General features: G+C 69.5%; 106 protein-coding genes and 2 pseudogenes (2 of these 108 only partly in view). 60 read left to right on the top strand and 48 right to left on the bottom strand.

All coding sequences use genetic code 11. The features are described 5' to 3' along the window. Positions 1-167, top strand: partial view of a hypothetical protein gene (locus ACFYY8_RS18720; protein ID WP_390042343.1) — the 3' end only. It extends 358 nt beyond the left edge of the window; 167 of the gene's 525 nt are visible here — the last part of the coding sequence; the start codon falls outside the window, past its left edge; it ends in the stop codon at positions 165-167. A gap of 40 nt (positions 168-207) precedes the next feature. Here ACFYY8_RS18720 and ACFYY8_RS18715 read toward each other — a convergent pair whose 3' ends face one another. Beyond that, positions 208-1,263 carry a cation diffusion facilitator family transporter gene (locus ACFYY8_RS18715; RefSeq protein WP_390042341.1) on the bottom strand — a complete coding sequence of 352 codons (1,056 nt, stop codon included), beginning with the start codon at positions 1,261-1,263 and terminating at the stop codon, positions 208-210. A 71-nt stretch (positions 1,264-1,334) separates the two neighbouring features. Between ACFYY8_RS18715 and ACFYY8_RS18710 the strand changes: the two genes are divergently transcribed. The 6 genes from ACFYY8_RS18710 (at position 1,335) to ACFYY8_RS18685 (ending at position 4,787) form a co-directional block, all read left to right on the top strand. Next, the gene (locus ACFYY8_RS18710) at positions 1,335-1,691 is read left to right on the top strand and encodes an ArsR/SmtB family transcription factor (RefSeq protein WP_390042338.1); all 357 of its coding nucleotides are present in this window, start codon (positions 1,335-1,337) and stop codon (positions 1,689-1,691) included. 59 nt (positions 1,692-1,750) lie between these two features. After that, a complete protein-coding gene (locus ACFYY8_RS18705) occupies positions 1,751-2,203 on the top strand; it encodes a MarR family winged helix-turn-helix transcriptional regulator (RefSeq protein WP_390042336.1) in 453 nt (150 codons plus the stop codon). 185 nt (positions 2,204-2,388) lie between these two features. Beyond that, the gene (locus tag ACFYY8_RS18700; protein WP_390042334.1) at positions 2,389-2,742 is read left to right on the top strand and encodes a DoxX family protein; all 354 of its coding nucleotides are present in this window, start codon (positions 2,389-2,391) and stop codon (positions 2,740-2,742) included. 259 nt (positions 2,743-3,001) lie between these two features. Continuing rightward, on the top strand, positions 3,002-3,409 hold the full coding sequence (locus ACFYY8_RS18695) for a hypothetical protein (protein ID WP_390042332.1): 408 nt from the start codon (positions 3,002-3,004) through the stop codon (positions 3,407-3,409). A 9-nt stretch (positions 3,410-3,418) separates the two neighbouring features. After that, positions 3,419-3,637: a helix-turn-helix transcriptional regulator gene (locus tag ACFYY8_RS18690; protein WP_390042330.1), complete on the top strand. Its 219-nt coding sequence runs from the start codon at positions 3,419-3,421 to the stop codon at positions 3,635-3,637. 250 nt (positions 3,638-3,887) lie between these two features. Beyond that, entirely contained in the window at positions 3,888-4,787 is a 900-nt protein-coding gene (locus tag ACFYY8_RS18685) for an aminoglycoside phosphotransferase family protein (protein ID WP_390042328.1), read from the top strand. Positions 4,788-5,204: 417 nt separating this feature from the next. Here the strand turns inward: ACFYY8_RS18685 and ACFYY8_RS18680 are convergent, their stop codons facing one another. The 3 genes from ACFYY8_RS18680 to ACFYY8_RS18670 all read right to left on the bottom strand — a co-directional run bounded on the left by ACFYY8_RS18680 (position 5,205) and on the right by ACFYY8_RS18670 (position 7,146). Then, positions 5,205-5,801, bottom strand: coding sequence for a hypothetical protein (locus ACFYY8_RS18680; RefSeq protein ID WP_390042326.1), 597 nt, complete (start codon positions 5,799-5,801; stop codon positions 5,205-5,207). 354 nt (positions 5,802-6,155) lie between these two features. Further along, positions 6,156-6,863, bottom strand: a complete 708-nt coding sequence (locus ACFYY8_RS18675) for a hypothetical protein (protein ID WP_390042324.1) — start codon at positions 6,861-6,863, stop codon at positions 6,156-6,158. Beyond that, complete coding sequence (locus ACFYY8_RS18670; protein WP_390042322.1) at positions 6,847-7,146, bottom strand: Gfo/Idh/MocA family oxidoreductase; 300 nt, start codon at positions 7,144-7,146, stop codon at positions 6,847-6,849. Before ACFYY8_RS18670 ends, ACFYY8_RS18675 begins: the two co-directional genes overlap by 17 nt. A 299-nt stretch (positions 7,147-7,445) precedes the next feature. Here ACFYY8_RS18670 and ACFYY8_RS18665 point away from each other — a divergent pair, with 299 nt between their 5' ends. From ACFYY8_RS18665 to ACFYY8_RS18635, 7 genes are all read left to right on the top strand, one after another. Further along, complete coding sequence (locus ACFYY8_RS18665) at positions 7,446-7,937, top strand: MarR family winged helix-turn-helix transcriptional regulator (protein ID WP_390042319.1); 492 nt, start codon at positions 7,446-7,448, stop codon at positions 7,935-7,937. 785 nt (positions 7,938-8,722) lie between these two features. Continuing rightward, the gene (locus tag ACFYY8_RS18660) at positions 8,723-9,076 is read left to right on the top strand and encodes a DoxX family protein (RefSeq protein ID WP_390042316.1); all 354 of its coding nucleotides are present in this window, start codon (positions 8,723-8,725) and stop codon (positions 9,074-9,076) included. A gap of 56 nt (positions 9,077-9,132) precedes the next feature. Beyond that, on the top strand, positions 9,133-9,783 hold the full coding sequence (locus ACFYY8_RS18655) for an LUD domain-containing protein (RefSeq protein WP_390042314.1): 651 nt from the start codon (positions 9,133-9,135) through the stop codon (positions 9,781-9,783). Between the two features lie 127 nt (positions 9,784-9,910). Then, positions 9,911-11,377 carry an MDR family MFS transporter gene (locus ACFYY8_RS18650; RefSeq protein WP_390042312.1) on the top strand — a complete coding sequence of 489 codons (1,467 nt, stop codon included), beginning with the start codon at positions 9,911-9,913 and terminating at the stop codon, positions 11,375-11,377. Between the two features lie 574 nt (positions 11,378-11,951). Further along, positions 11,952-12,176: a hypothetical protein gene (locus tag ACFYY8_RS18645; protein ID WP_390042310.1), complete on the top strand. Its 225-nt coding sequence runs from the start codon at positions 11,952-11,954 to the stop codon at positions 12,174-12,176. Positions 12,177-12,415: 239 nt separating this feature from the next. After that, positions 12,416-14,221 (top strand): cellulose binding domain-containing protein, encoded by a 1,806-nt coding sequence (locus ACFYY8_RS18640; protein WP_390042308.1) that lies wholly within the window; start codon positions 12,416-12,418, stop codon positions 14,219-14,221. A gap of 366 nt (positions 14,222-14,587) precedes the next feature. Then, on the top strand, positions 14,588-14,887 hold the full coding sequence (locus ACFYY8_RS18635) for a hypothetical protein (RefSeq protein WP_390042306.1): 300 nt from the start codon (positions 14,588-14,590) through the stop codon (positions 14,885-14,887). Between the two features lie 115 nt (positions 14,888-15,002). Here ACFYY8_RS18635 and ACFYY8_RS18630 read toward each other — a convergent pair whose 3' ends face one another. From ACFYY8_RS18630 to ACFYY8_RS18615, 4 genes are all read right to left on the bottom strand, one after another. Next, complete coding sequence (locus ACFYY8_RS18630) at positions 15,003-15,260, bottom strand: hypothetical protein (RefSeq protein WP_390042304.1); 258 nt, start codon at positions 15,258-15,260, stop codon at positions 15,003-15,005. Between the two features lie 263 nt (positions 15,261-15,523). After that, positions 15,524-15,700 carry a carbohydrate-binding protein gene (locus tag ACFYY8_RS18625; RefSeq protein WP_390042301.1) on the bottom strand — a complete coding sequence of 59 codons (177 nt, stop codon included), beginning with the start codon at positions 15,698-15,700 and terminating at the stop codon, positions 15,524-15,526. 549 nt (positions 15,701-16,249) lie between these two features. Continuing rightward, positions 16,250-16,525, bottom strand: coding sequence for a hypothetical protein (locus ACFYY8_RS18620; RefSeq protein WP_390042299.1), 276 nt, complete (start codon positions 16,523-16,525; stop codon positions 16,250-16,252). Between the two features lie 38 nt (positions 16,526-16,563). Continuing rightward, the gene (locus ACFYY8_RS18615) at positions 16,564-17,241 is read right to left on the bottom strand and encodes a hypothetical protein (RefSeq protein ID WP_390042297.1); all 678 of its coding nucleotides are present in this window, start codon (positions 17,239-17,241) and stop codon (positions 16,564-16,566) included. A 521-nt stretch (positions 17,242-17,762) separates the two neighbouring features. Between ACFYY8_RS18615 and ACFYY8_RS18610 the strand changes: the two genes are divergently transcribed. Beyond that, positions 17,763-18,101 (top strand): hypothetical protein, encoded by a 339-nt coding sequence (locus ACFYY8_RS18610; RefSeq protein WP_390042295.1) that lies wholly within the window; start codon positions 17,763-17,765, stop codon positions 18,099-18,101. 160 nt (positions 18,102-18,261) lie between these two features. Here ACFYY8_RS18610 and ACFYY8_RS18605 read toward each other — a convergent pair whose 3' ends face one another. Then, positions 18,262-21,441, bottom strand: a complete 3,180-nt coding sequence (locus ACFYY8_RS18605; RefSeq protein WP_390042293.1) for a S8 family serine peptidase — start codon at positions 21,439-21,441, stop codon at positions 18,262-18,264. A gap of 349 nt (positions 21,442-21,790) precedes the next feature. On the opposite strand from ACFYY8_RS18605, the gene ACFYY8_RS18600 reads away from it, so the two are divergent. Further along, positions 21,791-22,219 carry a hypothetical protein gene (locus ACFYY8_RS18600; RefSeq protein WP_390042291.1) on the top strand — a complete coding sequence of 143 codons (429 nt, stop codon included), beginning with the start codon at positions 21,791-21,793 and terminating at the stop codon, positions 22,217-22,219. Here ACFYY8_RS18600 and ACFYY8_RS18595 read toward each other — a convergent pair whose 3' ends face one another. From ACFYY8_RS18595 to ACFYY8_RS18585, 3 genes are all read right to left on the bottom strand, one after another. Then, a complete protein-coding gene (locus tag ACFYY8_RS18595) occupies positions 22,220-22,570 on the bottom strand; it encodes a hypothetical protein (RefSeq protein WP_390042289.1) in 351 nt (116 codons plus the stop codon). It lies immediately after the preceding gene. Then, complete coding sequence (locus tag ACFYY8_RS18590) at positions 22,545-22,724, bottom strand: hypothetical protein (RefSeq protein ID WP_390042287.1); 180 nt, start codon at positions 22,722-22,724, stop codon at positions 22,545-22,547. The genes ACFYY8_RS18595 and ACFYY8_RS18590 overlap by 26 nt, the downstream gene beginning before the upstream one ends. A gap of 228 nt (positions 22,725-22,952) precedes the next feature. Next, positions 22,953-23,363 (bottom strand): hypothetical protein, encoded by a 411-nt coding sequence (locus ACFYY8_RS18585; RefSeq protein WP_390042285.1) that lies wholly within the window; start codon positions 23,361-23,363, stop codon positions 22,953-22,955. A 573-nt stretch (positions 23,364-23,936) separates the two neighbouring features. On the opposite strand from ACFYY8_RS18585, the gene ACFYY8_RS18580 reads away from it, so the two are divergent. Continuing rightward, positions 23,937-24,275 carry a hypothetical protein gene (locus ACFYY8_RS18580; protein WP_390042283.1) on the top strand — a complete coding sequence of 113 codons (339 nt, stop codon included), beginning with the start codon at positions 23,937-23,939 and terminating at the stop codon, positions 24,273-24,275. A gap of 12 nt (positions 24,276-24,287) precedes the next feature. On the opposite strand, the pseudogene ACFYY8_RS18575 reads toward ACFYY8_RS18580, so the two are convergent. Continuing rightward, positions 24,288-24,569, bottom strand: a pseudogene (locus ACFYY8_RS18575) (DUF6245 family protein); the annotation flags it as partial. A 119-nt stretch (positions 24,570-24,688) separates the two neighbouring features. Here ACFYY8_RS18575 and ACFYY8_RS18570 point away from each other — a divergent pair. Next, the gene (locus tag ACFYY8_RS18570) at positions 24,689-24,928 is read left to right on the top strand and encodes a hypothetical protein (RefSeq protein WP_390042281.1); all 240 of its coding nucleotides are present in this window, start codon (positions 24,689-24,691) and stop codon (positions 24,926-24,928) included. 148 nt (positions 24,929-25,076) lie between these two features. Here the strand turns inward: ACFYY8_RS18570 and ACFYY8_RS18565 are convergent, their stop codons facing one another. Beyond that, positions 25,077-26,996, bottom strand: a complete 1,920-nt coding sequence (locus tag ACFYY8_RS18565; protein ID WP_390042279.1) for an amino acid transporter — start codon at positions 26,994-26,996, stop codon at positions 25,077-25,079. A 428-nt stretch (positions 26,997-27,424) separates the two neighbouring features. Continuing rightward, positions 27,425-27,910, bottom strand: a complete 486-nt coding sequence (locus ACFYY8_RS18560) for a GbsR/MarR family transcriptional regulator (protein WP_390042277.1) — start codon at positions 27,908-27,910, stop codon at positions 27,425-27,427. A 132-nt stretch (positions 27,911-28,042) separates the two neighbouring features. Here ACFYY8_RS18560 and ACFYY8_RS18555 point away from each other — a divergent pair, with 132 nt between their 5' ends. The 5 genes and pseudogenes from ACFYY8_RS18555 to ACFYY8_RS18535 all read left to right on the top strand — a co-directional run bounded on the left by ACFYY8_RS18555 (position 28,043) and on the right by ACFYY8_RS18535 (position 33,908). Further along, a complete protein-coding gene (locus ACFYY8_RS18555) occupies positions 28,043-29,302 on the top strand; it encodes a glycosyltransferase (protein WP_390042275.1) in 1,260 nt (419 codons plus the stop codon). Between the two features lie 318 nt (positions 29,303-29,620). Continuing rightward, entirely contained in the window at positions 29,621-30,250 is a 630-nt protein-coding gene (locus ACFYY8_RS18550) for a hypothetical protein (RefSeq protein ID WP_390042273.1), read from the top strand. Between the two features lie 39 nt (positions 30,251-30,289). Continuing rightward, positions 30,290-31,059: pseudogene (locus tag ACFYY8_RS18545) on the top strand (transposase family protein). A 201-nt stretch (positions 31,060-31,260) separates the two neighbouring features. Further along, complete coding sequence (locus ACFYY8_RS18540; protein WP_390042271.1) at positions 31,261-32,373, top strand: FAD-dependent monooxygenase; 1,113 nt, start codon at positions 31,261-31,263, stop codon at positions 32,371-32,373. Further along, the gene (locus ACFYY8_RS18535; RefSeq protein ID WP_390042269.1) at positions 32,373-33,908 is read left to right on the top strand and encodes a hypothetical protein; all 1,536 of its coding nucleotides are present in this window, start codon (positions 32,373-32,375) and stop codon (positions 33,906-33,908) included. The genes ACFYY8_RS18540 and ACFYY8_RS18535 overlap by 1 nt, the downstream gene beginning before the upstream one ends. Before the next feature lie 417 nt (positions 33,909-34,325). Here ACFYY8_RS18535 and ACFYY8_RS18530 read toward each other — a convergent pair whose 3' ends face one another. The 3 genes from ACFYY8_RS18530 to ACFYY8_RS18520 all read right to left on the bottom strand — a co-directional run bounded on the left by ACFYY8_RS18530 (position 34,326) and on the right by ACFYY8_RS18520 (position 39,500). Beyond that, positions 34,326-37,010 (bottom strand): PQQ-binding-like beta-propeller repeat protein, encoded by a 2,685-nt coding sequence (locus ACFYY8_RS18530; RefSeq protein WP_390042267.1) that lies wholly within the window; start codon positions 37,008-37,010, stop codon positions 34,326-34,328. Further along, positions 37,004-37,717, bottom strand: a complete 714-nt coding sequence (locus tag ACFYY8_RS18525; RefSeq protein ID WP_390042264.1) for a hypothetical protein — start codon at positions 37,715-37,717, stop codon at positions 37,004-37,006. Before ACFYY8_RS18525 ends, ACFYY8_RS18530 begins: the two co-directional genes overlap by 7 nt. Before the next feature lie 655 nt (positions 37,718-38,372). Beyond that, entirely contained in the window at positions 38,373-39,500 is a 1,128-nt protein-coding gene (locus ACFYY8_RS18520; RefSeq protein WP_390042261.1) for a helix-turn-helix domain-containing protein, read from the bottom strand. A gap of 261 nt (positions 39,501-39,761) precedes the next feature. Here ACFYY8_RS18520 and ACFYY8_RS18515 point away from each other — a divergent pair, with 261 nt between their 5' ends. Continuing rightward, positions 39,762-43,436 (top strand): hypothetical protein, encoded by a 3,675-nt coding sequence (locus tag ACFYY8_RS18515; RefSeq protein WP_390042259.1) that lies wholly within the window; start codon positions 39,762-39,764, stop codon positions 43,434-43,436. 19 nt (positions 43,437-43,455) lie between these two features. On the opposite strand, the gene ACFYY8_RS18510 is transcribed toward ACFYY8_RS18515, so the two are convergent. The 3 genes from ACFYY8_RS18510 to ACFYY8_RS18500 all read right to left on the bottom strand — a co-directional run bounded on the left by ACFYY8_RS18510 (position 43,456) and on the right by ACFYY8_RS18500 (position 46,291). After that, on the bottom strand, positions 43,456-44,193 hold the full coding sequence (locus ACFYY8_RS18510; RefSeq protein WP_390042257.1) for a VOC family protein: 738 nt from the start codon (positions 44,191-44,193) through the stop codon (positions 43,456-43,458). A gap of 26 nt (positions 44,194-44,219) precedes the next feature. Continuing rightward, positions 44,220-45,332, bottom strand: coding sequence for an ABC transporter substrate-binding protein (locus ACFYY8_RS18505; protein WP_390042255.1), 1,113 nt, complete (start codon positions 45,330-45,332; stop codon positions 44,220-44,222). A 107-nt stretch (positions 45,333-45,439) separates the two neighbouring features. Then, positions 45,440-46,291, bottom strand: coding sequence for an NAD(P)H-binding protein (locus ACFYY8_RS18500; RefSeq protein WP_390042253.1), 852 nt, complete (start codon positions 46,289-46,291; stop codon positions 45,440-45,442). 125 nt (positions 46,292-46,416) lie between these two features. Here ACFYY8_RS18500 and ACFYY8_RS18495 point away from each other — a divergent pair, with 125 nt between their 5' ends. Continuing rightward, positions 46,417-46,872: a MarR family winged helix-turn-helix transcriptional regulator gene (locus ACFYY8_RS18495; protein WP_390042251.1), complete on the top strand. Its 456-nt coding sequence runs from the start codon at positions 46,417-46,419 to the stop codon at positions 46,870-46,872. A 161-nt stretch (positions 46,873-47,033) separates the two neighbouring features. Further along, a complete protein-coding gene (locus ACFYY8_RS18490) occupies positions 47,034-47,708 on the top strand; it encodes a GAP family protein (RefSeq protein ID WP_390042249.1) in 675 nt (224 codons plus the stop codon). A gap of 13 nt (positions 47,709-47,721) precedes the next feature. Here the strand turns inward: ACFYY8_RS18490 and ACFYY8_RS18485 are convergent, their stop codons facing one another. From ACFYY8_RS18485 to ACFYY8_RS18445, 9 genes are all read right to left on the bottom strand, one after another. After that, on the bottom strand, positions 47,722-48,396 hold the full coding sequence (locus ACFYY8_RS18485) for a class I SAM-dependent methyltransferase (protein ID WP_390042247.1): 675 nt from the start codon (positions 48,394-48,396) through the stop codon (positions 47,722-47,724). 28 nt (positions 48,397-48,424) lie between these two features. Next, positions 48,425-49,720 (bottom strand): MFS transporter, encoded by a 1,296-nt coding sequence (locus tag ACFYY8_RS18480; protein WP_390042245.1) that lies wholly within the window; start codon positions 49,718-49,720, stop codon positions 48,425-48,427. Between the two features lie 55 nt (positions 49,721-49,775). Continuing rightward, the gene (locus tag ACFYY8_RS18475) at positions 49,776-51,077 is read right to left on the bottom strand and encodes an aspartate aminotransferase family protein (protein WP_390042243.1); all 1,302 of its coding nucleotides are present in this window, start codon (positions 51,075-51,077) and stop codon (positions 49,776-49,778) included. After that, positions 51,074-52,150 (bottom strand): methyltransferase, encoded by a 1,077-nt coding sequence (locus ACFYY8_RS18470; protein ID WP_390042432.1) that lies wholly within the window; start codon positions 52,148-52,150, stop codon positions 51,074-51,076. The genes ACFYY8_RS18475 and ACFYY8_RS18470 overlap by 4 nt, the downstream gene beginning before the upstream one ends. A gap of 10 nt (positions 52,151-52,160) precedes the next feature. Then, complete coding sequence (locus ACFYY8_RS18465) at positions 52,161-53,408, bottom strand: cytochrome P450 (protein ID WP_390042241.1); 1,248 nt, start codon at positions 53,406-53,408, stop codon at positions 52,161-52,163. A 249-nt stretch (positions 53,409-53,657) separates the two neighbouring features. Beyond that, positions 53,658-54,629: an amidohydrolase family protein gene (locus ACFYY8_RS18460; RefSeq protein WP_390042239.1), complete on the bottom strand. Its 972-nt coding sequence runs from the start codon at positions 54,627-54,629 to the stop codon at positions 53,658-53,660. Beyond that, positions 54,626-55,597, bottom strand: coding sequence for an amidohydrolase family protein (locus ACFYY8_RS18455; protein ID WP_390042237.1), 972 nt, complete (start codon positions 55,595-55,597; stop codon positions 54,626-54,628). Before ACFYY8_RS18455 ends, ACFYY8_RS18460 begins: the two co-directional genes overlap by 4 nt. A 358-nt stretch (positions 55,598-55,955) precedes the next feature. Then, a complete protein-coding gene (locus ACFYY8_RS18450; protein ID WP_390042235.1) occupies positions 55,956-59,972 on the bottom strand; it encodes an amino acid adenylation domain-containing protein in 4,017 nt (1,338 codons plus the stop codon). Between the two features lie 58 nt (positions 59,973-60,030). After that, entirely contained in the window at positions 60,031-60,219 is a 189-nt protein-coding gene (locus ACFYY8_RS18445) for a hypothetical protein (protein ID WP_390042233.1), read from the bottom strand. 307 nt (positions 60,220-60,526) lie between these two features. Here ACFYY8_RS18445 and ACFYY8_RS18440 point away from each other — a divergent pair, with 307 nt between their 5' ends. Further along, positions 60,527-61,402 carry a phenylalanine 4-monooxygenase gene (locus tag ACFYY8_RS18440; RefSeq protein ID WP_390042231.1) on the top strand — a complete coding sequence of 292 codons (876 nt, stop codon included), beginning with the start codon at positions 60,527-60,529 and terminating at the stop codon, positions 61,400-61,402. 140 nt (positions 61,403-61,542) lie between these two features. Here ACFYY8_RS18440 and ACFYY8_RS18435 read toward each other — a convergent pair whose 3' ends face one another. Genes ACFYY8_RS18435 through ACFYY8_RS18410 form a run of 6 tightly spaced genes read right to left on the bottom strand, consistent with a single transcriptional unit; the run spans position 61,543 to position 69,830 of the window. Beyond that, positions 61,543-61,788, bottom strand: coding sequence for a phosphopantetheine-binding protein (locus ACFYY8_RS18435; protein WP_390042229.1), 246 nt, complete (start codon positions 61,786-61,788; stop codon positions 61,543-61,545). Positions 61,789-61,842: 54 nt separating this feature from the next. Continuing rightward, positions 61,843-63,354, bottom strand: a complete 1,512-nt coding sequence (locus ACFYY8_RS18430; RefSeq protein WP_390042227.1) for an AMP-binding protein — start codon at positions 63,352-63,354, stop codon at positions 61,843-61,845. Then, entirely contained in the window at positions 63,320-65,056 is a 1,737-nt protein-coding gene (locus ACFYY8_RS18425; RefSeq protein ID WP_390042225.1) for an aspartate aminotransferase family protein, read from the bottom strand. Before ACFYY8_RS18425 ends, ACFYY8_RS18430 begins: the two co-directional genes overlap by 35 nt. Next, positions 65,028-65,684 (bottom strand): GNAT family N-acyltransferase, encoded by a 657-nt coding sequence (locus ACFYY8_RS18420; RefSeq protein ID WP_390042223.1) that lies wholly within the window; start codon positions 65,682-65,684, stop codon positions 65,028-65,030. Before ACFYY8_RS18420 ends, ACFYY8_RS18425 begins: the two co-directional genes overlap by 29 nt. A 28-nt stretch (positions 65,685-65,712) precedes the next feature. After that, the gene (locus tag ACFYY8_RS18415; protein WP_390042221.1) at positions 65,713-66,663 is read right to left on the bottom strand and encodes a fatty acid desaturase family protein; all 951 of its coding nucleotides are present in this window, start codon (positions 66,661-66,663) and stop codon (positions 65,713-65,715) included. 23 nt (positions 66,664-66,686) lie between these two features. Then, on the bottom strand, positions 66,687-69,830 hold the full coding sequence (locus ACFYY8_RS18410; RefSeq protein ID WP_390042219.1) for an amino acid adenylation domain-containing protein: 3,144 nt from the start codon (positions 69,828-69,830) through the stop codon (positions 66,687-66,689). Positions 69,831-70,566: 736 nt separating this feature from the next. Here ACFYY8_RS18410 and ACFYY8_RS18405 point away from each other — a divergent pair. Both ACFYY8_RS18405 and ACFYY8_RS18400 read left to right on the top strand, forming a co-directional pair. Further along, positions 70,567-70,800: a hypothetical protein gene (locus tag ACFYY8_RS18405; protein WP_390042217.1), complete on the top strand. Its 234-nt coding sequence runs from the start codon at positions 70,567-70,569 to the stop codon at positions 70,798-70,800. Between the two features lie 9 nt (positions 70,801-70,809). Continuing rightward, positions 70,810-71,859, top strand: a complete 1,050-nt coding sequence (locus tag ACFYY8_RS18400) for an AI-2E family transporter (RefSeq protein ID WP_390042215.1) — start codon at positions 70,810-70,812, stop codon at positions 71,857-71,859. Between the two features lie 23 nt (positions 71,860-71,882). Here the strand turns inward: ACFYY8_RS18400 and ACFYY8_RS18395 are convergent, their stop codons facing one another. Continuing rightward, entirely contained in the window at positions 71,883-72,845 is a 963-nt protein-coding gene (locus tag ACFYY8_RS18395; RefSeq protein ID WP_390042213.1) for a VOC family protein, read from the bottom strand. A 95-nt stretch (positions 72,846-72,940) separates the two neighbouring features. Here ACFYY8_RS18395 and ACFYY8_RS18390 point away from each other — a divergent pair, with 95 nt between their 5' ends. The 4 genes from ACFYY8_RS18390 (at position 72,941) to ACFYY8_RS18375 (ending at position 76,337) form a co-directional block, all read left to right on the top strand. Further along, complete coding sequence (locus tag ACFYY8_RS18390) at positions 72,941-73,519, top strand: TetR family transcriptional regulator (protein WP_390042211.1); 579 nt, start codon at positions 72,941-72,943, stop codon at positions 73,517-73,519. A 177-nt stretch (positions 73,520-73,696) separates the two neighbouring features. Beyond that, on the top strand, positions 73,697-73,876 hold the full coding sequence (locus tag ACFYY8_RS18385) for a hypothetical protein (RefSeq protein ID WP_390042209.1): 180 nt from the start codon (positions 73,697-73,699) through the stop codon (positions 73,874-73,876). Continuing rightward, positions 73,877-74,509, top strand: coding sequence for a LysE family translocator (locus ACFYY8_RS18380; RefSeq protein WP_390042207.1), 633 nt, complete (start codon positions 73,877-73,879; stop codon positions 74,507-74,509). A gap of 409 nt (positions 74,510-74,918) precedes the next feature. After that, complete coding sequence (locus tag ACFYY8_RS18375; protein ID WP_390042205.1) at positions 74,919-76,337, top strand: amidase; 1,419 nt, start codon at positions 74,919-74,921, stop codon at positions 76,335-76,337. Positions 76,338-76,431: 94 nt separating this feature from the next. On the opposite strand, the gene ACFYY8_RS18370 is transcribed toward ACFYY8_RS18375, so the two are convergent. Further along, positions 76,432-77,784: a serine hydrolase domain-containing protein gene (locus tag ACFYY8_RS18370; protein ID WP_390042203.1), complete on the bottom strand. Its 1,353-nt coding sequence runs from the start codon at positions 77,782-77,784 to the stop codon at positions 76,432-76,434. Between the two features lie 392 nt (positions 77,785-78,176). Between ACFYY8_RS18370 and ACFYY8_RS18365 the strand changes: the two genes are divergently transcribed. The 7 genes from ACFYY8_RS18365 to ACFYY8_RS18335 all read left to right on the top strand — a co-directional run bounded on the left by ACFYY8_RS18365 (position 78,177) and on the right by ACFYY8_RS18335 (position 84,616). After that, positions 78,177-79,037: a hypothetical protein gene (locus ACFYY8_RS18365; RefSeq protein WP_390042201.1), complete on the top strand. Its 861-nt coding sequence runs from the start codon at positions 78,177-78,179 to the stop codon at positions 79,035-79,037. A gap of 58 nt (positions 79,038-79,095) precedes the next feature. Beyond that, positions 79,096-79,596 carry a hypothetical protein gene (locus tag ACFYY8_RS18360; RefSeq protein ID WP_390042199.1) on the top strand — a complete coding sequence of 167 codons (501 nt, stop codon included), beginning with the start codon at positions 79,096-79,098 and terminating at the stop codon, positions 79,594-79,596. A 519-nt stretch (positions 79,597-80,115) separates the two neighbouring features. Next, entirely contained in the window at positions 80,116-80,934 is an 819-nt protein-coding gene (locus tag ACFYY8_RS18355) for a DUF4158 domain-containing protein (protein WP_390042196.1), read from the top strand. Continuing rightward, a complete protein-coding gene (locus tag ACFYY8_RS18350; protein ID WP_390042193.1) occupies positions 80,904-81,872 on the top strand; it encodes a hypothetical protein in 969 nt (322 codons plus the stop codon). The genes ACFYY8_RS18355 and ACFYY8_RS18350 overlap by 31 nt, the downstream gene beginning before the upstream one ends. Beyond that, the gene (locus tag ACFYY8_RS18345) at positions 81,839-83,140 is read left to right on the top strand and encodes a transposase (RefSeq protein WP_390042430.1); all 1,302 of its coding nucleotides are present in this window, start codon (positions 81,839-81,841) and stop codon (positions 83,138-83,140) included. The genes ACFYY8_RS18350 and ACFYY8_RS18345 overlap by 34 nt, the downstream gene beginning before the upstream one ends. A 197-nt stretch (positions 83,141-83,337) precedes the next feature. Then, positions 83,338-83,691 carry a hypothetical protein gene (locus tag ACFYY8_RS18340; RefSeq protein WP_390042191.1) on the top strand — a complete coding sequence of 118 codons (354 nt, stop codon included), beginning with the start codon at positions 83,338-83,340 and terminating at the stop codon, positions 83,689-83,691. Next, positions 83,684-84,616 (top strand): recombinase family protein, encoded by a 933-nt coding sequence (locus ACFYY8_RS18335; RefSeq protein WP_390042189.1) that lies wholly within the window; start codon positions 83,684-83,686, stop codon positions 84,614-84,616. Before ACFYY8_RS18340 ends, ACFYY8_RS18335 begins: the two co-directional genes overlap by 8 nt. A 138-nt stretch (positions 84,617-84,754) precedes the next feature. Here the strand turns inward: ACFYY8_RS18335 and ACFYY8_RS18330 are convergent, their stop codons facing one another. Beyond that, a complete protein-coding gene (locus ACFYY8_RS18330) occupies positions 84,755-85,321 on the bottom strand; it encodes an ArsR/SmtB family transcription factor (RefSeq protein ID WP_390042187.1) in 567 nt (188 codons plus the stop codon). Positions 85,322-85,652: 331 nt separating this feature from the next. Here ACFYY8_RS18330 and ACFYY8_RS18325 point away from each other — a divergent pair, with 331 nt between their 5' ends. The 3 genes from ACFYY8_RS18325 to ACFYY8_RS18315 all read left to right on the top strand — a co-directional run bounded on the left by ACFYY8_RS18325 (position 85,653) and on the right by ACFYY8_RS18315 (position 88,374). Further along, complete coding sequence (locus ACFYY8_RS18325) at positions 85,653-86,282, top strand: hypothetical protein (protein WP_390042185.1); 630 nt, start codon at positions 85,653-85,655, stop codon at positions 86,280-86,282. Positions 86,283-86,760: 478 nt separating this feature from the next. Beyond that, positions 86,761-87,612 (top strand): phosphotransferase, encoded by an 852-nt coding sequence (locus ACFYY8_RS18320; RefSeq protein WP_390042183.1) that lies wholly within the window; start codon positions 86,761-86,763, stop codon positions 87,610-87,612. A 336-nt stretch (positions 87,613-87,948) separates the two neighbouring features. After that, positions 87,949-88,374, top strand: a complete 426-nt coding sequence (locus ACFYY8_RS18315) for a nuclear transport factor 2 family protein (protein ID WP_390042181.1) — start codon at positions 87,949-87,951, stop codon at positions 88,372-88,374. A gap of 357 nt (positions 88,375-88,731) precedes the next feature. Here ACFYY8_RS18315 and ACFYY8_RS18310 read toward each other — a convergent pair whose 3' ends face one another. Further along, positions 88,732-89,292, bottom strand: coding sequence for a GtrA family protein (locus ACFYY8_RS18310; RefSeq protein WP_390042179.1), 561 nt, complete (start codon positions 89,290-89,292; stop codon positions 88,732-88,734). A 226-nt stretch (positions 89,293-89,518) separates the two neighbouring features. On the opposite strand from ACFYY8_RS18310, the gene ACFYY8_RS18305 reads away from it, so the two are divergent. Both ACFYY8_RS18305 and ACFYY8_RS18300 read left to right on the top strand, forming a co-directional pair. After that, positions 89,519-90,667 (top strand): sensor histidine kinase, encoded by a 1,149-nt coding sequence (locus ACFYY8_RS18305; RefSeq protein ID WP_390042177.1) that lies wholly within the window; start codon positions 89,519-89,521, stop codon positions 90,665-90,667. Next, positions 90,664-91,380, top strand: coding sequence for a response regulator (locus tag ACFYY8_RS18300; protein WP_390042175.1), 717 nt, complete (start codon positions 90,664-90,666; stop codon positions 91,378-91,380). Before ACFYY8_RS18305 ends, ACFYY8_RS18300 begins: the two co-directional genes overlap by 4 nt. Here the strand turns inward: ACFYY8_RS18300 and ACFYY8_RS18295 are convergent. Continuing rightward, positions 91,345-92,472 (bottom strand): alpha/beta hydrolase family protein, encoded by a 1,128-nt coding sequence (locus ACFYY8_RS18295; RefSeq protein ID WP_390042173.1) that lies wholly within the window; start codon positions 92,470-92,472, stop codon positions 91,345-91,347. The two genes, ACFYY8_RS18300 and ACFYY8_RS18295, sit on opposite strands and share 36 nt — an antisense overlap. A 303-nt stretch (positions 92,473-92,775) precedes the next feature. Here ACFYY8_RS18295 and ACFYY8_RS18290 point away from each other — a divergent pair, with 303 nt between their 5' ends. From ACFYY8_RS18290 to ACFYY8_RS18280, 3 genes are all read left to right on the top strand, one after another. Next, positions 92,776-93,198: a hypothetical protein gene (locus ACFYY8_RS18290; protein ID WP_390042171.1), complete on the top strand. Its 423-nt coding sequence runs from the start codon at positions 92,776-92,778 to the stop codon at positions 93,196-93,198. 147 nt (positions 93,199-93,345) lie between these two features. Next, positions 93,346-94,494: a sensor histidine kinase gene (locus tag ACFYY8_RS18285; protein WP_390042169.1), complete on the top strand. Its 1,149-nt coding sequence runs from the start codon at positions 93,346-93,348 to the stop codon at positions 94,492-94,494. Further along, positions 94,491-95,156: a response regulator gene (locus ACFYY8_RS18280; RefSeq protein WP_390042167.1), complete on the top strand. Its 666-nt coding sequence runs from the start codon at positions 94,491-94,493 to the stop codon at positions 95,154-95,156. The genes ACFYY8_RS18285 and ACFYY8_RS18280 overlap by 4 nt, the downstream gene beginning before the upstream one ends. A gap of 51 nt (positions 95,157-95,207) precedes the next feature. On the opposite strand, the gene ACFYY8_RS18275 is transcribed toward ACFYY8_RS18280, so the two are convergent. Further along, the gene (locus tag ACFYY8_RS18275; RefSeq protein ID WP_390042165.1) at positions 95,208-95,747 is read right to left on the bottom strand and encodes a DUF1062 domain-containing protein; all 540 of its coding nucleotides are present in this window, start codon (positions 95,745-95,747) and stop codon (positions 95,208-95,210) included. A 309-nt stretch (positions 95,748-96,056) separates the two neighbouring features. Here ACFYY8_RS18275 and ACFYY8_RS18270 point away from each other — a divergent pair, with 309 nt between their 5' ends. From ACFYY8_RS18270 to ACFYY8_RS18255, 4 genes are all read left to right on the top strand, one after another. Further along, entirely contained in the window at positions 96,057-96,914 is an 858-nt protein-coding gene (locus ACFYY8_RS18270; RefSeq protein ID WP_390042163.1) for an HAD family hydrolase, read from the top strand. An 88-nt stretch (positions 96,915-97,002) separates the two neighbouring features. Beyond that, a complete protein-coding gene (locus ACFYY8_RS18265) occupies positions 97,003-97,500 on the top strand; it encodes a pyridoxamine 5'-phosphate oxidase family protein (RefSeq protein WP_390042161.1) in 498 nt (165 codons plus the stop codon). A 30-nt stretch (positions 97,501-97,530) separates the two neighbouring features. After that, positions 97,531-97,938, top strand: coding sequence for a YciI family protein (locus ACFYY8_RS18260; protein ID WP_390042159.1), 408 nt, complete (start codon positions 97,531-97,533; stop codon positions 97,936-97,938). Between the two features lie 5 nt (positions 97,939-97,943). Next, positions 97,944-99,089 carry an RNA polymerase sigma factor gene (locus ACFYY8_RS18255; protein WP_390042157.1) on the top strand — a complete coding sequence of 382 codons (1,146 nt, stop codon included), beginning with the start codon at positions 97,944-97,946 and terminating at the stop codon, positions 99,087-99,089. Between the two features lie 70 nt (positions 99,090-99,159). Here the strand turns inward: ACFYY8_RS18255 and ACFYY8_RS18250 are convergent, their stop codons facing one another. The 3 genes from ACFYY8_RS18250 to ACFYY8_RS18240 are packed head-to-tail and all read right to left on the bottom strand — an operon-like array spanning position 99,160 to position 102,531. After that, on the bottom strand, positions 99,160-100,005 hold the full coding sequence (locus tag ACFYY8_RS18250) for an alpha/beta fold hydrolase (protein WP_390042155.1): 846 nt from the start codon (positions 100,003-100,005) through the stop codon (positions 99,160-99,162). Then, positions 100,005-100,937, bottom strand: a complete 933-nt coding sequence (locus tag ACFYY8_RS18245) for a VOC family protein (RefSeq protein WP_390042153.1) — start codon at positions 100,935-100,937, stop codon at positions 100,005-100,007. Before ACFYY8_RS18245 ends, ACFYY8_RS18250 begins: the two co-directional genes overlap by 1 nt. A gap of 34 nt (positions 100,938-100,971) precedes the next feature. Continuing rightward, the gene (locus tag ACFYY8_RS18240) at positions 100,972-102,531 is read right to left on the bottom strand and encodes a bifunctional 3-(3-hydroxy-phenyl)propionate/3-hydroxycinnamic acid hydroxylase (protein WP_390042151.1); all 1,560 of its coding nucleotides are present in this window, start codon (positions 102,529-102,531) and stop codon (positions 100,972-100,974) included. A 138-nt stretch (positions 102,532-102,669) separates the two neighbouring features. On the opposite strand from ACFYY8_RS18240, the gene ACFYY8_RS18235 reads away from it, so the two are divergent. Then, positions 102,670-103,320: a TetR/AcrR family transcriptional regulator gene (locus tag ACFYY8_RS18235; protein ID WP_390042149.1), complete on the top strand. Its 651-nt coding sequence runs from the start codon at positions 102,670-102,672 to the stop codon at positions 103,318-103,320. A 3-nt stretch (positions 103,321-103,323) separates the two neighbouring features. Here ACFYY8_RS18235 and ACFYY8_RS18230 read toward each other — a convergent pair whose 3' ends face one another. After that, positions 103,324-104,076 carry an IclR family transcriptional regulator gene (locus tag ACFYY8_RS18230; protein WP_386196880.1) on the bottom strand — a complete coding sequence of 251 codons (753 nt, stop codon included), beginning with the start codon at positions 104,074-104,076 and terminating at the stop codon, positions 103,324-103,326. A gap of 91 nt (positions 104,077-104,167) precedes the next feature. On the opposite strand from ACFYY8_RS18230, the gene ACFYY8_RS18225 reads away from it, so the two are divergent. From ACFYY8_RS18225 to ACFYY8_RS18210, 4 genes are read left to right on the top strand one after another with little or no spacing between them, the layout of a single operon-like run. Next, positions 104,168-105,322 (top strand): cupin domain-containing protein, encoded by a 1,155-nt coding sequence (locus ACFYY8_RS18225; RefSeq protein ID WP_390042146.1) that lies wholly within the window; start codon positions 104,168-104,170, stop codon positions 105,320-105,322. Further along, a complete protein-coding gene (locus tag ACFYY8_RS18220) occupies positions 105,319-106,152 on the top strand; it encodes a fumarylacetoacetate hydrolase family protein (protein WP_390042144.1) in 834 nt (277 codons plus the stop codon). The genes ACFYY8_RS18225 and ACFYY8_RS18220 overlap by 4 nt, the downstream gene beginning before the upstream one ends. Then, positions 106,152-106,799 (top strand): maleylpyruvate isomerase N-terminal domain-containing protein, encoded by a 648-nt coding sequence (locus ACFYY8_RS18215; protein WP_390042141.1) that lies wholly within the window; start codon positions 106,152-106,154, stop codon positions 106,797-106,799. Before ACFYY8_RS18220 ends, ACFYY8_RS18215 begins: the two co-directional genes overlap by 1 nt. Further along, positions 106,790-108,082 (top strand): FAD-dependent monooxygenase, encoded by a 1,293-nt coding sequence (locus ACFYY8_RS18210; protein ID WP_390042138.1) that lies wholly within the window; start codon positions 106,790-106,792, stop codon positions 108,080-108,082. The genes ACFYY8_RS18215 and ACFYY8_RS18210 overlap by 10 nt, the downstream gene beginning before the upstream one ends. Before the next feature lie 129 nt (positions 108,083-108,211). Here the strand turns inward: ACFYY8_RS18210 and ACFYY8_RS18205 are convergent, their stop codons facing one another. Continuing rightward, positions 108,212-109,096, bottom strand: a complete 885-nt coding sequence (locus ACFYY8_RS18205) for an esterase-like activity of phytase family protein (protein ID WP_390042136.1) — start codon at positions 109,094-109,096, stop codon at positions 108,212-108,214. Between ACFYY8_RS18205 and ACFYY8_RS18200 the strand changes: the two genes are divergently transcribed. Further along, positions 109,089-109,382, top strand: coding sequence for a hypothetical protein (locus ACFYY8_RS18200; RefSeq protein WP_390042134.1), 294 nt, complete (start codon positions 109,089-109,091; stop codon positions 109,380-109,382). The two genes, ACFYY8_RS18205 and ACFYY8_RS18200, sit on opposite strands and share 8 nt — an antisense overlap. Before the next feature lie 216 nt (positions 109,383-109,598). Here the strand turns inward: ACFYY8_RS18200 and ACFYY8_RS18195 are convergent, their stop codons facing one another. Next, a complete protein-coding gene (locus tag ACFYY8_RS18195; protein ID WP_390042132.1) occupies positions 109,599-110,264 on the bottom strand; it encodes an RICIN domain-containing protein in 666 nt (221 codons plus the stop codon). Positions 110,265-110,608: 344 nt separating this feature from the next. Between ACFYY8_RS18195 and ACFYY8_RS18190 the strand changes: the two genes are divergently transcribed. Both ACFYY8_RS18190 and ACFYY8_RS18185 read left to right on the top strand, forming a co-directional pair. Continuing rightward, a complete protein-coding gene (locus tag ACFYY8_RS18190) occupies positions 110,609-112,672 on the top strand; it encodes an ATP-binding protein (protein WP_390042130.1) in 2,064 nt (687 codons plus the stop codon). Between the two features lie 364 nt (positions 112,673-113,036). Beyond that, positions 113,037-113,499, top strand: the 5' end (the start) of a protein-coding gene (locus tag ACFYY8_RS18185) for an alanine racemase (RefSeq protein WP_390042128.1). It continues 686 nt past the right edge of the window; only the first 463 of its 1,149 coding nucleotides appear in the window; its start codon is at positions 113,037-113,039; its stop codon lies beyond the right edge, outside the window.

The raw sequence follows: 113,499 nt of genomic DNA, 5'->3' as shown, positions 1-113,499 counted from the left end.
GGTTCGACACCCCCGGCGGCGATGAGGAGGCGCACGCCCTTGAGCGCTTCTCCCCCTCGCTGGGCCCCGGGGCCTACACCGTCCGGGTGCAGGCCCTGCGCATCACCGGCATCACCCAGTTCACCCTGGACGACTACGCGTTCGTGGTCGGCCTCGTCGAGCCCTGAGGTGTGAGGGAACGGCACCGATCACCGGTGGTCCCCGCGGTCAGGTGTGCGCCGCCAGGACCGCGTGGTGATCGGTGCCCTCCGGCCCGTCGGGATCGGTGTGCACGGTGGCCGCCCGCAACCGGGGCAGTTCGTGGATGAGGTGATGTTCGGCCTCGACCGCCACCGCGTGCGCCCGCACCAGCGACAGTTCGTGGCCGACCACGATGTCGACCTCCGCGTGCAACGCGTGCCCGATCCAGCGCAGCCGTATCGAGCCGACACGCTTCACCCCCGCGACCCGGGCGACGATCTGCTCGGCCTGTTCGACGAGGGAGGGATCGACCGCGTCCATCAGCCGGTGGTAGACCTCCCGGGCCGCGTCCCTCAGCACGAAGCAGATCCCCACCGTGATCAACAGGCCGACGGCCGGGTCGGCGAGCGGCCAGCCGAGCGCGGCGCCGCCCGCGCCGAGGAGGACGGCCAGGGAGGTGAAGCCGTCGGTACGGGCGTGCAGGCCGTCGGCCACCAGGGCGGCCGAGCCGATCTCGCGGCCGACCTTGATCCGATAGCGGGCCACCCACTCGTTGCCGAGGAAACCGACCACGCCCGCGACGGCCACCCAGCCGAGCGCCTGGACGTTCTCGGGGACGATAAGGCGCCTGATCGCCTCATAGGCGGCCATGCCCGCCGAGGCGGCGATCAGGATCACGATGACGATCCCGGCCAGATCCTCCGCCCGGCCGTACCCGTAGGTGAACCGGCGCGTGGCCGCCCGCCGTCCCAGGGAGAAGGCGATCGCCAGCGGGACGGCGGTCAGCGCGTCGGCGACGTTGTGCAGGGTGTCGCCCAGCAGCGCCACCGACCCCGAGGTCGCCACGATCACCGCCTGGGCCAGCGCGGTCACCATGAGCACGGCGAAGGAGATCGCCAGCACACGCATGCCACGGGCGCTGGACTCCAGCGCCACGTCGGTTTTGTCGGCGCTGTCGTGGCTGTGCGGGATGAAGGCGTGCCTGACGCGGGCCAGCGGTCCACGACTCCCGCCGTGCCCGTGCCCATCGCCGTGAGGGTGGGGGTGGTGGTGCGGCTCGTGGGGGGCGTTGTGATCGCTCACGACAGCTCCAGTCTGTGTGAATCGGGGTGAGCCGGTTGGACGGCGGACCGCCCATCCCTCATTATGTGCAAATGAGCGCACGCATGCACCTATCAGGTGCGCATGACTCGCAAGAGCGTGACCAGGGCGAACGCCTGACTGTCGCCGCCGACATCCTGTCCCTGCTGGCCGACCGCACCCGTCTGGCCCTGCTGCGGCGGCTGTCCGAAGGCGAGGCGGACGTGACGACGCTCACCGCCGCCTGCGACCTCGCCCGCCCGGCGGTCAGCCAGCACCTGGCCCGCCTGCGCCTGGCCGACCTGGTCACCGCCCGCAAGGAAGGCCGCCGCGTGATCTACGCCCTGCGCCACGGACACCTGCGGCGTCTGGTGGACGAGGCGCTCAACGCCGCCGACCACCAGCTCGGGCACCTTCCCCCACACGACTGAGCGCGCCCCGAACCACCTCGCCGCCCGGGAACCACGCCGGGCGTGAAATAGTTCAGGGCGTGGCGGATATCCGAATCGAGTGGCCGGACCCAGAGGGCCAGGAGATCGTGGAGCGTCTGTTCGCCGTGGCGGCGGCCCTGCGCGTGAACTTCGAGGAGACCGCCGCCCATGTCGGGCTCACCGTCCCGCAGGCTCAAACACTGATCCACCTCCAGGAGCCCCAGCGCATGGGAGGGGTGGCCGCGCATCTGCGCTGCGAACCGTCCCACGTGACCGCGATCGCCGACTCCCTCGAACGAAGCGGTTTCCTGCGCCGGGAACCGGATCCCGAGGACCGCAGGGCCAAGCGGCTTCTCCTCACAAGCCGTGGACAACAGCTCAGGGACCGCCTCCTGGCCCGCCTGTTCGAAAACGCGCCGATCATCTCGGTGCTCGACGCCGGCCAGCGGACCGAGCTGCTCTCGCTGCTGCGCACGGCCCAGTCGGCGGCCGGGTCCGGCATCCGGCGCTGAGTCCCGGAGGGGCCCGCTTCCACGGTTCGCCCGACGCCGCCGGGCGGTGTCACCGCTGCCTGCCATCCGTTCGCCCTTGACGCGGCGAGACCCTTTGCCCTGGTAGGCCCCCGCTGTCGCGCGAGAAATAACTTCTGATAGAAAACAGTTCAATTATTGAAGTAATCCTCGAGGAGATCGCGGCCATGTTCATCGCCACCGCCGTCCTGTCCGTCCTGCTGGCCCTCGCCTTCGCCGGAGCCGGCTTCCCGAAGGCCTCCGGCAAGGAGGACATGGCGGCGCAGCTCGGCAGACTCGGCGTGTCCGCCGGGTTCATGCGCGTCATCGGCGCACTGGAGATCATCGGGGCTGTCGGCCTGATCGCCGGGCTGTGGGTCGGGGTCCTCGGTGTCGCGGCGGCGATCGGCCTGGCACTCCTCATGGCCGGCGCCGTCGCCACTCACGTCAAGGCTCATGACGCCGCCAAGGGCACCCTGCCCTCCCTGGTCCTGCTGGTGCTCAGCGTGGTCACGGCCGCCCTTGGCCTGGCCGCCCTCTGAGCCCCTCCGCGCGGGGCGTCCACCCCGCCAGGTGTCCGTCTTCGCCCTCCTCGGGAGTGCCTCGGCGGCTCAGGGTGAGGGGCGCCGGATTCGGCACGGGGCCGGGCGAGCGCGGCGGTGGCCGTCGGAGCGGATGGCCAAGGCCGTCTCTCGGCGGGTCAGGGGTCGCCACTCGTTGGGCATCGCCGAAATGTAAAGCACACCTTCCATAAAGTCATGTCTACTTTACTTCGTGGAAGGTGTGCTTTACATTCGTTCCATGGAAAACCAGATGCAGCAGGACCAGCTGACGCGTGCGGCCCGGCGCGCCGTGCTCATCGACGGCATACCCGTGTCCGCTTTAGGGGTGATCGCCCTGGCCCTCGGCAGCGACCCCGACCAGAGCACCGCCCAGAAGGCCTGGTGGATCGCGACCACCATCGTGTTCACCCTCGCGATCGCCTGGGTGCTGCTGCGCGCGTTCCGGCGCGCGGACGAATACCTGCGCAGGATCCAGCTGGAGAGCATGGCCATCGCGTTCGCCGCGGTCCTCGTGGCGCTGCAGGTGGCCACCCTGCTCGACGCCGCGGGTGTCGTCCGGCTCCAGCAGCTCGCGCAGGTGATCCTTCTCGGCGGTGTGGCGACATGGTTGCTGATCGCGGACCTGCGTACCCGCCTGAACCGGTGAGGGCGCACCATGAAGAACCGAATGCGTGAACTGCGGGCGGCCCGCCGATGGAGCCAGGCCGACCTGGCCGACCGGTGCCAGGTCTCCCGGCAGGCCATCAACGCCATCGAGACCGAGCGGTACGACCCCAGCCTGCCCCTGGCCTTCACCATCGCCGACGTCTTCGGCCTGACCATCGAGGAGATCTTCCAGCCCGGCCGACCGGAAACGACGGACAACCCGGCCTGACGCCGAGTCCTTTCAAAAGCCTGCTCATGCCGTACGGCATCCGCCGATGCCTGTTGATCGGTTCGGGCGTCGCCAGGTCAGTTGCGGCGGCGGAAAGCGGGCTCGGGGGCATTGAGCCGGAGGGCGCCACCCTTTGAGCCGGTGCGTGCCCGGGACCACCGGGCACCGCGAGAACTTGGGAGATCGAACCGGGAGCTGGATCTTCCCAAGGCAGGGCTGGCTCCGCCTGCCTCAAGTACTGTGACTTCGCATGATCGAATCCGAGATTGAGATCAGCGAAGATCTGGTCCGTGACCTGCTGCGGGAACAGCATCCGGATCTGGCCGAGCTGCCTATCCGCGAGGTGGCGGGCGGCTGGGGCAACCAGATGTGGCGCCTCGGGGACGAGTTGGCCGTCCGGATGCAGCGGATGGACAACGGCCCCGATCTGCAGCTCAAGGAGCGGCGCTGGCTGCCGGTGCTGGCCCCGCGGCTGCCGCTTCCGATCCCGACCCCGGTGCGGAGCGGTGCACCGTCCGAGCGCTTCCCCAAGATCTGGACCGTCATGACATGGGTTGAAGGCACACCGCTGGACCACGGTTCAATCACCCGCGGAGACCACGCGGCCGACATGCTGGCGGCCTTCCTCAAGGCGCTGCATGTGGAGGCGCCCGCCGACGCGCCGGACGCCTCGGACCGTGGCGGCCATCCCAAGGAGTGCACGGACGGCTTCGAGTACTTCCTGCGGACCGTGGACCTCGGGCGCTTTGCCGAGGACGACCTCCGGGCCGTGTGGGACGACGCGGTCGCGGCTCCCGAGTGGGAGAGCCCGAGGGTGTGGGTGCACGGTGACCTGCATCCCGCGAACGTCGTCGTGGCGGACGGCACGCTGGCGGGCGTCGTCGACTTTGGCGACGTCTTCGCCGGCGACCCGGCGTGGGACCTCGCGGCCGCCTGGGTGCTGCTCCCCGCAAGGGGCGCCTCACGGTTCTTCAACGGCTACGCACAGGCGGATGAGGCGACGATCCGACGGGCGCGCGGGCTGGCCGCGATGAAGAGCCTGTTTTTGATGCTGATGGGCCAGAACGGGGACCGTGGCCTGCCCGGCGGCAAGCCGAACTGGGGGCCCGCAGGCCGGTCGGCACTTGAGCGTGTCTTGAAGGGCCTTTGATCGGGGCATTTGGATCAATCGGGTGGCCGTTAGCGGTAAGCCGGTGCGGGACGTTGTCGATCACGGCATCGCCGGGTGAGCCGAAGCCCGCCCGACGGTCTCCACGGCCAGTGTCGGGCCTTCTTACGGTGGTTTCGGATGCTGGCCGGAATGCCGAGGCAGTTGCGGCCCGCCCTGGGGCACACCTCCCAGTAGCCGCTCCCGAACGTGTCCTCAGCCGCCATCTGGGCCGGTGGCTGGACAGAACTCAGGTTCTGCCCGGTCCTTGGACACGAAGCCCCCGTCGGCTGCTTGCCGAGTGGCCTGGAGCTCGGCCAGTTCGGCGAGCGCGATGACGAACGATCGGCGGGCAGCGCGTCCAGCTCCTGCTGCAAGCGCTCGTAGGCGGCTGGGGACACGTCCGGTAGCGCAGGGCCCTCACCCAGTTCGGGTCACGGTTCCGTCGAGGGTGCGGACGAAGAGCGAGCCGGTGGCTGGGCTGGACTGGTAGTGGTAGGTGGCGGTGGTGACCTTGGTGCTGCCGGCGGCGCACTGGGGGTTGAGCAGGCTGGCGGTGCCTCCCGGGCGGCGGGGGTAGTTGCTGCGGGGCGTGATCGTCCAGGTGTAGCCGCGCCCGGCGACGGCGGCGGTGCCGTTGAAGGCGTCCGGCTGCCCGGCGAAAGTGTCCTCGATGCTGCCGCTGATGACCGCCAGGCCGCCGTTGGGCAGGCTCGGGATCACGCCGCCAAGCACCAGGGCGATCCGGCGCTGGCCGTAGGGGCCGCTGCGGCCGTTCCAGAAGGTGGCCTGCACCGAGCCGGAGAAGCCCGCGGCAAGGGTGGCCGAGCGCCAGTCGGCCTGGTGACCGCCGCAACCCGGGCCCTCGCCGGCCGCCCGGGCTGCGGAGTCGACAGCGGGTGCCGCCTTGACGAAGGAGGAAGCGGCCTGGGCGGGTGTCGGAAAGCCGGGCACGCCGGTCAGAGTGGCCAAGGCGGTGGCCAGGGCCAGGGCGGGCAGGGGCCGCAAGCGGCGCATGGGGGCTCCTTTTCTGGGCGAAGGACGTTTCCGCAGCTGATGAGCGGGCGCTCCGCCCGGGGGTGTCGTGGGGATCGACGGCAACCCGTCGATACAGATCGTAGTTAATTGACTACTGTATGGAAATACTTGAGGCCGGACACACCACCCAGGAGCCACTCCCCCGCAGCGTTTCACCCGGACACCTCCAACCAACCGGCCGCCGGGGAGGATCGGTACGGATTTTGGCGGCAGGGCTGAGGGTGGAGACGTTTCTCCAGCTCACGGCCATCAGTTCCGAGCCGGCCGTGCCGGACAGAATGGTCGTTCCGTCCGGCCATGCTCACGCGTTTCCGCAGGTGGCAGCCTCTGCCGCTAATTTCTGTACTCAGATTCCCCGAAGGCCGACCGGCGGGTCCCCGTTTCCGCGGAGAGTCTGATGGCGTCAAGGAGGCGGTGCAACCGCAGACCGGCGTCGAAGCCGGGGACGCCGCGTGAGCCGGTGCGCAGGTCGAGGGCCAGCCGGGCATACGTCTGGGCCACGTTGAAGGACTCCTCGGCCGGATCGATCCCGGAGATCCAGCGGTATCGGCTGGGGATCGGCAGTTCCCGCCACGTGGCGTCCGAGGCGTCCGTCCCGAGCAGGCGCAGTTCACCGATCTGGATGCCCGCCGGGCCACCCGCCGCGGTGGAGACGATGGCGAGGTCCGCCGTGGTACCGGAGATCTCCAGGCGGGTCCGGGCGTCGGTCCTCTTGGCGTCGTGGATGTGAGCGGACACGACAGCACCGTTGACGAGGGTCGCGTTGAGGAGGAGGTGGTCCGGGCTCGTCGCCTCGACCATCTCGCCGGTTTCGGCGACGGTGGAGACGGGGTGTTGCAGGGACAAGGTGGCCGACAGGTCGCTGATGCCGCCCAGCAGGTGCTGCAGCACGTCCAGCGTGTGCCCGCGCCCGTGTCGCGGTCGAGGGTGTAGGCGGCCCAGGCGGGGATTCGGCTCCCGGCCCCCTTGCCCCGGGCGGCGTACACGGTGGCCGAGGTCAAACGTCCCAGGTGGCCGTCCGAGATCAGATCGCGGGGGCACAGCGCGCCTGCAGTCCGACCGCGTGGTGGACGCCCGTACTGTGGGCCGACTTCGTGAGGGTGTCGGCCTCGTCGGTGGTCCTGGCCAGCGGCCACTCGCAGTACACGTGCTTGCCGGCCGCCAGCGCGGCCTCAACGAGTTCGGCGTGTGCGGGAACCCTGACGGTGATGACGACCAGGTCCACCTCGGGGTGCTCGGCGAGGTGCCGAGTACCTGAACGGCGCCGATCGGTGCGCCCGCGTCCCCGCCTCGGGGCTTGGGTGCTGGTGAACTCGGTCGTCAATCCTCGTTGGCGGAGGCTTCGACGGAGTCGGCGAGGGCGACCGGGAGCAGCGTCAGTTGGGTCATGGTGTAGATCTCCGTCTTCAGGGCGGGTGGATTGAGAGGCGGTCGCGAGGTGTGAATCCGGCGACCTCGTTCTCGATCCGCTCAGACGGGGCCTCGGTACGCCTTCGTGATCTCGACCCGTGACAATCGCGACCGGTCCTGCTTCCGGGTGACCATCAGCCGGGCCCGACGTGCGTCGCTGTAGAATAGTTCACTCACCGAAGTAATGCCGGGGGTGTGGAGATCATGGCGGAGATGCGGATCGAATGGCCGGACCCGGAGGGCCAGGAGATCGTGGAGCGTCTGTTCGCCGCGAATGCGGCTTTGCGGGCGCACTTTGAGCAGGTAACCGCTGCCATCGGGCTCACCGTGCCGCAGGCCCACACGGTGATTCAACTGCAGGAGCCGCAGCGCATGGGGACGATGGCCGGTCACCTGCACTGCGAGCCGTCACACGTCACCGCGATTGCCGACTCCCTCGAAGATGGAGGCTTCCTGTTCAGAGAGCCGGATCCGGGCGACCGCAGGGCCAAGCGGCTTGTCCTCACGAAGGCCGGGCAGGAGCTCAGGGGGCGTCTTCTGAAGCGTCTGTTCGAGGGGGCGCCGGTCATCTCAGCGCTTGACGCTGAGCAGCGGGCCGGTCTGCTCGCGATGCTCCGTATGGCCCAATCGAGCGGTGGGCACCAAACCTTGCGCCGGTTCCCTGCTGCGGCGGGCGACGGCTCCTGCTCTCCGCTTCCGTCATAGACCCGGGCCGTCCGTGTGCCAGATATGGCCGTGTCACCGCCGATCGGCGATCATGACCAAGCGAGGGTGGCTCAAGTGGTGATGGCCTTCCCCTTCCCGGGTTGCCGCCCGGGGTGGCGGCATGGCCTGCTCCACGCTGATCGCCATCACGGAACTCACGCCTTGAACCGCATGCCGATCACCGACGACCTCGCCATGAGCCTCGGTCGGTCGCGGTGCGGGGGCCGGTCTCGGCGGCCGAAGGTTGGCGCTTAGCAGCGTTTCGCCAGGTCAGCGGCTATCGAGTACAGCCGTTTCCGGCTGAGCTTCCACATTCCGTTACCGTCCTGCCGTACGAGCGGCTGGCTCCGCGCCCTGGAGACCACCCGGGCTTGCCGACCCTGGTCAGCCGAATAGGCCGCCAGCCGGGCGACTCCCTGTCGACGCTTCTCCGGTGCCCCCACGTCCCAGGCTGGACCGAGGGAAGCGCTCCGGCAGGAGGTGTGATCACCACGATCTCGTCGGCACTCACCCTGAGCAGGTGTTGTTTCCTCGCGCACCGGATCATGCGAGCGCGGCGGCCGAGCGCCGACCTCCCGGGTGGCCTCCCTTGTCGGCGCCTTTCACGCACACGATGTCATCGCCGCCGACGCAGACAACCCCTGCGTGGAAGGGGTTCACGCTGCCGGTTCCTGCGACCGTTCTCGCGCCGTGGAGGTCACCTGGGCGGACCCGTTTTGCGTCCAGAAATAATTTCAGCTACAACATAGTTCAGTCGCTGAAGTAAATCGGGAAAGGTCCCGCCCATGTTCGTCGCCACCGCGGTCTTGTCCGTGTTACTGGCACTGGCCTTCGCCGGAGCGTCCGTTCCGAAGCTCTCCGGTAAGGACGCCATGGCCGCCCAGCTCCACAACCTCGGGGTATCGGCCGGGTTCATGCGCGTCATCGGCGCGCTCGAGGCGCTCGGCGCCGCCGGACTGATCGTCGGGCTGTGGATCGGAGCCCTCGGGGTCGCCGCGGCGACCTGCCTGGCGCTGCTGATGGCAGGCGCCGTCGCCACCCACATCAAGGCCCGCGACACCGCCAAGAACACCGCTGGTTCGCTGGTTCTGCTGGTGCTCAGCGCGGTCACGGCCGCGCTGGCACTGGCGGCTCTCTGAGAGAAGCCGACGACCGAGCCCCACCACCTGCCCACAACACCGATCAAGGACTTGTCATGACCTCAACCACCAAGACCGAAACCGGCCTCGACATCGACACCCGCTTCGAACAGCCCGCCACCGAGACGCAGCTCCAGCGGACCGCGGCGGCCCTGCGGGACAAGGGCCACACCGTCGAAGTCGTCGACACCGCGGCCGAGGCCCGCGCCCTCGTCAACCAGCTGCTGCCCACCGGCAAGAGCATCCTCACCGCCGCCAGCGAGACGCTGCGCCTGTCAGGACTGGACGACGACATCAACGCATCCGGCAGGTTCGACACGATACGTCCCGAGCTCATGCGCCTGCGCGAGGAAGGGCGATTCGACGAGATGCGCGCCCTCGGCGCCGCCCCCGACGTCGTTGTCGGCAGCGTGCACGCGGTGACCGAGGACGGGCGGTTGCTGACCGCCTCGGGCAGCGGAAGCCAACTGGGCCCCTACGGCTTCGGCGCGGGCCAGGCCATCTGGGTCGTCGGCGCCCAGAAGATCGTGCCCGACCTCGACACGGCGCTGCGCCGTATCGAGACCTACGCCTACCCGCGCGAGGACGCCCGCGCCCGAGTGGCTTACGGCGCCCCCGCCCTGCTCTCCAAGATCCTCATTCTCGGCAAGGAGATGTTCCCCGGCCGCGGCACCGTGGTCCTCATCCGCGAGCCCATCGGGTTCTGACCACCCCGCATTTGGGTGAGGACCACATGACCGGCTTCGCCTCAAACGACGTGCTCACCATTGACGTCTACCCGGCTCAGCAGGCTGACGGCAGACCCCCGGCCGGTGGGCGGACAGGAGCGACACCATGCTGAAACGGGTGCCCTACAAGTGGCTGGTCGCCACCGCGTTCGTGTTCGGCCTGTTCATGGAGATCCTCGACATGACGGTGCTGAACACCGCGCTACCCGCGCTCGGCCGCCATTTCGACGCCGGGACCGAGACACTGCAGTGGCTGGTCACCGGCTACCTGGTCAGCATGGCGGTGTTCATCCCCGCCTCGGGATGGGTCGCCGACCGGTTCGGCACCAAGCGAACGTTCCTGTTCGCGCTCGCGGTCTTCACCGCCGCCTCGGTCTGGGGCGGCCTCGCCGGCTCCCTCGGGGAGCTGATCGTGGCCAGGGTCGTCCAAGGCGTCGGCGGCGGCCTGCTCACCCCGGTTGGCACCGCGATGCTGTTTCGGGCCTTCCCGCCGTCCGAGCGGGCCAAGGCCTCAGCGGTGCTGTCCATACCGACCACCCTCGCCCCGGCCCTCGGCCCGGTACTCGGCGGGTGGATGGTCGACAACATCAGCTGGCGGTGGATCTTCTTCATCAAGGTCCCGATCGGCGTACTCGGTCTCCTGTTCGCGATGGCGGCCCTTCGCGAGGAACGCGCCGACCACCCTGGCCGCTTCGACGTCGCCGGGTTCCTGTCCGGCGGCACCGCGCTCGCGCTGCTGCTGCTCGGGCTCGACGGCGGCGCCCGCGAGGGATGGACCGGCGCCGCCGTACTGGTGCCGCTGGGAACAGGCCTCGCACTGGCGGCCGCGTTCACCGCGATCGAACTGACCCGCGCCGAGCCGATGATCGATCTGCGCCTGCTGAAGGACCGTCTGTTCCGGGCCGGCAACCTGCTGATGCTGCCGGCGTCGGGGGCGCTGATGGGCGCGTTGTTCATCGTGCCGTTGCTTCTGCAGTACCAGATGGGCGTTGACGCGACCGGCTCCGGCCTGGTCACGATGTTCCAGGCGCTGGGCATGATGGCGGCCCTCCCGCTGGCGGGACGGCTCTACCCACGGCTCGGCCCCCGCCGCCTGCTCGCGACCGGATTCGCCGTCATCGCCATCGCCCTGGCATCACTGGTGATGGTCGGCCCCGGCACGAGTCTGTGGGCGGTGCGGTTGCCGCTGCTGGCCATGGGGGCGGGTATGGCGCTCACCATCATCTCGCTGCAAGCCGCCACCTTCGCCACGATCACCCCAGAGGCGACCGCGCGAGCGTCATCGGTGTTCTCCACCACGCGTCAGGTCGCCAGCGCCGCGGGTGTCGCCGTGGTCGCCACATTGCTCACCACGCGAACCGAGTCCAGGCTGGGCGACCTCGGCTCCCGCGCCGCCGATCTCGCGGGCAGGCAGGAAGCGCTCTTCGCCGCCTACCATGACATCTTCCTCATCACCGCCGCCCTCGCACTGCTCGGATTCCTCATCTCCCTGCGCGTGCGAGACAGCGACGCCATCGCCAGCATGCGGCCGACGCACGCAGCAAAGGCCGCCCCCCGTGAGCGGTCCACGTAGTACTCCAGAAGAACCGACCCGCGCCAGTCCGTCGGCGATGGTGGCAGCGACCAGGGCTCGTCCCGAGGCCGCGTCGAAGAACACCTCAACGCGCACCTGATCGCCACCTGGGATCCCTTCGTGCCCGACCCGACCACCGGCCGCACTGCTTGCCTGACCGACCTGGCCCGCCACTGGACCGGCCGGTGGCCATCACCGGTCCGCTGGTCCGGCACGTGCTCACCGACGTTCAATGGGCCGGCATCGTCGGTGCCGCCGGGATCGCACTCTACGGAGACGACGAAGCCTGCCGATGGATCGCCATCCGCCACACTGCCGACCACGTTCACATCGTCGCGACCCTCACCCGCCAGGACGGCGGGAAACCCAACCTGCGCGGCAACTGGTTGGCGATGCGCGCCACGTGCTGCCGAGCCGAAGCCAGATACGGGCTACGCCGTACGGCTTCACCGAACACGGGGGCGGCTGACCTCACTGACATCAAGTCCGCGCGCAACAATCCGGTCGCAGGTCTCTCGCATCCGGTACCGGTTGCGGGGACTCGTCCGCCCTGCCGCACGAGGGTGGCCACCAGGTGCATGTGGTCGCGGGCGCGTCGGAGTGCGATCCGTCGGCAGGCTTCGACGTCGCCGAGCGGGGGCAAGCCGTACTGCACCAGCACGTCGATCAGTGCCTGCACGGGCATGTCGGCCTGGTGCGGGTGGCGCATCGGTCGGCCGACGTTGAGCACGTAGTGGGTGCGCCGCCCGGCCGGGACCCGCCGCAGGAACTGTCAATCCGCGAACGCCGCCGTGTATGAAGTACCGCCTGCCCTGCGCTAACGAAGGTGTCGCAAGGCCGGGGTTCCGGCTTCCACCGCCTGACGTGCGGTCTCCGGCTGACGCGACCCGTTTCCGCCGTATTCCGGTGGCGCCCCAAGGCGAGCGTGACTCGGCGGACACGCGGGCGACGCCGGACGTTCAACAATTGCCTTGCTCGCCGGGTTTCAAGATCAGTTAGTGTCCACGGAGGCAAGATCCCTCCGGAAGGAAAAACCCTTTGCCTCTCGCATGGAAGCGCAGACTGACCCTGGCCTGCGCCGCACTCACCCTGCCCCTGACGGCGATTCCCGCCCAGGCGGAGACAGCGGGTCTGGCACCACTCCTCGAAGCCGGCCCGACGGCCGTCGGAGGAGACCACTACATCGTGGTCGTCAAGAAGTCGGCAGCCCTGTCCGGGGAGTTACGCGCGTCGCTGGAGCGTGACGCGGTCGTCGAAGGCGGTCAGATCACCCACCGCTACTCCAAGGCCATCGCCGGTTTCGCCGCCGTCCTGCCCGACGACGCCCTCGACGCGGTCCGCGCCAACCCGGCCGTGGCCTACGTCGAGGCCGACTCGGCGATCAGCGGCCAGACGGTCCAGCCCAACCCGCCGAGCTGGAGCATCGACCGCGTCGACCAGCACAACCTGCCGCTGGACAACAGCTTCACCTACACCACGACCGGTGCGGGCAGCACGGCGTTCATCGTGGACAGCGGCATCCGCACCACGCACACCGAGTTCGGCGGGCGGGCGTCCTTCGGCGCCAACTTCGTCGAAGACGGCAGGACCGACGACTGCCACGGCCACGGCACGCACGTGGCGGGCACGGTCGGCGGCGCCACCTACGGCATGGCCAAGGCGGTCAACCTGGTGGCCGTGCGCGTGCTCAACTGCGCCAACAGCGGCCTGACCAGCGACCTGGTGGCGGCCATGGACTGGGTCGCACTCAACCACCCGGCGCGCTCGGTGGCCAACTTCAGCCTCCAGGGCTACGGCACGGCCGCCAACGACGCCGCCGAGGGTCTGATCGACTCTGGCGTCCAGACCGTGTTCATCGCCAACAACTACAACACTGACGCCTGCACCAACGCGCCGCGCTCGCCGCGCGGAATCGTGGTCGGGGCGACGGACATCACCGACCAGAAGGCGACGTTCTCCTCCTACGGCACCTGCGTGGACGTGTTCGCGCCCGGTGTCTCCATCACCTCCTCGATCAACACCGACGACAACGCCTCAGGCTCCTGGTCCGGCACGTCCATGGCCGCCCCGCACGTGACCGGCTGGGTCGCCCGCTACCTCCAGGACAACCCGACGGCGACGATGGCCGACACCAAGGCCGCACTCATCAGCAGTTCCACCAAGAACGTGCTGACCAACATCGGCGACGGCTCGCCCAACCGGCTGCTGTACGCCGAGCCCGGTACCACCCCGGTGGAGGAGGTCCCGCCGAGCACGCCGGGGACCCCAGTGGCGAGCAACCTGACCTCCCGCGCGGTCACGCTCACCTGGACCGCCTCCACCGACAACGTCGGTGTCATCGGCTACGACCTGTTTACCGGCTCGGGCCAGCCCGTCGGCACCTACCCTGGCGCCAGCGCGGCGCTCACCGGGCTCAGCCCGAACACCACCTACACCTACTACGTACGGGCCCGTGACGACGCGGGCAACGTCTCGAACCCGTCCGGAACGGTCAGCCTGACCACCCCGGCCGATCCGGGCGTCGGCGCCTGCAAGGTGACCTACAACCTGGCCTCGGAGTGGTCCAACGGCTTCAACGCCGACATCACCTACACCAACACCAGCCTGAACACGGTCACCGGCTGGACCATCGCCTGGTCCTTCTCGGCCGGCCAGCACGTGAACAGCGGCTGGAACGCCGTCTGGAGCCAGAACGGCGCCAACGTGGCGGCCGACAACCTGAACTGGAACAAGACCGTGGCTCCCGGCGAGTCCGTCTCGGTTGGGATCAGCGGCAGTCACACCGGCACCAACCCGGCGCCGACCGCCTTCACCGTGAACGGCTCGGCCTGCACGGTGGGCTGACGGCACGGCAGTGGATGAGGGAGGCGGCGGGCCATGGTGCGCGCCGCCTCCTACCGTGTGCGGGGCCAGGGCGATGCCCTGCCGGGCCGTGGTATGCGGGGTCAGGGCAGCGGCCCGCCCAGCCTCAGCCGATCGCCGCGCCGCAGGCTCTCGCGGATCGTCCAGATGCGCTCGTCCACGACCGTGTCAGCGGTGGTCATGCACCTGCCAGCGCGCAGGACGGTCGAGCGCCCTTCGGGGACTCGTCGGCGCCGGTTCGAATCGGGCCGGGAGCCGTGAGGTTTTGGGCGTGCGGCCTTTCGGCCAGGACCCCACGACGCGGCGCCCCGTTGTCTCCTGCGTGGAGGACGGCGGGGTGTTTTCGTCATGTCTGGGCCGGTGCGTAGGATCGCCTCGCACCAGCACCACCCCGGGAGATCCGCCGCGTCCGACTACGACTTCCCTGACGACCTCATCGCCGCGCAGCGCGCCTTCTGGGAGGCAGACGCCCAGGTGAAAGAAGTCACGGACCGGCTGCCGTCCTCCATCGCGATCGCGGCGGGGGAAGCGGAGATCTCGTCCGAGCAGCACGAAGAGCTGGACCGGGTGCGGGCGGCCCGGCTGGAGGCCCTGGACGCGCTCAACAACCACCCATGGTGGGGCGGCCCGACCGAGAGAAGGCGTTGAAGAAGGCCGCCGGGGAGAAGAGCTGATCGGCTTACAGCGGTCGGCCTGTGGGCCTGAAAGGAGCCTCACCGCAGGGTGAGGGCTCTCCAGTGAGTGGCTCCTCGCGCGCGGTGGCTCAGACGTAGTAGAAGCCCTTGAAGTACCAGCCATTGCTGCGGAGCTCGCACTGGCCGACCCAGGCGTACTCCTCCAGGCGCTTAGCGGTGAGATCCCGATCCACTTGGCACTGCTCCAAGGTGGCGAAGGGGCCGTGCGCGAACCCGGGGGGAGGCTCGCCTGGAGGGGTGGCGAGGGCGGGGGCCGCGCCGACCAGGGCGGCGGTACCCAGTGTCGCCGCGAGCAGGGCTGCGGCTGATAATCGGCGGATCTTCACGGTGACTCTCCTCGATGGGGTGGGGGAACACCTTCAGATGAGCACCGATCGGCCAGGGCGGGGAGCTCTCGGTTTCCCATATTTCGGCTGCATGGCGTGCCGTCTGCGGGCGGTTTCGCCGGGCCTGAACAGGAGACCGACATACGGCGTGGACGGCGATACAGAAGGCTGCTCGGGAGTAACCGGCCGGCCGCTGCCAGACGCTCGATCTCGGGCCTGAACAGAAGAAGGCCCGCCCCTTCCGGAGCGGGCCTTCGGCGACGCTACTCCACGAGCGCCCACAAGGGGGGAACGTTGGGGGGCTCCCACCCGGTGCGGGAGGTGTGGGCCTGACGGCACTGGTAGAGGTGGCCGCCGTACATGACGAGGTCTCCTACTTTGTAGGCGACGCCTGGCTCCCAAGCGGTGACATCACGGACGGAGCTAAGCGGCGCGTTCACTGCGCCAATGGATACGGCGGCGGTCGCGGGCGCGGCACCGGACAAAGCACTGACGCCGAAGGCGAGCGTGAGTACTGCTGCGGCGTGCAGTGTGCGGATCTTCACCAAGGGGCTCCTCGACGAGGCGGGGTGATCGCCTCAAGATGACCATGAAATGCCGGAGTCGAGGAGCTAACGCTTTCTCATATTTCGGTCGCATGGTTCCGCTCCGCGACCTACCGGGCCGGGCCTGAATCAGCTGCCACCTGGTCGGCTGTCACGCCGCCCTCATGTCCGGCCACCGCGGCTTTCAGCACCGCCTGGTGCACCTGCTCAACGGTGCGGTCTTTGAGAGGGACGGGTGAGCCGGTCAGAACGTCGTGTCGACTGAACTAAATCATGAATTTCCGCAGGTCAGTGGCCATATGGGCGGGTTCGCTGCTACTTTCCCCGCATGGTCGATCGGGAGAGCAACCGCCGGGACCTATCGACATTGATCATGCCGCAGCGAGACCGACCTCGTCGGTCATCACTCCGCCGGGCCCCGCCACGAGCCGGCCCTCGTACCATTCAATCGCCTCCCCATCCCGCTCCTGCTTCCTGGCCGGCCTGTCGGATGGGGTGGACCTCCTGGTTCAGGCGGGCAGTTCCCAGCGTGGCCTTGTCGTAGGCATCGGCCGGTGACAGCGCCTGCGGCCCTTCGCCGGCCGCGTCGGACCGGCGCCGCTGGGCCAGATACTCCAGGACCGGGGCGCCGGTCAGCACGGTCTGCGGGATGCCGTTGGCGTCCGGCACGGAGGCCACCTGCAGCAGGGGCCGGGCCAGTCCTTCGTGCGGTGCCCGCACCGCATCGGCGGCCGCAGGCGACCGGGGCCGTCGTGGGCTCAAGCCCGGTCAGGGCTGAGCGTGAGGGCCTGGTCGAGAGCGCGGGTGTGCTCGGGTCCGGCCAGGATGGCCATGGCAGCCTGCTGACGCCGGTGCAGGGCCTTTGCCTGAGCGCGCAGGGCGCGCAACCGGGCACGCATGCGCAGCCGGCTCCGCCATGGGTGCCAGAGCGCCTGCAGGAGCAGCTGGGTGGTCGCCTCCAGGTAGTCATCGCCGGCGGTGACAAGCGCGTCAAGGCCCGCCTCATCCAGGGCGCCGCCGAGGCGAGAGTCGATGAGGCGTAAGACCTCGCCCTGGAACGCCTGTTCCTCACCGCCGCCCGCGAAATCCAGAACTCTGCGGGGCACACCTGCCGACAGCGCGCTCACGACGAGGCCATCGAGTGCTTCGCGCAGCGCGCGTTCGGCGTCCATGCCGTCCTCAAGGAGCACCGACAGCCTGAAGTGGTCTGAGACGAGCAGGCGTTTGCCCGCCACGTACCGACCCCCTCGCCCGTTCCCGGCCCCCCTCGGTGCGATGTCGCGGACGCCGGCCCGTACCGCGGCGACGCGCTGCAGCCGCTGCTGCACTTCGGCGCGCAGATGGCGCCGCTCATGGTTACGCGACAGATACGTGGTCACCGCGGCGCCCACGATGCCGCCGGCAGTGGTGTACACCAGATCGATCAACTCAGCCATCGCCACCACCTTCCGGCGCGCCGGACACGCGGCTTTGCGCGAGTGGTTGTTCCCTGCCGTGCGCGCGGAGATCGGGCGCAAGATCCATTCCCGCATTCTCACTGAAACGCCTCAAGGAACGCCAATCCGCGGGGGTCTGCGCTCCGCCTCGCCTTCGGCGAGGGTCTGCTCACCCTGCAGACGCCGGTCGGCCGGTAGGGCCTCGCGCGCCCGCGCGTAAAGCGCTGCGAAAACTCAGGAAACCCCTCTGCGCGGCCGGCAGCGGGCGTGTCGTAGGCGCATCTCGACACCGAGAAGGCCGCTTTGCGCCACCTGTTTGTCCGCCGGCCGAAGGGAAGGGCACGTGAGCGAACACGGCATCGCCTACGTTCAGGGACTCCAGCTCGCCGATCCGACCGTCGAACGCGTGTTGCTGCTGCCGGCCGAACGCACGGACACCTGGGACGAGGAGCAGCCGCCGGTGATGGGGCTTCAGTTGCGCGACGCCGACATCCCGCGGCCCGCCGCCGAGGCGAAGATGGGTGCGTGCACTGAAGAGCACGGTCCGGACGGACGTGCTCGAACACGGCGACGGCGTGTGGGAGACCGTCTACGGCTCCTCCTACACCGGCCGCACCCGCGCCGCCCCGGCGCGGCCTGCCGATGCGTCGATCGGCGCCATCCAGGCGTTCACCATGCCGGGCTGGGAGTGGGGCTACGACGTCGGCCTGGGACACCTGTACGCCCAGCTGTATCGCAACGACGATGACCGCGACGCCGCACCGCGTATCCGGATCACCCCGCCCGGCCATGTCGCCACGACGGTCGACGAAGGTGAGTCCGCGCCGGGGGAATCGACGAGGTACGGCCCGTCTCGGTGACCGCCCTGGGCGCCGGGGCCGAGTACGCGACCTGGCCTGGAGGAGTGTCGCCCGGCACCCTGTGGCCGTCCGCGGAGGGGAAGAACGGCTTGCCCGGGGCTTCGTACATCCGAGTCCCGGGCACGCCGTTCTCAGTCCCGGGCACGCCGTTCTCAGGGGCTCAGCCGACGGCGTAGGCGCGGGTGATCGTCTGCGTGACGCCGTCGCCGGCGGAGTCTGTCACCGTGGCGCGCAGTGAGACGAATCCCGGCGTGCCGGGGTTCGTCAGAAGGGCCGTCCACCCCGCCCGGGAGGGGATCGCGGGGACCGGACGCCAGGTCGCGCCGTCGTCGAAGGACGCCTCCAGCTTGATCGACCTCGCCTCGGCACCGGGCGCTCCGGGGTTCCTCTCGACCCAGACGGGCAATCTGGTCAGCGACCGCGGCCTGGCCCGGTTGAGGTCGTCGAGGCCGGCCAGCGCGTAGCGTACGGCCATCAGGGGCAGCGGTCGCGGCGTGGCCGTACCGGCCGAGTGGAAGGTCCAGACCGCGTCCACCGCGGTGGACAGCGTCGCGTTCGGCACCTGCCTGCGTGCCGCGGCGGTGAGGGTGTAGGCGGCGGCGTCCGGGGGGAGCTTCGCCGTCAGGCAGTTCCTCACCTGAACCGCGCAGTCCGCCAGGTCGGCCCTGGCGACCACCTTGGTGTCCCGGGTCAGGGTGACGTCGCCGGTGACGGAGGCGTCGGTGCCGGTCCGCCCGGCCACGCCGTCGGTGAACAGACCGCCGGAGGAGAAGGTCAGCTCATCGCCCGTCCGGGCGCCGCCGGAGGTCGCGAACGCGGGACCGGTCACCGCGGGATTCCACAGCTCGCGGTGAGGTCCGCCCGCCGGGTACCGGTCGGTGCCCGTCGTCGAGAGGGTGCCGGACCGCAACTGAGAGTCCCAGACGAACCCGGGGGTGCGGTAGTGGGTCATGGTGCCGGGCAGGTTGACGTCACGCGTCGGATACACGTTCGATGAGCCGGACTCGGGGAAGAGGGGGCCCAGGGCGACCTCTCCCTTGGCGGCCACACCGGACGCACGGTAGGTCGCGGTCACCTTGACGAGGTCACTCGTGCGCGCGGTGTAGGAGGGATCGTCCGGGATGCCGCCGGTGCGATGGTCGACGAGGTCGTAGCGGTACGGACTGGGAACGGTGTCCTTCTTGTGCCATACGGTCCTGGTCATGTAGCTCAGTCCGGCCTGGCGGCTCGGAAGCACGAAGAAGGACCGGTTGGGGTCGGCCCAGGCGATCCACGCGAAGTTCCAGGACCCGTTGGCCAGGGCGAACTCCAGGACCTGGTCGGGTACGGCGGTCGGCTCGTCCAGCGAGAACCGGACCTGCCTGCCCTGGCGCGCGTCCAGTGTGATCCGCCGGTCGCCGTCGACCTTCACCGGCATGTGCGCGGTCGTGATCGCGATCGTGGACTCGGTCACCACCTCCGCGTAGAGATTCCACTCCCCTTCGGGTAGCCGGACCTTGGCCGCCCCGTCCCTGAAGGGCAGATACTCCTGAGCGCCGGTCTTGAGGTTGTACATGTGCCCCTGGACGACGGCGGAGCCGCCGTCGAGACCGGTCGCGGTGATGGTCACGTCGTGGGACTTCGGCTCCACGTACGCGCCCGCCAGGGTGCGCAGGACGGTGCCGCCCGATGTGACCGTGATGATTCCGGGGTAGTCTCCCGGCGCCTTCCCCTCGGCGTCGATTGTGAGGGTGAGCGAGGACTCTCCTCCGGCGGGCACCTCAAGCCGCTGGACCGGCAGCTTCAGTATGTCGACGTCGGTGGTGAGGTCCAGGGTGACCGGGACGTCGCCGGAGTTGGCGTAGGTGAGGGTCCTGGTCGTCTTCCGGCTGCCGGACTCCTGCCAGGGGAAGACCGCCCAGAGATCGGCCGATGGCGAAACGACCGGCTGCGCCAGCGCGCGGACCAGGTCCACCCGCCCGGTGCCCTGCTCATACGGCGTGGCGCCCGCGGTGGGCGCGGCGGTGCCGGTCAGCGCCGCCTTGAGCCGTTCGCCGTTCCAGTCAGGGTGGCGCTGGGCGAGGATCGCGGCGGCCCCCGCCACGTGCGGGGCGGCCATTGAGGTGCCGCTGTGCGCGGCGTAGGGGCCCTCGGCGGTGCCCTCGGCCGCCGCGGCCACGATGTCGACGCCGGGGGCGGTGAGGTCCGGCTTGATCGCGTGGTCGCCCACCCGGGGCCCGCGGCTGGAGAACTCGGCGATCTGGTCCTCCCGATCGACGGCCCCGACGGTCAAGGCCGCCTCAGCGCTGCCCGGGCTGCTCACCTTGCCGCGCCTGCCTTCGTTCCCCGCGGACACGACGAACAGCGCGCCGGTCCGGGCCGACAGCGTGTTCACCGCCTGCTCCAGGACGTCGATGTCCGGTGTGTCCTGCCCGCCGATGCTCACGTTGATGATCTTGGCCTTGACCTCGGAGGCGGCCCATTCCATGCCCGCCAGCAGGGCGGAGTCGGTCACCCCGTTCTCGTCCCCCACCTTTCCGAGGGCGATCTTGACATCCGGCGCCACACCCCGGTACTTCTCCCCGGCCCCCGCGATGATCGAGGCGACGTGCGTGCCGTGGCCCTCGCCGTCTCGCATGTCGGGGGCGTCGCTGAAGTTCCGCGCTTGGGTGACCACGCCCTTCAGATCCGGATGGTCGGTGTCGTAGCCGCTGTCGAGCACGGCCACCGTGACGCCCTTGCCGGTCAGGCCCTGCTTCCACGCCTCCGGGGCGCCGATCTGCTTGACGCTCCGGTCGAGGCTGAACGGGCGACGGCCGTCGAGCCAGAGTTTGGTCCTGCCCGCGGCCAGGGCCCGGGGGCCGTCGATCAGGTCCTTCCAGGTCTCGCCGGCGTGTGACTTGGGGAGGCGCAGGGCCGTCATGCCGAGATCGGCCAGCTGCCTGGTCTGCCGCGCGGCTCGCGGGGCGGGCGCGAGTCCCTGGGCCGACTGCGCGATCACCGGGATGTCGGCCCTGTCCGCGTCGCCGTACCGCCATTCAAGAAGCTGGGTGACGTCGAACAGCCGTTCGTCCAGCACCCCCTCGGCCACCAGCGGCATCGCGTCGGAGGGGAGGACGAGGAGATGGCCGCCGCGTCGCTGTACGGCGTAGCGCACCTTCCTGCCGGGCCCCGGCTCCACCCGGTGACTCCTGCCGGTCACGACGACGCGGTCGCCGGTCACCAGGGTCACGCTGCTGGTCTGCTGTGTCGTCCGCCCTTCTCCTACGACGTTCTCCCCTTGGGGAACGGGATCCTGGACAACCGTGACGCCGACCGCCACGGTCAGAATCGCGGCCATCAAGCCACTGCCCAAGCTCATGCGCACCTCTCGATTCAAAGGAAAAGGATCTATCCGTTCCCCTTGGGCAGTTGGCCGCATTTGGTTACAGGCCGCCCCGGCCGCCGCCGAGCACGTCCGCACCCGGCGCGCCCGCGGCGCCGGATCCCGTGGTGGGACAGGGAGTCACGCGAGGTGCCGTTCCGCCGCTCCCGCGTAGGAGCTGAGCGGCCGGATCAGGGAGTCGGCTGCCAGCCGCTCGTCGATGTGGGCCATCACGAAGATCGGGGTGAACGTCGGGATATCGAAGTCCGGCCACCGCGACCAGTCCGGCTCACCTCGGGTGCCGAACTCGTCGCCGGTAGGTATCGGTTCACCCGGGACGGCTGAGGTGGCAGGCCGCGGCCCGGCGCCGAAGGACAACGCCGTCCGGCGCAACACGGTTGACCTCTCCCACCTGGAGGGCGACGAGGACGTCCCTGACAAGCTGAAGAAGCTGTTCAAGAGGGACGCCTACTCGGTGGCCACCTGCCGCTGGTGGGACACCTGGGTCGAGTCCGACCAGGCCGAGAGCTGCAAGACCACCGACTGGATGCGGCTCCAGATGCTGGCCCCCCTCGTCGAGGCGTACTTCCGCCGGCCTGGGCACAACGCCCTGGCCGAGATCCGGCAGAACGAGTCGCTTCTGGGCGCGACCATCACCGACCGCAAGCGGCTCAGGATGGGCGAGAAGCCAGAGCCCGGCGACGGCAAGGACGGCTCCGAGCTGCCCGAGGGCGTCGCCGACTTCGAGCTGTACAAGTCGCCTGGGGGCGCGTAGTCACGGCGCGTGATACAGCCTGTTGCCTTCGACGAGACCCGCGATGAATGAAAATCCTAACAGGGCCCAGCACCATAGCGGTGCAGATGCTGTTGCGAATACATGAAATAACGCCGCACTGTTAAAAATACCGCCGGCTAGAGCAATAAAAAACCACAATCTGACCGATGCTAGCCTTTGATCCACGTACGCATGGCAAGCTTCTTCCAAATATTGCCCCGCCGCAAATAGTATAATCGATGCGACCAGCAGAACCGCCATACCTGGAGTCAGTGGCCATTTGTTGAATGGGGCTCGCCCTGGAGTGAAAAGAGAAAAGAACTCATCAAACCAGCCGGTTAATATCGCCACCCATTCCATCCCTCGTCGGCCTAAACCATTGCGACGAGACGTCATCTGAAACGACGAATTGAAACAGGGCGATAAGCCCGCCCAGCACTCCGAGAATGTCAATAATCAGCCGGAAAAGAGTGCTCTTCTTGGCCCCGCCACCGTCGGCCATCACGCACCTCCGTCCTTGCCCATGCCGTTCCAGTGCACATCCGCTCTAGGCGGCTGGCAAGCTCCATGTCACGGCGGCAGTAGTCGCTCTGCCTTCAGGCGGAGCATGGCTCCTGGTGGCGAGCTTCGCAGAGCCCCCTTGCAGGCTGCTTGATTGGGGGTTCCAGCTCCCGCATCCACGTCCGAGAACGTCGGCGACTTCGAGCTACACAAGGCTCTGGGAGGTGCGTGATCAGGGCTCCAGCTCGCGCACCTTTGTGCGAGCCTTGCGCAGCTTCTCGTACGCCTTCCTGGCTTTCTCGGCTTCGGCCTGACCGTTGTACCAAGAAGTCCGCAACTTCGGAAACCAAGCGCCGATTTTTTCTGGGTTCTTGAATAGATAAACTACAGCTGAAGAAATCCCTACCCCGCTTGCTCCGGTCACAAACAATTCCAACAGGAGCGGTGAATTCATGGAGACGCGCGCTAGCCGTACACGTCTGGGATTTATATCAGAAAGCAGCTCCTCCAAGCGTGCCTCCACCCATCCCCGACGTAGGTGATCTTCCACTACGTCATTACCCACCCAAGGTTCATCCAGTCCTGACCGTTTGATACGCAAGGCGATATCCACCGCATCGACAAACGCACTCAATGTCGCCATGAGGTCTAGGGCCTCCGAAAATGGCGGCGCGGCGGAGTATGTTGGAGGTGCTTCACCGTCATATGGATGGTTGATTACTACTTCAAGTCTGCGTTGCGTCTGAGTGCGCTCGCCTGCGATTGATCCCGCCATAAATTCTGGATCATAGACCGCCGGGCGGCGTGCTTGATCTGCTATGACCAACTTCGTCCTGGCCGAGGAAGATGTGCAGTTGGCAAGCTTGGGAGCACCTTCGGCACGAACCGTACAAACCGGCCAGGGTGTACGAAAACACTTGTCGAGCTGCCCGAGTGCTCGGCCGACTTCGAGCCGTACAAGGCTCTGGGAGGCGCATGATCAGCTCTCCAGCTCGCGCACCTTTGTGCGAGCCGCATACAGCTTCTCGTATGACTTCCTAGCCTTCTCGGCTTCGGCGCGGCCGTTGTACCAGGCGGTCTGGAGCTTCGGGAACCACTCGCCGACCTTGTCTGGATTCTTAAACAGATACACAACCGCAGAGACGAGACCTGCACCACCTACTGCTTGTGTGGCAAGGCCGTCCCGCGCGCGTCCGACCTACGACCTGGACCGGGAGTGGCAACGCCGCTTTCCGAACATGACCGGGACGCTCGCCTGCCCCTGCGCGCTGACAACTCCTGGCAATGCCAGGACGGCCGTGACCGCTACGTGGAGGGGCATATCCCCGCCCTCGACTCCGACGGCATGCTCAAGCCCCCAAGTCGGGACTTCGACTCCTGGTGTCACGTCGGACCGCCCGGAACGCATGTCGCCAGAGTGCTCATCAACCCGTGGTCCGGGCTGCTGCAGGGGGCCGAGGAGTACCTGCGCCACACCGTGGGGCGCTCAGGCCTCGCGCCCGAGGTGGTGTGCCGCCTCCAGAGAGTCCTCGACGTCTGGGACGCCCACCACTGATCTGGAGGGCGGTCAGCCGTCGCCGAGGACGTCCTGCAGCCCGTCGAGCATGCCGAGCAGGATGTCGACGCTGGCGGCCGCGTCCAGCAGCGCCTGACGGGCCGCCTTCATCTCCGCGATCCCGGCCGTGACGCCTTCCACGGAGGGGGCCTGGCCGTTCGCGATGACGGAGAGCAGGCGCTGCAGTCCGTCGGCGGCGTGCGCGGCGGCCACCGGGATCGGCCCGGTCGAGGGGTCCTGGGCGATCTGCCGCAACGGGCCGGCCACCCGTACCGTCTGCCAGCGCAGGAACTCAGTGAGCTTGCCCGCCTATTCGTCGACGCCTGCGGCTATCAGCTGCTGGCGGTGCGCGGCGAACAACTCGTCGACGTCGCCGGCGAGGGACTCGAATCGTCAGTGAAGGGATGCTCCGGATGCTGCGGACACGGCGCTGGTGGATCAAGGGAGCCCGCGCCACGGCGCTGCAGGGCTACCTGCTCGGCCACACTCACGGCCTGCTGGACCGGCTGCTGGACGCAGCCGTCGACGCCGAAGCCAGCAGCACCCCGGCCGCCTCAGAGGGCGAGGGCTGGGTGATGGTACGCCTGGGCGGGCTGTTCCGGCTCGCCGCCGACGAAGGCCTGCTCCCCGTTCGGCAACCGGCCCGTCAGTAGCCGTGCCTGCCTGGGCCGGCGACCGCAGGAACCTGTGGGCAAGCGACGGCTACCCTCCAGCTCGCAGAGGTGTGCGGGATTCTTCGCGCACATGTGCAGGGTGTCGCGAAAGACGTGAAGGCCCGCCCGCCGGGCGCTGGAGCGAAAGTCAGCCGACGTGGACGAGGGGGCGCCGGGCGGTGTCGGGTTCGGCCTGGCGCAGCACCTCACGGGTCAGCGGCGGGACGTCGCCACCGCCGAAGACCAGATAACGCAGCAGGGCGCCGATCGGGTTGCCCTCGGCGGCCCAGTGGAAGTACACGTGCGGCATCTTGCCGGTCTGGTCGCGCAGGTGCAGCAGCAGGGCCGCGATCGCGTTGGCGACGGTGGGGCTTTGCATGCGCAGGATGCGGAAACCGTGGCGTTCCTCGCCGACGACGCGCAGTTCGGAGGCGAATTCGGAGGCGTCGGGGACGGTGACCTCCAAAAACAGCAGGCCTTCGCTGCTGCGCAGACGGTGCAGTTCCCAGGCCTCGCGTGCTTTGTCGACGTACTCCTTGCCGTCACGCGCGTTCGGCTCGTTGGCGATCAGGTGGATCTCGCCGGTCTCGTTGAGGTACCGGCGGGCCAGGTCGTCCAGGGTGATGTGGGTGACCCGCAGCTCGGTGGATCGGGTGGCGCGGGAGATCAGTGAGGTGATGACGATGGCCAGGACGAACAGCAGGGCGATGACCAGGCCGTCGGGACGTTCGATGATGTTGGCCACGGTGGCGTAGGCGAGGATCAGCGTGACGATGCCGAAGGCGATCGCGGCCCGGGTACGGCCGCCGGTCCACGCCGACAGGGTGACGGCGATGGCGGCCGACAGGATCAGGGCGAGCACGCCGGTGGCGTAGGCCCCGCCCTGGGATTCGACGTCGGCGCCGAAGACCAGCGTGATGAGAAAGGAGATGGCGGTGAAGATCAGCACCATCGGCCGGGCCGCGCGCGACCAGTCCGGGGCCATGCCGTAGCGCGGCAGGTAGCGCGGCACGATGTTGAGCAGCCCGGCCAGCGCCGAGGCGCCGGCGAACCACAGGATCGCGATCGTGGACAGGTCGTAGGCGGTGCCGAACCAGTCGCCCAGGAATTCGTGGGCCAGGTAGGCCAGGGCGCGGCCGTTGGCCTTGCCGCCTTCGGCGAACTCCTCGGCCGGGATCAGTACGGTGGTGGCGAAGCTGGAGGAGATCAGGAACACGCTCATGATGAGCGCCGCGGTGGTCAGCAGCTTCTTCGCCCCCTTGATCCGCTGGACCAGGCCGCCTTTGACCAGGGGCATCACGGCCACGCCGGTCTCGAACCCGGACAGGCCCAGGGCGAGTTTGGGCATGACGTACGCCGAGACGGCGATCATCGCGATCGGGCTGGAGTATTCGGTCGTCACCGCGGTGCCCCAGTCAGTGACCAGGCCGGGCCTGGTGAGCGCATGCTGCAGGGCGACGCCCACCACGACCACGTTCAGCAGGAGGTAGACGGCCACCAGGACGACGGCGATGGAGATGGCCTCGCTGAACCCGGCCAGGAACACCCCGCCCAGGGCGGCGATCAGCACCAGCGTGACCGGAACCTGCCAGTCGGCGAAGAAGGCCGGCACGAACGGGTTGTGCAGGATGTGCGCCGTGGCGTCGGCGGCCGACAGGGTGATCGTCACGATGAAGGCGGTGGCCACGAATCCGAGCAGGAACAGCACCAGAAGTTTGCCGCGCCAGCCGGGCAGCAGGCGTTCCAGCATCGACAACGACCCGAGCCCATGAGGGCTTTCCCTGGCCACCGCCCGGTAGGTCGGCAGCGCGCCGAACAGGGTCAGCGCCACCAGCAGCAGGGTGGCCACCGGGCTGAGCGTTCCGGCGGCCAGCGCGGCGATGCCGGGCTGATATCCCAGGGTGGAGAAGTAGTCCACGCCGGTCAGGCACATCACCTGCCACCAGGCGTGCTGGTGGTCGGGCGGCTCTTCGTGGTGCGGACCGCTGGTTCTGGGATCGGAGCGCTGCAGGCCATGCAGCAACCACCCGCGCAGCCCTGTGTTCGCCGACGTTGACGTGCTGGCCATGATTGTCTCCTTGTGCGTACCCAGTGCCGCCTTGTTCCCAATGGGTGCTCATGGTGCACCAAGGCTTCACCACACACTCAACGGGACCCCCGTTGGCATGCCCTGCGGTCAACGCATCAGGCCTCTCCGCTCGGGCCCTGCCGCCAGCGCAGACGAGCGTGCGGCTTTCTGCACGCGCCACCACCGCTGGCCATCCCCTTCCGCCCCAAGGCCAGGAACGGCGTGGCCTTCACACACGTGTAAGAGGCTCCCGAAATCCCTGCGCCTGCCTTCCCCGGCCGCCTCTGCCCGAGGCTTCGGAAGCCGTCAACACCACCCGCCTGCAAGCCCCACGGAAACCCGCGCTGAGATGGATCAGCCCGTCTACTTTGCGGCTGGGCGCAGCTTCGGGAGTCCTGAGCCCAGAGCCGGTACGGCGGGTGGTCTGTTCAGCGCGATGTCTGCTGCTCCTGCCAGCGGCGCAGCAGACCAGGTAGTTCACCCAGCAGGAATGTGTAGAAGTCGCGCATCCGGCTCAACCGCTCGTGGGCCGGGTCGTCGGGGGCGGTGGTGGCGATGGCGGTCTCGGCGGCCTGCAGCATGACGTGCACGACGGTGTTCTGGGTGGAGAACAGGGTGGGCCAGGCGTCCTCGCGCAGCCGGTAGTGCTCGCGGCGGCTGCCGGGCGCGGGCAGGCGTTCGATCAGACTGACCGACAACAGGGCCTTGATCGCACCGGACACTGAACCCGCGCTGACGCCGAGCCGGTCGGCGATGTCGCCCATGGTGACGGTGGCGGCGTCGGTGAACAGGAACACCGCCAGCGTGCGCGCCGACATGCGTTGCAGGCCGCCCTCGGTCAGCGCCAGAGCCAGCCGTTCGGCGGTCTGCCATCGTTCCTGCTCGCCCATCCGGTCACCTCCGGGCAGCAGCATATCTGAATTTCTGGGCCTTCAGAAATTTCCGAACTTCGGCTATGTTTCTGGTATTCGGCCTGTCACAGGGCCGACGGTGTGCCGGGAAGCCTGGTCGGCGAGCGCAGCAGTCCCTCCAACGAAGGAACGCCGATGAAGGTCCTCATCCTCACCCACGGCACACGCGGAGACGTCCAGCCCTACGCGGCACTCGCCCTGGCGCTGCGCTGGGAGGGGCACGAGGTGCTCCTGGCCGCACCCGCCGCCTCCGCCGCCCTGGCCGAGCCGTACGGTCTGGACTTCGCTCCCCTCCATGACGGGCCCAACACGTTGATCGACGACCCGGAGGTGCGTGAGGCCATCGAGACGAACTACCGCGGTATCCGGGGCAAAAGGGTCGCGCTGCGCGTCATGCGGCGCAGCAAGCCCCTCCTCGCCAGAGCGCTGGAGGACGCGGCCCGGGTCGCCGAGAGCGGCGCGGACGTGGTCGTGCACGCCCCGAGCATCCCCGGCCAGCACATCGCCGAGAAACTCGGTGTTCCCGCGGTTCCCGCCCTCCTGCAACCGGTCTGGGTGCCGACCGGAGCCTTCCGCAACCCGATGCTTCCCATCTCGCTGCCGCGAGCGCTGAACCGGGCCTCGTACCTGCCGTTCCGGCTGATGCTGCGCTTCATGGGTGGAAAACAGCTGCGCGAGGACATCCTCCACCTGCCCCGCAGGCGAGGCGCGTACGACTTCCTGCGCCGCCCCGGCGGTGAACCCGCCACCGTGCTCCAGGGGTTCAGCCCCCACCTGCTGCCCGACGACGTGGACTATCCGACGTGGGTGCACACCACGGGCTTCTGGTTCCTGCCCACCCCGCCGGACTGGGAGCCCTCAGCCGAACTCGCCGCGTTCCTGGACGAGGGAGAACCGCCCGTCTACATCGGGTTCGGCAGCATGGCCGGCACCGACCCGCACCGTCTCGGCCGAATCGTGACACAGGCGGTGAAGCTCGCCCGGGTACGAGCGGTGGTGGCCGCCGGGTGGGGCGGCATCCGGATCGAGAACCCGCCCCGGGAGATGTTCCTGCTCGACCAGGCCCCCCATGACTGGTTGTTCCCCCGTATGGCGGCCGTCGTCCATCACGGCGGCAGCGGCACTACCGGCGCCGCGCTGGCCTCTGGACGTCCCCAGGTGGTGTGCCCCTTCGTCGCCGACCAGCCGTTCTGGGCGGACCGTGCGCACACCGCCGGAGTGGCCCCACCTCCGCGGCCACAGCGCCGCCTGACCGCGGAAGACCTGGCCGAAGCCATCCGCCGAACCGTCACCGACCGTGCCATCGCCGAACGGGCCGAGCAGCTCGGGCGGACGATCCTTACCGAGAACGGCGCGGCCAAGGCCGTCGACGTCCTGAAGAGAGTGCTGGCATAAGCCCACTCCTGCATCTGCCGAGGCCTTCGGGAAGCCGTCGACGCCGCCCGCAAGCCCCGAGGAGCCGACGTCCGGCCCGTACGGCGGAGCAGGTGGGGGTTGCGGGCGGGCAAGCGACGGCTATCCTCCAGGCCGGGCAGGGGCAGGCCACCATCGAGGAGGTGGCGCTGGATCGCCTCCCGCGCGCGCCCGCGCGAGAGGCTCGCGAAACTCGCAGAACTTCCCGTACTGACGACGCCGGACGGCTGGAATGGCGAGCATGCCGTTACTTCCGCTGCTTCCGCGCCGTCGTCTCCGCCCTTCCGTCACCGAGCCGTCATGGTCACGCCCCCGCCGCTGCGCACGCCCCGGTCTGTTCTCTGGTGGATCGTCTGCGTGACCGTGCTGGTCGGTGTCGCGGTCGCCGCCACGTTGTGGTGGCTCCTGGCCGACCCGGCCGCCGCGATTCCCGCCCCGAACCCCGGCGCCGGTGGGGCGGGGAGTGCGCGGGGAGAGACGCTGCGCACCGCGCTGGCCACCGGAGCCGCAATCGGAGCGGCGGTCACGCTGATGCTGGCCTTCCGCCGCCAGCACCACCAGGAGGTCACCGCCGCGCACACCACCCACGACGCGACCGAACGCCGGGTGACCGACCTGTACACCAAGGCCGCCGAGCAACTCGGCCATGAGGCGGCCGCCGTACGACTGGCCGGCCTGTACGCGCTGGAGCGCCTGGCGCAGGACAACCCCGGCCACCGGCAGACCATCGTCAACGTCATCTGCGCCTATCTGAGGATGCCGTGGATGTCGCCCTCCAACAGCACCCGGCAGGACCAAGCGTCTGCTGTTCCGCGCGCCGCCATCGCCGGAGCTCCCACCCCCGCCACCGGACGCGACCCACACGAAGAACTCCAGGTCCGTCTCACCGCCCAGCGCATTCTGGAAGAACACCTTCGCAACGGCTGCTAAATCTTGTTGCAGAAGCGTGTGGTTGGGCATCTTCCTTGTATGGGCGGGGTGTTGCGCGCTGATCCTTTATGGGTGGAGACCTTCACCGGACTGCGAATGAGCCGCTTTGATCGGCTGCTGCGGATGGTGCGGGAGCGGGGCGGAAACGGTCCCGGCGGCGGGCGCCCTGACGTCTGCCCCTGGCCGAGCGCGTGCTCCTGGTAGCCGTCTACTACCGCACCAACCTCACCATGCGCCGGCTCGCACCGCTGTTCGGGATCTCCGCGGCGACCGTCTGCCGCGTCATCGGCCGGCTGGGTCCCCTGCTCGCCCTCGAACCCGCCTCCAGGCCGGCCGACGCGGTGGAACGGCTGTGGATCGTCGACGGCACCCTCATCCCGGTACGGGACCGCACCGTCGGCGCCTCCAGCCGTAACCACCGGTTCTCAGCGAATGTGCAGGTCGTCATCGACGCCGATACCCGCCTGGTCGTGGCGACCGCCCGACCGGCCCCGGGTAACAAGGCCGACGCCCATGTCCGGCGGGCCTCGGACCTACCGGCCCGGTGCCAGGGCATGAACGTCCTGGCCGACGGCGCCTACCCGAACACCGGCCTGATCGTCCCCCACCGCAAACGGGCGGGCAGACCCTTGCTCCGGGCCCAGGAAGAAGACAACGCCGAGCATCGGCGTATCCGCGCCCGCGTCGAGCATGTCTTCGGCCGCATGAAGAACTACAAGATCCTGCGCGACTGCCGACAAAGAGGAACCGGTCTCCACCACGCCGTCCAAGCCGTCGCCCACATGCACAACCTCGCCCTCACACCATGACCACGACAGTCACCACCCCGGCCCCGACCTGCCTAAACACCACCTTCTGCAACAAGCTTTAGGGCGTGGCAGATGCGTGTGAGCGTGCTGAAGCGGATGGCCTAAACGCGATCATTCCCGGCGGATGCCCGATGCGCCACGGAGGGTGAGTCATATGGTGGCTGAGACGGGGGGAGTGCGGTGTCAATGGGCCGGAGCGCCGTGATCGTTGGTGGGGGGATCGGTGGACTGGCGGCCGCCGTCGCATTGGGGCGGCGGGGGTGGGAGGTTGAGGTCTGGGAGCGGGCTTCGGAGTTCGCCGAGATCGGGGCGGGGATCTCGCTGTGGCCCAATGCGCTGCGGGCTCTCGGTGAGCTGGACCTGGGAGAGACCGTGCAGGGGCTGGGGGCCGTCGAGGCGGCCGGAGGCGTGCGGGACCGGGCGGGCCGATGGCTGTCTCGGACCGACGGGGCCGAGATCGAGCGCCGGTTCGGGCTGCCCATGGTCATCCTGCACCGGGCCGAACTGGTGCGGGTGCTGGTCGAATCACTGCCCGCTGAGGTGCTCCGGGGCTCGACCGAGGTGACGGGCGTCCGGGACGACGGTGACGGCGTCGTGGTCTCGCACCAGGGCGGGACTCGGCGGGTCGACCTGGTGGTGGGGGCCGACGGGTTGCACAGCACCGTGCGGCGGCACGGGTGGCCCGCGGCCGCAGGACCCCGGTACGCCGGGTACACCGCCTGGCGCATGGTCAGCGGGCCGCTGCCACGAGGTCTGGGCGAAGGGGCCGCCTTCTGGGGGCGCGGTGAGAGGTTCGGGTTCACCTCGATGCCGGGCGGGCGTGCCTACTGCTTCGCCACCGCGACCGTGCCCGCCGGCGAGGCCGCCGCTGGCGGAGAACACGCCGAGCTCACGCGGCGCTTCGGAGGCTGGGCCGATCCCATTCCGGCGCTACTGGCCGCTGTCCCCGCATCCGACGTCCTCCGTCATGACGTCTACGACCTGCCTCCGCTGGCCTCCTTTATGAGCGGACGGGTGGCGCTGCTCGGCGACGCCGCACATGCGATGACCCCCAACCTCGGCCAGGGAGCCTGCCAGGCACTCGAGGACGCAGTCGTCTTGGCGGCCTGCCTTGACGAGCCCGGCGGCCTCGACCGCTACGACGAACTGCGTCGGGCCCGCACCCAGATGGTCGCGCGGCGCTCCGCCCGCCTCGGCGCCATCGGCCAGCTGGCCTGGCCGCCGGCCGCCCTCGCCCGCGACCTGGCCGCCCGGCTCACTCCCAGCGCCGCGACCTTGCGGTCGATGACACCGATTCTGGACTGGCGGCCCTGATGCCCGACTGGACCTACCACCCGCTGCGCGGCATCACGGCCGCCGTCCTGGGCGTCCGCCGGTCGCGGCGCGTCGCCCTGCACGCCCTGGCCACCCTGGTCTCCCTTCCCAGCGGCCGCCGGGTCGTCTCCCTGGCGTTCGGCCACCGCCCCGCCCCGCCCGACCTGGCCGGAACGGTCGCCGGCGTCCCGGTGGCCTCCCGCCTGGGCGCGATCGTGCCGCCGGCCGTGGCCCGCGACGCGATCCGCGCCCTCCCCACCCAGGGCGCCGGCTTCATCGTGATCGCCCCGGTCACTCCCGCCGACGTCCCTCAGGTCCTCGAGGCGACCGCGGGCCGCCGGCGTCCCGTCTTCATTCGGTCCACCGACCCCGAGACCGCCGCGGCACTCGCCCCGCACATCGACGGCGTCCTCCTCGAGAACGCGCGGCTGGTTTCGGTGAGCGCTCCGGGGACCGCCGAAGCAGTGGCTCTGCTGCAGGACGGCGGCACCGTACTGGCAACTCCGACAGTCCTGGTAACGGAAGGGCCCGGGTGGTTCCAAAGGGTGACGGAGGCAGCGACACCAACGCATCCGGCGACGGGGTTGCGGGCGGTGGGGTGGGATCCCCGGCGGTGGCCCGCCTGGTGGTGGGGGTTCTGCGTCGGAGCCGGGATGATCGGCGGGGGGCTCGGTGCGGCGCTGATCACCCTCGGTCCCGTGCTGCTCTGGTACGACCGTGACTTCCTCGGCACCGATCTGAACGGGCTGCACCACATCAACCACCACCTGGTGCATTTCCTGCAGCACGACCGGATCACCATGGCCGCCACCATGGTCGCGATCGGGGTGCTCTACGTGGGCCTGGCCGTCGGCGGGATCCGGCGCGGCTGGCCCTGGGCCCGAAACGCCTACCTGGTGTCCGGCTACATCGGGTTCCCCACCCTCTTCTATTTCCTGGGCTTCGGTTTCCTGGAGCCCCTGCACACCGCGGTCGCCGTCGTCCTGTTCCCGATGTTCGTGCTCGCGACCCGCCGCAGCCCCGACCGGCCGCGATGGACGCTCCAGCCGGACGGCCCGGAGCCCGAGCGGCTCCGGGCGCACCTCGGCCAGCTACTGATGATCATTACGGGCGTCGGGCTGTTCATTGGTGGCGCGGTCGTCTCTGTCGTCGGCCTTACGCACGTGTTCGTCCCCAGCGACCTGGTCTTCCTGCAGACCACGTCCGAAGATCTGCAGGCGGCCAACGTGCATCTGGTGCCGTTCATCGCCCATGACCGGGCCGGTTTCGGCGGAGCCTTGACGGCCGCGGCGGCGGCGATCACCGGCCTGAGCGCCTGGGGCTGGCGCCGCGGCGAGGCCTGGATCTGGTGGACCCTGGCCCTCGCCGCCCTGATCGGCTTCCTCCCCCCGATCGTCATCCACGCCCACGCCGGCTACACCGACTTCTGGCACTTGGCCCCCGTCTACTTCGGCTCCCTGCTGACCATCCTCGCCCTCGCGCTGGCCCGCCCTTACCTCTGCAACAAGATGGCTTCAACCGACCGCTCCTCATGAATATCTGCGATTGGGGGTCCATCTGGGCCCACCCTGATCTGGTTACGGGATAACCTTCGTTATCAGGAGTCAGAACCTTGGGCGACCATGGTTGGCACACCCCGGCGCTGATCACTCCAAGCTGACGCATGGGTTCCGCAGAGGCAACAGCGAGACGTTGCGCGATGGGCGTACAGGCCGTAGCCCGTGTTCAGCGTCCGTCGGTGACCGTGATCGCAAAGTAGGCCCGGCGCTCGGGTTCGTGGCACCAGACGCAAAGTAGCCGTGAGAAACCGGGAGCCCCTGGACGGGTTGACATAGAACCGTTAGCGAGCAACGCGACCTGCGGAAACGTGCTCGCTACCGTTATCGGGAAAGCAAGCGCCGGACTCATGCCCGGACACCCGGACTGAAACCCGGAGGTAGCCGCCACAGCCGTCACCTGCTATGGCCTGCGGCAACGCCCTCCTTTGCCCCTGGTGACGCCAACCCGAGCTCTGGGCCGTCAAGCTCGGCTGGGTTCGGCCCGGGAGTTCCGTCCGTGGCGCGCAGCGCGTACAGATTGCCGTTCGAGCTGCCGACGTAGACGAGGTCGTCGGCCACAACCGGCAGGGTCTGGAACCTGCCACCGGTCTGGAAGCGCCAGCGGGGCGCGCCGGTGGCCGCGTCCAGCGCGTGCAGCGTGCCGCCCTCGTCTTGGGCGAAGACGGTGTCCTCGTGGACCGACACCCTGGCGGTGAGCGGCCTGCTCCACCGTTCTTCCCCGGAGGCGGGGTCGAGCGCGTGCAGGTCCTGGCCGCCGACGTAGACCGTCCCTCGTGACTCAACCACGTTCCAGAAGCCGCTGTCGCCCGCGGTGGTGAGCCGCCAGCGCTCCTGGCCGGAGGTGGTGTCCAACGCGTATGTGCGTCCGGCGAGGTCGCCGAGGTACACGGTGTCGCCGATCACGATGGGGTCGTACCGGACGATGTCGCCGAAGCGGGCGCGCCACCGCGGCTTCCCGGTGGCGGGGTCGAGCGCGATCATCTTCGTGCCGGTGACCGCGAAGACGGCCTCTCCGGTCGCGGTGAGGTAACCGGCGGGGGTGACGTTGGCGGCGCCCAGACGGGAGCGCCAGCGAAGGGCGCCCGTCTTGGCGTCAAGGGCGGACAGCAGGCCTTGCTTGCCGCCCACGTGACCTTTCTGGCTGATCACGTAGACGGTGCCGGCGGCCACGGCCACGTTGCCCAGGGCGCCGGGGACGCGGAAGCGCCACCGCTGCCTGCCGGTGGCGGCGTCCAGCGCGATGACGTGGGTGAAGCCGACACCCGAGTACACGCCGTCGGCCTTGATGACGATGTCTCTGGCGTCGAAGCGGCGGTTCCACCGCATCCGGCCGGTGGCGGCGTCGAGGGCCGCCACCCCGTCGCTCCTGGCGCCGTAGAGCACGCCGCCCACCAGCATGGGCACGGCGGGCCAGGAGGACTTCCACCGCGCCCGGCCGGTGACGGCGTCCAGGGCGTACAGCCCGTCGTCGGCGCCGGCGTACACCACACCGCCGTGCACCACTGGGTCGGCGCGGACTCCCGCGTCGGCGAGGCGGGTCCAGCCGCCTGTCCGCGCAGGAGGACGGACGTGCTCCCCCGGCCGGTAGCGGGCCATCAGATTGTCGCGCACCCGGACCGCGGCCAGGCGCTGGAGCAGCCGGGACGGCGACGTCAGATGGACGATGACCGGCCCCACGTTGACGAGCGTCGCGCCGAACGTCCCGCCGGGGCCGTGGGCGGTGTAGGAGAAGACGCCCTCGCCCTCGGTCGTTGGGTCGTAGTCGAAGCTCTCGTGCCTTTTGATCTGCTCGGCCGCGGCGGCGAACAGGGCGCCTGCGTCCGGGGACACCCAGCTCACGGAGAGCGAGACGACGCCGCGGTCGTCGTCGGGCGACACCCAGTCGCAGGTCACGGGCTTGGGCGGGGTCAGGGGGCCCAGCGACTTGCGTCCGGGCAGAGGGCGGGCGCCGGGGGCGAGGTCGTGGGGGCCGAGCAGGGAGCACGCGTCCGGCCAGTCGCCCGGCGCGACGCCGCCGAGCGCGACGGGCCCGGCGGGCCGTCCGTAGACCGGGCGGAACGCGGTGAGCCGGCTGCCGCTCTGGACGAAGGCCAGCCCCGAGGCCGCCCCCACGAAATCGAAGACGTGGGGAAGCGGCCGGTCCAGGGGGAACGCACCCAGGCGGGCGGTGTCCCCGTCGCGCGAGATGAGGAAGCCGGGCAGCGGCCACGCGGCGTTCCAGTCGAACCCGGGGCGGTCCGGGGCGTCGGGATGGTGGCCGACCTCCAGCGGCGGGCTCCAGCCGTCGTCGTCGGCGGGCAGGTGAGAGACGGGCAGCGGCGTGCCGTCCTCGGCGAAGGGGAATCGCTCGTCGTACGCCTTCACGATGACGTAGCCGTCCGGCGCCCGCTCGTACCCGAGCCGCGCGCCGTCGTCCGCGGCGGGGGTCCGGGTGGTGATGGAACGCGTCCAGTTCTTCCGCAGCGTGCGCGGGTCGTAGGAGGCGAGTTGGACGCGGCCGTGCTCGCAGCGGGTCAGGAGCATCACGGACCGGGATGTGCCAGAGGTCACCATGTCGCAGCCCGGCATGTCGTCGGCGCGCGCCTGGACTCCCCCGGTCCGCGCGTCGAGCGAGAGCAGCCCGCCTCCCCACCGGTAGACGACGACGGCGCGCCCGGCCGCCTGGACCTTCCGGTAGCCGCTCTCCGACGCAGGAGCCTCGTACTGCCACAAGGGCCTGCCGGAGGCGAGGTCATAGGCGTGCAGAACCCAGTGCCAGGCGGTCGCCTGATTGTCCAGTCCGGTGACGAAGAGGATCCCGTTCGCGGCCGAGACGCCGTCCGGGGAGGCGACGGCGGTGGGGAGGGTGCGCCGGACCGCGCCGGTGCCGGCGTCGCGCACGACCACCGCCCCCTCCTTCGTCACCGTCAGCAGGTTCTCACCGGTCAGGAAGGAGAGCGAGGCCTTCTCCCCGACGGGGACCGACCAGGCTTCCCGCCAGCCGACGAGTTCCGGCGCGGGCCGCCCGTCGTCGGCGACCGCGAGCGCGGCGGTCACCGCCAGCGCCGCCAGGGTCCTGAGCGCGCGGGTGGTCAGCACGGCCGGGGTCTCCCGCAGGAGACCGGCTGCCAGCCGCCCTGCGGCGCCTGCCGGTAGTAGGACCGGTAGCGGGCGGCCTCGCCGGTCAGCCGGAACGCCCCCCCGTCCGGCCCTTTGACCACGAGCTGTTCCGTACGGCCGTCCGCGAGCGCCGTGACCAGGAGGTCGAACTCGTAGTACGCCTTCTTGCCGGTGAAGCTCAGACTGAGCGTGACCGGCTCGTCCCGTTTCAGATCGATCTGCTTCTTCCGGAAGTATGAAACGTCCCCGTCTGCCGTGAACCGGGGAACGGGACGGTCGAGGTTGGCGGCCATCCCGACGGTGCCCGCTTCGCCGCCGGCGGTGATGGCGATCAGGCGGGCGCCCTCCGAAACCGGCATGCGGGCGAGGACCCTCGGTTCGATGTCCACGATGCGCAGGCTGCTGCGGTTGCCGGTCAACACGACGGTGACGTCCATGCTGCCGATCAGGGCCATCCGATGGCGTGCCAGCACCGCTTCACGCCGTTCGTCCGCGTGGGCGGCCAGCAGGACCGCCCGGTCCTCGGGATCGGTCACCGGTTCGCGCAGGACGGTGTCGCGCTCGGAGTAGTCGACGGCCACGTAGCCGACGGTGATCGCTGCGGCGCCGCGTACCCGCTCGACCGTGTCGGAGCCGTGCGCGTTGTACCACTCGGTGAACACGACGCCGAATGCGGCCAGAATCACGGCGCTGACGATTCCCGTCAGCCACGTGATCAGCCCTTTCGACCGGCCGGGCTCGGACGCCTCGGCTTCCTCCTGCTGCCGGGCCTCGACGTCGCGACTGACGGACGTGTTCTTTTTCCGGCGCGCTCTGCCCATTGGGACGCGTTCCTCCATGACCGATAGTCAAGATCAGCGTAGGCACAAGCTTGAGCGCGACGGAGCGCTTTCCGGATATTCACCACCGTTGGCGAGCGTGTCCAATGTGTACCGCAGAGGAATAAAGGACGCCGACCGACGAGGAATGGGACGAGTTTCTCGGCCGTTGCGGGAGGGCCTACGGAACCGGGTGCCAGCACGAACGCGCATGCGTTCGCTGCCCGCTCCCACGAGTCGACCCAGACGAGCGGCCACGGCTGGAGGGGATCCGCGACGACCTCATCGCCCGCACAGCCGCCGGCTGGACGCCCTGACATGCTCTTGGACCTGGCCAGCGGGAACAATTGACCCGCCGATTCCAGGGAGGAGCGGGCGGCGGGCAGACCGGCCTGCCGGTCCTCGTCGGCCCAGGACTCCCGAAACGGGGGGCCGGCCTCGGCTTGTGAGACCGCCGCGAGCGTCATACGAGCGCCCTCGCGGAGACCCGGCCGATCGCACGCGGCCATCACGTCGGTCCATGTCAGGTAACGCGGGTTCCCGGTTTCGTAGTCGCCGGGACATCGATGCCGGGTCGGCCTCCCCACGGCTTGAGCATGCCGCATGACGACCGAGAGGGCGTTTCCGGTTCCTGCTGTCCGATGAGGTGGATGCGGTGACGGTAATCGATCGGGGAGATTTCGTAGGCGGCGCGAAAAAGACGACTGAAGTGCGCGCTGTTGGCGAATCCCCAGCGGGCGGCGATGGCGTGGACGGGCCGGAGCCGCAGAGCGGGGTCGGCCAGATCGTGGCGGCAGCGTTCCAGGCGGCATGAGCGGATCCAGGCGGCCACGCTCAACCCCTGATCCTGAAAAAGCCGGTGCAGGTAGCGAACGGAGATCTGGTGCGCTGCGGCGATGCCCGTGGGGCACAGCTCCGGGTCACTCAGATACCGCTGGATGAATGCGTGGATGCGTGCCCGCAACATCTGACGGGGCGACTCGGTCTGCGGGGAGGAGCCTGCTTCGAGAACGTGAGCGCAGGTCGCGGCGACCAGGTCCAGGGTGATCATGGACAGCCGGGTGGCGTCGGCCGCGCTGCAGCCGGAGGTGTGCCGGGCCAGCTCGATGATGTGCCTGCGCAGCAGGGCGCCGACTCCGGCCGAGCAGGGCAGGCTTCGACCGGCGAGCCGTACCAGAGAGTCGGCGGGCAAGGGCATCAACGCCTTGGGGATGTACAGGATCACACTTTCGGCACCACCGGTCGCGTCGGCCAGCAGGTGGATGTGGAAGGGCCGGGTCGTGTCGTAGAACAGCAGGTCCCCCGGTCCCGCGATCACCTGCCGGCTCCCCAGATCCAGCCGCTTGGCGCCGCGCAGGGGCAGCGAGAGGCAGTACGTCCCGGGGGCGGAGCGGCGGATCAGCGTGTCGGCGAGCCAGATCTGCGACGGCGGGAACGAAAGCCACGACAGGTGCAACGCCCCGAGACCGATCCGGCGCACGACGGCGTGGGACGCCTCTTCGCGGTCGCCGCGGACGACCGTGGGAGGCCGTCCGCCGACCGTTTCCCGGCGCCGGATGAAACGGTCGGTGGATGGTTCGTGGTCACGGAAAACGGGCTCGGCGTTCACCGTGGAAGTCGTCAGTCGCCCGCTGTATTCGTCGAGGCGCAAGAAAGCCTCCAGCTCGTTCTTTGGAAGACACGTCTTTTCCTTTCTCGACCATAGGTAGCCGCCGGAGAGGTTGTTGCGCAGGTCAGGCACCGGTACGCAACAAAAAGAATCCGATCGGCGCGGGCCGCAACCATCTGACGGGCACATCCGAAACCGCGCAGCCGATCCGGGGAGGACGCGCCCCGGTTGCCGCTATTTCTCGGCCTGAGTTAATTTGACGGCTCGGTCGACCTCTCGGCGCCAAGGCGGAGGGAGTACTGGATGGGCCGGAGTGAGACTCCCCTGGATCCCACCGCGGGGGTGGTCCAACGTTTCGCCTATGAGCTCCGTAAACTGCGGCAGGAGGCGGGCGGTCCCACCTACCGGGAAATGGCCGACCGGGCGGGATATTCGGTCAGTGTGCTGTCGCGCGCGGCGGCCGGGCGGCGGCTGGCGTCCTGGCCGGTGGTGGAGGCCTACGTACGCGCCTGTGGCGGAGACGTGGCCGACTGGCGGACGCGCTGGCGGCGGGCGGCCGACGAGCACGCCTCCCCCACCGCCGGTGAGGAGGAGGGGGCCGCGCCGTACCAGGGGCTGACGCACTACGACGTCGGCGACCGTGACCGCTTCTTCGGCAGGCAACGGTTGCTGGACCAGGTGACAGGAATGCTGGAGCGGCGGCGCCTGGCCGCGGTGTTCGGCCCGTCGGGCAGCGGCAAGTCCTCGCTGCTGCGCGCCGGCCTGATCCCCGCCGCCCGGTACGGTGCCCTGGGCGAACCGGTGCCGACCGTCGTGACGCTCACTCCCGGTGCCCACCCGATGCGTGAGCACGCCGGCAGCTTCACCGCCTTCACCGGGGGTGAACTGGTGGTGGTCGACCAGTTCGAGGAACTGTTCACCCTGTGTCCGGACGCGGCCGAGCGGGCCGCGTTCGTCGACCTGCTGCTGGCGACGGCCGGACCGGGCGGTGGGCGGGTGGTCCTCGCGGTGCGGGCCGACTTCTTCGGCCGTTGCGCCGAGCATTCCGCTCTCACCGAGGCCCTGCAGGGCTCGACGGTGCTGGTCGGGCCGATGAACCGACAGGAGCTGCGGGAGGCGATCGTCAAACCGGCCGCCGCCGCCGGGCTGATCGTGGAACGCGCACTGACCGACCGGATCATCGAGGACGTGGCGGGAGAGGCCGGTGGGCTGCCGCTGATGTCGCACGCGCTGCTGGAGACCTGGCGACGCCGCCGTGGCACCCTGCTGACCCTGGAAGGCTACGAACGGGCCGGTGGGGTGCACGGGGCGATCGCCGCCACCGCCGAGCAGGTTTACACGCACCTGTCCCCCGAGCAGGCCGACCAGGCCAAGCGGGTGCTGCTGCGGCTGGTCAGCCCGGGTGAGCAGGCGGCCGACACCCGCTGCCCGGTCTCCTACGAGGACTTCGACCATGTCGCGCACCCCGAAGGGGTGCTGGAACGGCTCGCCCGAGTCCGGCTGGTGACGCTGCACGACGACCACGTCGAACTGGCCCACGAGGCGCTGATCACCTCCTGGCCGCGACTGCGCGCATGGATCGATCAGGAACGTGAGCTGCTGCGCCTGCGGCGGCGCCTGGGTGAGGCCGCCGCCCTCTGGAACGAGCACGGCCGGGACGCCGGCGTCCTGTACCGGGGAGCGCGCCTGACCGCCGCCGAACCGTTGCTGAGCCACCCCGACGACCTCACCGTCGCCGAACAGGCTTTCCTGCGCGCCTCCGTGCGGGCGGCGGAGCTGGCCGACCGCGCCACCGTCCGGCGCGGGCGGCTGGCGCGGCTGGCGGTGGCCGCGCTGGCCGTTCTGGCCGTCCTGGCCTCGGGTGCCGCCGTGTCCGCGGTCGCCGCGGCCCGCCAGGTCGACGCCCGTGGACGGGAGATCCTGGCCCAGCTCGTCGCCAAAAGGAGTGACGAACTGGCCGCGACGGATCCGGCCCTGTCAGGGCTGCTGGCCGCCGCCTCCTGGCGTTTCGCTTCCACCGCCGAGGCCCGCTACGACATGCTGACCATGCTGACCGGTTCCCTGGACGGAGTTCTGAAAAACCCCACCGGCGCCGTCACCGCCGTGGTCTTCAGCCCCGACGGCCGCCTGCTGGCCACCGCCGGTACCGACGGGAGTGTCCAGCTGTGGCAGTTCGCCTCCCATCAGCTCGTCTCCACCTTGTTCGTCGGTCCCGCCCGCTACGGCGCTGTCCTCACGATGGCCTTCAGCCCGGACGGCCGCCTGCTGGCCACCGCGGGCGTCGGGGAAGACGTGCGGCTGTGGGATGTCGCCGCCCATCGCCTGGTCGGGACCCTGCCCACCGGTCACACCACCGTCGTCACCACCATGCAGTTCAGTCCGGACGGTGCCAGGCTGAACACCGCCGACGACGAGGGGGGCGTCCAGGTGTGGGACGTCGTCGCTCGCCGCCCGGTCGCCACCTTGCCCATCGCCTCCGCTCGCGGCGCTGTCATGGTGGCTTTCGGCTCCGACGGCACCACCGTTTCCGCCAGCTACCTTGACGGGGAACGCGTACAACGCTGGGATCTGGCCACTCACCGCATGAAGGGCCCGATGTTCGACGGCGACGTCGGCATGTCCCCTCGGGTGAGGTTCAGCGCCGACGGCGCCGTCGCCGCCACCTTCGGGATGGCGAGTCCGAGTGTGCGGCTGTGGGACGCCGCCACCGGCAGCCCGGTCGGCCATCCCCTGCCGACGGGCTACACCGGCGACCTGGCACTCAGCTCGGACGGCGCCATGCTGGCCGTCGTCGACGAAGGAGGCAGACGCATCCGGCTGTGGGACGCCCGTACCCAGAGACCCGTCGGCGTTCCGTTGAGCGGTCACACCGGCCCGATCGCGAACATCGCGTTCAGTCCGAGCGGTGGAATCCTGGCCAGCGCCAGTGACGACGGCACCATCCGGTTGTGGAACACCGCGACATTCCACGAGATCAGTGGCCTTCCCGCCGGCCACACCCTCGATGTCACCGCCGTGGCCTTCAGCCCGGACAGCCGTCTGCTGGTCAGCGGTGGAACCGACAAAACCTTCCGTCTGTGGGACGTCACGACGCGCCGCCTGAGCGGCTCCCCCGTGACCGGCTCCGCCAGCGGTATCGCCACCCTGGCGTTCAGCCCCGACGGCCGTCTGCTGGCCACCTCCGGCAGCGACGCGAACGTTCACCTCTGGGACGCCGTCACCCGCCAACCGGTCGGTGCTCTCGCCCTTGGGAACTCCGAAAGCGTGGTGAACTCGGTCGCCTTCAGTCCTGACGGTCGTCTGCTGGCGGCGGGGAACTGGCGCGGCGTCATCCGGCTGTGGGACGTGGCCTCCCATCTCCCGGTAGGCGCTCCCCTCGTGAGGGGCAGCAGACCGGTGAACTCGGTCGCCTTCAGTCCTGACGGTCGTCTGCTGGCGGCGGGGAACTGGCGCGGCGTCATCCAGTTGTGGGACGTGGCCACCCATCTCCCGGTAGGTGCTCCTCTGGAGGGGCACAACGGTCCGGTGAACTCGGTCGCCTTCAGTCCCGACGGCCGTCTACTGGCCACGGGCGGGCAGGACAGGACCATCCGGCTGTGGGACATGGCCACCCGCCTCCCGGTAGGTGCTCCTCTGGAGGGGCACAACGGTCCGGTGAACTCGGTCGCCTTCAGTCCCGACGGCCGTCTACTGGCCACCGGTGGGGAGGACAGGACCATCCGGCTGTGGGACATGGCCACCCGCCGGCCGATCGGCACCCCCCTGTCCGGTCACAGTCGTGCCGTCCGCACGGTCGCCTTCAGCCCCGACGGCCGCCTGCTGGCCACCGGTGGGGAGGACAGGACCATCCGGCTGTGGAAGACGGAGTTGCCCCCGGATCCGCCCGCTGCGGTCTGCGCCGCCGTGGGGCGCTCCCTCACCCGGCAGGAATGGCAGCAATACGTTCCCGGAGAGTCCTACCAGCAGATCTGTCCTTGACGCTCCGCGAACCAAGGCCTCAGCGCGGGGTGAGGACGCAGAACTCGTTGCCCTCCGGGTCGGCGAGAACCGCCCAGGGAACGTCGCCCTGGCCGAGGTCGACGTCGACCGCGCCGAGAGTTCGCACCCTGGCCACCTCCGCCGCATGGTCGTCACCGGGGTACGGCCGGAGATCGAGATGGACGCGGTTCTTCACGGTCTTCACATCGGGCGTGCGGACGAACTCAAGGTACGGCCCGACACCCCTGGCCGAACGCAGCGTCGCATGGTCGTCGGTGACCTCGTGCAGGGTCCAGTCCATCGCCCCGTCCCAGAACCGGGCCATGGCCCGCGGATCCACGCAGTCGACCACCACCGCGGCGATCGGCCCGGTGTCCCGATAGATCGGCCGGGGCTCCAGCACGCAGAACTCGTTGCCCTCCGGATCGGCGAGAACCGTCCAGGGAACGTCGCCCTGGCCCACGTCGGCGGGCGTCGCGCCAAGGGCCCGCAGGCGCGCGACCAGGTCCGCCCGGTGGGCGGCGGAGGTGGTCGCGAGATCGACGTGCAGGCGGTTCTTCACCGTCTTGGGCTCCGGTACGGCGAGCACGTCGATGTACAGCATGGCGGGGTCGGGATAGGCGAAGCCCACGGGTTCGACGTTGGTCACGCCGGGTCCCTCGCTGGAGAGGCCCCAGCCGAGGACCTCGGCCCAGAATCCGCCGACCACGGAGTCGTTCCGGGCGTTCATCGCAATCTGTACAAGCCTCATCGCCATGCCACCGATCCTACGGAGGAGCCCGCTCAGCCCGAGTGCAGGACCCGGAAGCGGCCGGGTTCCGCCGGATCCCGGTCGACGATCTGGACCGGTGCCCAGACCCACTGCCGGACGCTGATGCCCGGCGTGCGGGAGAACCGGATCCACCCACGGGTGCCCTCGACCGCGACGTGCGGCCAGGCTTCGGCGACGCGTGCCCGGTCCGTGCCGTGGGACCGCAGCGCGTCGGCGAGGACGGCGATCGTGTCGTAGCCCTCGAAGGCCACGAAGGATGGCGTTTCGGCCAGCCGTTCGCGAAGGGCCGTCTCGACTCGCGCGCCGAGCGGGCTGAGGAATTCGGGCAGGTAGCGCAGGAAGGGGACCGCGGCGCCGTCGTCGCCCAGCAGCGTCGCCCATTCGGTGGACTCCGGTTGCCCGGCCGGAGCGCCGATCATGATTCCGCCGAGGCGCGGGTCGCGGCGGACGGACTTGACGATCGACGCCGCCGGCTCCGGGTGACCGACCAGAAGGAGAAGGGCTGTCACGCGGTCGCGGACGAGCTCGTCGCACACGGCCGCGGGGGTGAGCGCGAGCACGTCGAGTTCGATGACGGTGCCGCCACGGGGGGCGAGGTGGTCCCGCAGGACGCGGGTACCGGACGCCCAGTAGACACTCGGCTGGACCGCCACGGCGATCCGGCTGTGGCCCGCGCGGAGAAGGAAGTCCGCGTAGATCCGCCAGCCGTGGGACTGCGCGGGGGCCAGGCGCGCGACCCACTCCGTCGGCCGCTCGGTGAGCTCGTCCAGAACCGCCGACGAGCAGAGGAACGGCAGGCCGAGGGCGTCGGCCCTGGCTGCGGCGGTTCTGGCGACGACGCTGTGATACTCCCCCACCAGGGCGGTCACCCCCAGATCGGCCAGTTCGTCCACGGCCGCCGCGGCCTTCTGCGGATCGGCCGCGGTGTCCCGGACCACCAGCTCAAGTGGCCTTCCGGCGATGCCTCCGGCGTCGTTGACCTCGTGAACGGCCAGCTCAAGTCCGGCGAGCAGATGCCGGCCCGCCTCGACCCAGCCAGGCCGGGTCAGCGGGGCAAGAGCGCCGATCCGGATGGATGACTCGTCGGCCCGTTCCGCCCCAGATGACGACGATGACGTGTTCATGTGCTGGCGTCTCCTGTGCAGTGAGTCGTTGCGGTTTGTCTGGATCACGGAGTGGCAAGGCCTGATCGTACGCGGTGAGGCGCGCCCGGGTGATCAGACCACCACCGTCAGGGCCGGAACGCGTCGGCGTTGCGCGCGCACCAGTGCGCGAACGTCCGCGGTCCGCGTCCGAGCAGTCGTTCCACGGTGTCGGTGCGGAATCCGACGGTGTCGGCCCGCATGAGGGCGAACCCCTCGATGATGGCGGCGGCGAGCGCCTCGGGTGCCCCGTCGGGGAAGCGGGAGTGGACGGCCTCAGCCGGTGTGGCCGCCTCGCGGACCTCGATGTGGCGGCCGGTCGCCGAGGCGATGATCTGGACCTGCTCGGTGACGGTGAGGGCCTCGTCGCCGGTGAGGACGTGGTCCGTGCCCTGGTGGCCGTCCTCGGTGAGGACGAGGGCGGCGACGGCGGCGATGTCGGCGGGGTCGATCGGCGCGTAGCGGCCCGGGCCGACCGGGTCGAGGACGTATCCCTTCTCGCGAATGGCGGACGCCCACTCCAGGGCGTTGGTCATGAAGCCGCCGGGTCGCAGGATCGTGGCGGGTATGCCGCAGGCGCGGACGATCTCTTCGCGCTCGTGGTGCCAGCGGCCCATCGCGGGCATGGGGTCGCCCAGGACGTTGGCGGAGGACAGGTGCACGATGTGGCTCACCTCGGCGGCCTTGGCTGCGGCGACGGCGTTGGCGGTGTGACCGGTGCCGACGCCCGGCGTGAGCAGGAACAGCCTGTCGACGCCCGCGAAGGCCGGTTCCAACGTGGCCGGTTCTTCGAGGTCGCCCACGACGCGTTCGGCGCGCGCGGGGAGTGCGGCGGCGCGGGCGAGGTCCCGCACGAGGACGCGGACCTCGGCGCCCTTCTCGTCGAGCTCACGGACGAGCTCACGGCCGACATTTCCCGTGGCGCCGGTGACCAGTATCATCGGTTCTCCAAAACATGTTAGCCGTCTATCGATTTCCGCGAGAACGTTAGCCGGTAACTGATTAGCCGTCAATCGACTTGCGGGGCTGCCCGGTCAGCCGACGCTTCACATCACCGGAGGCCGCGATGCCCGAGTTCCTGGACCTGCACAGCAGGACGTCGAAGGCGCTCCGGGCCCTGGCCGAAGGAGCCATGCGGCGCCACGGGTTGCACCTCGGGCAGGACCTTCTCCTGGCGGTGCTGTGGAGACAGGACGGCCGCACGCCCGGCGAGGTGGCCGCCATGCTGAACGTCACGACGCCCACCGTCGTCAAGATGGCCACCCGGATGACCGCCGCCGGGCTGGTCACCCGGCGCCGCGACGACCGGGACAACCGCCTCGTCCGGCTCTGGCTCACGGACGCGGGCCGCGCCCTGCGGGAGCCGATCGAGGCGGAACGGCGGTCCCTGGAGGAAAAGGTCACGGCGGACCTCACCGAGACCGAACGCGAGCACCTCATGGACACTCTGGCGAAGATCCACAAGTCGGCGATCGACCTACTGGGCGACCCGGCCGACCACACCGGGCCGATCACCACCTGATCCTTCCGGATCTCCGGCCGGCCACGCCGAGGCGAGGGGCAAGTCCACGAGAACGCCAAGCATCATCCCAGGTCAAAGAGGGTAAGCCAATCGCAGCCCGGGGGGCCGGGCCGTACGCCGCTCCAATGAGACCGCGGCCACCGCCTACCGGGAGGGCGACCATGGGTGAGGCGTTCGCCGACATGCTGCCCTACACGCTGGGCCTGATCGTCTCGCCGTTCCCGGTCGTGGCCGTCATCGCGTTGCTGATCAGCTCCGACGGGCGGGCCAAGGCCCTGCTGTTCGAGGTCACCTGGCTGATCATGAGCTGGGTCGTGCTGCTGGCCCTCATCGCGCTGCTCGGCGCCACCGGCGCCATCGGCCACGAGACGCCCGCCTGGGCCGGTTGGATCAGCCTGGGCATCGGCGTTCTCCTGCTCCTGACGGCCCTCTTCGGTGCCCGCAGGGCCGTACGCCGCAAGGAGGGCAGGGATCCGAAGGTGCCCGGCTGGATCGCCGCGATGGACACCATGACCAAACCCCGGATCGCCGGTGTGGCGGCCGTGCTCATCGTGGCCAACCCGGTCAACCTCGCCTCCCTGGCCGGGGGCGCCATCGCCGCGGGCCGGATGCCGCTGCCCGTGGGGAGGCAGCTGGTCCTCGCGGCCGCGTTCGTCGTCATCGGCAGCCTCGGAGTGCTCACCCCCTACGTCACCGCGCTCAGCGAGGGCGGCCCGCAGCGGCTGCGGCGGATGCGCGGCTGGCTGATCCGGCACAACGGCGCCCTGTCCCTGCTGCTGATCCTGGTGTTCGGCGTGCTGTTCCTCGACAAGGGCCTGCGCGGCCTGCTGGCCTGACGCGTACCGCGGATCAGCTGGTCCGTGGAGTCGCGGTGAACCAGGTGCGGTCGTCGGTGAGCCACCGGCCCAGGGTCAGGTCCGCCTCGGCCAGGTCCCCGGCGAGTTCGGCTCCGTCGACGGGGTGGCGGCTGAAGGCGTGGGTCCAGGTTCGTTCGCCGACGTGGTAGTCGATGACGACGTCGACGCACGGCCCGTCCCGGTGGACCTCTCTGACCACTCGCCGGATGCCGTCGTGTTCGTGCGCGGTCGGCTGGGCCGTGTCGAACCAGTCCGGGGCGGTCCGCTGGAAGACGGCCGTGCCGTTCGGGGCGAGATGTTCACGGCAGGTCCGCAGGAAGGCGCGGCGTTGCGCCGGGTCCGTGTTGATCATGGTGCTGGCGAGCAGGACGGCGTCGAAGACACGCCCCAGGCGCACCGTCTCGATCCGGTCCCGTACGGCGGGCAGCTCCCCCAGGCGTTCCAGCATCGCCGGGGACTCGTCGACCCCCAGGACCGGGTGGCCGAGATCGGCCAGGGGCCGCAGGATCCGGCCGGTCCCGCAGCCGAGCTCCAGGATCGACGCCCCGGCGGGCAGAGCCGCGTGCACGATCTCCGCCTCCCCCATCGGCGGCAGGAGGTCGTAGAACTCAACGGCACAGCCGTCCGGGGTGATCTCCCCCGGGCCGGACCCGTGGTAGGGGCTCAAGGTCGTTCCCTTCTCGTCACGCCGCCCGTCACTCGGTGCGGGCGGCCTGCGGTGAGGCGGTCGGATCCTCGTCGGAGAGTTCCCGGACGGAGCGCATGTGACGCACCGGCGAGAACCACAGGATCACAGTGGGCACGAACAGTCCGACACCGGCGACGAGCACCGTCTCCCGGAGGCCGATCCGGCCGCCCAGCGCCCCGCCCGCCAGCGAGCCGAGCGCCAGCGCGCCCCAGGAGATCATGCGCACGGTCGCGACGACCCGTCCGAGCAGGTGGTCGGGGGTGACGGCCTGCCGCAGACTGATGATCGTGACGTTGTAGATCGGGACCGCGAACAGTACGACGAAGTTCGCCGCCGCCGCGGTGATCAGCCCGATGCCGCCCCCGTGAACGGTCGCGAGGCCGAGCACCCCCACCCCGGGCAGCGCGGTGGACACCAGCAACGACCGCCCCGTGCCGAGGAAGCGCGTGACGGGTCCCAGGCAGAACGCGCCGCACAGCGCCCCCACACTCCCCACCGAGATGATCAGGCTGACCCCACCGGGACCGGTGCCGACGTCACGGATGAGGAACAGGAAGAACACGGCCGTCAGGGCGTCGAAGAAGAAGTTCCCCACGGCGCCGGCGATCATCGCCCAGCGCAGCACCGGATGACGCAGCACCATGTCCAGGCCCTCGCGCAGCGAGGCCCGTATCGAGAGCGCCGTCCCGGACGGGGGCGGCGCCGGGCGTTCGTCCCTCTTCACGCCCAGCAGCGAAAGCGCGGACACGAGATAGCTGATCGCGTCGATGGCGACGACGACCGGCGGCCTCAGCACGCCGATCAGCAGGCCCGCGAGCCCGGGGCCCGCCACCTGGGCCAGCGATTCGGAGATCTGCAGCCTGCCGTTCGCCTCGACGAGGTGCCCGCGCCCCACGAGGCCGGGCAGGAAGGCCTGGTAGGACACGTCGAAGACGACCGTCATCATGCCGATGACGAACGCCACCACGAACAGTTGCCCGATCGACAGGATGCCGAGGCCGTACGAGACGGGGATCGAGCCCAGCAGCAGGGCCCTGACCGCGTCGGAGCCTATCAACAGCGGCCTGCGTCTCCCCCGGTCGACGAGCACGCCGATGAGCGGTGCGAACAGCAGGTACGGCAGGCGTTCGAGGAAGCCGAGGACACCGGCCTGCATCGGGGTCGCGTTCAGGATGACGACCGCGGTCAGCGGCAGCGCGACGAGGGTTATCTGCGTGCCGACCAGTGACAGTGACTGGCTCGACCACAGCAGCGCGAACGACCGGTTACGAACCACCGAGTCCGGTTTGAGACCGAGTTTCATCGTGCCGCTCCCCCATCCACTCGCTGCCCGCCTTCTCGCACATCCCGGCACCGGATCACGGGCCGAGTTCCTCCAGCGCCTCGTCGAGCGCCGTCACGATCTGGGTCACGTCGTCCGCTGAGATCACCAGCGGGGGAATGATCATGATAGCCGGGCTTATCGCGAGTGCGGAGACGAGAACCCCCCGATCCTCCATCGCCAGCCGCAGATGGCTTGAGGCCGCCTCGTGAGCGGGCTCACCGTCCGGCCCGCGCATCTCGACGGCGTACATCAGGCCGGTACCCCGGACAGCGCTCACATGCGGATGCCTTTCGGCCACCGCGGTGAGACCGGCGTACAGCTCCGCGCCCCGGTGCTTCACGTTCTCCAGTACGCCGTCGCCGGTCAGCGCGTCCACCACGGCGATGGAGGCGGCCAGCCCGAGGGGGTGACCGTCGTTCGTCGAGCCGATGAGGAACTTCTGGTCGTAGTCGAGACCGAGAATCCGTTCGTAGACCGCGTCCGACAGGACCACGGCCGACAGGGGCGCGTATCCGGCGCTCAGGCCCTTGCCGAGGGTGAGCATGTCCGGCTGGACACCGACCTGTCCGGTGCGGGTGAACTCGCCCGTGCGGCCCATCCCGGTCGTCACCTCGTCGACGATCAGGTAGATCCCGTGGTCCCGGCAGAAGGCCGCGAGCGTGTGCAGGTACTCGTCGGTGAGCACGTGACCGCCCTCACCCACCACCGGTTCCACGACGACCGCCGCCACGCGTTCCGGACCGTAGGAGGTGATGAGCCGTTCGAGGTCTCCGGCCTCACCGGGCCGCCCCGCGGTGAACGGGCCGGGGGCGTGTTCGACGTCGGGCAGCAGGGGGCCGGACTGTTCGTGCACGTACGGCATGCCGGTGAGCGCGCCTCCGGCGGCCCCGAGGCCGTGGTAGCCGCTCCACAGGCCGAACACCGCCCTGCGGGCGGGCGCGCCGTCGGCGCGGTGCAGGAAACGGGCCAGCAGCACCGCCGTCTCGACCGCCTGCGCGCCGTTGCTGCAGTATCGGATCTTGTTCATCGTGGGGGGAAGGTGCGGCACGAGGGCGTTGGCCGCCTCGACGGAGATCGCGCTGGGCCGTCCGTAGCCGATCAGGTTGGCGTAGGGAAGGGTGTCGATCTGCTTCTTGACGGCCTCGCCGACGGCCTGGTGGCCGTATCCCAGCGTGACGTTCCACAGCCCGGAGCGGGCGTCGAGGAACCAGCGTCCGCCCCGGTCGCGTACCCGCACCCCCCGCCCCTCGACCAGCATGCTTTCCGGCCTGAGCGTCCGAAGGTAGGCGCCCATCGTGGGGCTGTTCCACAGCGGGTAGTCGGCAGGATCGATCAAGGCTTCACCTCTCCGATGTCCGATTCGGCCGGGGCCGTACCTCTGACGGCCTCGATCACGCTCATTCCCGGCGGACCGGTGACGACCTTCTCGAACCGCCATCCGCCGTGTTCCAGCAGCCGCCGATACTCCGTCAGCGTGCGTTCCCTGGCCCCCTCGTACAGGACCATCATGGCGACGTCGCTCCAGCTCTGCTGGGAGGCGGGGACACCGTGTTCGGGAAGCAGGTCCTCGAACAGCAGGAGGCGGGCCCCCCTCGGCGCCCCGCTCGCGACGGCGCGGAGGATCCGGACCGCCGCGGCGTCGTCCCAGTCGTGCAGCACCCGGGCGAGCAGATACAGATCACCCGGCGGAGGCGGGACGAACAGATCGCCGGGATGGAGCGAGCATCGGCCGGACACCCCCTGGCTCTCCAGGTACGGCCCGGCCAGCGCCAGGACCTGTGGCTGGTCGACGAGGACCGCCGTCGCCCCGGGCGCCTCCTGGAGCGCCCCGGCGGTCAGGACGCCGACGCCGCCCGCGACGTCGACGATCACCCCGTTCTCCGGCCAGTCGAGCAGCGGCAGGCACGGCAGCGACAGCAACCGCGCCTGCTCCACCATCGCCCTGCCGAAGGTCGTCTGCTCCTGCGGCCGTGGGGCGAGGTACTCCCAGAAGCCCGTGCCGAGGACTCCGGGCGCCGCCGCGTGGCCCGTGGTGAGAGTCTCGGTCAGCGCGTGCGCGACGTCGGAGATCCCCAGTGTCGCGAACGTCGCCTGCAACGACATCGGGTGCGAGGCGCACAGCAGCCGTCCGCGTCCGGTGAGCGACACCTCATCCGGCACCGGGTCGAACGTGACGATCCCGTGGCCGGACAGCAGGCGCAGCACACGGCGCAGCGCGTCCTCGTCGGCACCGGCCTCGGCCGCCAGCCACGCGACCGGGCGGGTGCCGTCGGCGAGCAGATCGGGGATCCGGAGCCTGCTGATCGCGCACACGCAGTGCCACGCGACGCCGCTCTGGTAAATGTCGAAGAGCGCGCGGATGTCGGCGATCGGCTCGGCCGCCGTCTCCGCCGAAGGGGCGCCGTTCATCTGTCGCACGCTAGATCTCCTCGCCGTGCAGCTCCGGGACCATGGTGACCTCCAGCCGTTCCAGACCGTTGAGGAAGTTCGACCGCTGGCGCACGGCCTCTCCCGCGGGCTCGACGGCGGCGACGCGCCGCAGCAGGACGCGCAGCAGGCAGCGCAGTTCGATCCGCGCCAGCGCGGCGCCGACACAGTAGTGCGGCCCGCCGCCGAAGCTCATGTGCGGGTTGGGCCTGCGGTCGATCAGGAACCGCCCGGCGTCGGGGAACACCTCCTCGTCACGGTTGCACGAGGGGAACCAGACCACGACGCGGTCGCCCTCGCGGATACGGGCGGCTCCCAGCGTCGCGTCGGTCATCGCGGTGCGCATCGCGTGCATGGCCGGGGAGGTCCACCGGAGGATCTCCTCGACCGCGCTGTCGATCAGGCCGGGGTCCTCCTTCAGCCGCCGCCATACGCCGGGATGCTCGATGAACGCCAGGAGCGCGCCCGACATCGCGTGGGGGGTCGTTTCGAGGCCGCCGTTCATCAGGCCGTCGCAGTTGAGGATGACCTCCTCGTCGGACAGGGGGCGTCCGTTCACGGTCGCCTGGGCCAGCGAGGTCACCATGTCGTCGCCCGGGGTGTTCCTGCCCTCTTCGAGCCGATCGGCGAAGTAGGCGAAGACACCGGCGTGCGCCGCCGTCCGCGCCGAGGCCGCGGCGGGGCCGGGGTCGGTGTCGTCGAAGGCGACGGCGATGAAACGGGCGAGTTCGTCACGGTCGTCCGGTGGGACGCCCATCATCTCGAACAGGAGCCACGTCGGGATCGCGACGGCGAGGTCGCGGACGGCGTCGAACGCCTCGCCGCGTTCGAGGAGCGTCCGCACGAGATCGTCGATCATCCGTTCGAGCCCCGGCTGCAGTGCCGCGACCGCGCGGCCGTTGAACCACGAGGAGTGGGCGGCGCGGAGAGCCCGGTGCTCCGCGCCGTCGGACACCACGAGCATCCGGCCGGACGCGGCCTTCACCGCCGCCTCGTTCCCGCCGAGCCGCATGCCGAGCGCGGAGCCGAACCTGTCCGGGTGTTTGACCACCTGGCCGCCGAGCCGGTGCGTGGTGACCGACCAGAAGCCCCCCGCGCGTTCGGACTCGCACCAGGCGATCGGATGGGTGCGGCGGGCCTCGCGCCACACGTCGAGGTGCCGGTCGCCGACGTAGAAAAGCGGGTCCGCGATGTCGAGTCCCGCTCCCCCCGCCGTCCATGTGGGACTACGTCGGCTCATTGCCCGCGCTCTCCCCGTCCGGGCTTCGCCCGGTGCCCGTCGACCGGTCCGCCGGCCAGGCCAACGCCCACAATACGAGAGAATAAGCCCATAATCTACTCCGAATTCCTCTTTGGCCACCATTCTTGCGACACCGAAAATGCCGGAATCCGAAACGCCGGGCGACCCCGCCAAATGCCCGATGGCGCACCGCCCCCGGCACGGAAAGGCGATCCGTCGAAAGCCGGAACTCGGACTCCGTTTTTTATTTCAGGACATGTCATTGGGCCTGCTCCGAGGAGGAAGGACGCGCAGGAGATTGCGGTTGAGGATGAGCGCGTGCTCCCTGCTGGGCAGTCCGGCGAGGACCCGGGGCCCCCGGACGACCTCCTCGACCAGGCGTCCGAGCCCGCCGGAGACACGGTTGAGCGGCCAGTCGGTGCCGAAGATGATCTTGTGGTTGAGGCCGAGGCGGAACAGGTGACGCAGGTGGGCGGGCCAGCCGCCGGGTATCGCCGCACCCGCGAAACCCCCGATGTCGAGATAGACGTTCCTCCGGAAGGCCGCGAGATACGCCGCGACGTCCACATGCGTGACGCCGCCGTGCCCGAGGACGAAGTTCACCCGGGGGAAGTCCCGTACCGCCTGGTCCACCCGCAGCGGATGCGCCGACGTGAAGTCGAGACTCCCCGCGGTCGGGCCCGTGTGCACGAAGACCGGGAGCGACCGCGCCGCGCACACCTCGTAGTAGGGGTACAGCCCGGGGTCCGAGGGCGAGTAGCCGCACGGCGGATAGAGCTTGAGCCCGTCGAACCCGTACGTGTCGACCAGCCTCTCGAAGAGCTCCACCCCCTCGGGGCCCCGGCGCGGGTCCGCCCCGATGTACACCCAGAAACGGTCCGGGTGGCGGAGCCGGATCTCGTGGTGACGCCGCGCCATCTCCTCGATCGTGAGCGGCGAGGCCATCCTGAAGGTGAAGTCCGGCACGAGGAGCACGGCGCGGTCCACCCCGGAGTCGTCCATCTCCCGCACCAGCTGGTCCGCGTGATGGTCCTGGTGCTGGGCGATGTAGGCGTCGACGAGGCGGCCCCGCCGTGGGGCGACGCCCTCGGCCTCCAGACGGCGGTGCACGTTCGCCACGACGTCCTCGATGAACCTCATCGGGATGAAGTCGGTCGACGCCACATGACAGTGACCGTCGTAGACCGGCACGGGCGGCGCTCCGCCCGCCCCGGCGTTCACGCGGACCTCTCCGCGGCGGCCACCCCGCCGTCGTCGCCCACCAGCCGCCGGATGGTGCCGGCCATGATGAGCCTGCGATGCGACTGCCTGACTCCGGAGAAGACGGTCGTCCCCTCCCTGAACTCCCTGGTCAGCGAGTCGAGGGACACGCTCATCCGGAAGGAGGGCCAGCACGTCCCGAACAGGATCTTGTGGTTGACGCCCAGGTGGAAGAGCCGGTTGAGGTGCGCCTGCCAGCCGTCGGAGCTGAGGACGCCGGGGAACTGGCTGATGTCCAGGAAGACGTTCGGCCGGTGCAGGCACAGGTACGTCGACTCCTCGACGTGTGTGACGCCGCCGTGCCCGAGGATGAAGTTCACCCCGGGAAAGTCTCGCGCCGCCTCGTCGATCATCAGTGGCTGTCCGTGGACGAAGTCCAGCGGGCCCCAGCCGGGACCCGTGTGGCTGAGCACGGGGACGCCCCGGTGCGCGCACACCTCGTAGTACGGGTACAGCCGGCGGTCACTCGGGGAGTAACCGGCGGGGGGATAGAGCTTCAGCCCGGCGAAACCGTACTCGTCGAGGCACCGTTCGAAGAGCGCGATCCCGTCGGGGCCCGACCGCGGATCGACCCCCCAGAACACCCTGAACCGGCCTGGATGGCGCTGCGACACCTTGTGGTGCAGTTCGGCGAGCTCCGGAGGTGACAGGATCCCGTCCGCGACGTGGGAGAAGTCGGGGGCGACGAGGAACGCCTGGTCGACGCCCGCGGCGTCCATCTCCGCGACGAGCCGATCCCCGTCGTGATCCTGGTACAGGGCGAGCAGCCGGTCGGTGATGCGTCCCAGCTTGACCGGCTGCCCGTAGGAGACCAGCCGGTGATGGACGTTGGCCGCCTGCTCCTCAAGGAACCGGCGCGGAACCGCCAGGTCCGTGGCGAGGTTGACGTGCGCGTCGACGACGGGCCCGTCCGTAGGCTGTCCCGTCATGTGGTCTGCGCCCCAGCCGGGCGGTCCGTCGGTTCCTCGAACCTCATACTCATCTCCTCCGGCGTTCCCGCAAAGAGTCGGTGACGCCATGAGCCGGGATGGCGGGTTTCGGGACTTGTGCGAACCGTATTCCGTTTCGCGCGGAGAGTGAGGTGAATGCCCCACGACCACATCCGGACAATTTCAAATCAATGAAATTGATAGTTCGCGTCCGCAATATTTGCGATTAATCCGCATTTGACATTACAAGGTGGTCAGACTCGAAGTCAACGCTGTTATCACTTCTGTTTTCGCGTATCCGGCTGAACAGGTGATACGGCGGTGAACCGCGCCGGAGGAGAGCGCGGCGACCGGCCCGTCACGAAGCCGCCAGGCCGACGTCGCGGATCCTGGCCCCCAGGATCGGCCCCGTGACACGCGTCGCGTCGGCCTTCAGCACGTCCATATGCCCGGCCTCGATCCGGTGCGTCTCGACCGGCCCCTTGAGCGTCTCCCGCCACTCCTCGGAGGCCAGGCCGTCGTGACCCGGCTCCGGCGAGGCGTCGAAGAACAGGACGGGGCCGTGGAAGCTCCGCGACCGGTGTTCGGCCATGGCCCGGACGTTCTCCTCGGTGATCGAGACGAGGTCATCGATCACCTTCTCCTCCAGGGTCCCCAGGGAGCTTCCCGACTCCCGCAGCACCGTGGCGAGCTCCGCCGCCGGTGGACGGCAGGGCCCGCTCCAGCCCGGTGCGGTGATCCCGCCGAAGGCGAGGTGCAGCACGTCCGCCACGCCGTCCCGCACGACGCCGTCTCCCGCACCGCCGGGGAAGGAGTCGAAGAGCACGAGCAGGGCCACCTCCTCGCCCCGGCCTTCGAGCTCCACGGCGATCTGCTGCCCGACCACGCCGCCGAACGACCAGCCGACGATGACGCGGGGCCCGGCCGGGTGGATCTCCCGAATCTGCCGCAGCAACGCCTCCGCCAGGTCCGTGACGGACAGCGCCGAACGTCCGCCGAGAAGACGGGGGTCCTGCAGGGCGTAGACCGGATGGTCCGGCGGCAGATGGCTGATCAGCGCCGAGTAACACCAGCCCAGGCCGTTGATCGCGGGAACCAGGAAGATCGGCGTGCGCTCTCCCCGGGGACGGTAGGCCAGTACGGCGCCGAGGTCGTCGGGCGGGCCACCCCGGGTGAGGTGCCGTTCCAGGAGCGCGACGGTCGGATGGTCGAAGATCGCACGCACCCCGAGCTCGACCCCCAGCACCTCCCCGATCCGGCTCACCAGGCGGACGGCCAGCATGGAGTGGCCTCCCAGCTCGAAGAACCCGTCGTCCGCCCCGACCGCGGGCAGCCCCAGGACCTCCGCGAAGACGCCGCTCAGGATCTCCTCCCGGGCGGTGCGCGGGCGGGACGGGTCGAGGTCTCCGGCGGGACCGGGCGCGGGCAGCGCCGTACGGTCTATCTTGCCGTTCGTGGTCAGCGGCAGGGCGTCGAGCACCACCAGCGCCGACGGCACCATGTACTCCGGCAACCGTCCGGCCAGCCGGGCCCGCGCCTCGGCGGGGTCCAGGCCGTTCCCGTCCACGGGGACGACGTAACCGACCAGCCTCCGTTCGTCCTCCGCCCGCTCTCCCGCGCGGGCCAGCACGACGGCCTGGTCGATCCGGGGGTCGTCCGTCAGCGCGGCCTCGATCTCCCCCAGTTCGATACGGAAACCACGGACCTTCACCTGGTGGTCGGTCCGCCCGAGGAACTCCAGCTGCCCGTCGGGCGCCCACCGGGCCAGGTCTCCCGTACGGTACATCCGGGTGCCCGCCGGTCCGAAGGGATCGGCGACGAACCGCTCGGCCGTCAGGCCGGGACGGTTCAGATAGCCCCGGGCGACTCCGGCCCCGGCGATGTACAGCTCACCGGGGGTTCCGGCGGGGACGGGCCGCAGGCGCGCGTCCAGCACGTAGATCTGGGTGTTGGCCATCGGCCGCCCGATCGGCGGGTCACCGGGACGCCCGTCCGGGCCCGCGTCGATCGCCGCGAAGGCCGAATAGACGGTCGTCTCCGTGGGGCCGTAGGCGTTGACCACACGTGCCCCGCACGCGGCCAGCTTCCGCGGCAACCGGTCTCCGCCGATCACGATGAGCAGGTCCCGGAGCGCTTCGGGGTCCGCCGTACGCACCATCTCCCACAGCCCGGGCGTGCCCGACGCGAGACTGATCGAGTGGCGGCGGATCAGCGCGCCCACCTGGTGAGGATCGCGTACGGCCCCCTCCGGGGCGATCACCACCGTCGCCCCGCTGAGCAGCGGGGGGTACAGCTCCTGCCCGGCGACGTCAAAGGCGAGGTTGGTGGTCGCGAGCACCGTGTCCCCGGCCCCGAGGGGAAACCTCTCCCGCAGGTCGGAGAGGTAGTTCAGCAGTCCTCCCCTGGTGGCGGCGACGCCCTTGGGCCGCCCCGTGGACCCGGAGGTGTAGACGAGGTAGGCAACGGTGTCGGGGGTCACCGGTGCCGCCAGGTCGGAACGGGTGAGGTTCTCCGCGGAGTGCCCGGCCATGCCGGCCACGGTGGCGTGGTCGTCGAGAACGACGCGCAGGACGGCTCCGGTCCCCTCCTGCGCGGTGTGGGTGTCGGTGAGGAGTATGAGCGGACGGGTCTCGCCCAGCATGAAGGCCACCCGGTCCGCCGGGGTGCCGGGGGCGATCGGCAGATAGGCGGCGCCGGTCTTGAGCACCGCGAGGAGTGCCACCGGCGTCCACTCGGAACGGACCAGCGCCAGCGCCACGTAGCGCTCGGGGCCCGCGCCCCGTTCCATCAGGTACCGGGCCAGCCTGTTCGCCCGTTCGTTGAGCTCGGCGTAGCTCGTCGCGGCTCCTTCGCAGATGACCGCGGTGCGGCCGGGCGAGCGTTCCACCTGCCGTTCGATCAGCTCGACGACGTCGGCTCGGGGCAGCGGTCTGGCCGTGTCGTTCCACTCCCTGAGCAACCTGTGCCGCTCCGGCGGAGTGAGCAGCTCGATCTGGTCGATCGGCTGCCCGGGATCCGCCGCGACCGACTCCAGCAGGCGGGACAGCCGAGCCGACAGGGCGAGCGCGGTCGCGCGGTCGAACAGGTCCGCGCTGTACTCCAGCGTCCCGGTGAGTCCCAGCGGGGAGCCGTCCGCACTGTGCCGTTCACCCACATAGAGGGTCAGGTCGAACTTCGCCGTACCGCTCTCGGTCGGATGGGGAACGCTCTGGAGCCCCTCCAGGTGGAGGTCCGGCGCCTCACCCACGGCGGGCGAGAGGAACACCTGGAACAGCGGGTGCCGGGACAGCGACCGGGCCGGCTGCAGATGCTCGACCAGTTGCTCGAAGGGGAGGTCCCGGTGCTCGTACGCCGCCAGGTCGGCGTCGCGCACCCGCCGCAGGAGCTCGTCGAAGGTCGGCCGCCCCGAGGTGTCGGTGCGCAGCACGAGGGTGTTCACGAAGAATCCGACCAGGTCCTCCAGGGCCTCCGCGTCTCGGCCCGCCGTCGCCACGCCGACGGGGATGTCCGTTCCACCGCCCGAACGGGTCAGCAGTACGGCCAGCGCCGCCTGTAACACCATGAACACGGTCGCCCGATGGCGGTGCGCCAGCTCCAGCAGGTCCATGTGCGTCCAGGCGTCCGTACGGAACGGGACCTCGCCGCCCCGATAGGTCGCCTTGGCCGGACGAGGGCGGTCGGCCGGGAGCGACAGCTCCTCCGGCAGCCCCGCCAGCGCGTTACGCCAGAAGGCCAGCCTGGCGGAGATCCGGCTCTCCGGATCCCGCGGGTCCCCCAGCCTTTCCCGCTGCCACAGCGCGTAGTCGGCGTACTGGACCGGCAGCGGCTCCCACCCTGGTTCCCGCCCCGAGCGCCGGGCGGCGTAGGCCAGCGACAGGTCCGCGCTGAGCGGTGCCAGCGACCAGCCGTCACCCGCGATGTGATGGACCACCATCACCAGGATCTGTTCCGCGGGACCGGTGCGAATCACCTTCAATCGCACGGGCGGCTCGGCCGAGATGTCGAAGCGGTGGCCGAGGACTTCGGCGACCGCGGCGTCGATCTCGCCCGCCCCGCACTCGGTGAACTCCACTCTCACCCGTGCCCGATCCGCCGGGACGATCCGCTGGACGGGTTCGCCGTCCTGCTCGGCGAAGTGGGTGCGCAGGGATTCGTGCCGGGCCACCAGGTCGCGCACCGCCGCAAGGAACGCCTCGCGGTCCAGCTCGCCTCGCAGCCGCACGACCAGAGGCAGGTTGTAGGTGGCGCTCGGCCCGTCCATCCGGTGCAGGAACCACAGACGGCGCTGGGAGTAGGAGAGCGGCAGGGCCGCCGGACGAGGGTGCACGGCCGCGGGCTCCTCCACTCCGGGCCTCCCCTGCCTGGTTTCCGTCATGTCCGCCCCCTGTCAATCGGTCGAATCGCGAAATTCCGGCGAATTGCCATTTCGGCCGTCAATGCGCGGCGCCGGAGACGTCGATGTCCGGATCCGGCTCGATGTCGTATTCCGCGGGGCCGCCCCGGCAATTCTCAATGAAATGGCGCACGGGCCGGGTGATTCTGTCGGCGATATTCCGGGTTCCGGTCCTGATTCGCTTGTACGGGCTGCGAAGGAGCGAGGGACGGTCGTCGCCGAACGACATGGGGTCACGAGCGGATGGCGAAACATCCGCAGGTGGTGGCGGTGTTCGCCCGGTGACCGCCGGTGGGGGAACCCCGCCGTTCTCTTTTCACGCTCCACATTTCCATCCAGAAGAAAGGCAATGATTGATTCCGCGTCCGGGTATGTGTTCCCGGGCGCGGGGATCGCGATTTTTTTGCGGGCCGGTCTTCCATTTCGGGATCGAGTTGTTATTATTTCTGCATATGCCCACCGGAAATCGCGATAATTCCACGAGAGTGACCCGAACGCCGTAGCGGAAATTCGAACACCGATGAGAGGAACCTCCGATGTCCAAGGAAGCGACCCTCTACTCTCCCGTCATCAAGGATGAGCGGGGAATTGTCTCCGTAGTGTTCGCCAAGGACCACCCTGGATATGACGACCCGGAGTACCAGAGGCACCGGGCGGGGATCGCCGAGGCCGCTCTGCGGTACGTTCCCGGGCAGCCCGTGCCGGACGTCGTCTACACCGAGGAGGAACACGCGACCTGGCGCCTGGTGAACGCCGAACTCGCCGAGAAGCACCAGCGGCACGCCTGCCGGGAGTTCCTCGCGGGCAAGGAGCGCCTGGCGCTCCCGGACGACCGGTTGCCGCAGCTCGGCGAGGCCTCCGCCGCGATCAACGAGGCGACCGGATTCCGCTTCAGCCCGGCTGCCGGCCTGGTGGAGGTCCGTGACTTCTACGGTTCGCTGGCCGACCGCCGCTTCCAGGCGACCCAGTACATCCGGCACTTCTCCATGCCGCGTTTCTCCCCGGAACCCGACATGATCCACGAGGTGGTCGGCCACGGCAGCCATCTGTCGGCCCAACGGCTGGCCGACCTCTATGAGCTGTTCGGGAAGGCGGTTCGCCGGCTGCGTTCCAAGGAGGCCGTCGGCATGGTCTCCAGCGTCTTCTGGTTCGCCATGGAGTACGGCCTGGTCAGGGAGGACGGGGAGATCAAGGCGTGCGGAGCCAGTCTGCTCTCCTCCTGCGCCGAGCTGGAGCGCTTCCAGGAGGCCGACATCAGGCCGCTGGACGTGGCGTCCATGGCCGGTCAGGGTTATCTGGTCGAGCAGTACCAGCCGGTGCTCTTCTGCGCCGACTCCTTCGCGCACATGGAGGAGTTCCTGTCGACGTTCCTGATCACCGTGAGTGACGCGGACCCGCTCGCCACCACCTGAGAACGTCCCCGTCCCGCCCCCCGAGGATCCGGACGGCCGCGCCGTACGCGGGTGGACACCGTCACCCCGTGCGCGACCCTCTCCACATCGGTGTGGGGCGGGGCGGCGGGACACGGGATGACGGCGATCGTCGTGGACCGTCATCCGACGCAGTGCTTGATGAGGTCGCGGATGGTGACACCTCCGCTGGAGTTGAACGATCCGAAGTCGAAGGAGGTGTCGGTCTGATCCTCCAGGTAGGCCACAAGCGCCACCAGGGCCATGGAGTCGAGCAGCCCGGCCCCCTGAAGGTTGGTGTCCGCCTCGACGACGAGGTCCGCCTCCTCGTTCCACCTGGCCACCCAGCCGACGAGGTCGTTCTCCAGGGCGGTCATGTCAAAGCCCATGCGCGGTTCCCTTCCTCTGTTCCTTCGTGCAGGTCTGTTTCCCGTGCGGAACCGTCACCGGCCGTGTTCCGCGGCCCGTTCCGGCTGCTCCGGCCGCTTGGCCTGCGCGGCTTCGGCGAAGTACGCCGCCGCGAGCGGCCGGCTCAGCTTCAGGTTGGCGGTCATGTAGCGGGGGTCGTTCCGCAGGGGCCGGTCGGAGAAGACCAGCGACGTGATCCGCCGATGGGACTCAAGCGACTGGTTGATCTTCTCGATCCGCTCACGGATCGAGAAGATCAACGCGTCGTCCTTCGGGTCCGCCGGGGTGACGATCGCCCCGAGCCTGCCGGCTCTCGGAGTCGGGACCACGAGCAGTTCGACGACCCCCTCGACGTCGGCGAACAGGGACTCGACCTCGGCCGGGTGCACCTTGCGGCCGCTGTCGAGGACGATCACGTCCTTCTTGCGGCCCAGCAGGGTGAGGAAGCCGTCGTCGTCCAGCGTCCCGTAGTCGCCCGTCACGATCGTCCCGTCGGGACGGTAGGTCTCGTCGGCCGCGCCTGCCGTGTCGAAGTAGCCGGTGCTGAGCGGGGCGGGGCGGTGAACCAGCAACTCGCCGTCGGGCAGGAAGGTCACGGCCTCCGGGTCGATCAGCTTGCCCACGCTGCCCAGCCGGTGCTCCTCCTGCGTGTTCCAGGCGATCATTCCGGACTCGGTCATGCCGTAGGCCTCCAGCAGCCGCACCCCCTGAGCCCAGTAGGCCTCCAGGGTCTCCCGCCGGATGGGCGCCATTCCAGTGATCATGAAGCGGATTCCGCCGCCCAGGAAGTCACCGAGTGAGTCCCCGCCGGTCTTGTGAAAGAGCTGGAGCGCGGTGTCGTAGAAGACGGGCGGGGCGATCAGGAAGGTCGGCCGTTCGTCCCTGACCACACCGAATATCCGCTGGTAGGGAGCCAGAACCACGTCGGCCCCGATCCACAGGCAGCAGTAGACCGACAACCGCTGCTGGTAGTTGGACAGCGGCAGGAAGATCACATGCCGGTCCTCCGCGCCGACGCCGAAACACTCGATGAAACGGCTGATGACGTACTCGGTGCCCTTCCGGCTGACGTTGAGCCCCTTGAGCAGTCCCGAGGTGCCCGAGGAGAAGACGAGGCTGTGCAGGTCGCCCGGCTCGCCCCGGGGCGCGTCGGCCGGCACGACGTCCACTCCGGGCACGCCGTCCGGCCTCACCAGAGCGGGGTGGCCGGACGGCACCTCGGCGTCCGTGACGAGCAGCGCCAGCCCGTGACGGGTGACGAACTCCCCGGGATCACCGATCACGGTCTCGTCCGCGAACGCCTTGAGCACGGCGCCGCTCATCATGGCGGCGAGGTCCCAGAGCACCCAGTCGATGCCGTTGGCCGCCCGGATGCCCACCACGTGGCCCGGCCGTACCCCGGCGGCGGTCAGCCGCTCGGCGTACAGCACCGCCAGGTCGTGGAGCCGCCGGTGCGTCACCTCACGCCGGCGACCCGTGGAGTCGATCTCCACGACGACCGCCGAGGCGTTGTCACGGTAGCGGTCGGCGAGTTCGTGAAGCCTCATTCCTGCCCTCCTTCTCCAACGTCCGTTCCAGACTCGTGACGAGGTCCGTGAGCCGCCGGGTGACGAAGAAACCGATCCGTCCGCCGATCATGGATTCGTAGCCGCCGCTGCCGGTGTCCCACTCGATCCGGATCTCCAGCTCGCATCCGTCGTCCTCGTCCGGCTGCCGGACCCGCACCGACCGTTCGAGCGAGGCCCACAGCCAGCAGGGGTCGGCCCGCAGCGCGACACCGTCCTCCAGCCGCCGTGCGCGGTCGGCCCACACGACGTGGTCGTCACCCAGGGTCCCCCGGAACTCCGCCTCCGCCTCCGCTGACGTCGTGGCGTCGGCCTCCGGGTCCGCCGCGAACGGATCGAGGAGGTACGGCCTGTCGTGGAGCAGGTCCAGAACCTGCCGGGCGGGGTGGGCGCTCCGGACCCGCAGGGTCAGCGGCGACGTCACCGCCTGGGGCCGGTCCCGCCGTCCCCGGTGGGCCGCGGCCTCGGCCAGGACGACCTCCAGCGTCTCCAGGCCGCGTTCGAGGTCGGCCTCCGAGATCACCATCGGTGGCTGGATCCGCAGCACCCTGGTGTTGTACAGCGAGTAGGTGGAGGTCACGCCCGCCGCCAGCAGCCCGCCGAGCACCAGCCCCGCGATCGAGTCGTCGTGGAACTCAAGACCGTGCATCATGCCCAGGCCACGATGGGCCGCGACCAGTTCGGGGAAGCGTTCCACGATCCGTGCGAGCCGGTCCTCGATCACCCGGGCCTTCTCCCCGACCCCGGTGAGGAACTCCTCCTCCGTCGCGATGGCGATCGACTCCAGGCCGATCCGGCAGGACAACGGGTTGCCGCCCAGGCTGGAGCCGAAGGTCGAGGGAAGCGCCCGAAGCGTCTCCCACACCGCCTCGGTCCCCAGCACGGCGGAGATCGGGAGCATGCCCCCGCCGAACGCCTTGCCGATGCAGACGATGTCCGGGACCACGCCGAACCGCTGGTGGGCGAAGAAGGCACCGCATCTGCCGAAGGCTGTCTGCATCTCGTCGAGGATCAGCAGGGCGCCGTTCTCGTCGCACAGGCGGCGCGCCTCCCGCAGGTAGCCGGGAGGCGGCACGATCACCCCGGCCTCCGCCTGGACCGGTTCCAGCAGGACGGCGGCGGTTTCGCCGTCAACGGCCGCCGCCAGTTGCCCGAAGTCGCCGAAGTCGACCAGCTCGAACCGCTCAAGGAACGGCCCGAACAGGGCCTCGTGCTCGGGTCGCGCCGAGGCGCTCAGGGTGGCGAAGGTCTTGCCGTGGAAGCAGCCGCGGGCGCTGACGAACTTGGGACGTCCGGTCGTGGCACGGGCGAGCTTGAGGGCGTTGTCGATCGTCTCGCCGCCGCCGTTGGCCAGGTAGGCGAACGGCAGCCGGCCGCCGGTGAGCTCGGAGAGGCGTTCGGTCAGACGGATCTGCACCTCCTCGAACATGATCTTGGTGCTGTTCAGGACGCCCAGGTCGAGCTGGTCCCGCAGCGCCGCGACGAGGCGCTCGTTGGAGTAGCCGAACGACTGGTTGCCGTACTGGTCGAACAGCGCGAGAAAGGAACGTCCGTTCTCGTCCAGCACGCTGCTGCCGGAGCCCCGCCCCTGGACTCCGCAGCCCATCACGAACGCCATCTTCGAGTAGGTGGGATGGTTGTGCGCCGCCTTGGACTCAGCGAGCACCTGACGGTGTGTCCGCAACACGGCTCCCCTTGGCGTAGTCGTCGTAGTCGTGGAAGAAGTACTGCAACAGCCTGTTGCCGCGCCCCGCCTCGGTTCTGGCCCGCGCGGCGGCGCCCGCCAGGTCGAGCACGGCGACAAGGCTGAGCGGGGCCTCCCTGAACCTGACGTCCCGGTACGGCTCGTGCAGCGCGACGAAGCCGATCTCCGTGTAGAAGCTCCGCAACCCGCCTCCGGCCTCGGCGAAGAAGTCGCCGAGGACGTGGGTCGCGCCGTGTCTCGTGACGCTGTGCACCAGCCCCCGGCGCATCAGCGCCATCCCGATCTCGCGATGGCGGACCTGGGGCAGGGTCATCAGGTGGCCGAACTCGACCAACCGGCCCGCGGCTCGCAGGCTCGCGACGTCCACGACGTCCTCACACGGCAGACCGGCCACCGAATCCGGCACGATCTTGACCGTCCCGACCGCCTCCGCCCCCTGGTAGGCGACGATGTAGTCCGCGTGGGCGTCGAACCGGTCGAAGGTGTCGGCGGTGTCGGCGGCGTCGGAGAGGCGTCCCTGGTCCTGGACGTACACGGCGTCACGCAGCCGGAGCACGGCGTCCCGGTCGGCCTGTGACTGTGCCACGCGGAAGGTGACAGAGCTCATTTCTGCTCCATTCAACCGGCTCGTCCGGTCAGCGAGACTGTCCGATGATCAACTTCTTGAAGTAGTCGAAATAGCCCGTGTGGAAGTGGTGGAGCCGGTCACGGATCTCGACGTGCAGGTTCGGCAGCCGCGAGATCGGCAGGTTCGGCATCACGTGATGCTCGACGTGGAAGTTGTTGCCGTTGGTGAACCACGTCATCAGCCGGTTGGACCTGACGCTCCGCGTGTTGGCGAACACGTCCACGTTGAGCGTCTCGCAGCCGTGGTGCTCGGGCAGTTCGATCAGGGCGTGCACCGGAGCCGCGACGGTCAGCAGCGGCAGCAGCCAGGCCCAGAGCATGAACGGCGAGCCGGTCACCACCGAGACGACGGTCAGCGTGACGAGCACGGCCAGTATCAGGAGGTGGTCGTAGCGGATACGCCGTGAGACGGTGCGGGTCTCACCGTCGAAGTCCCTGCCGAGCAGGGAACGCCCCAGGTTCACCAGGAACAACCGGTAGTGGTGGAACATGGTGAACCGCGCCGTCCAGTCCATCGCGCGCCGGAACCCGGACTCGTCGTCCGCGTCGCCGTACTGGTCTCCGTAGTCGAAGAACTCACGGTTCATCGCGGTGCCCAGATACCGATGGTGCCGCAGGTGGGCGACCCGGTAGGCGGCGAACGAGATGAGCATCGGCAGGCCGAGCAGGGTCCCCGCGATCGTGTTGGCCCGCTTGTTGCGGAAGGCCAGGTTGTGCAGGGTCTCGTGCTGAAGTTCGGCGGCGTGCGCGAACATGCAGCCGATCAGGACGACACCCGGAATCCTGGCCCACAGTGTGGGCTGCAGGGCGAGCACCAGACCGGCGGTGGTGAGGGCCCCGAGCATCAGGAGCTTGAGCGTGAAGATCGCCCCCCGGGTCTCGGTTCGCAGGTGCTTCAGCGAGGCCCGAAGTTCCGCGGCGCTTTCCGGTGCAACCGTCTCGTCCGCCTGGGATTCCATCTTTCCCCCATCTCCCTCGGCCGTCAGGAGGTTTCGGTCTGTTTCCGCAACGCGTCGTCGACGAGTCCTGCCAGGCCGGCGGGCGTGGGCGCGTCGAAGAGCTCTCGCACGGTCAGCTCCACGCCGACCGTCTTGCGGATTCGGGCGAGCAGGCGGACGGCGGACAGGGAGTGCCCGCCGAGGTCGAAGAAACTGTCGTCGATCCCGGGCGGTTCGGCTCCGAGGATCGCGGCGAACAGCTCGACCATGAGCCTCTCGTGCGCGGAGACCGGCGGACGGCTCGCGACCGCCGTCACCTGCTGCGGAGGCGGCAGCGCCCTCCGGTCGAGTTTCCCACTGGCCGTACGGGGCAGGCCGGCGATCCGCGTGATCACGCTCGGGACCAGGTGGGCGGGCAGTCCGGCGGCCAGCCTGGCGCGCAGACGTTCGGGGTCCGGCTCCGCGCCTGGCTCCGCCACGACGTATGCCACCAGCCTGCGGTCTCCCGGCGGGTCCCCCCACACCGTGGCGGCCGCTCCGGCGACCCCCGGGGAACGGACCAGGGCCGCCTCGATCTCGCCGAGCTCGATCCGGAAACCCCGCACCTTGACCTGGTCGTCATTGCGGCCGACGAACGTCAGCTCGCCGTCCGCCGTCCAGCGCACGAGGTCACCGGTGCGGTACAGCCGGGCACCGGGACCGGCGAACGGGTCGTCTCCGAAGCGTTCGGCGGTCAGGACGTCCCGGCCGAGATAGCCGAGGGTCACCCCGGCGCCACCGACGTACAGTTCTCCGACCGCGCCCGCCGGGACGAGTTCCATCCGGTCGTCGAGCACGTAGACCCGCACGTTGCGCAACGGCCTGCCGATCGGCGGGGCGTCCGCCTGCGACGGCGAAAGCCGGGTGCTCATCGCCGTCGACACCGTCGCCTCGGTCGGCCCGTACCCGTTGATCAGCGTGCAGACCGGGCTCCACCGTTCGATCACGGCCGGCGATCCGGCCTCGCCGACGATCGAAACCGTCGTGCCGCCCGGCCATTCCCCCGGCGACATGACCTCCAGGGCCGACGGCGGCAGCACCAGGTCGTTGATCCGCTTCTCGGTGACCAGCCGGGTGAGGTCCGGGCCCGGCGTCAGACGCTCCGCGGCGGCCGAGACCAGGGTCCCGCCGTTCAGCAGGGACTGGGTCATCTCACCGACGAAGGCGTCGAAGCTGGACGACGCGAACTGCAGGGTACGGGTTCCCGGTCCCGAACCCAGGCGGTCCACCATGGCCGCCACCAGGTTGACCACTCCCGAGTGCCTGACCACCACGCCCTTCGGCACACCCGTGGAACCGGAGGTGTAGATGACGTAGGCGGGCTGGTCCGGGGAGAAGGCGGCGCCGCGCTCCTCGTCGGTGAGGTTCCGTCCGGGCTGGTTCCGTACGGCCTCGGCGACCTCGGCGTGGTCCAGGAGCAGGCACCGGGCGTCCAGTTCCGCGGCGAGTCCCGCGGTGACGGAGTTCAGCACCACCAGCGCCGGTTTCGCGTCGCCCACCATGAAGGAGAGCCGGGCGGCGGGGTAGGCCGGGTCCAGCGGCAGGAAGGCGGCGCCGGTCTTCAGCACGCTCAGGGCGGTGATGTGGAGATCGGCCGAGCGCGGCAGCGCGAAGGCCACGATCTGGCCGGGCCCCGCCCCCAGGCTCAGCAGGTGCCGTGCCAGCCGGTTGGCCCGCTCGTTCACCTCGGCGAAGCTCAGCACGGTGTCCTCGAACTCGATCGCCGGGGCCCGCGCGGTCCGCGCCGCCCAGTCCTCGACCAGCTCGTGCACCGCGGTGGGCGGGATCTCGTGGACCGGCCCGGTCCCCCACTCGCGCAGCCGCGCCCGCTCCGCGGGGCCGACCAGCGGAATCCCGTGAACGGGCGTGCCCGGGTCCTCCCGCACCAGCGAGTCGAGGAAGAAGAGGAAACGCCGCAGGTGGGCCTCCGTCTCCTCCACGCTGTGGATCTCGGGGTGCGCGTCGACGATGATCTCGAACGTGTCGTCCGCCGACGTGCGGTAGAAGGTCACCGACAGGTCGTCCGCGGCGGAGAGCGAGATGGTGCGCACGGTCGCGGCGGCACCCGCGAAGTCGAGCGCGTAGTCGAAGTCCATGACGTTGACGACCTGTCCCCACAGCTTTCGCCCCGTTCCCAGCAGCCCCGTCTCCCTGGCGAGTTCCGCCGAGGGGTAACGGGAGTGCTTCAGCGTCTGCCGCAGTTCGAGCGACACCTGCCGGGCGAAGTCGGCCACGCTCGTCCCGGGGACCATCGGAACGCGCACCGGCAGGCCGTTGGTCGTCATGCCGGGGACCCTCCGCACCTGCGGGGTCATCCGCGCCATCGCCGGTATGCCGAGGACGACCTCGTCCGCGTTCGTCATCCTGCCCACGTAGGCGGCTGTGATCCCGGTGGCCAGGTCCGACCAGCTCACCCCGAAGCGGTCGGCCGCCGCCCGCAGGCCTGCGATCCTGGCCGGGCCGAGGTCGGCCCGGCGCCGGTGGGCGATCCGCACGGCGGAGGAGGACCGGCCTGCCAGCCGTACCGGGTCGGGGCGGTCGGCGAACCTGGCGAGCCAGTGGGCGTGGTCTGTCGCGAAGCGCCTGGACTCCTCATACTGCTTCTCGCTGCTGAGAAGCTCCTGGAAGGCGGGGAAGGCTCCGTCCTCGCTCGCGCGTCCCTCGGCCAGCGCGGTGTAGACCGCGGCGAGGCGGTTGTGGATGAGCGCGAGGCTCCAGCCGTCCACCACGGCGTGGTGGACCCGGCGGTAGAGGACGAAACGGTCCGCGGCGGTCCGCAGCAGGGCCGCGCCGCAAAGTCTGAGCGGGTCGATCGGCCGCCTCATGTCGGCCTGCATCCAGGCGTCCGCCTCCGCGACGGGGTCGGACTCAGCGCTGAGGTCGAGGTAGACGAGTGGCGTGTTACCCGCGGGATCGACGTACTGCCGGTATCCGTCCTCGGTGCTCACCAGGCGCAGGCGAAGCGCCTCGGCCTCGTGCTCGACCCGCTCGTTCGCCGCCCGCATGACGGCCGGATCCACCGTCCCGTGGATTTCCAGGCAGTCGGTGATGCAGTTGGTCGGGTCCGTCAGGTCAGACGATTGAGCCATCCATGTACGCAGCTGTGCGGAGAGCAGCGGCCATTCTTCCACCCCGTGATCGAGCAACATTCATCCTTCCGACACAGGCCATAGACATCGAAAATGCATTAGCTGTGCGTGCGGATCCCGCGCGGGCCGACTTGGCAGACCCAACGAGTTAAATGCCGGACAACGAGAGCCGACACCTTGACGAACTGATTAACTGTATAAATTCAGATCAGTCATACCTCGACATACTTCCTTCGCGTAGCAGACCGTGTCAAGGGTGCCATACGGCCCGTATGTCGCTGGTGACGATAGGTTCCCCGGCTGACCAGCGCGTCTTGCGCCTTCTCTTTCTCACCATTACAGACGGTTCACAAAACGAACAATATGTAGTCGCATATCAGGACGCGCCGGGCACGGAGAGCAACAAATAGAAGGCAGGCCATTAAAGGATGCGGATCTTCGTTTTTCGCCTCCCGGATCGGGTGGGCGGCACGCGCATTCACACCTGTATCGGCGGCGAAGAATCCCGGGTGGCGCGGCGGACACTGTCTGCCATATTCGCCGGACACGGAGACGCGCCGATGTCGTTCGCGCTTTCCACGGCCCGCCGGGCGGACCGGTGGCGGAGACGGCCGGAGACCGTGACGGGCCGCCGGGCGCCGGTCCGTCACGGCGGCGATCCTCGTCCCGGGCGGGCCTGTCCGATAATGCGCCAAAACTGCACAAACAGCATCACCCTTGACCGGGTCCACACGGCCCCCATCAAAGCGACCAAAACGGCGAAACCTCGCCCCATTGGGCCGGTAGGTTGCCAAGCATGACCACCAAGATCGCTGAGTGCGAACCCGCCGGGCCCTGGGAGGGGTTCCTCGCAGAAGCCGCACCGTCGGCGGACAGCAGTGGTGCGGGCGTCCTCGTGCTGTCCGGGCCGAGCGGCCGTTCGCTGAGGCCGGTGGCGCGGGTGGAGCGCCCCAACCGGTTCCGGGGCGTACGGTATGCGATCGGCCAAGGGGTGTGTTGCCGGGCGGGGACGACGGAGATGATCACATAGCGTCACGGCATGCCGGTGAGAAACCCCGCGTCGTCGTCCGTCGGATTCCGCACTCTCACGACCTGCGCGGCGGCGGTGATCGTGCTGTGGGGGGTCAGGCAGCTCAGCGCGGTGATCGCCCCGGCGTTCCTGGCGCTCACCCTGACGATCGCCGTGAGCCCGCTGCGTAACAGGCTGAAGGGATGGGCGGCGGCCTTCGTCCCCCTCGCGGTCATCCTGCTCGTGCTGTGCGCCCTCGGCGGAGCCGTGGTGGTCGCCGCGGCCAGGTTCGCCGACCTCGTCCCGCGGTACGCCGACCAGTACCGGCGTCTGCTGGCGTCCGCCGGCAGGGCCCTGCACGACATCGGCGTCGACCAGTCCCAGGTCAGGAAGGCGCTGAGCGGCATCGACCCCGACCGTCTTGTCCAGGCGGCGCAGAGCCTGCTGTCCGGTCTCACCGGGACGGTCTCGGCGGTGCTGATCACCGTCCTGGTCCTGTACGGCATGAGCCTGGACGCGGCCGTCCTGCAGCGGGCGACGGGTGCTCTCACGACCGAACGCCCCGACCTGGTGACCGCGTTACGGGGATTCGCCCGTGACACCTGTGCCTACCTGATGGTCTGCACGGTCTTCGGACTGATCGTGGCGCTGCTCGACACGGCGGTCCTGGCACTGCTCGGTGTGCCGTTGCCACTGCTGTGGGGCCTTCTTTCGTTCATCACGAACTACATCCCCAACGTCGGTTTCGTCATCGGGCTGGCTCCCCCGGCCGTGCTGGCGTTGCTGGACTCCGGGGTGGCCACCATGCTCTGGGTGATCGCGGCCTACTGCGTGCTGAACTTCCTGATCCAGTCGGTCATCCAACCGAGGTACGCGGGGCGGTCGGCCCGTCTGTCCACCACCGTGACCATGCTCTCCCTCCTGGTGTGGACCTGGGCTCTGGGCGCCCTCGGGGCGATTCTGGCCGTGCCGCTCAGTTCCTTCGTCCGTGCCGTACTGCTGGACGCCGACCCCACGACCTCCTGGGCCTCCCCCTTCGTCACGGGGCATGACGAGCGTTCGAACGAGAAGTCCCGCTGACGGAGTTCTCGGCGGGGCCGGCGTCAGCCGTCCTGACGGAAGACGACCGCGACACCCAGCGCGGCGTCGGCGGGCACGAACATCTCCTCAGGGCCGGTCCGGACGACCGGGATGTCGTTGTCGCCCAGGAGCTTTTCGGTGATGGAGAGGTCGCGTACGGCTACCGCGTAGGCGACGAACGCGGGCAGGGCCGCCGGTCGCTCACCGGGCAGCAGGTCGGCGAGCGCCGATGCGGGCACGACGGTGACGTTCGCCCGGTCGAAACGCGTTACCCGACCGTGTCGTGCCCGGCCGAAGTAGCCTTCGTAACGGTGCTCCACCTCGGGCAGCGCCGTCTCGGCCACACACAGCACGGATTCGACCAGCCCGATCGCGCCGTTGGGATGGTCGACGTGCCGCTGGTCCTGGGAGGCCTCGGCCGGCCTGTTCTGAGCGAACCCGATCCTGCCTTCCGGCACGCGTCCCGGTGACAGCCGGGGGTCGGAGATCTCCAGGTAGCGGGCGGGTTCCATGCTGGTCCCCGTGGCGGTCTCGACGGGCCGCTGGATGTCGTGGACGCCACCGTGGTTGACGCCGTCGGCCGTCAACCGCGTGGCCACGTGGTCGATGTCGGGTGTGTCGGCGATCACGATGTGCACGCCCTGGAAGCGCTGCAGCAAGGACGCGATGCCGTCCGCGGTGGCCCGGATGGCGGCCCTCAACCCCGCCACCCTGTCCTCGGGCACCCGCAGGGGAATGGGGCGCGCGTCGCCGGGCATGCGGCCGGTGCCGTCGATGACGGCCACCAGCTCGACGAAACCACGCGGGAAGTACACGTGGGCGTTGGCCACCCCGAACGGCTCCGCGGGGCCTCCCGGTGTGGCCGGCATGACCGGATAGGCGGGGGCGGCCACGGCGAAGCCGAGCCGCCGGTAGCGCTCCATCGCCTGGTCCAGGTCGTGCACGATGTGGCCGACGTGGTGCAGGCCGTTGATGTCATGGCCCATGGCGGGCACCTCCGGGTCTTTCGGTCCGATTATTTTGATAGTCAACTCTTTTTTGAGAGTACACCATCTTTTGTGTGTGCGGTAGAATCTTCTACGTGGCTGAGATCGGACTGCGTGAGCGTAAGAAGGCCAGAACCAGGGAGACGATCCTGCGTGAGGCCTTCAGGCTCTTCCGCGAGCGTGGCTACACCGTCACCACCGTCGAGCAGATAGCCGAGGCGGCCGAGATCTCCCCGGCCACCTTCTTCCGCTACTTCCCGACGAAGGAGGACCTGGTCACGCTCGACCGCTTCCCACCTCTCGTCGAGGCACTGGCCTCCCAACCGCCGGGCGCTCCGGTCACCGTGCTACGCGGCGCGTTCCGCGAGGCGTTCGCCGCCCTGTCCGCCGAGGAGATCGCCGCAGGGCACGCGCGGGAGGTGTTCGCGGCCACCGTGCCCGAGCTACTGGTGGCCAACCTGCGGAGAAGTCCTCACCTGATCGGCGAAGTCTGCTCCATCGTGGCGGAAAAGGCCGGATGCGCCGGGGACGATCCGCGGATCCGGAATGCGGTCGGTGCCGCCTTCGGCGTGGTGGCGATGGTCTGGGTGCAGTGGGCGCGGAATTCCGGCCTTGACGGCCCGGCCGAGATCGACACGGCGCTGGCACACCTGGAGTCGGGCCTGATCCTGTGAACCGGATGCCCGAGGCCGGGTGCTCGAAGCTTCCGTTATCGGCCACCACCACGGCCTCCCGCGGCGCGCAGCACCTTCGGTCGAACCCGGACGATCCGCCGCGCCGTCGCCCACGGAGGTGTTCAGGGCCTTCCTCGGCGAACGCGGCGCCGTGACCCCAGACCGTTCATACGCCGGATGTCCGGCATTGCTGACCGCCACGGACAGTCCGTGCTCGCCGCGCGCCCGATGGTGAATGCGGCGACTGCGCACACCGCAGGTTTTCACGGTTACGGACGCCCGGGTCGCGCACAACATGACATCCGCCGCGATCCACACATGCTCAAGGTGTTCGACCAGAATGACAGGATGATCTGAATGCCGATTGATTCACATCTGCTCGCCGTGTTCACGGTAACCACCGTCGTCGCTCTGATCACCCCGGGCCCGGACATGTTGTTCGTACTGGGTTGTGGTGTGCGGGGTGGCGCCCGCGCCGGGCTGCTGGCCACGCTCGGCGTGGTCACGGGGGACGCGTTGTACATCGCCGCGGCGGCGGCCGGGCTCTCCGTGCTGCTGACGACGCTTCCCGTCGTGTTCACGGCGCTGCGGCTCGCCGGCGCCGCGTACCTGATCTACCTCGGCGTCCAGATGCTCCGCAACCTCAGGAAGGGCCGGGCCGACGATCGGACCGGCAGCGGCATGACCGGCCGGCGTGCCTTCCTCAACGGTGTGGTGTCCTCCATGGCCAACCCGCAGACGTTCACCTTCATGGTCGCTTTCCTGCCCCAGTTCATCGACCCCGGGGCGGGGCCGGTCTGGCTGCAGTTCGCCATCCTGGGCGCGATCCTGATCATCTTGGAGTTCCTGGCCGACGCGACGGTCGGTGTGCTGGCGGGGCGGATCGGCGGCTGGCTGCGCGACCGGCAGGTGGTGCGCCGCCGTCTCGACGCCGCGACCGGAACCCTGTTCATCGGCTTGGGCGTGACTCTCGCGTCTGCTCCGAACTGACCTGTCCGCAGCCAGGGCAACCGCCGGTGTGCCCGTCTTGACCACCGGCGCGTAGCCGATGTTCAGCGCCCGGCCGCGGACCGGGATGAGGAAGCCCTGGGCCGTACGGCCGGGTCCGGACACACGATGCCGACCCGCAGGCCGATGCCTGCGGAGTCTGGATATTTCAGTTGATGCCGAAAGCCGGGCTCTGTAAGGCTTTCCCTTGATGTCCCGAGCGTAGAAACACCTCGATCACCGACAGGTGGCGGCCCGGTTGAGGCCGCCGCCCTGTCGACGCTGCCCGTCGTCGCAGCCGTTCGGTTCGCCGGACGCGCCGCCGACCCATGTGAGCGACGAGGGCTCCGGCGACACGGAGCCCTCCTGTGATCGATGTGGGCGTCGAGGACGCCAAGAGGGACTGGATCTTATGGAACTTCACGAGTACGCGCGGTACGACGCGATCGGGCTCCGGAAACTGATCAGGGCGGGAGAGGTCACCGCCGAAGAGGTGGAAACCGTGGCGCGCGAGGCCCTGGCCGTGGCGAACGACCAGGTGAACGGCCTGGCACTGCCACTGTTCACCCCGGCGCTCGAACATGACGAGACCGGGCCCCTGGCCGGGGTGCCGTTCCTCATCAAGGACCACGGGCCGGTGGCTCGGGGAATCCCGTTCTCCATGGGGAGCCGGGCACTGCGGGGCGTCGTCGCCCGGCACGACAGCGACCTGATGACCCGTTTCCGGGCCGCGGGCCTGGTCACCCTGGGCCTGACCACCGTGCCGGAGATGGCGGTCAGCTTCGCCACCGAGTCCGTCAGGTACGGGCCGACGCGCAATCCGTGGAACCTGGAACGGGGCGTCGGCGGTTCGAGCGGTGGCGCGGCGGCCCTGGTCGCGGCCGGTGCCGTACCCGTGGCCCACGGCGGCGACGGAGCGGGGTCCATCCGGATCCCGGCCGCCTGCTGCGGACTTGTCGGCCTCAAGCCGAGCCGAGGCCGTGTCCCGTGCGGGCCCGACATGGGAGAGGCGATGCTCGGGATGGTCTACGAGTTCGGGCTGACCCGGACCGTCCGCGACGCCGCTCACCTGCTGGACGCCGTTCAGGGGCCCGGCGTCGGCGACAAGTACACCGCGCCACCGCCACGGGGCCGATACGCCGACGTCCTGGGAGCGGAACCGGAGCCGCTGCGGGTGGCGGTGACCACGGCCGCCTGGTCGGGAGCCCCGGTGGATCCTCAGGTGGCGGCGACGACGCTCCTGGTCGGCCGGACGCTGGAGGAGATGGGACACGCCGTCGTCGACGCCCGCCCGGCCCTCGACTGGGACGACGTCCTGCACTGCGCGACGGCGGCGTCCGTGGCGATCGCCTCCACACTGCTCCTGGCCCCGCGCCGCCCCGACCCGGCCAAGCTGGAGGCGGTCTCCAGACGGCTCCTCGAAGTCGCGAAGGATTACAGCGCGCTGGACATGATGGCCGCCTTCGGCGCGCAGAACCGTGTGACCCGATCGGTGGGCGCGTTCTTCACCGAACACGACCTGCTCGTCACGCCCACGTTGGGCAGGCTTCCAGCCCGTCACGGCACCCTTCGCTACGACGACCCCGACCACACCCTGGCGAGCTGGCTACGATCGATCTTCGACTACGGCCCGTTCACCATGGTCTTCAACGTCTCCGGACAGCCTGCGATCAGCCTGCCGCTCGGTCAGAGCGACGACGGGCTGCCGATCGGGGTACAGATCATCGCGCCCTACGGCCGTGAGGACCTGCTGTTCCGCGTCGCGCACCAGTTGGAGCAGGCGATGCCCTGGATCCATCGGATCCCGCGCTTCTCCATCGGAAGGCGCTGACAGCCGTGGCGCCGTACGGGGGCCGCCCGTAACCCGGGTCGGCGACGGCGCCACCGGTCCCGCGAGGACGATCCGAACGGGACCGGCAGGCGCTCTAGTCCGTGACCCGTGGTACGGCGCGCAGGTTGTAGAGGAAGCGCCCGTCCTGGAGGAAGGAGATCAACGGGTGCAGCCCCTCGTCCGGCTCGACGCCGACGAAGCGGTTGTCGCCGGCGTGGACGTAGCGCGCGGTCGTGCCGCTCTCCCCGAACTGCGCCGCGAGGCCGTGCGGGATGTCGGTGATCTCCAGCTCGTCGGCATCGGCCCTCACCTCGTAGGTGACCGACGGCGCGGAGTACTTCCCGGTGCAGGTCTCCGGAAGGAACGGCACCGGCGTGTCCGGCGGCAGCACCCGCGACGGCAGGCGGATCCCCACGGTGGCCGAGAGGATCTCCGCCAGTACCTCGTCGATGAAGGCCGAGGTGTGGCCGCCGTTCGCGTGGACGGCGAGCACCAGGTCCCGGCCGGGCACGATGCGCCAGATCGCCGACTGCCCCGGGGTGCTGCCGTCGTGACCGACCACGGGCTCGCCGTCCCAGTCGAAGAGCATCAGCCCGAGGCCCCAGGCGGCCGGGTATCGCTCCCCCAGCTGCGGCAGCGTGACCTGAGGCCTGCACATCTCGGTGAAGGTTCCCGAGGGCAGCACCCGCGTCCCGTCGGCCGCCACGCCGTCGGCCAGCAGCATCCGCCCGAACCGCACGAGATCGCGCGGCGCGGCGCTCGGCGTGGACCCGGCCGGCGCGTTCGACTGCGGCAGCTGCCGCCGGGGTGACACCCGCAGCGGCTCGCCGACGTGCCCGACCGCGGCCCGGAACATGATCGCCTCCTCAGCGTAGAGCGCCATGTGCCGCGCTCCGAGAGGATCGATCAGCAGCTCCCGCATGGCGGCCTCCCACGTACGCCCGCGCAGCTTGGCGACGAGGGCGCCGAGGGCGCAGTAACCGGCGTTGCAGTACGAGAACAGCTCCCCCGGCCCGCTGACCTGCCGGGCGTTGTCGCGCATGAACGCGACGAACTTGGAAATCGCGTCGTCCCCGCGTCCGGTGTCCTCGAACAGGTCCCCGTCGAACCCACCGGTGTGCGACAGCAGTTGCCGCACGGTGATGCTCTCCGAGGCGGCGGCGTCCAGCACCCCGAACTCGGGAAGGTACCTTCGGACCGGCTCATCGAGGTCGACCAGTCCTTCCCCGGCGAGCTGCATCACCAGGGCGCCCGTCCAGGCCTTGGTGATCGACCCGATCTGGAACAGGCTGTCGACGGTGGCCTCAACCCCGGTGTCCAGATTGACCACTCCGGCGGCCGCCTCGGCCAGCTGATCCCCCATCCCGACGGCCACCGCGGCTCCCGGCACCCCATGCCGCTCGACGGCCCGGTCGATCCATCCCTGAAGATCCGGAAGAAGCGTCATATCGAGGACCGTACTCGCAAGCCCTTCTCCGCAGGGTCGGGCGGCGAGGGAGAGCGCGGCCTTCTCGATCGCCTCACGCAGTTCGGGTCGGCTCATCAGGCTGACCGGAACCATGGGGTCCCGGACGGCTTCCACGCCTCCCGAATACGACAAAACGGGCATATTGCCAGTGTTGTCGAGGCGACCATGTTTTGTTTCGACGGCGAATCGGGATTTCAGACAATTCACCGGCCGCCCAGACTGAGCCCTGCCTGCCGCCACCCGGGACCGTCTCCAGCGGTCACAGGGCAGGGATTTTCGCCAGAGGAGCGACGGCGGGTACCGCATCGACATGGACTCCGAGCAGAACGGGGACACGCATGCTCTTCACGGGGCGTGGACGGGCCGTAACGGTGATCGCAGGCCACGCTCTGGCCCTGGGGTTGCTCGCCGGTTGCGCCACCGACCCCGGCGCGCCGCCTGCTCCGCTCACCCAGACCGACTACGTGGTCCTGAAACGCGCGGAACTCCTGCTCATCCGCGACTGCATGCGAGAGCAGGGTTTCTGGTACTGGGTGCCGAAGATGTGGGAGCCGCCGCGGGGATTCGGCCTCGTCCTGGACGATCCGGACTGGGCGCGTGAGCACGGGTACGGGGGGCTCGATCAGCAGAAGGTCATGCAGGAGAAGCGGGACGACCCCAACCTCGCCTACCGCGACAGCCTGCCCGCTGCCCGCCGAGCCCGGTACACCCTCGCCATGGGCGGCGGCGACGACGTCAAAGTGCTCACCGCGCACCTGCCCGACGGAGGAACGATCAACAACGCCCTCGGCGGGTGCCAGCTGTCGAGCAACGAAAAGCTCTACGGTGACCGCGAGCGATGGTTCCCCCTGGACACGCTCGCCTCCAACATCGCGCCGCTGTACATGCGGGCGATCGCCAAGGACGCGCGCTTCACCGCGGCCCTGTCCTCATGGTCACGATGCATGCGCGGGAAAGGCCACGCCTACGCCACGCCAATGGAGATCCGGGCTGCCCTTCCCGGTCTCACCAAAGGGCTGACTCCCGCCCAGGCTCATGCCGTCGAGGTGAAGCTGGCGGTGGCGGAGGCCACCTGCGCGCGCGCCACCTCGCTCACCTCGACCTTGCGCGCGCTGCAGGCCGAGTACCGGCCCAAGGTGGAGGGGCCCGACGCGGCCGGTCTCCGGACCCACGCCCGGCTGCTGCGCGAGGCACTTGAGCGCGCGAAAGAGATCAACCGATCCACCCCCTGACCTCCGCGACGCAAGGTCGCGGATCGCCCTTCAACCAGGGCTCACGAAGGAGAGAACCATGCGCAAGATCCGACTCGCGGCTGTAGCCGTGGGCCTGGCGGTCGCCGTAGTTCCCGTGTCCTCCCCCTCCTCGGCGGCCGGTACCGCCATGGAGTCGCACTGCCTCACGATGAAGAAAATCTACGGGCAGGACGGCGATGTCAACGCCTACGCGGACACCTTCTGCTACGGGGGCGAAATCGGCTACGACTCGGGTGACGACCCCAACTGGGCCGACAACTCGGGTGGGTTCCGCGACAGTGCCGGTAACAACGCCATGTCCGTCCTCAACACCGGCATACCCGGAAAGTACGAGGTCGTCGCCCTGTACGACTACGAGAACTACGACTACGCCGCCGGATACCGATGCCTGGGTGTGGGCGACTGGGAGTCCGACCTGAGCAAGTTCAGGTTCGTCGACTCCAACGGCAACACCAAGGGCCCCATGGCCCGCCAGATCTCCTCGCATCGGTGGGTCACCCGCAGCGCCTGCTCGGCCAACAGCTGGATCGGCCTGTAACGGGCGAGCAACGATCGACGCCATCATCGGATGGCGGATCCCTCGCTGAACAATCCAGTGATGGTCACGCGAGCCGTTTCCGAACCCGCGTCATGACGGCCACCGGCCCCACAGCTGCAGGGCCACCCCGATGAAGGACGGTCTCCGCCCCGGCGCCGACGGGTGAGCGCCGAGTTGGACTCCCGGCCAGGACCTCGATCAAGGCCAGGCTCGTGCCCTGTCAAAGGCGCGAGCCTGGCGCGCACAGGCATGAGCGACCCCGCCCAAGGCGCTTCCCGGGCAGGACGCCCGCGATCATCGGACACACCTGACATCACCGTGGCGGGAGCCTCGCGTTCGGAACCCGTTCAAGCGCCCCGCGGCCGCCACGTCCACGCCAGGAGGGGTCCCCGTAGCAAACAGCGAAAATCCAACGGATACGGCTCTGAACTGCGGTTGCTGAGGTTTTTAGGATGGCTGTTGATCTCCTCGGCTACGGTTCGTCATGGTTCGTGTGTTCTGTGACGTCCGGGATGGTTGATGTCGACGCGGTTCCTGTCTGATGAGCAGTTGGAGCGTCTACGGTCGTTCCCTGACATTGGGCGTGAGGAGCTGAACAAGTACTTCACGTTGACGCCGCGTGAGCACGGGTTCCTGGACGCGCCGGGCCGCGGTCCAGAGGCCAGATTGGGGCTGGCCGTTCAGCTGTGTACGTTGCCCTGGCTCGGCTATATCCCCGATGACCTCCTGGAGATTCCGCAGGCGGCGTTGCTGCGGCTGGCGGGCCAGATGGCGGTGTTCCCCGGGATGCTGGAGGCATACGACCGGTCGACGCGCAAACGGCCTCAGACCCGTAGCGATCACCTGAAGCTGGTGATGAAGTACCTGACGTGGAAGAACCCCAAGCCGGGCAGTATCCAGTGGAAGGAACTGGAGCAGTTCCTCCTGGACCGGGCGATGGAGCACGACACCCCGAGTCTGTTGTTCCAACAGGCGGTGGAGCACCTGCAAGCTACCCAGGTGATGCGGCCCGGTGCGGTCACGCTGATGGAGCTGGTGACCACCGCCCGGAACGCGGCGGCAAAGCTGACCACCCAGAAGGTCGGGCACCTGCTCACCAGGCCGATGCGGTCGGACCTGAACCGGCTACTCGTGGAGGACCTGGAGATCGGGACGTCCAGGCTGCGATGGCTGACGACGCCAGCGGTGGAGGCGTCCGCCCCGGCGATCGGGGTGTCGGTCGACAAGCTGCTGTACCTGCGGGCGATGGACGCCCACCAGTTCGATTTGTCGATGCTGCCCGGGAGCGCCGCCGGTTCCTGGCCACGGTGGCTCGCCGCTCCACGGTGCAGGGCCTGAAACGGCGGGAGGAGCGCCGCTATCTGATCCTGCTTGCCCTGGTGGCCCAGTCTGCAGTCGACCAACTGGACGAGGTCATCGCGCTGTTCGACCAAGCGGTATCGGCCCGGGAGCCCCACGCGAAGGCCAAGACCGACGAGGCGCTCGCCGAGCGGGCCAAGAAGGGCGAGGCCCGCCAGTTGCTGATGGATGTGATCCTGCCGATCTTGGTCGACCCGGGCATCGACGGCGACCAGGTCGGCGGGATCCTGCGGGAGCGGATCGGGATGGACAAGCTCCGCGAGGTCTCGGCGATCAACTGGAAGCCGCTCCCCCGCGACCACGGCCGTTTGGCCGCGCTGGAGGCCTCCTACACCTACCTGCGCCGCTTCACCCCGAAGGTGCTGTCCACGGTCGACTTCCACGGCGGGCCTGGCACGCAGGACCTGATGACCGCGTTGAGCATGTTGAAGGAGTTGAACCGGACCGGCGGCCGGAAGGTCCCGGCCGGGGCGCCGACGTCGTTCGTGCCGGCCAGATACGCCGACTACCTCGCCAAGGCCCGCAAGGCGGGAGACGATACGGCGTTGCGGCACTACTGGGAGCTGTGCGTGGTTCTCGCCCTGCGGGACGGCCTGCGGTCAGGGGATGTGTTCGTCCCGGGCTCGCGCCGGTACGCCGATCCCGGGACGTACCTGTTCACGCCGGAGCAGTGGGAGGGCAAGCGGGCGTCGGCGAGGCGATCGACCACGTCAAGGAAGAGCTCCACCAGGCCCTCGAAGACCTGGAGGAGACCCTCACGAACGCCTCCCCGAACGACGTCGGCGCGGTCCGCTTGGATGAGGAGGGACGGCTGGTCATCCCACCGCTGTCGGCCGAGGACATTCCCGCGGAGGCCAAGGCGCTGCGGGAGGAGCTGGCGGGGATGCTGCCGTTCGTGCCGATCGCCTCGCTGCTGATCGAGTTAGACGTCCGCACGAAGTTCCTGGACTGCTTCACCCACGCCGGCGGCAGGAAGATCAACCTGTCGGTGGAGACACGGCGCAACATCCTCGCGGTGCTCATCGCGGGTGCCACGAATCTGGGATTGACCCGGATGTCGGAGGCCTGTGGCGTCTCCTACGACACCCTCGCCTGGACCCAGGAGTGGTACGTGCGAGAGGAAACGCTCCGCGAGGCCAACACGGTGCTGGTCAACCACCACTACCAGCTGGAGCTGGCCAAGAAGTTCGGCGGCGGCACCATGTCCTCCTCCGACGGGCAGCGCTTCCCCGTTCGCGGCAAGTCCCTTACCGGCCGAGACATGAACATCCACGGCGGGAAGGTCCTGTCGACCTACACCCATGTGTCCGACCAGTGGTCGACCTACGGCACCAAGCAGATCATCCCCACCACCCGCGAAGCCAACTACACCCTGGACGAGCTCCTCGGAAACGAGAGCGACCTGCCGATTCATGAGCACGCGACCGACACTCACGGCGCGACCTTGGTGAACTTCGGGTTGTTCGACCTGGTCGGCAAAGCATTGACGCCGCGGATTCGCGACCTGGGGAAGATCACCATGCTGCGGGTCGACTCCCCGGCCGCCACCAACGTGCTCTACCCGCACGCCGGGCCGCTGCTGGCCGACCGGTGGAACGAGGACCTGATCCGCGGCACCTGGGACGACATGCTGCGGATGGCCGGATCTCTGAAGTTCGGTGAGGCGACCGCGTCCCTGGTGGTCGGCAAATGGTCGGCGGCCTCCCGGCAGAACACCCTGGCCGCGGCGATCAAGGAGTGGGGACGCATCCGCAGGACCATTCACGCCGCCCGCTACCTGTCAGACCCGGTGTACCGGCGGAAGATCTCCCGGCAGCTCAACAAGGGCGAGTCCCTGCACGCGCTGCGCCGGGACCTGCACTACGCCCAGCAGGGCGCTATGGTCCGGCCGCAGCTGCAGGACCAGACCGAGCAGTCCTGGTGCCTCACCATCTTGACCAACGCGGTGATCACCTGGACGACCGAGTACTACGCAATGGGAATCAAGGAGTTGCGTGAGCAGGGCCGAGAGGTCCCCGACGAGCTGCTCTCGTTCATCGCCCCGGGCCACCGGGAGAACATCAACTTCTTCGGCTTCATCGAGGTCGACATCGAAGGCGAGACCGCCAAACTCGACGACGGATGGCGGCCACTGCGGCCCACCCTGGTGAACGAGGCCGGCACCACCTTCCTGCTCAACCCCTGACCGAGGAGCAGCCCGACGACAAGCGGGGGCGGAATCAATTGATTGCGCCCCCAGCGGCAGATCCAATCGGGACGCGGCCGTCATCTGCGCAAACAGCACGCCGATCCAATCGGATCCGACCAATACTTACGCCCCCCCTTTTCGCCCCCTAGGATGGGTGCGACGACCCGTCACCCGGCCCATCTGAAGGGGACATTGTGGCCTTGCTCAAGCAGACCGACTGGAACGACGCCGAGATCCCCTACACCGCGGCGGATGTCACCCGCTATGAGCACCGGGTCGCGCGGGTCCGCGCGGAGATCGTCGAGATCCGGTCCTCCGTCGAGGCCATGCGTGTGCAGGGCGGGGCGTTCCTGGACGAGGTCGCCGACTTCTTGGACCGGGAGGCCCTGCAACTGGAGCGCGTCAACGAGGCCGACGGCCCGGTCGATCTAGACTCGCGGGACGACGCTCGAGAGCAGAGCGGCTACGCCCCCACCAGCGCGCGCCGGGCCTTGCTCATCGCCCGCGCCTTCATCTGCGGCCTCCCCACCGGCGCCGGACATGGCTGACCGCATCTACCTGCGGCACTCCACCGACAAACAGACCGACGCCCGCCAGCGGCACGCCCTGGCCACTCTCCTGGCCGCAGGCGCCCCTGTCTACGAAGACCCCGCCACCTCCACCCGCCAGCTCTCCCTCGACCGCGCCGGATTCTCCAAACTGCTACACGAGGCCGCGATAGGTGACACGATCCGCATCGCCGACGCCGCCCGCCTGTTCCGTTCCGTCGCCGACATCCTCGCCCTGCGCCCGGTGCTCATCCGCCGCGGCCTGCACCTGCGGGTTGAATCCGGGCTGCTGTCCGGCATCGACCTGGCCAGCGACGACCCCGGCACCAAGATGATGGTCTCCGTCCTGGCCGCGGTGCTGGAGTTCCAGCGCGACATGATCAGCGAGAACACCCGCGAGGGCGTCGCCGCCGCCGAGGCCGCTGGCAAGACCCTCGGCCGCCCCGCCTCCCTCGACCAGAACAAGGCCACCACCATCGTGGAGGCATACCGCCAGGGCGCCGCCGTGAAGGCCCTGGCTCGCCAGCACCAGGTCGCCCCCAAGACCATCCGCCGCATCCTGGATGCCGCCGGAGCCCGGGACCTGCCCGGCCAGCTCGACCTGGTCCCGGCTGACCCCGGCGAGCGGCACAGCCCGCCCGAGCCGGACCTGACCGTGGTCCTCGATCTGCCCGGCCTGCTCGCCGACCACCTACGCACCGTCGGCGACGAAACCGTCCGCCAGGCCCTCGCCGCCGGGCAGGTCATCCGGCGCGGCCAGGGCCACTTGGTGGGCCTCGCGGCCCCGCTCGCGCTCCACCGCGCCGCGCTGGAGCAGAGCATCGCCCTCGCCGAGGGCGCCAACCCGGCCGCGCGCAAGGCCTACCGGGTGTACGCCGCCCGCATCACAGCCGCCGAAGCTCCCGAGCATGATCACCCTCGTTGAAAACTGATCGGCTGATCAGGACTCTGCGTCCTGCCTCTCACCGGCCCAGGCCGCACGGTGTTCACCGCCGCACGGAGTGGCGAACCTTCATGATCATCGCTACCGCCATTTTCTGCACCCATCCTCCTCAGAGGCCGGTCATTCCGGGTTGGGGAGATCGGCTGGTGGGCCCAGCGGGGGGTCGTTGGCCAGGTCGAACGCGGCGGCGAGGATGGTGAGGACCTGGATCGTGGCCTGAGGTGCCAGCTCGTACTCGCCGCGCCTTCGTTGTGTGATCAGCCTGGCGCTCTGTAGCGCGCGCAGGTGGTGATAGAGCTGGCCGCTCGTCTGCTCGCCGTCTCCGCCGAGGGAATCTTGGAGGTCGGTGCTGGTGCACCGGCCCTGTTGTACGAGCGCGGCGAGCAGCGCCAGCCGCGGCCGGCTGCCCAGGGACTCCAGGATGGCGGCCACTGGCGCCCAATCGGCCGACAGCAACTTGGCGAGAGAAAGCTGCCTGTCCCAGAGGTTCTCGCCGCCGGCCAGCCGTGCTGCTCCGACATAGCCCACCGTCCCGAGCCTGTTCTCCTCCTTCGCCTGGCGGAGCATGCTGGTGGCTGCCGTGGTGAGGGACGGCGACTTCGGGGGGCGCTGTGGGGCAGCGGTGTCGACTCGACTCTCCAGGTGGGCGATCCGGCGCTCTAATTCGGTGAGTTTGTCCTCACTCATCGCATCCTCCTACGCTATTCCATAGTTACGAAATAGCGTAGATGTCTGGTGCGGGTATGACAACGTCCTTGGTAGGCGAGGTGTCGGGTTGGGTCGGACCGGGGCGCCCTGCCGTGATCGCTCATGGTGGGTTTCCCCGGCCCGCCCGCCGCACCCGGCGTGCGCGTCTCCACGCACCGGGCGCTCCACGTGCCTTGCCCGCTGGTCAGGTTCCTGCGGGTTCGAGTGAAGAAGTGGTCCAACACTCAGTGGATAACGCCGTCACCGGGTCCTCGGAGCCCAGGACAGAACTCAGCGGATAAGAAGGCGTGATGCCATGAGCGCCCCCGTCGTGCCAATCCGTCCTGCCACCGATACCGCGGTGGCCGCCCGCGACGCCCTGGCCGCCATGCACCGCCACTTCGACCGGTACAAGCTGTCGGCCAACACCGCCAAGGCTTACAAGCGGCAGACGAGCGCCTACACCGCCTGGATGATCGCCCACGCCGACGACCACGACGACGCCTTCGCCGACGTCGTCGGCGCCGAGGCCACCCTCACTGCCTGGCGGCGGCACCTGACAGGCACCAGGGTCGCCCGCCTCGATCAACCAGGCCCCGGCCGCCGTAACCCTGCTGTACGCCCAACTCGGGCTGCGCATCGAGGTCAAGCGCGCCCGCATCCCAAACCCGGTGAGTCCGACGCCCTGACCCGGACCGAACAGGGCCGGGTGGAACGGGCCGCGGCCCGCCGCGGCGTCCGGGACCGCGCGATCGTGGCCACCCTGCTGTACGCCGGGACCCGGGCCGAAGAGTGCGCCCGACTGGAGGCCTACGACGTCATGCTGACCGCACGGACCGGGCACCTGAGGCTGCACGGCAAGGGCGATGAGATCCGCACCGCCCCGGAGCTCCCACTCAAGCCCATAGCAGAGATGATCAGCAAGAACCGCGGAACGCGAGAAACCGCAGGCCAAGCCTAAATCCGTTGGATTTTCGCTGTTTGCTACGGGGCCCCCAGGACAACCCCGGCCTCCGGCTTGGCAGAGCTTCTCCATCACCGCCAAGACGATCTGGCGTCGTGTCCGGTGCGACAGCACGCCGCACTACGGCGATCAGCGGCAGCTTACGTGTCCACTCCCCTTACCCTCCGGAACGCACACCGTGGGATGAGGGAGGCTCACCACGTTCCCAGGGGATCGACTACCCGGGTCCTCCGCCGACACCGGCGGTAAACCGAATGCGCGGAACCGACCGGGTGGTGTTGCATACAGACGTGACCGGCGGGCCCTCGCACTTCTCCAGGAGCAGTCGACCACACGCGGGTGCTGACGTGACGGCGGCCCCCCACCGGTCGAACCCGCGACACCCGCCGCTTCGACCCCTTCCCGCTGCTGCGCGCGCTCCCGAGCGGGCCGACGCGCTCACACATCGACTCCAGCAGGGAGAGGTACCGGACACGTGAAGGACACCGAGATCCCGCGGGCGGTGGCCGCGGCCGTCGACACGGCCGCCAAGTACGGTCTGGGCACCGACGACGCCGTTGTGCTGCACAACTCGAACCGGATCACCGTCCGGCTGCGGCCCGGCGGCGTGCTCGCCCGGGTCGCGCCCCTCGCGCACCGCCCCGACCCCGAGGTCGAGATCGCCCGGCGCCTCGCCGGGACCGGCAGCCCGGTGGCGGGTCTCGATCCGAGAGCCGAACCCCGCGTCCATGTCCGCGACGGCTTCGCCGTCACCCTCTGGACCTACTACGAGCCCACCGCCGCGCCCGAGAACCACCCGCCCGCCGCCTACGCCGACGCGCTGGCCCGGCTGCACGCCGGCCTGCGCCGCATCGACTTCACCGCACCGCGCTTCACCGACCGCGTCGCCGACGCCCTCCGGGTGGTCGAGGACCCCGCCGTCAGCCCGGACCTCGGCGCCGCGGAACGCGCCCTGCTGACCGACACCCTCCACGGAATCAGCCGCGCGATCCTGGACCGCGGCCCGCGGCAACAGCTCCTGCACGGCGAACCGCACCCCGGCAACCTGCTCGCCACCGCGGACGGACCGCTCTTCGTCGACCTGGAGACCGTCTGCCGCGGACCTGTCGAGTTCGACCTCGCGCATGCTCCGGAGGACGTCGCCGCGCACTACCCAGGAGCCGACTCCGGGCTGCTCGCCGACTGCCGGATCCTCACCCTCGCCCTCGCGGTCTCCTGGCGTTGGGACCGCGACGACCGACTCCCCGACGGGCGCAGAAGGGGCCGGGAGTGGCTCGCCCAGATGCGGGCCGGCCTCGACCGCCGGGAGCACACCGCCGGGCCGTGAGCAGACCCGCGCGGCGCAGGACAGCGAGGTGGCGGTGGCGTCCGGCCGTCTGACCGCCTGCTCAGGGGCTACGTGGTGGTGCGGACGGGCAGCGGGTCATCGTGAAGTCGAGCCTCCTCGCCCTGATCTCGGCGGATCGTCGTCTGTGCCCACCCTTGAACCTCAACTGCGGTAAAGGTCAAGTCGGCGCTCTCCCCGCGGGTGGGGGTCGGCCGTACGGACGGCGCACGGGCTGTCCCGGCAAGGCCGGGCCCTTCTCTCGTACCCGGCCTGCCCCCTATGTGAGAACCAGTGCTCCGTATGGTGTACGGTACGACGTACGATAAAAGGAGGAGCATGTACCAGCCGAGTGCCGAAGAACTGAAGAGCATCGAGGAATGGTTCGCCGACTACGATGCGCTGGCCGAGCAGGGCTCGATCGAGCAGTTGGCTGACCTGGCGGTCTTCCCGATGAACGTGGCCACCGACACGCCGGGCGGCTACGCGAGCGTCCGTCAGTGGACGCGAGCCGAGTATGTCGAGGCGATGAAGGAGTCCATGGGCGACGGCACCGCCGGGCTTGACCTGCGTTCGACGCGCACCCCGCGCTTTCTCACCCCGAACCTGGTGGTCGTGGAGACCGAGGCGACGATGACGATCGAAGGCCAGGAGCACCGGATGCACTACGCCGACCTGCTGGTGCGCGCGGAGAACGGGTGGGCGTTCCAGACCATGGTCCAGGGCGGCTGGGGTCACGGCTGGCCGTCCGCCAAGCGCGGCTGACCGAACCGTCTCCGGTCGGAGCACGTCTGGGCGCTGAGCCAACCCTTCCCGGAAGGGAAACGGTGCCGCCCGCGATGGGTCGCGGGCGGCACCGTTCGGGGTTCGCGGTGAAGCGTTCCTTCGCGGTCCGGTCATGACAGGTCCGGACACGACACACTCGGCACCGCCAGGACCGAACCCCGGCGGCCGGAGACGTTACGGGAAAGACCGCTTTTCAAACCGGCCGGGAACACCACCAGCCGTCTTGTCCACCGAGTTCCATCCCGCTTTTCCCCTGGCCGACGAAAGTGTCATCCGCCGGGAACACCACAACACTCGACGAAGAACGGCGCGATCCTGCTTCTGGATTCGCCGCAGTCAAGCCGCCTCGTCCGTGGCATCGGGAGCGGGGGCCAGCCGCACGCGGCCGGGCCGGATCTTCTCTTCGGGGAAGACCCACTTCCGGAACGCCCAGAAGCGGAAGACCATGGCGATCAGCGTGCCGACGACCTGCGCGCTCACGAAGTCGGCGATCTCCTGGGTCATCAGGCTCACATCTGGGGTCTCCAGGCCGAACGCGTATCGGGAGACCCATAGCGGTGCCGAGTTGAGCACCAGGCCGACGCCGCTGACCAGGAAGAACAGCGCCGCCTCATGACGGCGCTCACGGCCGCCCCTGGCCCGGAACGACCATTCGCGATTCAGCACGTAGGACACGATCGTCGCCACGAGCACCGCGATGATCTTCGCGGTCACGGGCTTCGGTTCCAGAACGGTCAGCTTCAGCCCATAGAACATCGCGTTGTCCACCAGGAACGCCGTTCCACCGACCGCTGTGAACTTCAGCAGTTCGCGGTGCTTCAGCGCAAGCGCGTGCAGCGGTTCCGGCAACTTCGCGAGTACCGCTTTTGCTATTCGGAGCACCCCCGATCTTCTCATCAGTCAGACGTTCCATGACAAGTTTGACGAACACGATTTGCCCGGCTGGAGCCGTACCCGACGGCGAAGCCGCGTGATCATGAGATTCGATGCGGAGCCGTAGTGCCTGGTGAGGCCTGCCGTGTGGCCTTGATCGGCGGCTTCTTCGCCGAGAACGGCGTGGTCCTTGAACTGGCCCGGCCCCGGGAATTCATCCTCATATGGCCCGTCCGTCTAGGGTGGGCGCATGGCCGAACGGCGTCCCTTGATCGCGCGCAGGCTGCGGCCGGGACACTGGGTCGCCGTCGACGCGTTCACGGCCGTCGCCCTGGCCGCCGGGTTCTCGGCGTCGGCGGTGCTGGTGCCGGAGTCCGCCCGAGTGCCGACGTACACGGCCGTGCCGGTGATCGCGCTGGCCTGCCTGCCGCTGGCGGGCCGACGCCGGTGGCCGGTGCCGGTCTGCGTGCTGGTCCTGGTGGCGGCGGTGCTCGCGCCGTTCACCGGCTGGGAGGAGTCGTTCGTGCCCTTGGCGGTCGCGCTGCACGCGGTGGCGCTGCTGGAGGCGCGCGGGACGGCGACGGCGACGCTGGTGTCCGCGCTGGCGGTGATCGCCGCAGGCTCCACGATCGGCTCGCCCTCATGGGCGGAGGCCGCGTCAACGTGCGGATTCGCCTGGCTGGCGCTCGGCCTGGCGTGGACGATCGGGCTTGCCGTACGGGAGCAGCGCGCGTACGCCGCGCAGGCCGTCGCGCGGTCGGCGCAGGCCGCGGCCACGGCGGAACGGCTGCGCATGGCCCGTGACGTGCACGACGTCGTCGCCCACAGCATGGGGCTGATCTCCATGCGGGCCGGCATCGCCAACCACATCGCCGCCACGCACCCCGAGGAGGCGAGCGAGGCCCTGTCGATCATCGAGGAGACCAGCAGGAAGGCGCTGGCGGACCTGCGCAGGCTCCTCGGTCTGCTCCGCGACGCCTCAGGAGACCGGGACGGCCCGCCGTACACGTTGGACTCGCTGCGCGAGCTGGTCGCGGCGATTCCGGCCGGCGACGTACGGGTGGAGCTCGACGTCGAGCCCGGCCTCGCGCTCGGCGACGAGGAGGCCCTCGTCGTCTATCGCCTCGTGCAGGAGTCGCTGACCAACGTGCTCAAACACGCCGGCCCGGCACGATGCCGGGTGACCGTCGGCCCTCGGGCGGAGCATGGGCTGGTGGTCGAGGTCGTCGACGACGGTCGTGGGGGTGGCCCGCGTGAGGGGGGCCACGGGCTGGCCGGGCTGGAGGAGCGGGTGATCCTGTACGGCGGAACGTTCTCGGCCGGGCCGGTGCCCGGAGGTGGCTTCGCCGTCCGCGCAAGACTGCTGTCGCCGGGCGATTCCGGGAAGGACGAGAAATGAGCACGTTCACGGTGCTGGTCGCCGAGGACCAGGCGTTGCTGCGCGCGGGGCTGTGCAGACTGATCGGCACCGTCCCCGACCTGGAGATCATCGGCGAGGCAGGGACCGGAGAGCAGGCCGTGGAGCTGGCCCGCGACCTCCGGCCCGATCTGGTGCTCATGGACGTCCGCATGCCCGGCCTCGACGGAATCAAGGCCACCGAACTGATCCGGGCCGACCCGGTGACCGCCGGGACGCGGGTGGTGATGCTGACCACGTTCGATCTCGACGAGTACGTCTACGGGGCGTTGCGGGCCGGAGCCAGCGGATTCCTGCTGAAGGACACCCGGCCGGGAGACCTGCTGGAGGCGCTGCGCATCGTGGGGGAAGGACAGGCGCTGCTGGCCCCGTCGGTCACCACGCGACTGATCGGGGAGTTCGCCCGGGCCGGATTCACCGGGATCCCGGCCCGGCTGGCGGCGGGGCTGACCCAGCTGTCCGGTCGGGAGCGGGAGGTGCTCCTGCTGGTGGCCCAGGGGCTGACCAACCCGCAGATCGCCGAGCGGCTCGGCATCGGGCAGGCGACGGTCAAGACCCATATCCGCAGCCTGCTGGCCAAGCTCTCCGCGCACGACCGGGCGCAGCTCGTCATCGCCGCCTACGAGGGCGGCCTGGTCACGGCCGGCGGGCGGATGCCGTCAGCGGCGGTAGGAGACCTCGGGGAAGGCCGCTGACGGGCCCCGCAGCAACGCCTGCGGACGGCCGCGCAGGTTCTGCTCGAAGAAGGCCAGCGGGTAGGCGCGCTGGAAGGCCAGCGCCCGCTCGGCCGGGATCGTGCCGACGACCTCCTCAAGCTGCTCCTTGCCCAGTCCCAGCGGCTTGGCCGACAGGGGGATGAGCAGGACGTCGTCGCCGAAGGAGTTGTGGGCCGCGCCCTTGAGGGTCACGTTGAGCCGCCAGCCCCGCAGCCCATCCCAGAAGGTGCGCAGTGTCGGATTGGTCGCCATGCCGCCCTTCCCGTCGGTGTCCACCACCATGTACGGCCGATCGAGTCCGGACTGCGCGACCTCGCCGAAGACGGCGCCGTCCAGGCCGAGCCCCGCCTTGATCCGCGGGTCGGCGTACATGGCGGAGGAGGTGGCCGCGCCACCGAGCGAATGCCCGAACATCCCGATCCGCGCGAGGTCGAAGAGCGGCTTCCCGTTACGGCCGGGCAGTTTGTCCTCCAGGGAGGGCAGGCTGTCCAGGACGAAACGCACGTCGGCCACCCGGACATCGACCGCCTTGGCGAAGTCGGTCACCTCGTCACCCGCCTCGACCCGGCCGCCGGGGAACTCCACCACCGCCGCGTCATAGGGATGATCGACGGCGACCACCGCGTATCCCCGGCTGGCCAGTTCCTCGACGACGCCGGTCCCGTACGCGCGCGAGGCGTTGGCGCCCGGCGAGTACAGGATGACCGGCAGTTCGCCCAGGCTCGTGTCGGCGGGCGCGCCCTCGTGGCCGTCGGTCCTGTCCATCAGCAACGAGCCCGGATCCAGGTCGTTCATTTTCAGGTACTGCTCCGCCGCCGCCTTCGGCATCCAGGGGGCGATCGGGTGGGCCTGCGCGTCCCGGGCCGGGTACCACAGGCTGACCATCAGCTCCCGCTTCCTGCCGGAGCCCTTCCAGGGATCCGAACGGGACTGATCGACCAGGTGGACCGAGACGGTCCCCACCGGATGCGGACCCGTCGGCTTCGGGATCGTCAGGCGTTGCGGTGGGGTGGAGCCGCATCCGGCCACCAGTGTGAGGGCCAGGGCGGCGATGACGAGTGCACGTTTCACCCTGTTCACGGTGTCAGTCGTGTACGGCTGCCGCCTCTGGCGTGAGGAGGACCTCCGGCTCAACCCAGGAAGGTAGCGCTCGACGGAGATCGTTTTCAGGGATGACGCTCACGACCGGATCCGGCCGTCAGCGGTGGACCTGCGGATTCAGGGCGCGGGTCACCGGCCTGCCTACTCCTTTCGGAGTAACGCGTACGGCGAACGGTGCAAGATCAGGTGACGATCGACGGACGACGCCTTCCCTCCGCTGCCCGGCCTAACGTTTCCCCTCGAAACAACGAGACGAAAGCTGGAGGAATCACCATGAACAAGCGAGTGATGACGGCGATCGCCGGGCTGAGCCTGACGGCCGGTCTGCTGGGATCGGCCTGGGCACCGGCCGGCGCCCAGATCGGTACGGCCGGCGAGGCCACCGCTGCGACGGCCGTTCCGAAGCCGCCGAAGGGAGCCAGGGCCGTGGTTCAGGTCAGTCCCAACCCCACCACCAAGCGGGGCCAGGAGGTGACGATCACCGGCCACTGCGGCGGCGGCAAGGAGCTCAAGGCAGTGCTCGCCGGAGTCGACATGGAGCACCCGACGCTGCGGAACATCCGCATCGTGAAGGACGACCCGAAGGGATTCGTGGCGAAGGCGACCCTCTCCCCCGGGATCGGTAACGGTGTCGGCCCTGTTTTCGTCGACTGCGGCGGTGAGGCGGGCGTGACCCTCCTGGTCACCCACGTCTGAGCGGATCCGGAGTCTCCGCGGTCTTGAGTCCGCCGGTCCACATGACCACGGAGACCCAGCATGCCGACGGCGTCGCCCATGGGACCATCCGGGCGACGCGGTCCGGTACGCCCAGTCCCGGCGTCACCCCCAGGAAAGAGCCTCCCCATGGCCGAGTCGCCCGCACGGCGCGAACCCACTCCTGTCCGGCACTTCGCCCGGATCATCGACATCACACTCGCCGTCCTCACCCTGGTCTTCTTCGTCGCCGTGGCCCTCGCCACCGGGGTGCGCAACCCCTGGCAGGGCCAGATCCCCCTCGGTCTGTTTCTCGGAGCGCTCCTGCTGGTCAGACGCCGCTGGCCGATGACCGTGCTGCTGCTGTCGATCGGCGGTGTCTTCGTCTACCACCTCACCGGACACTGGTCTCCCCCCGGTTGGATCTGGCCGGTCGCGGTCGCCTACTTCACCGTGGCCACCACACCACGTGTGCGCTGGGTGTCCGTCATCGGCCTGGCCCAGCTGGTCTACTCCGCGGTCGACGCCCGCTGGGTCCTGGACAGGAACCCGACCCACTACCTGACCCACGTCGTGGGGGAAGGACTGCTCCTGGCGATCCTCATCGCCGCCGGCCTCACCTACGCCGCCACGACGCGCTGGCGTGAGCGGTTGCGCGAAGCCGACAACCGCGCTCGCGCCGCCGAGGAACGGCTGCACGTCTCACACGAGGTACACGACATCATCGCGCACACCCTGGCCGTCGTCGGGGTGCAGCTCAACGTCGCCGCCGACACCCTCCAGGAGGACCCGGCCGAGGCCGCCGCCGCGCTACGCCTGGCGAAGGACATCAGGAACCGGGCGATGAGCGACCTCCGCTCGCTCATCGCGACCCTGCGGGACAGCCCGGCCGACACCGCGCCCCAGGCGGACCTGGCCTCCCTGGACGCTCTCATCGCGGACATCCGCGCCGCCGGGCTTGAGGTGATCCTCGATGAGCACGGCGACCGCGCGGCCGTCTCCGCCACTCCCGCCATCGCCGTCTACCGCGTCGTGCAGGAGTCCCTCGCCAACACGCTCAAGCACGGGGAGGCGAGTAAGGCCGAGGTGACGATCGGCTACCGGCCACACTCGATCACCGTCGAGATCACCGACGACGGCCGCGGCGTCCCGGGCGGCGCCGATGTCACCGAGGGCCATGGCCTGGCCGGCATGCGCGAACGGGTGAGCGCGCTCGGGGGCGAGTTCACCGCGGGCCCCGTCCCCGGTGGCGGCTTCGCCGTACGGGCCGACATCCCTGTGGCAGGCTCGATGGCATGACGATCAAGGTCCTCCTCGCCGACGACCAGGCGCTCGTACGGGCCGGCTTCCGCAGCCTGCTGGCCCGCTCCCGGGACATCACCGTCGTCGGCGAGGCCCAGGACGGCGACGAAGCCGTACGGCTGGCCGTGAGCACCCGCCCTGACGTGGTTCTCATGGACATCCGCATGCCGGGCACCGACGGGATCACCGCCACGCGCCGCATCGTCACCGACCCGGCCGCCCTGGGCTGCCGCGTCATCATCCTCACCACGTTCGACACCGACGAACATGTCTTCGCCGCCCTGCGCGCCGGAGCCAGCGGCTTCCTCACCAAGGAGGTCGAGCCCGCGGAACTCCGCCGGGCGGTCGCCGCCGTCGCCGGCGGGGACGCGCTCCTGTCGCCGGGCGTCACTCGCCGCGTCGTCGAGCGGTTCGCCCACCGGCAGGACTTCACGCCTGACGCGGGGCGGAGAATGGCCGCCCTCACCTCCCGGGAACTGGAGACGGTCAAGCTCGTGGCGCTCGGACTCTCCAACAACGAGATCGCCGAGCGCCTCGTCATCAGCCCGTTCACCGCCAAGACCCACATCACCAGGGCCATCGCCAAGCTGAACGTGCGCGACAGGGTCCAGCTGGTCATTCTGGCCTACGAGAGCGGCCTCGTACGGCCCGGCGCGTGACAACGGCTCCGGAGAAGGTGAGGCCGGGCGGACCGCCCGGCCTCACCGCCTCTAGTTCTCAGCCATCACGGTGAAGGTGAATCCGGTGCTCGTCGTACGGCGCAGCGAGACGTCGCACTTGATCCGGCGCAGCACCTCGTTCCTGCTGAGGCCGAGCCCCCGTGCGATGAGCCGTTCCGGACGAACCGGCACCGGATCGTCGAAGGTGACCTCCACCTGGACCGGCCATGCCTCGTCGAGCCATGCCGACGGGGTCTCCAGCCGCCAGGCCCCCGTCCAGTCGAGGGTGAAGTGATTGCGCTGGGCGAACAGCGGGTCCAGCAGCCTGGACGCCACCAGTCCCGGATCGTTGGCGAGATAGCCGTCGAGTTCGGCCGGATCGAGGGACCTGACGGGCGCCCGCTCGTGCACGGTGAGCTTGCTCGTCCGGTCGCAGGACACGCAGCGGACCAGCAGCCACACGTCCAGCAGTTTGCCGTTGGCGTTGACGCGGAACCTGCCCTCGCCGGTGGTGGCCGACTCCGACCGGCAGTCCACGCACCGCGACGACAGCAGAGGAAGCCTGGTCCGACGGACGACCCAGGGCAGCACGATATGAGGTTGTGAAGACATGATCTCTCTAGACCTGACACGAGACCGATTACGCGCGGCCTCAAACGCTGTAGGACCGGGCGCGCGAGGGCAGCCCGGCGGAACCGACGAGAGCGTCGGCTACAGGTGAGCGAAGAAACGTGTCAGGTCAAAGAGCAGGCGGGGTCACGCGGTCTTGTCCTCTGTCCTCACGACGACGGTGCTTGGGGCAAGCTACGGGAACGCGGCAGGAGGCCTCAAACGGTTTTCCGACGGGCCCCCCGCTCCGCCCCTCGCGTGCCGGGCCGGGCGCCAAGGGATGATCCTGCCATGGCGGATGTGATTTTCTTCGACCTGGACGGCACCCTGGTGGATCACCGAAGCGCGGTCCTGGAAACGATCGGTCAGATCATCCGGGCCGCGCCCAACGCGACGGCTCCACCGGAGGAGCTGGTGACGTCGTGGTGGACGCTGGAGGGACGCCACATGCGGGAGTACCTGGCCGGTCGGTGTTCCTTCGCCGAACACCACCGGCGCAGGGTCCGCTCCTTCCTGCCCATGCTCGGCGAGCCGGTCCCGGAAGACCCCACTCTTTTGGACTCCTGGATCGCCGAGCGCTACCTCACCGTGTTCGAGAAGTCCTGGCGGAGCTATCCCGACGTCCGGCCATGCCTGGAGACCCTGAAACGACTCCCCCATGGACCGCGTCTGGCCGTTCTCACCAACGGCGACCCCGGACAGCAGCGCGCCAAGCTCGCCCGCTTCGGCCTCCTGGAGTACTTCGAGGCCGTCCTGACCCCGACCGAGCTCGGTACGGCCAAGCCCGCCGCCTACGCCGCCGCCTGCCGGTGGATGGGAACGGACCCGGCGCGGGCGGTCAACGTGGGCGACATGCTGGAAAGCGACGTGCGCGCGGCCGTCCTCGCCGGGCTCACCGGTGTCTGGCTGGACCGCGGCGTCGACTTCGTCACCGGTGGACCGTCACCGGCGGCGGACGAGACCGTGCTCCGCGTCGAACGTCTCACCGATCTCCCCGGCCGCCTGTCGCTCACGGAGGAGACGCGTCGGCACAGATCTCCGAGCGGCGTGGTGACCCCACCGGCATGGTCGGTCGGTTCACCCCCGGGGCTCACGACCGGCGGGTCCCGCAGCGCGGACGACCGTCTCGGCGGAGGTGGCCGGAAATAATCTGAGATTCGGAGCCGGCGGATGTCGAGAACGCTCCGACGGCTCCGTCCCCGGGGCGGATCACGACAACGACCCTGGAGGAACGGCCATGAGAGCGAACGAGATCACCGAGATTCTGGACCGGCCGACCAGCCGGGAGCTGCTGGCCCGTCACGTGGCCCGGCTGGCGTACGTGGCCAAGGACGGCACGCCCAGGAACATTCCGATCGCGTTCACCTGGAACGGCTCGGAGATCGTCATGTGCACCACGAAGAACGCCCCGAAGCTTCCGGCCCTGCGTGAGAACCCGATGGTCGCCCTGACGATCGACACCGAGGTGCACCCGCCCAAGATCCTGCTGATCCGCGGACGGGCCGGGCTGGACGTCGTCGACGGCATCCCGGACGAGTACCTCCAGATCAACGGCTCGTACGAGATGACCCCCGAACAGCGGGTCGAGTGGGAGGCCGAGGTCCGCTCGCTCTACGACGGCATGGTCCGGATCGTGGTGACCCCGACGTGGGCGAAATTGATCGACTTCGAGACGACCCTGCCGAGCGCGGTCGAGGAACTGATCCGGCTGCGGGCCGAGCGTGAGAACGCCTGAGAACGACCCCGACCACACCAAGGAGAACTCATGGCCAAGTACCTGCTGCTCAAGCACTACCGGGGCGCTCCCGCATCGGTCAACGACGTGCCGATGGACCAGTGGAGGCCGGAGGAGGTCTCGGCCCACGTGCAGTACATGCTGGACTTCATCGCCCGGCTGGAGAGCACGGGCGAGTTCGTCGAGACCCACGCGCTCTCCCCGGAGGGCACGTTCGTCCGCTACGACGGCGAGGGGCGGCCCCCGGTCACCGACGGCCCGTTCCCGGAGACCAAGGATCTGATCGCCGGCTGGCTGGTGATCGACGTCGACGGCTACGAGCGGGCGCTCGAACTGGCGGGCGAGCTGTCGGCGGCTCCGGGCGCGGGCGGGAAGCCGATCCACGAATGGCTGGAGGTGCGCCCGTTCCTGGGTGAGCTTCCGGCCATCACGGACTGACGCACGTGGACGAGTCCCTGCTGCGGGCCCTCACCCCCACGGTGATCGGCGTCCTCGTCCGCCGCGGAGCCGACTTCGCCGCCGCCGAGGACGCCGTACAGGACGCCCTGGTCAAGGCCGTACGCGTGTGGCCGGACGACCCACCGGACGACCCCAAGGGCTGGCTGGTCACCGTGGCCTGGCGCAAGTTCCTCGACACCGCCCGCGCCGACGCCTCCCGGCGGCACCGCGAGACAAGCGTCGAGGCCGAGCCAGTACCGGGTCCCGGCGGGGCCGTGGACGACACGCTCCAGCTGTACTTCCTGTGCGCCCACCCGTCCCTGACGCCGGCCTCGGCCGTCGCGCTCACGCTGCGCGCGGTCGGCGGCCTGACCACACGCCAGATCGCGCAGGCCTACCTCGTACCGGAGGCGACCATGGCCCAGCGCATCAGCAGGGCCAAGCGGACGGTCTCGTCCGTCAGGTTCAACCAGCCCGGTGACGTGGCCACGGTGCTGCGTGTGCTCTACCTCGTCTTCAACGAGGGGCACGGCGGGGACGTCGACCTGGCCGCCGAGGCGATCCGCCTCACCCGCCTGCTCTTCGCCCTGACCGGCGAGCCCGAGGTCGCGGGGCTGCTCGCGCTCATGCTGCTGCACCACGCGCGCCGGGCGTCCCGCACCGGCCCCGGGGGGCGCCTGGTGCCGCTCGCAGAGCAGGACCGGTCGCGCTGGGACACCCGCCTGATCGCCGAAGGAGTGACGATCCTGCAGGCGGCGCTGGCCCGCGACCGGCTGGGCGAGTACCAGGCGCAGGCCGCGATCGCCGCCCTGCACGCGGACGCCCGGAGCACCTCCGAGACCGACTGGCCGCAGATCGTGGAGTGGTACGACGAATTGCTGCTCCTGACCGGCAGCCCGGTCGTACGGCTCAACCGCGCGGTGGCGGTCGGCGAGGCCGACGGGCCGCGGGCGGGCCTGGCGGCACTGGCCGAGGTGAGCCCCGGCCTGCCCCGTTACGCCGCGGTACGGGCCTACCTGATCGAACGCACCGGTGACCTCGCGCAGGCCGCCGAACTGTACGCCGAGGCCGCCCGTGCGGCGACCAGCCTGCCGGAACGCGACCACCTCACCCGCGAGGCCGCCCGGGTACGGCAACCGCCGCAGACGTGAGTACGGGCTCACCCCGGTCGTGCCCGCCGCGTCGACGGCCCCGGCTGACGGCCGGGGCCGATCGGCCGGGTCAGTTGTTCGCGACGAAGTCGGTGACCAGCCGGTTGAACTCGTCGGCGTGCTCGATCATCGCCCAGTGCCCGCAGTGGTTGAGCAGCACCAGCCTGCTGTTCGGGATGTTCGCCAGCAGGTACAGAGAGGTCTCGAACGAGACGACGCGGTCGTCGCGGCCGTGGATGAGCAGGGTCGGCACCTGGATCGCCGGCAACGCCTCCGGCCTGACCCACTTCGGCAGCGGCGCGCCCTTCGGCAGGCCGTCCACGTAGTTGCGCAGATGGTCCGGACGGGCGAGCGCGGCGTCCGAACGCGCCTGGCACAGCTCGGGGGTGGCGAACCGGGCCTTGTCGTAGACCATGATCTCGACAAGCCTGCGCATGTTCTCCGGGCTCGCGTCGTGGTAGGCCTCGATCAGCACCTTGAGACCCTCGGAGGGGCCGCCACCGGCGCCGAAGAGCGTGGGCATCCGGCCGACCGGCGGACCCATGGTGACCAGGTGCGAGATCCGGTCCGGGTGCTCGGTGGCCAGACGCAGCGAGGTCTGACCGCCCATCGAGTTGCCGACGAACGCGGCCCTCTCGATGCCGAGGGCGTCCAGGAACTGGATCACCGCCTCCACGTGGTCGAGCCGGTCGACGGTCGCGGGGTCCGACTCGCCCCAACCGGGCATGTCGACGGCGTACACGTGGAAGTGCTCGGCCAGCGCCTCGATGTTGCCCGCGAAGTTGCTCCACCCGGTCGCGCCCGGCCCGCTGCCGTGCAGCAGGACGACCGGGTGGCCGGAGCCCGCCTCGTAGTAGCGGAGCTTCCAGTCGTTCGTCTGGACCGTGCGGGCGATGTCCTTGGGGTCGAGGGTCATCAGTGGTCTTCTCCGTTCGGTGCGGGTGCGGCGGCGAGCAGTTCGGCGACGACGGCCGAGGGGCGGTGACCCCAGCTGTGCAGCTTGTCGAGCGTCCTGACCTCCCACGTCTCGTCGTCGATGATCAGCCCGCCCCAGCCGTACTCGACGCTGAAGCCCGAGGGCGTGAAGACGTAGAAGCTGAACATGTGGTCGTTCGGGTGCATGCCGAGTGTCATCTCGAACGGCTGCTTGGCGTCCATGCACCGGTCGTAGGCCCTGCCGACGTCGCGGATGTCGGTCACCTCGACCATGAAGTGGTGGGTCCTCTTCGGCGACGGCAGGTCGCCGAAGGCCACGGTGTGGTGGCGGCCGTTGCAGTGCAGGAAGATCAGGTCGGCGACCACGCCCGGGGTCACCTCCTCGACGATGATGTCGCTGACCTTGAAGCCGAGCAGGTCGATGTAGAAGCCCAGGTAGGTCTCCCGGGAGACGTCGTGCGCCAGGAGGACCTGGTGGCCCGCGCCGCCTGCGCCCGTCACGAAGTCACCGAGCAGCTTGGCGGACTCGAACGGAGTGCCGGCGTCGGCCAGGCCGGTGACCAGCTCGATGCGGTTGCCCATCGGGTCCGCGGTGACGAAGATCCGCTCCACCTTGCGGGCGGCGGCGAGGGCGGAGTCGCCCTCGGTGACCTCGATCCCGGCCGCGCGCACCTTCTCGACCAGCGCGTCGAGCTCGGCCGTGTCGACGACCTCGTAGCCCGTGGCCACCAGGTCGTCGGCGGGACCCTCGGTGACGATCCAGCGATGGGCCTTCTCGTCGGTGCGCAGGGTGAACCCGGTGCCGGTCCTCTCGCCGATCGGCATGCCCAGCAGCTCGACGCCGAAGTGCTCCCAGTCGGCGAGGTCGCTGACCTCGTAGACGACGTAACCGAGCTCCTTGACTCGGGGCATCTCTGTTCTCCTTCTTCTCAGGTTCTCAGGTTTCTCAGGCGGGCATGGCGAGGGCGGGTACGGCGAGGCCGCCGACGTCGGACGCGGCGACGAACCTGTCGGGGCGCAGCGCCACGGCACGGGCGCCGTACCTGCGCAGCCACGGCAGGAGGACCTCGTCCAGGTCGACCAGTTCGTCCGGCCCCCGCGTGTACGCCGTCTTCGGCCGCACCGCGACGTAGCGCGCGCCGAGCGCGTCCCAGTCCGCCTTCTCCTCCGCCGTCAGCAGGGTCGCGGGGTCGACGTCGTCGCCGAGCAGCACGAAGCCGTCGCCGAGGAGGTCGTCCAGGCGTACCATCCGGCCGATCGCGTCGCCGGCGATCGGCTGCGGGACCATCCGGCCGACGATGCTGGCGTCGCCCAGCGGACCCCTGATCCAGCCGCCCTCAAGTACCGGCGGGGCGATGAGCGGCGGCTCGAACGGGGTGACCGTGTCCTGGGGCGCCGCGTTCATCGCGTCCTGCTCCTGTTCGGACAGCTCCTGCTTGATGACCCGCCCGAGCTGGACCGCGAGGCCGGTGTAGAAGGCGGCGTTCGGGCGGCGCTCCGCCTCGTAGGTCTCCAGCCAGCTCTCGGGCAGCTCGCCTTTGATCACGCGGGCGAGTTTCCAGCACAGGTTGTGGGCGTCGCGCATTCCGGTCTGCATTCCGGCGCCCGCCCACGGCGGCATCAGGTGGGCCGCGTCGCCGGCCAGGAAGACCCGGCCCCGGCGCCAGGTGTCGGCCATCCGGGTGTGGTGCCGGTAGAAGGCGTGCTGGTGGATCTCGACGTCCTCCTCCGTGACGCCGAGCGCCTGGAGCAGCGGCCACACCTCGGCGCTGGTCGGGTAGTCCGCCGGGGACTCGTCGGGCTTGAGCGGGATCTCCCAGCGGTGGTTGCCTGCGGACAGCGCGATGTCGACGACCGGGCGTTCCTTGTCGGACCAGAAGGTCAGGAAGTCGCGGTCGGGCCACCACCGCTTGACGCGGCAGTCGATGACCACCCATGTGACGTCGTTGGTGTCGCCCAGCAACCGGCAGCCCACCTCGTCCCGGGTCCTGCTGCTGCCGCCGTCGGCGCCGATCGCGTACCGGGCGCGGACGGTGCGGGTCTCACCGGTCGCGGTGTCCGTCGCGGTGACGGTGACGCCCTTGTCGTGCTGGTCGATTCCGGTGACCTCGGCGCCGTAGTGGACGGTGATGCGGTCGCCGTACTCCAGCGTGGCGGCGCGCAGTTCGGTCTCCATCGTCGGCTGGTAGATGTTGTAGAAGCGCGGCTTGCGGCCCAGCGTCGAGGGCGGGTGCTCGACCCGCATGATCTCCGTGCCGTCGTAGGTCACCCAGCGCAGGGCCCGCTGGGGGTCGATCTTCTTCTCGATCCGCTCGTCGATGCCGAGATCCTGGAAGATCCGCATCGTCCAGTCGTTGACGGTCACGGCCCGGGCTCGGGGGTAGATGTCCCTGTCCCGTTCGAGGGCGACGGCGGAGACTCCGTACCTGGCGAGGGTGAGTGCGGCGATCACACCGGTCGGGCCGTATCCGATGATCGCGACATCCGCGTCGTAGCTCTCGGTCATGCGCTGACTCCGTTGTCCTGGCCGCGTGTGCTCGGCGCGGCAGTTTTGGACCGATCGGTCGGTACGATAGTGAGGAGGGTAACAATGACCAGCGGCGATGTGTCAAGAGCCGCCCTCCGGGTCCCTAGAATTCGGCGGGTGGACAAGCCCGCGCCGAAGGCGCAGACCGGGAACCGCCGAGGCCGTCGGTCACGCCAGGAGATCCTCGACGCGACCGCCCGGGTGATGTCCGTGCGTGGCTACGCCGGCACGTCGATGTCGACGCTCATCAAGGAGACGGGCCTGCCGAGGAGCGCCTTCTACCACCACTTCGAGTCCAAGGCGGGGCTGCTGTCGGCCGTCATGTCCCAGGGGGCGAGCGACTACTTCGACGCCATGCGCGAAGCCCACCGGAACCCGCCGGAGGGCGGCACCCCGCGCGAGCGTCTCGGGTGGTACCTGCGCAGGACCGGCGAGGTCTTCGAGCACCGGGAGGAGTTCCTGCGCCTGCTGCTGGTGCTGGTCATGAGCAACGAGGCGGCCGAGGCGCCGGAGGCGCTGCGAACCGTGATCGCGGTCCGCGACGAGGGCCGCGACTACATGCGGCACATGGTCCGCTCCTCGTTCCTGAGCGAGGGCGAGGAGGCCGCGAACGCGGTCGCGGACGCCCTCGCCCACTTCGGCATGGCCGGGTTCGACGGCGCGTTCGTCTCACTCCAGTCGGAGGACGGCAAGCCGATCTCGGAGTTCATGGAGCAGCTCGCCGACGCCATGACGGCGATCGGCGAGGCGCTGATCGCCCGCCGCTGAGCCTCAGAGGGCGCGCGTGATCGCGTCGGCGGCGGCCGTGAGCGCCGCGGTGAGCGGCTTGACCTGCTCCGGCGAGTAGCGGACGCTGGGCATCGAGATCGACAGCGCCGCGACGGTCGCGCCGGAGCGATCTCTCACCGCGCACCCCATCGCGGTCACGCCTCGCTCGGTGCGCTCAAGGTTGAGCACGACGCCGCTGAGCCGTACAGAGCGGAGCTCACGGCGAAGCCTCGTCAGGTCGGGCAGTTCCTCGGCGGGGTCGTGCCGGTCGTCGGCGGCGTACAGGGTCACGAGTTCCTCGTCCGGGAGCGCCGCCAACGCCACCAGGCCGCCGGTCGCCTGGTGGGCCGGGAAGACCATGCCCTCGCGGCTGCCCACCCGCAGGGCCTGGGCGCACTCGACCGAGGCGATGAACCGGACGTTCCTGCCGGTGCGGATGCTGAGGTTGACGGTCTCGTCGATCCGGTCGACCAGGGCCCGCATCGGCCCGAGGGCCGCCGCCCGGAGCGTGCCGACGTCGGACTGGGCCCGCTCGGCGAGGGCGAGGATGGGTCCCACCCGGTAGGTCCGGTCCTCGTCCTGCACCGCGAAGTCGCGGTAGACCAGCGCGGTCAGCAGCCGGTGGGCCGTGGAACGGGCGACGCCCAGCCGTTCGGCCGCCGCGGAGACCGTGATCGCCCCGTCGAGCTGGAGGATCTGCGCGAGCCTGAGGGCGTGGTCGACGCTGTTCGAGGCGTAGGCCGGCGGAGTCTTCATCGGCTTCACCATGGTCCGATCCTGACACAACCTGTTCTGCTGTGCAGAATCCTCTGTTCCTGATCCGTCGCGTCAGCGGATAGTCAGGACCATGTCCGACGCGCACGCCATCACGTCGCCGGTCAGCGTCACCGCTGAGGACCGGCCCGACCAGCCTCCCGTCAGCCCCGAGCTCGAGGACCTCTACCGCGGGTTCGAGAAGGCGCTGCTCGTCCCGCTGTGGACGGAGATCGGCGACCTGATGCCGCGGCACCCGCGCTCCAAGGCCCGGCCGCACCGCTGGAACTGGAGCGAGCTGCTCGAACTCGCCGGCCGTTCCGGGAATCTGGTCCCGGTCGGCCGCGGCGGCGAGCGCCGCGCGATCGCGCTGGCCAATCCGGGCCTGGGCGGCAAGCCCTACGCGACCCCGACCCTGTGGGCCGCGATCCAGTACCTGATGCCGGGCGAGGACGCGCCCGAGCACCGGCACACCCAGAACGCCTTCCGCTTCGTCGTCGAGGGTGAGGGCGTGTGGACCGTGGTCGAGCGCGACCCGGTGCCGATGCGCCGGGGCGACTTCCTTCCCCAGCCCGGCCTGCACTGGCACGCCCACCACAACTCGGCGAGCACGCCGATGGCCTGGATCGACGGGCTCGACATCCCGTTCCAGTACGGCATCGAGGGGCAGTTCTTCGACTTCGGCCGGGACACCCTCACCGAGGAGGAGCACGCCACCCCCGATCGTTCCCGCGCCGAGCGGCTCTGGGGACACCCCGGCCTGGCACCGGTCTCACAGCTCGGCCGCCGCGAGGGCACACCCCTTCTGCGTTACCGCTGGGCGGACACCGACGCCGCGCTGACCGGCCAGCTCACGCTGGAGCGGGAGGGCCACCCGGCCACGGTCGAGCTGGGCCACGCCCTGGTCCGCTACACCAACCCGACCACCTCCGACGACGTGCTGCCGACGATCCGGGCGCAGTTCCACCGGATCACCACGGGCACGGAGACCGCGCCGTACCGGGAGACCGGCTCGTCGGTCTACCAGGTCTTCGACGGGTCCGGCCGGGTCACCGTCGGCGACCGGTCCTGGACGGTGACCCGCGGAGATCTCTTCGTCGTTCCGTCCTGGCAGCCGCTTTCCATCCGCTCGGAGGCGTCGGCGTCCGACTCCGACTCGGGCGCGCTCGACCTGTTCCAGTTCGGCGACGCCCCGATCTTCACCAAGCTCAACCTGTTTCGCAGCCACACCGAGAGGGACAGCCGATGAAGCTCGCCACCATCCGCCTGGGTGACCAGCGCACCGCCGCCGTCCGCGTCGACGGCGACCAACTCGTCGAGGTGGGCCTGCCCGACGTCGGCGCCGTGCTGGCCGCGCCCGGCGGTCTCGCGGCCGCCGCGACGGCCGACGGCCCCCGGCACCCGCTCGCCGGAGCCGACCTGGCCCCGGTCGTGCCCCGGCCCGGCAAGGTCATCTGCGTCGGGCTGAACTACCAGAACCACATCAAGGAGATGGGCCGCGACCTCCCGGAGTACCCGACCCTCTTCTCCAAGTTCACCGACACCCTCATCGGCGCCACCGACGACATCCGGCGCCCCGAGGAGACCGAGCAGTTCGACTGGGAGGCCGAACTCGCCGTCGTCGTCGGCCAGCAGATACGCCGGGCGGACGAGGAGCAGGCGGTCGCCGCGATCGCGGGGTTCACCGTGCTCAACGACATCACGTGCCGCGACTGGCAGTTCCGGACCCGGGAATGGCTGCAGGGCAAGAACTGGGACTCGACCACCCCGATCGGCCCGTTCCTCGTCACCGCCGACGAGACCGGTCCGCGGCCGGCGCTCGGCATCCGCTGCGAGATCGACGGTCAGGTGACGCAGTCCGACAACACCGGCGACCTGCTCTTCGACCCGGTCCACCTGATCCGCTACGTCTCGACGATGGTGCGTCTCAACCCGGGCGACGTGATCGCGACCGGCACCCCCGGCGGGGTCGGTCACGCCCGCAGGCCACCGGTCTTCCTGAAGGGCGGCGAGCTGGTCGTGACCGAGATCGAGGGTCTCGGCCGCCTTGAGAACCGCGTCGTCCCCGAAGGCCCGTGATGGCACGCGACCTCGCCACCACACTCGCGTGGGTCGAAACAGGGACCCGGCTGTGCGTGTCGGCGATCACCGGCCTGTCCGAGAAGGAGTACGGCGCCGCCTCGGCCCTGCCCGGCTGGACGCGCAAGCACCTCGTGGCGCATCTGGCCGCGAACGCCGAGGCGGTCGGCAACCTGATCCACTGGGCGCGCACCGGTGAGAGGACCCCGATGTACGACTCTCCGCAGGAACGCGCCGAGGGGATCGAGCGGGGTGCCCGGCTGGGCGCCGACGAACTGTCGCGGTGGTTCGCCGAGTCCGCCGCGGCCCTGTCCACCGCGATGGCGGCGCTGCCCGACGAGGCGTGGCGGGTCCAGGTGGTGACCGCGCAAGGCCGTACCGTGCCGGCGAGCGAGGTTCCGTGGATGCGCAGCCGGGAGGTCATGGTGCACGCCGTGGACCTCGCCACCGGGCTCACCTTCGCCGACCTTCCCGACGGCTTCCTGCTGGCCCTGCGGGAGGACGTCCTCGCCAAGCGGGGCCTCGACGCGGTACCCGGCGTAGAAGGGTCCCTGGCCGACGTCACCGCCTACCTGGCCGGACGTCCCGCGACCGGGGTGACCGCCGTCGGCGGCGGCCTCCCACCGACTCTGCCTCCGTGGCTGTGACGAGAAGGACCGATCCCATGGGCGTCTTCCCCTCAACCCGCGCTGACGTGATCATCGTCGGGGGCGGCATCGGCGGCCTGTCCGCGGCGCTCGCCCTGACCCGCCAGGGGCTGCGGGTCAGGGTGCACGAGCGGGCGTCGGTGTTCGGCGAGGTCGGCGCGGGCCTCCAGCTGGCGCCGAACTGCACCCGCATCCTGGACCGCTACGGACTGCTGGAGGAAGCGGCCTCCCTCGGCGTGTTGCCCGAGGCCATGGTCATGAAGGACGCCGTGGACGACGACGACCTGACCCGGCTGGACCTGCGCGACCTGGAACGCCGTTACGGCTACCCCTACCTGGTGATCCACCGCAGCGACCTGCACGGGATCCTGCTCCGCGCCTGCGAGCGGGCGGGTGTCGAGCTCCTGACCGACGCCCACTGCACGTCGTACGAGAACGTCGCCGGTGGCGCCAGGGTCCGTTTCGCCGACGGCGGCGCCGACGAGGCGGAGGTGGTGATCGCCGCGGACGGGCTGCACTCGGTCGCCCGCGAGCTGCTGGTCAAGGACGAGCCGGTGAGTTCGGCGTACGTCGCCTACCGTGGCGCCGTGCCGTTCGAGAAGGTCGCCGACAACGGCATCCACGACAGGGACGTCGTCGTGTACGTCGGCCCTCGCTGTCACTTCGTCCAGTACCCGCTGCGGGGCGGTGAGATGTTCAACCAGGTCGCCGTGTTCGAGTCACCGAAGGCGCTGGCCGGCGAGGACGACTGGGGAACACCGGACGAACTGGACGCGGCGTTCGCGGGAACCTGCGAGCGGGTCCAGAAGGGGCTGCCGCTGATGTGGCGCGACCGGTGGTGGCGGATGTACGACCGCGACCCGATCATGACCTGGGTGACCGGCCGGATCGCGCTGCTCGGCGACGCGGCTCACCCGCCCCTGCAGTACATGGCGCAGGGCGCGATCATGGCGATCGAGGACGGCTGGGTACTCGGGGAGCACGTCGCCGCCCAGCGCGCGCGACGGACCGGTGACGGCTCCGGCGTCGACTGGGACGCGGCACTGGCCGCCTACGAGGCCGTACGGCCCGAGCACTGCCGCCGCGTCGTCACCACCGCCCGGACATGGGGCGAGCTGTGGCACCTCGAAGGCGTCCTGAGGCTGCGGCGCAACGCCCTCCTGCGTGGCCGCGACGTCTACGACTACTCGTTCGTCGACTGGATCTACGGCCCCACGGCACTGGTCCCCGAGGACGAACCGGAGATGTTCCAGCCGATCCCCCTCGACACCGTGCCGCTTTGACGGTGCCGCTTTGAGGGTGCCGCTTTTGACCGAGGCGGACGGTACCGCCCCGGGCGACACGACCGGCAGGGACGCTTTGGCGCCGTCCGGTGCCGCCGGGTCGCCCGGGCACGTGTTCTCGACGGCCGGTCAGCAGGTGACGGTGCCCTTACGGATGGCGTGGCCTCCGTCGTTGTCGTCGTCGGCCCAGTAGACGGGCTTGGACCCGTTGACGCATTCGTCGGCTCCGGCGAGGGAGAAGCCCTCGTTGTTGTAGTCGGGCATGCCGGTGGGCCGGTCGTAGACCGCGGTGACGGCGAAGACCCCTGAGGCGTCGACCTTCAGGGTGCGGTGCTGCCCGCCGCAGTTGTCGTCGCAGACGGCCCACAGACGGAAGGCCTGCGGTTCCCACTGCAGTTCCATGACACCGGCCATGCCGCTGCTGGTCGAGGAGACCCGGGTGAAGGCCCCGGAGTCCTCAAGGACATAGCCGTGGATCACGCCGGTGCCTTCGACGCCGACGAAGAAAACACCTCCGGTGTGAGCGCCGTAGCCACCGGGGTCGTAGGCCGTACCGGTCGAGGCGTCCTTGAACCCGGCGCCGGTGAGGTAGCCGTCGGGAATCCAGGTGATGCCCTCGAAGCCGAGGTTGGAGCCCACGGACGGCAGGCTCGCGGTGAGATTCCACTCCTTGGTCGCGGTCAGCGTCGTGCCGCTGCCGGAGACGTCGTAGCGCAGGACGGAGAGCCGACTGCTGCCGGAACCGTTGCGCTCGCTGGAGACGAACACCCCTCCGGCCGCGCCGGAGCCGGTGACGGTGACGCCCTCACTGTCGGGGGCGCCGGAGCCGCCGGGGAAGCGAAGCGTCTTGCCGGAGGTCCAGCCGCCGGTGGTGTCGGGCTTCCAGCCGCCGGAGCCGTTCGGGACCAGGCGCCACAGCCTGCCGCTGTTCTGCGCGCCCCACAGCACCCCGCCGGTCTGGTGGAGACCGCTGAGGTCCTCACCGAAGACGTTCGATCCGTCGGCGGTGGACACCGAGGCACCGCCCGGCCAGGCGACCGATGCCAGGGAGCTCGCCGGGGCGACCACGTTTTCTGTGGCTTTTGTGATTTTTGTGACGGGCGCGACGGATGCCGCGTTGGCGATCGTCGGTGTGGCCATCATGCCGAGCGCCATCGCGCCGGCGATCAGGATTCCGCGGGCCGGTCGGCCGGATAACGGGCGGGTGGTCCGAGAGATACTGCCATTCACAGGCGAACTGCCTTTCAATGAGCGAACGGCTGCCCGCGTCGGCCGCCAGGAGCAGCCGGAACAGGCATAAACGACAAAATTCTGATCATTCGGCATGAATGCCGAATGAATCGCATACGTCGTCACACCGTCCGCAGCGTGAGGCAACGCCGACGTTCCCGGTGGGTTTCACGGTGCCGCACGCCCGCCCGCGGCCCTGGGGGATGCTCCGCTTTGCCCGCCGCCGCCCGAAGAGTCGCCCGGACGACGGCGGACGGAGTGTTCCTCACTCCCCGGCGTCATGACCTCAGTGGACCGGAGGGTTGCCCCAGGGGTACTGGAAGCCCCACACCTGGTTCCAACGGTTCCCTTCCGTACCTGTCCTGATGCAGTTCCATGCCTGCAGGCGTGCCTGCTGGCCGGGTATACCGCTGGAGGAGGCGTCCAGGCACCTGCCGTTCGCGCGGTTCCTGATGATCATGTAGGTCTCGGGGAAGCACACGCAGGGCTCGTGCGGCGGGATGATGTAATCGGTGCGCCACTCGGCCGGCGCGTACCCGGACTCGCAGTAGGTGTCCTGAACGATGGACACGCCCTCGCGGGGGTCACCGTCCAGGAGCTGCAGGCACTGACCGGAGTGACGCGCCTTTATGCGGAAGTATCCATTTCCGCTGTCGAGGAACTCGAACTCCTGTGAGTAGTTGGCATTGTCCGGCCACAGGAAGACGCCCTGCCTCGGATTGGTGGACGCCCACATCACGTCGGCGCGCAACCCGCTGATCCGATTCACGATCTCCGCGTAACGCGTGTCCGCGTACGCCGGCGTGGACGTGCCGGCCGCGAAGGACACGGCCACCAGGACCAGCGCCATGATCAGGGCGCTGAACGTCAACCGCTTCTCCCCGGGACGCGAGGAGGTCGGGGTTCTGCCTTTTCGCATCAAACAGTCGACCTTGGCACGGGAAAATCTCATGATTTCTCCTCGTCTGGTCTGAACAATGAAGGCCGCGTGCGGGCGGGTTCACCGTGGTCCTGTCGTGGCACGATTTCGGTGGTCTCCGGCACCGATAATGGCCATGCCGGAAAAATGGGCCTCTCCCTTCGACGGTTGAGCGTGGTTGACTCTGATGATCAGGAGGATGAACCCGGGGTAGGGGTGATCGGTGATCCGCGGCTCACGGCGTCGCACCACTCGGCACGCCTCGGATTTCTCAGGTGCCGTCTTCGCTTTTCGCCGACGCCAATGTTAAACAGGCGTGCCGCGGACGGCGATGACGTTCACCCACCGAATGCTCACCGAGCACCGGATGAAATGCGATGAGCGATTTCGGGGCCGTGCTCAGACGATTACGGCTCGCCGCGGGGCTGACCCAGGAGGCGCTGGCCGGAAAAGCGGGAATCAGCGCCAGGGCGGTCAGCGATCTGGAGCGTGATCCGGATCGGTCCCCGCGGCCGGACACCGTGACGCTGCTCGCGGACGCACTGGGGCTGAGGCCGGAGCAGCGAGCCCGGTTGCTGGCCGCGGTGCGCCCACGGGCCGGCCATCCGCCGATCCCCCGGCCGCTGACTCCGTTGATCGGCCGGGACGACGTGGTGGCCGCGTTGGCCGAATTGCTCGGTGGAGGCGAGGTCCGGCTTCTCACTCTCACCGGGCCCGGCGGAGTGGGCAAGACCCGGGTGGGGCTGGAGGTCGCCTTCCGGGTCGCCGGGGACTACACCGACGGTGTCGTCTTCGCCGACCTGGCACCGTTGCGTGACCCGGATCTGGTGATCGCCGCCGTCGCGCGAGGATTCGGTCTGGACGATCGGGACGCCACCCCGGTGGGCGAGCGGCTGGCCGTCGTGTTGCGCGAGAAGGCGGCGCTGCTGGTGCTCGACAACTTCGAACACGTGGCGCGGGCGCGCACCGACGTCCTCAGACTGCTGACCGCGTGCCCGGGCGTGACCGCGCTCGTCACCAGCCGTGTCCCGTTGCGGGTGCGCGGCGAACGGGAGTACCGGATCGCGCCGCTGGAGGTCGCGTCCTCATGCGCGGTGTCCTCACCCGCAAGCGAACTGTTCGTGGAGCGGGCCCGCGCGAGTGGCGTCGACGTGGCCGGAAACGTGACGGTCGCCGAGATCTGCCGCCGTCTGGACGGCCTGCCGCTGGCGATCGAACTGGCCGCCGCCCGGGTCCGGCTGCTGTCCCCCGAGCAGCTGCTCGACCGGCTGGACCAACGGTTGCCGCTGCTGACCGACGGGCCCCATGACCTTCCCGACCGGCAGAAGACGATGAGCGACGCCATCGCGTGGAGTTACCAGTTGCTGTCCGAACCCGCCAAGGCGTTGTTCAGGGCCCTGAGCGTGTTCGCGGGCGGCGCCACGCACGCCGCGGCGCAGGCGGTCAGCGGGGACGCCGACTTCCTCGGCAACCTCACAGAACTGGTCGACGCCGGTCTCGTGCAGGCCGTCCCCAGAGTGACGCTCCTGGCGACCATCCGCGAATACGGGCTCGCGCGGCTTCACGGCGCGGGTGAACACGACACGATGGCTCAGCGTCACAGCGCGTACTTCCTGGCGGTGGCCGAGCAGGCCACGGTGACGTCACCGGTACTCGCCCAGGAGCAGGACAACCTGCGCACCGTGCTTGATCGGGCGCTGCGGAATCCGGATCCGGACGTCGCCATGCGACTGTGCGCCGCGCTGTGGCGGTTCTGGTTCGAGCAGGGGCAGGCCGCCGAGGGGCTGGGACGGCTGGAGAGCGCGCTCTCACTCCCCGGAGCCGACCGGGTTCCCCTGTCCGTCCGTCTTCTGGCGCTGACCGGAGCCGCCCAGCTGGCCATCGACCGCTCACTGTTCGACACCGCCCGGCGCCGATGCGAGCGGCTTGTCGCCCTGGCCGGGCACGACGGCGCCGAACACCATCTGGTCACCGCGCTCACCACCCGTGGGCAGCTCGCCAGGCAGGAGAATCGGTACGAGGAGGCGCTCAGGGACTACGAGGCGGCCCGCGTCCTCGCCGAACGGAGCGGGGACGCCGGCGGAAGCGCCGCAGCGTTGATCGGCCTGTCCTACGTCCTGCTCCTCGTCGGTGACTCGGCGCGTGCCTACGCCCTGACGGAACAGGGACTCGCCGCCGCTCGTGAGGCCGGAGACCGGCGTGGCCTCGGCGACGCGCTGCTGCTGTCGGCCTTTCTCGCGTTGCACACCGGCGAGTACGCGCGTGGGGACGCGAACGCCACCGAGGCGGTCGAGCTGTACAGAACGCTGGAGGACACCTTCGGCACCGCGCGGGCGCTGCGGACGCTCGACCTGATCGAGGCCGCGCTCGGCGCGGACGCCGTCACCTCGGCGCTCCCCCGTTCCCTGCCCGAGCTCATCGAGTCCGCCCGTGACCTGTGATCCGAATGTCACCGCGCCGGTACTACACCTCTGATCACAAACAACTACCTTTCGTATCTATCCTCACACCTTGCGTGACCATGGTTGGAGTTCCATGCCCTCACGACGCGCTCTGCCGGTCACCGCCACGACCCCGCCCCTCGCCCTGACCCGCTCCCCCGGCCCGGGGTCACAAGGCCGAAGCCCTGAGCACGGTCTCGTCCGTGCGCCCGCTCGCGCCAAGCCCGTCCCGGCCTGCCGGAACGGGATGGGCTGAACCCCCTCACCGGGGACTTCGGTTGTCACGGAAAACGACGTCCCCCGACGTGACCCGCCCTGAGGCGTCGTGTCACAGCCATGCGCGAAACCCGACCTTGGAGGTGCGATGCTCCCGCAGGCGAAGGCTCTGCGACTCGCGGCGGCAGACATGCTGCCCGCGTACATCTACGATCTGGACGACCTTCGCCGCCACGCCGGTGTGGTCACCGGTGCGATGAACGGCGCCGCTCAGGTGTTGTACGCCGTCAAGGCCAACCCCGACGCACGGGTTCTGCGCGCCCTGGCGCCCTTCGTTGACGGGTTCGAGGTGGCCTCGGGCGGTGAACTGGCCTTCGTACGAAAGCTCTTGCCGCAGGCATGGGTCGCCTTCAGCGGCCCCGGCAAGACCGGCGCCGATTTGAACCTCGCGCTCGAACTCGGCGTCGAACGGGTGCACGTGGAGAGCCCCGGCGAACTCGCCAGAATCGCCCGGATCACCCGAGGGCGGCCGGTGGACATCCTGTTGCGGGCCAATCTGCGTCCGCCCGCCGTAAACGGACAGGCCACAACCGTCACGCCGTTCGGCATGG

Source organism: Streptosporangium sp. NPDC001559, assembly GCF_042893955.1.
Taxonomy (GTDB): Bacteria; Actinomycetota; Actinomycetes; order Streptosporangiales; family Streptosporangiaceae; genus Streptosporangium.
Note: the sequence above shows the minus strand (reverse complement) of the source record. Positions and strands in the feature narration are given on the sequence as shown.

Bases quoted from the DNA above. Each gene is read 5' to 3' on its own strand.
- ACFYY8_RS18710 (WP_390042338.1), top strand. From the start codon at position 1,335: ATGAGCGCACGCATGCACCTATCAGGTGCGCATGACTCGCAAGAGCGT.
- ACFYY8_RS18700 (WP_390042334.1), top strand. From the start codon at position 2,389: ATGTTCATCGCCACCGCCGTCCTGTCCGTCCTGCTGGCCCTCGCCTTC.
- ACFYY8_RS18695 (WP_390042332.1), top strand. From the start codon at position 3,002: ATGGAAAACCAGATGCAGCAGGACCAGCTGACGCGTGCGGCCCGGCGC.
- ACFYY8_RS18690 (WP_390042330.1), top strand. From the start codon at position 3,419: ATGAAGAACCGAATGCGTGAACTGCGGGCGGCCCGCCGATGGAGCCAG.
- ACFYY8_RS18685 (WP_390042328.1), top strand. From the start codon at position 3,888: ATGATCGAATCCGAGATTGAGATCAGCGAAGATCTGGTCCGTGACCTG.
- ACFYY8_RS18680 (WP_390042326.1), bottom strand. From the start codon at position 5,801: ATGCGCCGCTTGCGGCCCCTGCCCGCCCTGGCCCTGGCCACCGCCTTG.
- ACFYY8_RS18665 (WP_390042319.1), top strand. From the start codon at position 7,446: ATGCGGATCGAATGGCCGGACCCGGAGGGCCAGGAGATCGTGGAGCGT.
- ACFYY8_RS18660 (WP_390042316.1), top strand. From the start codon at position 8,723: ATGTTCGTCGCCACCGCGGTCTTGTCCGTGTTACTGGCACTGGCCTTC.
- ACFYY8_RS18655 (WP_390042314.1), top strand. From the start codon at position 9,133: ATGACCTCAACCACCAAGACCGAAACCGGCCTCGACATCGACACCCGC.
- ACFYY8_RS18650 (WP_390042312.1), top strand. From the start codon at position 9,911: ATGCTGAAACGGGTGCCCTACAAGTGGCTGGTCGCCACCGCGTTCGTG.
- ACFYY8_RS18635 (WP_390042306.1), top strand. From the start codon at position 14,588: ATGTCTGGGCCGGTGCGTAGGATCGCCTCGCACCAGCACCACCCCGGG.
- ACFYY8_RS18615 (WP_390042297.1), bottom strand. From the start codon at position 17,241: ATGGCTGAGTTGATCGATCTGGTGTACACCACTGCCGGCGGCATCGTG.
- ACFYY8_RS18605 (WP_390042293.1), bottom strand. From the start codon at position 21,441: ATGAGCTTGGGCAGTGGCTTGATGGCCGCGATTCTGACCGTGGCGGTC.
- ACFYY8_RS18585 (WP_390042285.1), bottom strand. From the start codon at position 23,363: ATGGCGACATTGAGTGCGTTTGTCGATGCGGTGGATATCGCCTTGCGT.
- ACFYY8_RS18570 (WP_390042281.1), top strand. From the start codon at position 24,689: ATGCTGCGGACACGGCGCTGGTGGATCAAGGGAGCCCGCGCCACGGCG.
- ACFYY8_RS18565 (WP_390042279.1), bottom strand. From the start codon at position 26,996: ATGGCCAGCACGTCAACGTCGGCGAACACAGGGCTGCGCGGGTGGTTG.
- ACFYY8_RS18560 (WP_390042277.1), bottom strand. From the start codon at position 27,910: ATGCTGCTGCCCGGAGGTGACCGGATGGGCGAGCAGGAACGATGGCAG.
- ACFYY8_RS18555 (WP_390042275.1), top strand. From the start codon at position 28,043: ATGAAGGTCCTCATCCTCACCCACGGCACACGCGGAGACGTCCAGCCC.
- ACFYY8_RS18550 (WP_390042273.1), top strand. From the start codon at position 29,621: ATGGTCACGCCCCCGCCGCTGCGCACGCCCCGGTCTGTTCTCTGGTGG.
- ACFYY8_RS18535 (WP_390042269.1), top strand. From the start codon at position 32,373: ATGCCCGACTGGACCTACCACCCGCTGCGCGGCATCACGGCCGCCGTC.
- ACFYY8_RS18515 (WP_390042259.1), top strand. From the start codon at position 39,762: ATGGGCCGGAGTGAGACTCCCCTGGATCCCACCGCGGGGGTGGTCCAA.
- ACFYY8_RS18510 (WP_390042257.1), bottom strand. From the start codon at position 44,193: ATGGCGATGAGGCTTGTACAGATTGCGATGAACGCCCGGAACGACTCC.
- ACFYY8_RS18505 (WP_390042255.1), bottom strand. From the start codon at position 45,332: ATGAACACGTCATCGTCGTCATCTGGGGCGGAACGGGCCGACGAGTCA.
- ACFYY8_RS18500 (WP_390042253.1), bottom strand. From the start codon at position 46,291: ATGATACTGGTCACCGGCGCCACGGGAAATGTCGGCCGTGAGCTCGTC.
- ACFYY8_RS18495 (WP_390042251.1), top strand. From the start codon at position 46,417: ATGCCCGAGTTCCTGGACCTGCACAGCAGGACGTCGAAGGCGCTCCGG.
- ACFYY8_RS18490 (WP_390042249.1), top strand. From the start codon at position 47,034: ATGGGTGAGGCGTTCGCCGACATGCTGCCCTACACGCTGGGCCTGATC.
- ACFYY8_RS18480 (WP_390042245.1), bottom strand. From the start codon at position 49,720: ATGAAACTCGGTCTCAAACCGGACTCGGTGGTTCGTAACCGGTCGTTC.
- ACFYY8_RS18470 (WP_390042432.1), bottom strand. From the start codon at position 52,150: ATGAACGGCGCCCCTTCGGCGGAGACGGCGGCCGAGCCGATCGCCGAC.
- ACFYY8_RS18465 (WP_390042241.1), bottom strand. From the start codon at position 53,408: ATGAGCCGACGTAGTCCCACATGGACGGCGGGGGGAGCGGGACTCGAC.
- ACFYY8_RS18455 (WP_390042237.1), bottom strand. From the start codon at position 55,597: ATGACGGGACAGCCTACGGACGGGCCCGTCGTCGACGCGCACGTCAAC.
- ACFYY8_RS18450 (WP_390042235.1), bottom strand. From the start codon at position 59,972: ATGACGGAAACCAGGCAGGGGAGGCCCGGAGTGGAGGAGCCCGCGGCC.
- ACFYY8_RS18445 (WP_390042233.1), bottom strand. From the start codon at position 60,219: ATGTCGTTCGGCGACGACCGTCCCTCGCTCCTTCGCAGCCCGTACAAG.
- ACFYY8_RS18440 (WP_390042231.1), top strand. From the start codon at position 60,527: ATGTCCAAGGAAGCGACCCTCTACTCTCCCGTCATCAAGGATGAGCGG.
- ACFYY8_RS18435 (WP_390042229.1), bottom strand. From the start codon at position 61,788: ATGGGCTTTGACATGACCGCCCTGGAGAACGACCTCGTCGGCTGGGTG.
- ACFYY8_RS18430 (WP_390042227.1), bottom strand. From the start codon at position 63,354: ATGAGGCTTCACGAACTCGCCGACCGCTACCGTGACAACGCCTCGGCG.
- ACFYY8_RS18420 (WP_390042223.1), bottom strand. From the start codon at position 65,684: ATGAGCTCTGTCACCTTCCGCGTGGCACAGTCACAGGCCGACCGGGAC.
- ACFYY8_RS18415 (WP_390042221.1), bottom strand. From the start codon at position 66,663: ATGGAATCCCAGGCGGACGAGACGGTTGCACCGGAAAGCGCCGCGGAA.
- ACFYY8_RS18410 (WP_390042219.1), bottom strand. From the start codon at position 69,830: ATGTTGCTCGATCACGGGGTGGAAGAATGGCCGCTGCTCTCCGCACAG.
- ACFYY8_RS18405 (WP_390042217.1), top strand. From the start codon at position 70,567: ATGACCACCAAGATCGCTGAGTGCGAACCCGCCGGGCCCTGGGAGGGG.
- ACFYY8_RS18400 (WP_390042215.1), top strand. From the start codon at position 70,810: ATGCCGGTGAGAAACCCCGCGTCGTCGTCCGTCGGATTCCGCACTCTC.
- ACFYY8_RS18395 (WP_390042213.1), bottom strand. From the start codon at position 72,845: ATGGGCCATGACATCAACGGCCTGCACCACGTCGGCCACATCGTGCAC.
- ACFYY8_RS18385 (WP_390042209.1), top strand. From the start codon at position 73,697: ATGTCCGGCATTGCTGACCGCCACGGACAGTCCGTGCTCGCCGCGCGC.
- ACFYY8_RS18380 (WP_390042207.1), top strand. From the start codon at position 73,877: ATGCCGATTGATTCACATCTGCTCGCCGTGTTCACGGTAACCACCGTC.
- ACFYY8_RS18375 (WP_390042205.1), top strand. From the start codon at position 74,919: ATGGAACTTCACGAGTACGCGCGGTACGACGCGATCGGGCTCCGGAAA.
- ACFYY8_RS18370 (WP_390042203.1), bottom strand. From the start codon at position 77,784: ATGACGCTTCTTCCGGATCTTCAGGGATGGATCGACCGGGCCGTCGAG.
- ACFYY8_RS18360 (WP_390042199.1), top strand. From the start codon at position 79,096: ATGCGCAAGATCCGACTCGCGGCTGTAGCCGTGGGCCTGGCGGTCGCC.
- ACFYY8_RS18355 (WP_390042196.1), top strand. From the start codon at position 80,116: ATGTCGACGCGGTTCCTGTCTGATGAGCAGTTGGAGCGTCTACGGTCG.
- ACFYY8_RS18345 (WP_390042430.1), top strand. From the start codon at position 81,839: ATGCTGCCGTTCGTGCCGATCGCCTCGCTGCTGATCGAGTTAGACGTC.
- ACFYY8_RS18335 (WP_390042189.1), top strand. From the start codon at position 83,684: ATGGCTGACCGCATCTACCTGCGGCACTCCACCGACAAACAGACCGAC.
- ACFYY8_RS18330 (WP_390042187.1), bottom strand. From the start codon at position 85,321: ATGAGTGAGGACAAACTCACCGAATTAGAGCGCCGGATCGCCCACCTG.
- ACFYY8_RS18315 (WP_390042181.1), top strand. From the start codon at position 87,949: ATGTACCAGCCGAGTGCCGAAGAACTGAAGAGCATCGAGGAATGGTTC.
- ACFYY8_RS18310 (WP_390042179.1), bottom strand. From the start codon at position 89,292: ATGAGAAGATCGGGGGTGCTCCGAATAGCAAAAGCGGTACTCGCGAAG.
- ACFYY8_RS18305 (WP_390042177.1), top strand. From the start codon at position 89,519: ATGGCCGAACGGCGTCCCTTGATCGCGCGCAGGCTGCGGCCGGGACAC.
- ACFYY8_RS18300 (WP_390042175.1), top strand. From the start codon at position 90,664: ATGAGCACGTTCACGGTGCTGGTCGCCGAGGACCAGGCGTTGCTGCGC.
- ACFYY8_RS18290 (WP_390042171.1), top strand. From the start codon at position 92,776: ATGAACAAGCGAGTGATGACGGCGATCGCCGGGCTGAGCCTGACGGCC.
- ACFYY8_RS18285 (WP_390042169.1), top strand. From the start codon at position 93,346: ATGGCCGAGTCGCCCGCACGGCGCGAACCCACTCCTGTCCGGCACTTC.
- ACFYY8_RS18280 (WP_390042167.1), top strand. From the start codon at position 94,491: ATGACGATCAAGGTCCTCCTCGCCGACGACCAGGCGCTCGTACGGGCC.
- ACFYY8_RS18270 (WP_390042163.1), top strand. From the start codon at position 96,057: ATGGCGGATGTGATTTTCTTCGACCTGGACGGCACCCTGGTGGATCAC.
- ACFYY8_RS18265 (WP_390042161.1), top strand. From the start codon at position 97,003: ATGAGAGCGAACGAGATCACCGAGATTCTGGACCGGCCGACCAGCCGG.
- ACFYY8_RS18260 (WP_390042159.1), top strand. From the start codon at position 97,531: ATGGCCAAGTACCTGCTGCTCAAGCACTACCGGGGCGCTCCCGCATCG.
- ACFYY8_RS18250 (WP_390042155.1), bottom strand. From the start codon at position 100,005: ATGACCCTCGACCCCAAGGACATCGCCCGCACGGTCCAGACGAACGAC.
- ACFYY8_RS18245 (WP_390042153.1), bottom strand. From the start codon at position 100,937: ATGCCCCGAGTCAAGGAGCTCGGTTACGTCGTCTACGAGGTCAGCGAC.
- ACFYY8_RS18240 (WP_390042151.1), bottom strand. From the start codon at position 102,531: ATGACCGAGAGCTACGACGCGGATGTCGCGATCATCGGATACGGCCCG.
- ACFYY8_RS18230 (WP_386196880.1), bottom strand. From the start codon at position 104,076: ATGAAGACTCCGCCGGCCTACGCCTCGAACAGCGTCGACCACGCCCTC.
- ACFYY8_RS18225 (WP_390042146.1), top strand. From the start codon at position 104,168: ATGTCCGACGCGCACGCCATCACGTCGCCGGTCAGCGTCACCGCTGAG.
- ACFYY8_RS18220 (WP_390042144.1), top strand. From the start codon at position 105,319: ATGAAGCTCGCCACCATCCGCCTGGGTGACCAGCGCACCGCCGCCGTC.
- ACFYY8_RS18215 (WP_390042141.1), top strand. From the start codon at position 106,152: ATGGCACGCGACCTCGCCACCACACTCGCGTGGGTCGAAACAGGGACC.
- ACFYY8_RS18195 (WP_390042132.1), bottom strand. From the start codon at position 110,264: ATGAGATTTTCCCGTGCCAAGGTCGACTGTTTGATGCGAAAAGGCAGA.
- ACFYY8_RS18190 (WP_390042130.1), top strand. From the start codon at position 110,609: ATGAGCGATTTCGGGGCCGTGCTCAGACGATTACGGCTCGCCGCGGGG.